106 protein-coding genes and 1 pseudogene (2 of these 107 cut by a window edge) are annotated in these 113,948 nt (G+C 65.7%); 50 read left to right on the top strand and 57 right to left on the bottom strand.

Annotated elements, in window-relative coordinates; translation table 11 throughout:
- The 3 genes from pilM to FAZ69_RS20270 all read left to right on the top strand — a co-directional run.
- A protein-coding gene (pilM, locus tag FAZ69_RS20280; protein WP_136896851.1) for a type IV pilus biogenesis protein PilM crosses the window boundary here: on the top strand, window positions 1-453 show its 3' portion. Its footprint begins 27 nt before the window's first position; only the last 453 of its 480 coding nucleotides appear in the window; the start codon falls outside the window, past its left edge; it ends in the stop codon at window positions 451-453.
- Window positions 446-2,119, top strand: coding sequence for a shufflon system plasmid conjugative transfer pilus tip adhesin PilV (gene pilV, locus FAZ69_RS20275; RefSeq protein ID WP_240702358.1), 1,674 nt, complete (start codon window positions 446-448; stop codon window positions 2,117-2,119). The genes pilM and pilV overlap by 8 nt, the downstream gene beginning before the upstream one ends.
- 91 nt (window positions 2,120-2,210) lie before the next feature.
- The gene (locus FAZ69_RS20270; RefSeq protein WP_136896850.1) at window positions 2,211-3,854 is read left to right on the top strand and encodes a prepilin-type N-terminal cleavage/methylation domain-containing protein; all 1,644 of its coding nucleotides are present in this window, start codon (window positions 2,211-2,213) and stop codon (window positions 3,852-3,854) included.
- Window positions 3,855-3,883: 29 nt separating this feature from the next.
- Here the strand turns inward: FAZ69_RS20270 and FAZ69_RS20265 are convergent, their stop codons facing one another.
- Window positions 3,884-4,984, bottom strand: coding sequence for a type IV pilus twitching motility protein PilT (locus FAZ69_RS20265; protein ID WP_136896849.1), 1,101 nt, complete (start codon window positions 4,982-4,984; stop codon window positions 3,884-3,886).
- Between the two features lie 95 nt (window positions 4,985-5,079).
- Here FAZ69_RS20265 and sctC point away from each other — a divergent pair, with 95 nt between their 5' ends.
- The 6 genes from sctC (at window position 5,080) to FAZ69_RS20235 (ending at window position 11,365) form a co-directional block, all read left to right on the top strand.
- Complete coding sequence (gene sctC / locus FAZ69_RS20260; RefSeq protein WP_136896848.1) at window positions 5,080-6,855, top strand: type III secretion system outer membrane ring subunit SctC; 1,776 nt, start codon at window positions 5,080-5,082, stop codon at window positions 6,853-6,855.
- A gap of 49 nt (window positions 6,856-6,904) precedes the next feature.
- The gene (locus tag FAZ69_RS20255; protein ID WP_240702356.1) at window positions 6,905-8,002 is read left to right on the top strand and encodes a sensor histidine kinase; all 1,098 of its coding nucleotides are present in this window, start codon (window positions 6,905-6,907) and stop codon (window positions 8,000-8,002) included.
- Between the two features lie 43 nt (window positions 8,003-8,045).
- Window positions 8,046-8,780, top strand: a complete 735-nt coding sequence (locus tag FAZ69_RS20250; protein WP_136896847.1) for a response regulator transcription factor — start codon at window positions 8,046-8,048, stop codon at window positions 8,778-8,780.
- A complete protein-coding gene (locus FAZ69_RS20245; RefSeq protein WP_136896846.1) occupies window positions 8,777-10,141 on the top strand; it encodes a secretin N-terminal domain-containing protein in 1,365 nt (454 codons plus the stop codon). The genes FAZ69_RS20250 and FAZ69_RS20245 overlap by 4 nt, the downstream gene beginning before the upstream one ends.
- A gap of 158 nt (window positions 10,142-10,299) precedes the next feature.
- Entirely contained in the window at window positions 10,300-11,076 is a 777-nt protein-coding gene (locus FAZ69_RS20240) for a hypothetical protein (RefSeq protein ID WP_136896845.1), read from the top strand.
- 1 nt (window position 11,077) lies between these two features.
- Window positions 11,078-11,365 carry a hypothetical protein gene (locus FAZ69_RS20235; protein WP_136896844.1) on the top strand — a complete coding sequence of 96 codons (288 nt, stop codon included), beginning with the start codon at window positions 11,078-11,080 and terminating at the stop codon, window positions 11,363-11,365.
- A gap of 8 nt (window positions 11,366-11,373) precedes the next feature.
- On the opposite strand, the gene FAZ69_RS20230 is transcribed toward FAZ69_RS20235, so the two are convergent.
- The 11 genes from FAZ69_RS20230 to sctU all read right to left on the bottom strand — a co-directional run bounded on the left by FAZ69_RS20230 (window position 11,374) and on the right by sctU (window position 20,958).
- Complete coding sequence (locus tag FAZ69_RS20230; protein ID WP_136896843.1) at window positions 11,374-11,829, bottom strand: CesT family type III secretion system chaperone; 456 nt, start codon at window positions 11,827-11,829, stop codon at window positions 11,374-11,376.
- Between the two features lie 120 nt (window positions 11,830-11,949).
- Window positions 11,950-12,156: a hypothetical protein gene (locus FAZ69_RS20225; RefSeq protein ID WP_136896842.1), complete on the bottom strand. Its 207-nt coding sequence runs from the start codon at window positions 12,154-12,156 to the stop codon at window positions 11,950-11,952.
- 169 nt (window positions 12,157-12,325) lie between these two features.
- Complete coding sequence (locus FAZ69_RS20220) at window positions 12,326-12,613, bottom strand: type III secretion system protein (RefSeq protein ID WP_240702354.1); 288 nt, start codon at window positions 12,611-12,613, stop codon at window positions 12,326-12,328.
- Window positions 12,610-13,686, bottom strand: coding sequence for an HrpD5 family protein (gene hrpD5 / locus FAZ69_RS20215; protein WP_136896841.1), 1,077 nt, complete (start codon window positions 13,684-13,686; stop codon window positions 12,610-12,612). The genes FAZ69_RS20220 and hrpD5 overlap by 4 nt, the downstream gene beginning before the upstream one ends.
- An 89-nt stretch (window positions 13,687-13,775) precedes the next feature.
- On the bottom strand, window positions 13,776-14,984 hold the full coding sequence (locus tag FAZ69_RS20210) for a helicase (protein ID WP_136896840.1): 1,209 nt from the start codon (window positions 14,982-14,984) through the stop codon (window positions 13,776-13,778).
- Window positions 14,981-15,244: a type III secretion system export apparatus subunit SctS gene (gene sctS / locus FAZ69_RS20205; protein WP_136896839.1), complete on the bottom strand. Its 264-nt coding sequence runs from the start codon at window positions 15,242-15,244 to the stop codon at window positions 14,981-14,983. The genes FAZ69_RS20210 and sctS overlap by 4 nt, the downstream gene beginning before the upstream one ends.
- Window positions 15,245-15,263: 19 nt before the next feature.
- Window positions 15,264-15,920: a type III secretion system export apparatus subunit SctR gene (gene sctR / locus FAZ69_RS20200; RefSeq protein ID WP_136896838.1), complete on the bottom strand. Its 657-nt coding sequence runs from the start codon at window positions 15,918-15,920 to the stop codon at window positions 15,264-15,266.
- A complete protein-coding gene (gene sctQ / locus FAZ69_RS20195; protein WP_136896837.1) occupies window positions 15,907-17,031 on the bottom strand; it encodes a type III secretion system cytoplasmic ring protein SctQ in 1,125 nt (374 codons plus the stop codon). Before sctQ ends, sctR begins: the two co-directional genes overlap by 14 nt.
- A 6-nt stretch (window positions 17,032-17,037) precedes the next feature.
- The gene (sctP, locus tag FAZ69_RS20190; RefSeq protein WP_136896836.1) at window positions 17,038-17,868 is read right to left on the bottom strand and encodes a type III secretion system protein SctP; all 831 of its coding nucleotides are present in this window, start codon (window positions 17,866-17,868) and stop codon (window positions 17,038-17,040) included.
- Window positions 17,869-17,884: 16 nt separating this feature from the next.
- Window positions 17,885-19,876, bottom strand: coding sequence for an FHIPEP family type III secretion protein (locus FAZ69_RS20185; RefSeq protein ID WP_136896835.1), 1,992 nt, complete (start codon window positions 19,874-19,876; stop codon window positions 17,885-17,887).
- Window positions 19,877-19,899: 23 nt separating this feature from the next.
- On the bottom strand, window positions 19,900-20,958 hold the full coding sequence (sctU, locus tag FAZ69_RS20180) for a type III secretion system export apparatus subunit SctU (protein ID WP_136896834.1): 1,059 nt from the start codon (window positions 20,956-20,958) through the stop codon (window positions 19,900-19,902).
- Between the two features lie 315 nt (window positions 20,959-21,273).
- Here sctU and FAZ69_RS20175 point away from each other — a divergent pair, with 315 nt between their 5' ends.
- The 16 genes from FAZ69_RS20175 (at window position 21,274) to FAZ69_RS20100 (ending at window position 39,900) form a co-directional block, all read left to right on the top strand.
- Window positions 21,274-21,855: an HrpB1 family type III secretion system apparatus protein gene (locus FAZ69_RS20175; RefSeq protein WP_136896833.1), complete on the top strand. Its 582-nt coding sequence runs from the start codon at window positions 21,274-21,276 to the stop codon at window positions 21,853-21,855.
- 28 nt (window positions 21,856-21,883) lie between these two features.
- Window positions 21,884-22,276, top strand: coding sequence for a serine kinase (locus FAZ69_RS20170; RefSeq protein WP_136896832.1), 393 nt, complete (start codon window positions 21,884-21,886; stop codon window positions 22,274-22,276).
- Between the two features lie 4 nt (window positions 22,277-22,280).
- Window positions 22,281-23,087, top strand: coding sequence for a type III secretion system inner membrane ring lipoprotein SctJ (gene sctJ / locus FAZ69_RS20165; RefSeq protein ID WP_136896831.1), 807 nt, complete (start codon window positions 22,281-22,283; stop codon window positions 23,085-23,087).
- Window positions 23,084-23,758 carry a type III secretion protein HrpB4 gene (locus FAZ69_RS20160; RefSeq protein ID WP_136896830.1) on the top strand — a complete coding sequence of 225 codons (675 nt, stop codon included), beginning with the start codon at window positions 23,084-23,086 and terminating at the stop codon, window positions 23,756-23,758. The genes sctJ and FAZ69_RS20160 overlap by 4 nt, the downstream gene beginning before the upstream one ends.
- On the top strand, window positions 23,752-24,708 hold the full coding sequence (gene sctL / locus FAZ69_RS20155) for a type III secretion system stator protein SctL (RefSeq protein ID WP_136896829.1): 957 nt from the start codon (window positions 23,752-23,754) through the stop codon (window positions 24,706-24,708). Before FAZ69_RS20160 ends, sctL begins: the two co-directional genes overlap by 7 nt.
- 151 nt (window positions 24,709-24,859) lie before the next feature.
- Complete coding sequence (gene sctN / locus FAZ69_RS20150) at window positions 24,860-26,161, top strand: type III secretion system ATPase SctN (RefSeq protein ID WP_240702366.1); 1,302 nt, start codon at window positions 24,860-24,862, stop codon at window positions 26,159-26,161.
- 210 nt (window positions 26,162-26,371) lie between these two features.
- Complete coding sequence (locus FAZ69_RS20145; RefSeq protein ID WP_136896828.1) at window positions 26,372-26,857, top strand: type III secretion system protein; 486 nt, start codon at window positions 26,372-26,374, stop codon at window positions 26,855-26,857.
- 18 nt (window positions 26,858-26,875) lie between these two features.
- Complete coding sequence (gene sctT, locus FAZ69_RS20140; protein WP_136896827.1) at window positions 26,876-27,682, top strand: type III secretion system export apparatus subunit SctT; 807 nt, start codon at window positions 26,876-26,878, stop codon at window positions 27,680-27,682.
- Between the two features lie 50 nt (window positions 27,683-27,732).
- The gene (locus FAZ69_RS20135; RefSeq protein ID WP_136896826.1) at window positions 27,733-28,131 is read left to right on the top strand and encodes an HrpB1 family type III secretion system apparatus protein; all 399 of its coding nucleotides are present in this window, start codon (window positions 27,733-27,735) and stop codon (window positions 28,129-28,131) included.
- 154 nt (window positions 28,132-28,285) lie between these two features.
- Window positions 28,286-29,242: a polysaccharide lyase family 7 protein gene (locus FAZ69_RS20130; protein WP_136896825.1), complete on the top strand. Its 957-nt coding sequence runs from the start codon at window positions 28,286-28,288 to the stop codon at window positions 29,240-29,242.
- A gap of 289 nt (window positions 29,243-29,531) precedes the next feature.
- The gene (locus tag FAZ69_RS20125; protein WP_136896824.1) at window positions 29,532-33,065 is read left to right on the top strand and encodes a hypothetical protein; all 3,534 of its coding nucleotides are present in this window, start codon (window positions 29,532-29,534) and stop codon (window positions 33,063-33,065) included.
- A 378-nt stretch (window positions 33,066-33,443) separates the two neighbouring features.
- Window positions 33,444-33,827 (top strand): hypothetical protein, encoded by a 384-nt coding sequence (locus tag FAZ69_RS20120; protein ID WP_136896823.1) that lies wholly within the window; start codon window positions 33,444-33,446, stop codon window positions 33,825-33,827.
- A 296-nt stretch (window positions 33,828-34,123) separates the two neighbouring features.
- Window positions 34,124-35,188 (top strand): cytochrome-c peroxidase, encoded by a 1,065-nt coding sequence (locus FAZ69_RS20115; RefSeq protein ID WP_206171221.1) that lies wholly within the window; start codon window positions 34,124-34,126, stop codon window positions 35,186-35,188.
- A gap of 13 nt (window positions 35,189-35,201) precedes the next feature.
- The gene (locus FAZ69_RS20110; protein WP_136896822.1) at window positions 35,202-36,731 is read left to right on the top strand and encodes a methyl-accepting chemotaxis protein; all 1,530 of its coding nucleotides are present in this window, start codon (window positions 35,202-35,204) and stop codon (window positions 36,729-36,731) included.
- A 203-nt stretch (window positions 36,732-36,934) separates the two neighbouring features.
- On the top strand, window positions 36,935-37,516 hold the full coding sequence (locus FAZ69_RS20105; protein ID WP_240702352.1) for a cupredoxin domain-containing protein: 582 nt from the start codon (window positions 36,935-36,937) through the stop codon (window positions 37,514-37,516).
- Between the two features lie 14 nt (window positions 37,517-37,530).
- Entirely contained in the window at window positions 37,531-39,900 is a 2,370-nt protein-coding gene (locus FAZ69_RS20100) for a putative bifunctional diguanylate cyclase/phosphodiesterase (RefSeq protein ID WP_136896821.1), read from the top strand.
- Between the two features lie 83 nt (window positions 39,901-39,983).
- Here the strand turns inward: FAZ69_RS20100 and FAZ69_RS20095 are convergent, their stop codons facing one another.
- Complete coding sequence (locus FAZ69_RS20095; protein ID WP_136896820.1) at window positions 39,984-41,573, bottom strand: cyclin family protein; 1,590 nt, start codon at window positions 41,571-41,573, stop codon at window positions 39,984-39,986.
- 531 nt (window positions 41,574-42,104) lie between these two features.
- Between FAZ69_RS20095 and FAZ69_RS20090 the strand changes: the two genes are divergently transcribed.
- The 11 genes from FAZ69_RS20090 to FAZ69_RS20040 all read left to right on the top strand — a co-directional run bounded on the left by FAZ69_RS20090 (window position 42,105) and on the right by FAZ69_RS20040 (window position 55,555).
- On the top strand, window positions 42,105-42,650 hold the full coding sequence (locus FAZ69_RS20090; RefSeq protein WP_136896819.1) for an RNA polymerase sigma factor: 546 nt from the start codon (window positions 42,105-42,107) through the stop codon (window positions 42,648-42,650).
- Complete coding sequence (locus tag FAZ69_RS20085) at window positions 42,647-43,471, top strand: anti-sigma factor family protein (RefSeq protein ID WP_136896818.1); 825 nt, start codon at window positions 42,647-42,649, stop codon at window positions 43,469-43,471. Before FAZ69_RS20090 ends, FAZ69_RS20085 begins: the two co-directional genes overlap by 4 nt.
- A gap of 145 nt (window positions 43,472-43,616) precedes the next feature.
- On the top strand, window positions 43,617-45,173 hold the full coding sequence (locus tag FAZ69_RS20080; protein ID WP_136896817.1) for a methyl-accepting chemotaxis protein: 1,557 nt from the start codon (window positions 43,617-43,619) through the stop codon (window positions 45,171-45,173).
- A 108-nt stretch (window positions 45,174-45,281) separates the two neighbouring features.
- A complete protein-coding gene (locus FAZ69_RS20075) occupies window positions 45,282-45,719 on the top strand; it encodes a CHRD domain-containing protein (RefSeq protein WP_136896816.1) in 438 nt (145 codons plus the stop codon).
- Between the two features lie 367 nt (window positions 45,720-46,086).
- The gene (locus FAZ69_RS20070; RefSeq protein WP_136896815.1) at window positions 46,087-47,364 is read left to right on the top strand and encodes a GNAT family N-acetyltransferase; all 1,278 of its coding nucleotides are present in this window, start codon (window positions 46,087-46,089) and stop codon (window positions 47,362-47,364) included.
- Window positions 47,361-50,060 carry an aldehyde dehydrogenase family protein gene (locus FAZ69_RS20065; protein ID WP_136896814.1) on the top strand — a complete coding sequence of 900 codons (2,700 nt, stop codon included), beginning with the start codon at window positions 47,361-47,363 and terminating at the stop codon, window positions 50,058-50,060. The genes FAZ69_RS20070 and FAZ69_RS20065 overlap by 4 nt, the downstream gene beginning before the upstream one ends.
- A 69-nt stretch (window positions 50,061-50,129) precedes the next feature.
- On the top strand, window positions 50,130-51,545 hold the full coding sequence (locus FAZ69_RS20060) for an MFS transporter (protein WP_136896813.1): 1,416 nt from the start codon (window positions 50,130-50,132) through the stop codon (window positions 51,543-51,545).
- 241 nt (window positions 51,546-51,786) lie between these two features.
- Window positions 51,787-53,166 carry a sensor domain-containing diguanylate cyclase gene (locus FAZ69_RS20055; protein ID WP_240702350.1) on the top strand — a complete coding sequence of 460 codons (1,380 nt, stop codon included), beginning with the start codon at window positions 51,787-51,789 and terminating at the stop codon, window positions 53,164-53,166.
- Complete coding sequence (locus FAZ69_RS20050) at window positions 53,163-53,591, top strand: ACT domain-containing protein (protein ID WP_136896811.1); 429 nt, start codon at window positions 53,163-53,165, stop codon at window positions 53,589-53,591. Before FAZ69_RS20055 ends, FAZ69_RS20050 begins: the two co-directional genes overlap by 4 nt.
- A 390-nt stretch (window positions 53,592-53,981) precedes the next feature.
- Window positions 53,982-54,395, top strand: a complete 414-nt coding sequence (locus FAZ69_RS20045) for a TadE/TadG family type IV pilus assembly protein (RefSeq protein ID WP_240702349.1) — start codon at window positions 53,982-53,984, stop codon at window positions 54,393-54,395.
- Between the two features lie 11 nt (window positions 54,396-54,406).
- Window positions 54,407-55,555, top strand: a complete 1,149-nt coding sequence (locus FAZ69_RS20040) for a TadG family pilus assembly protein (protein WP_136896809.1) — start codon at window positions 54,407-54,409, stop codon at window positions 55,553-55,555.
- A 61-nt stretch (window positions 55,556-55,616) separates the two neighbouring features.
- Here the strand turns inward: FAZ69_RS20040 and FAZ69_RS20035 are convergent, their stop codons facing one another.
- The 10 genes from FAZ69_RS20035 to FAZ69_RS19990 form a co-directional block, all read right to left on the bottom strand.
- Window positions 55,617-55,952, bottom strand: coding sequence for a hypothetical protein (locus FAZ69_RS20035; RefSeq protein WP_206171220.1), 336 nt, complete (start codon window positions 55,950-55,952; stop codon window positions 55,617-55,619).
- 38 nt (window positions 55,953-55,990) lie between these two features.
- Complete coding sequence (locus FAZ69_RS20030; protein WP_136896808.1) at window positions 55,991-56,491, bottom strand: hotdog family protein; 501 nt, start codon at window positions 56,489-56,491, stop codon at window positions 55,991-55,993.
- Window positions 56,488-57,312 (bottom strand): beta-ketoacyl synthase chain length factor, encoded by an 825-nt coding sequence (locus FAZ69_RS20025; RefSeq protein WP_136896807.1) that lies wholly within the window; start codon window positions 57,310-57,312, stop codon window positions 56,488-56,490. The genes FAZ69_RS20030 and FAZ69_RS20025 overlap by 4 nt, the downstream gene beginning before the upstream one ends.
- Window positions 57,309-58,508: a beta-ketoacyl-[acyl-carrier-protein] synthase family protein gene (locus FAZ69_RS20020; protein WP_136896806.1), complete on the bottom strand. Its 1,200-nt coding sequence runs from the start codon at window positions 58,506-58,508 to the stop codon at window positions 57,309-57,311. The genes FAZ69_RS20025 and FAZ69_RS20020 overlap by 4 nt, the downstream gene beginning before the upstream one ends.
- Window positions 58,505-59,413 (bottom strand): polysaccharide deacetylase family protein, encoded by a 909-nt coding sequence (locus tag FAZ69_RS20015; protein WP_136896805.1) that lies wholly within the window; start codon window positions 59,411-59,413, stop codon window positions 58,505-58,507. Before FAZ69_RS20015 ends, FAZ69_RS20020 begins: the two co-directional genes overlap by 4 nt.
- Complete coding sequence (locus tag FAZ69_RS20010) at window positions 59,410-61,926, bottom strand: MMPL family transporter (RefSeq protein ID WP_136896804.1); 2,517 nt, start codon at window positions 61,924-61,926, stop codon at window positions 59,410-59,412. Before FAZ69_RS20010 ends, FAZ69_RS20015 begins: the two co-directional genes overlap by 4 nt.
- The gene (locus FAZ69_RS20005) at window positions 61,926-62,555 is read right to left on the bottom strand and encodes a LolA-related protein (RefSeq protein ID WP_136896803.1); all 630 of its coding nucleotides are present in this window, start codon (window positions 62,553-62,555) and stop codon (window positions 61,926-61,928) included. Before FAZ69_RS20005 ends, FAZ69_RS20010 begins: the two co-directional genes overlap by 1 nt.
- A 3-nt stretch (window positions 62,556-62,558) precedes the next feature.
- Window positions 62,559-63,512 carry a lysophospholipid acyltransferase family protein gene (locus FAZ69_RS20000; RefSeq protein ID WP_136896888.1) on the bottom strand — a complete coding sequence of 318 codons (954 nt, stop codon included), beginning with the start codon at window positions 63,510-63,512 and terminating at the stop codon, window positions 62,559-62,561.
- Window positions 63,513-63,586: 74 nt separating this feature from the next.
- Complete coding sequence (locus FAZ69_RS19995; protein WP_136896889.1) at window positions 63,587-65,317, bottom strand: AMP-binding protein; 1,731 nt, start codon at window positions 65,315-65,317, stop codon at window positions 63,587-63,589.
- Window positions 65,318-65,406: 89 nt separating this feature from the next.
- A complete protein-coding gene (locus tag FAZ69_RS19990; protein ID WP_136896887.1) occupies window positions 65,407-66,051 on the bottom strand; it encodes a COG4648 family protein in 645 nt (214 codons plus the stop codon).
- 573 nt (window positions 66,052-66,624) lie between these two features.
- On the opposite strand from FAZ69_RS19990, the gene FAZ69_RS19985 reads away from it, so the two are divergent.
- From FAZ69_RS19985 to FAZ69_RS19965, 5 genes are all read left to right on the top strand, one after another.
- The gene (locus FAZ69_RS19985) at window positions 66,625-66,885 is read left to right on the top strand and encodes a phosphopantetheine-binding protein (protein WP_136896802.1); all 261 of its coding nucleotides are present in this window, start codon (window positions 66,625-66,627) and stop codon (window positions 66,883-66,885) included.
- A 28-nt stretch (window positions 66,886-66,913) separates the two neighbouring features.
- Window positions 66,914-67,630 (top strand): 3-oxoacyl-ACP reductase FabG, encoded by a 717-nt coding sequence (gene fabG, locus FAZ69_RS19980; RefSeq protein ID WP_136896886.1) that lies wholly within the window; start codon window positions 66,914-66,916, stop codon window positions 67,628-67,630.
- 11 nt (window positions 67,631-67,641) lie between these two features.
- Entirely contained in the window at window positions 67,642-68,415 is a 774-nt protein-coding gene (locus FAZ69_RS19975; protein ID WP_136896885.1) for a glycosyltransferase family 2 protein, read from the top strand.
- A gap of 132 nt (window positions 68,416-68,547) precedes the next feature.
- Window positions 68,548-69,369, top strand: a complete 822-nt coding sequence (locus FAZ69_RS19970) for a hypothetical protein (RefSeq protein WP_136896801.1) — start codon at window positions 68,548-68,550, stop codon at window positions 69,367-69,369.
- On the top strand, window positions 69,366-69,662 hold the full coding sequence (locus tag FAZ69_RS19965; protein WP_136896800.1) for a hypothetical protein: 297 nt from the start codon (window positions 69,366-69,368) through the stop codon (window positions 69,660-69,662). The genes FAZ69_RS19970 and FAZ69_RS19965 overlap by 4 nt, the downstream gene beginning before the upstream one ends.
- A 27-nt stretch (window positions 69,663-69,689) precedes the next feature.
- On the opposite strand, the gene FAZ69_RS19960 is transcribed toward FAZ69_RS19965, so the two are convergent.
- The 8 genes from FAZ69_RS19960 to FAZ69_RS19925 all read right to left on the bottom strand — a co-directional run bounded on the left by FAZ69_RS19960 (window position 69,690) and on the right by FAZ69_RS19925 (window position 78,254).
- The gene (locus FAZ69_RS19960; RefSeq protein ID WP_136896799.1) at window positions 69,690-69,917 is read right to left on the bottom strand and encodes a hypothetical protein; all 228 of its coding nucleotides are present in this window, start codon (window positions 69,915-69,917) and stop codon (window positions 69,690-69,692) included.
- A gap of 328 nt (window positions 69,918-70,245) precedes the next feature.
- The gene (locus FAZ69_RS19955) at window positions 70,246-73,656 is read right to left on the bottom strand and encodes an alpha/beta fold hydrolase (protein WP_136896798.1); all 3,411 of its coding nucleotides are present in this window, start codon (window positions 73,654-73,656) and stop codon (window positions 70,246-70,248) included.
- Between the two features lie 193 nt (window positions 73,657-73,849).
- On the bottom strand, window positions 73,850-74,218 hold the full coding sequence (locus FAZ69_RS19950; protein WP_240702348.1) for a response regulator: 369 nt from the start codon (window positions 74,216-74,218) through the stop codon (window positions 73,850-73,852).
- Between the two features lie 173 nt (window positions 74,219-74,391).
- Complete coding sequence (locus FAZ69_RS19945) at window positions 74,392-75,045, bottom strand: response regulator (protein ID WP_136896796.1); 654 nt, start codon at window positions 75,043-75,045, stop codon at window positions 74,392-74,394.
- A 155-nt stretch (window positions 75,046-75,200) separates the two neighbouring features.
- The gene (gene flhC / locus FAZ69_RS19940) at window positions 75,201-75,782 is read right to left on the bottom strand and encodes a flagellar transcriptional regulator FlhC (RefSeq protein WP_136896795.1); all 582 of its coding nucleotides are present in this window, start codon (window positions 75,780-75,782) and stop codon (window positions 75,201-75,203) included.
- Entirely contained in the window at window positions 75,779-76,099 is a 321-nt protein-coding gene (gene flhD / locus FAZ69_RS19935) for a flagellar transcriptional regulator FlhD (protein WP_136896794.1), read from the bottom strand. Before flhD ends, flhC begins: the two co-directional genes overlap by 4 nt.
- A gap of 63 nt (window positions 76,100-76,162) precedes the next feature.
- A complete protein-coding gene (locus tag FAZ69_RS19930) occupies window positions 76,163-76,390 on the bottom strand; it encodes a hypothetical protein (RefSeq protein WP_169708691.1) in 228 nt (75 codons plus the stop codon).
- 205 nt (window positions 76,391-76,595) lie between these two features.
- A complete protein-coding gene (locus FAZ69_RS19925) occupies window positions 76,596-78,254 on the bottom strand; it encodes a sensor histidine kinase (RefSeq protein WP_136896793.1) in 1,659 nt (552 codons plus the stop codon).
- Between the two features lie 185 nt (window positions 78,255-78,439).
- Here FAZ69_RS19925 and FAZ69_RS19920 point away from each other — a divergent pair, with 185 nt between their 5' ends.
- Window positions 78,440-79,063: a Pr6Pr family membrane protein gene (locus FAZ69_RS19920; RefSeq protein WP_136896792.1), complete on the top strand. Its 624-nt coding sequence runs from the start codon at window positions 78,440-78,442 to the stop codon at window positions 79,061-79,063.
- Between the two features lie 3 nt (window positions 79,064-79,066).
- Here the strand turns inward: FAZ69_RS19920 and FAZ69_RS19915 are convergent, their stop codons facing one another.
- A complete protein-coding gene (locus FAZ69_RS19915) occupies window positions 79,067-80,107 on the bottom strand; it encodes a LacI family DNA-binding transcriptional regulator (protein WP_136896791.1) in 1,041 nt (346 codons plus the stop codon).
- 193 nt (window positions 80,108-80,300) lie between these two features.
- Between FAZ69_RS19915 and FAZ69_RS19910 the strand changes: the two genes are divergently transcribed.
- The 6 genes from FAZ69_RS19910 to FAZ69_RS19885 all read left to right on the top strand — a co-directional run bounded on the left by FAZ69_RS19910 (window position 80,301) and on the right by FAZ69_RS19885 (window position 87,826).
- Window positions 80,301-81,464, top strand: coding sequence for an ABC transporter ATP-binding protein (locus tag FAZ69_RS19910; RefSeq protein WP_136896790.1), 1,164 nt, complete (start codon window positions 80,301-80,303; stop codon window positions 81,462-81,464).
- 40 nt (window positions 81,465-81,504) lie between these two features.
- Window positions 81,505-83,481 (top strand): beta-galactosidase, encoded by a 1,977-nt coding sequence (locus tag FAZ69_RS19905; RefSeq protein ID WP_136896789.1) that lies wholly within the window; start codon window positions 81,505-81,507, stop codon window positions 83,479-83,481.
- Window positions 83,482-83,557: 76 nt separating this feature from the next.
- Window positions 83,558-84,811, top strand: a complete 1,254-nt coding sequence (locus FAZ69_RS19900) for an ABC transporter substrate-binding protein (RefSeq protein ID WP_136896788.1) — start codon at window positions 83,558-83,560, stop codon at window positions 84,809-84,811.
- Window positions 84,812-84,871: 60 nt separating this feature from the next.
- Window positions 84,872-85,849, top strand: a complete 978-nt coding sequence (locus FAZ69_RS19895; RefSeq protein ID WP_136896787.1) for a carbohydrate ABC transporter permease — start codon at window positions 84,872-84,874, stop codon at window positions 85,847-85,849.
- A 23-nt stretch (window positions 85,850-85,872) separates the two neighbouring features.
- Window positions 85,873-86,724, top strand: a complete 852-nt coding sequence (locus FAZ69_RS19890) for a carbohydrate ABC transporter permease (protein ID WP_136896786.1) — start codon at window positions 85,873-85,875, stop codon at window positions 86,722-86,724.
- A gap of 142 nt (window positions 86,725-86,866) precedes the next feature.
- On the top strand, window positions 86,867-87,826 hold the full coding sequence (locus FAZ69_RS19885; protein WP_240702347.1) for a COG4280 domain-containing protein: 960 nt from the start codon (window positions 86,867-86,869) through the stop codon (window positions 87,824-87,826).
- Between the two features lie 25 nt (window positions 87,827-87,851).
- On the opposite strand, the gene FAZ69_RS19880 is transcribed toward FAZ69_RS19885, so the two are convergent.
- From FAZ69_RS19880 to cueR, 14 genes and pseudogenes are all read right to left on the bottom strand, one after another.
- Complete coding sequence (locus tag FAZ69_RS19880; RefSeq protein ID WP_169708706.1) at window positions 87,852-89,027, bottom strand: YbfB/YjiJ family MFS transporter; 1,176 nt, start codon at window positions 89,025-89,027, stop codon at window positions 87,852-87,854.
- 176 nt (window positions 89,028-89,203) lie between these two features.
- A complete protein-coding gene (locus tag FAZ69_RS19875) occupies window positions 89,204-89,482 on the bottom strand; it encodes a hypothetical protein (protein WP_369407758.1) in 279 nt (92 codons plus the stop codon).
- A 95-nt stretch (window positions 89,483-89,577) separates the two neighbouring features.
- Complete coding sequence (locus tag FAZ69_RS19870) at window positions 89,578-89,889, bottom strand: high-potential iron-sulfur protein (protein ID WP_136896784.1); 312 nt, start codon at window positions 89,887-89,889, stop codon at window positions 89,578-89,580.
- Between the two features lie 192 nt (window positions 89,890-90,081).
- Entirely contained in the window at window positions 90,082-90,399 is a 318-nt protein-coding gene (locus tag FAZ69_RS19865) for a P-II family nitrogen regulator (RefSeq protein ID WP_136896783.1), read from the bottom strand.
- Between the two features lie 153 nt (window positions 90,400-90,552).
- The gene (gene dsbD / locus FAZ69_RS19860; protein ID WP_136896782.1) at window positions 90,553-92,427 is read right to left on the bottom strand and encodes a protein-disulfide reductase DsbD; all 1,875 of its coding nucleotides are present in this window, start codon (window positions 92,425-92,427) and stop codon (window positions 90,553-90,555) included.
- A gap of 74 nt (window positions 92,428-92,501) precedes the next feature.
- Complete coding sequence (locus FAZ69_RS19855) at window positions 92,502-92,852, bottom strand: copper-binding protein (protein WP_136896781.1); 351 nt, start codon at window positions 92,850-92,852, stop codon at window positions 92,502-92,504.
- Window positions 92,849-96,055, bottom strand: a complete 3,207-nt coding sequence (locus tag FAZ69_RS19850) for an efflux RND transporter permease subunit (protein ID WP_136896780.1) — start codon at window positions 96,053-96,055, stop codon at window positions 92,849-92,851. The genes FAZ69_RS19855 and FAZ69_RS19850 overlap by 4 nt, the downstream gene beginning before the upstream one ends.
- Complete coding sequence (locus FAZ69_RS19845) at window positions 96,052-97,425, bottom strand: efflux RND transporter periplasmic adaptor subunit (RefSeq protein ID WP_439654781.1); 1,374 nt, start codon at window positions 97,423-97,425, stop codon at window positions 96,052-96,054. The genes FAZ69_RS19850 and FAZ69_RS19845 overlap by 4 nt, the downstream gene beginning before the upstream one ends.
- Window positions 97,426-97,439: 14 nt before the next feature.
- The gene (locus FAZ69_RS19840) at window positions 97,440-98,738 is read right to left on the bottom strand and encodes a TolC family protein (RefSeq protein ID WP_136896778.1); all 1,299 of its coding nucleotides are present in this window, start codon (window positions 98,736-98,738) and stop codon (window positions 97,440-97,442) included.
- Between the two features lie 111 nt (window positions 98,739-98,849).
- Window positions 98,850-99,212: a hypothetical protein gene (locus FAZ69_RS19835; RefSeq protein WP_136896777.1), complete on the bottom strand. Its 363-nt coding sequence runs from the start codon at window positions 99,210-99,212 to the stop codon at window positions 98,850-98,852.
- A 153-nt stretch (window positions 99,213-99,365) separates the two neighbouring features.
- A pseudogene (locus FAZ69_RS19830) lies at window positions 99,366-101,326 on the bottom strand (copper-transporting P-type ATPase).
- A gap of 235 nt (window positions 101,327-101,561) precedes the next feature.
- Entirely contained in the window at window positions 101,562-101,828 is a 267-nt protein-coding gene (locus tag FAZ69_RS19825) for a DUF2933 domain-containing protein (RefSeq protein WP_136896776.1), read from the bottom strand.
- A gap of 58 nt (window positions 101,829-101,886) precedes the next feature.
- A complete protein-coding gene (locus FAZ69_RS34245) occupies window positions 101,887-102,012 on the bottom strand; it encodes a hypothetical protein (RefSeq protein WP_255451549.1) in 126 nt (41 codons plus the stop codon).
- 524 nt (window positions 102,013-102,536) lie between these two features.
- Entirely contained in the window at window positions 102,537-102,992 is a 456-nt protein-coding gene (gene cueR, locus FAZ69_RS19820; protein ID WP_136896775.1) for a Cu(I)-responsive transcriptional regulator, read from the bottom strand.
- A gap of 357 nt (window positions 102,993-103,349) precedes the next feature.
- Between cueR and FAZ69_RS19815 the strand changes: the two genes are divergently transcribed.
- Window positions 103,350-103,700, top strand: a complete 351-nt coding sequence (locus FAZ69_RS19815) for a hypothetical protein (protein ID WP_136896774.1) — start codon at window positions 103,350-103,352, stop codon at window positions 103,698-103,700.
- Between the two features lie 74 nt (window positions 103,701-103,774).
- Complete coding sequence (locus FAZ69_RS19810; protein ID WP_136896773.1) at window positions 103,775-104,284, top strand: DUF4148 domain-containing protein; 510 nt, start codon at window positions 103,775-103,777, stop codon at window positions 104,282-104,284.
- A gap of 199 nt (window positions 104,285-104,483) precedes the next feature.
- On the opposite strand, the gene FAZ69_RS19805 is transcribed toward FAZ69_RS19810, so the two are convergent.
- The 11 genes from FAZ69_RS19805 to FAZ69_RS19755 all read right to left on the bottom strand — a co-directional run.
- A complete protein-coding gene (locus FAZ69_RS19805) occupies window positions 104,484-105,038 on the bottom strand; it encodes a DUF4142 domain-containing protein (RefSeq protein ID WP_136896772.1) in 555 nt (184 codons plus the stop codon).
- A gap of 110 nt (window positions 105,039-105,148) precedes the next feature.
- Window positions 105,149-105,904: an SDR family oxidoreductase gene (locus FAZ69_RS19800; RefSeq protein WP_136896771.1), complete on the bottom strand. Its 756-nt coding sequence runs from the start codon at window positions 105,902-105,904 to the stop codon at window positions 105,149-105,151.
- A 129-nt stretch (window positions 105,905-106,033) separates the two neighbouring features.
- Entirely contained in the window at window positions 106,034-107,071 is a 1,038-nt protein-coding gene (locus FAZ69_RS19795; protein WP_136896770.1) for a LysR family transcriptional regulator, read from the bottom strand.
- A gap of 108 nt (window positions 107,072-107,179) precedes the next feature.
- A complete protein-coding gene (locus FAZ69_RS19790) occupies window positions 107,180-107,587 on the bottom strand; it encodes a cupin domain-containing protein (protein WP_136896882.1) in 408 nt (135 codons plus the stop codon).
- Between the two features lie 192 nt (window positions 107,588-107,779).
- Complete coding sequence (locus FAZ69_RS19785; RefSeq protein ID WP_136896769.1) at window positions 107,780-108,661, bottom strand: RNA polymerase sigma-70 factor; 882 nt, start codon at window positions 108,659-108,661, stop codon at window positions 107,780-107,782.
- Between the two features lie 84 nt (window positions 108,662-108,745).
- The gene (locus tag FAZ69_RS19780) at window positions 108,746-109,504 is read right to left on the bottom strand and encodes an SDR family NAD(P)-dependent oxidoreductase (RefSeq protein WP_136896768.1); all 759 of its coding nucleotides are present in this window, start codon (window positions 109,502-109,504) and stop codon (window positions 108,746-108,748) included.
- Between the two features lie 22 nt (window positions 109,505-109,526).
- Window positions 109,527-110,660 carry an FAD-dependent oxidoreductase gene (locus FAZ69_RS19775; RefSeq protein WP_136896767.1) on the bottom strand — a complete coding sequence of 378 codons (1,134 nt, stop codon included), beginning with the start codon at window positions 110,658-110,660 and terminating at the stop codon, window positions 109,527-109,529.
- 27 nt (window positions 110,661-110,687) lie between these two features.
- Window positions 110,688-111,851, bottom strand: coding sequence for an alpha/beta hydrolase family protein (locus tag FAZ69_RS19770; RefSeq protein ID WP_136896766.1), 1,164 nt, complete (start codon window positions 111,849-111,851; stop codon window positions 110,688-110,690).
- A gap of 31 nt (window positions 111,852-111,882) precedes the next feature.
- The gene (locus FAZ69_RS19765) at window positions 111,883-112,260 is read right to left on the bottom strand and encodes a Rieske (2Fe-2S) protein (RefSeq protein ID WP_206171219.1); all 378 of its coding nucleotides are present in this window, start codon (window positions 112,258-112,260) and stop codon (window positions 111,883-111,885) included.
- Between the two features lie 32 nt (window positions 112,261-112,292).
- Window positions 112,293-113,225, bottom strand: coding sequence for a VOC family protein (locus FAZ69_RS19760; RefSeq protein ID WP_136896765.1), 933 nt, complete (start codon window positions 113,223-113,225; stop codon window positions 112,293-112,295).
- Between the two features lie 31 nt (window positions 113,226-113,256).
- Window positions 113,257-113,948 carry the 3' portion of an NAD-dependent epimerase/dehydratase family protein gene (locus tag FAZ69_RS19755; RefSeq protein ID WP_136896764.1) on the bottom strand. It continues 256 nt past the right edge of the window, so only the last 692 of its 948 coding nucleotides appear in the window; the start codon falls outside the window, past its right edge; it ends in the stop codon at window positions 113,257-113,259.

Raw genomic sequence — 113,948 nt, 5'->3', positions numbered from 1 at the left:
TTGAGCATGATCGCCGGCGCCTACGCGATGTTCGACGCCGAATCGACGCCGGTGCCGAAAGGCCCGTCGTCGATGGCGCTCGCGATGAACATGAGCCTGTACCGGCAGGCCCTCGTCCAGTTCGCGCTGGCGAACCCGGCGTATGCGGGCAGCGTGCCGGCGGCGAACCTCGCGCCGTATCTCGGCGGAAGCAACGCGAACCCGGTCTGGCAGAACTATGTCCTGCCGAACACGAACTATGCGGGGAGTCTCGTCGTCGTCTATGCGACGGCGGCCTCCGCGACCGTCGCGATCACCGGCATGGAGCAGCTTGCGCAGGGCTCCGCGCTGGCCGGGGTCGCGCTCGGCGCGAACATCGTGTCGCCCGGCAATCCGTCGGTTCCGCTGCCGCCCGCGCTGGCGAACACGATTCCGAACGGCATGCCGGTATGGATGGCGCAGGCCTATGACTGAGGCGCGCCACGCTCGCGTTCAGGCACAGGCACGGCGCGCCGCGCCGCTGCGCGGCCGCATGCTCGGCTTCACGATGATCGAGATGCTGGCGGCGCTGGCGCTGGCGGCGATCATGGTGGCGGGCGTGGCGGTGATGACCAACTCGATGCTCGAAGACACGCGCGCGCAACAGGCGGCGCTCTACCAGTCGCAGTTGACGGCGGCGGCCACGCAGCTGATCCAGCAGAACTACTCGGCGCTGGCTGCGGCGGCGACCACGTCCACGCCGGTGGTGGCGAGCCTGAGCGGCTCGGCTTATCAGATGTCGACCTATACGTCCTCGGCGATGAACAACGTGAACGCCTACGGACAGACGCCGTGCCTGCTGATCTACGGCACGTCGACGGCGGGCGCGCTGCAGGCGCTCTTGGTGACGGAGGGCGGCACGACGATCCCGGACGCGCAGCTCGGCTTCATCGCCGCGAACGCGGGGTCGGGCGGCGGCTCGATCCAGGCGATGAACAACGCGGGCGGGGCGGCGAACGGCGCGTTCGGCAGCTGGGCGGTGGCCTCGCCGAATCCGGCGGGGGCATCGTGCTCGGGCACGAAGACGGGCGTGGGCCATGTCGCGAGCCTGATCTACTACAACGGCACGCAGGCGCAGAACGCGGATTATCTGTACCGGATAGCGGTGCCGGGCGACACGACGGCGAACACGATGCAGGTGCCGATCGTGCTGGCGAAGCAGGCCGTCTCCCAGGACTATCAGGCGTGCTCGCAGTTGGGCGCGATCACGGCCGATGCAGCCGGCAACGTGGTCGTTTGCCAACCGGGGCCTGCGTCGACGGATCAGTGGGTGCCGCAGGCGGCGTATCACTGGCGCGAACCGGTGGCGGACTACGCGTCGCTCGCGTCGGTGTCGTCACCTGGCGAGGGCGACGTGCGGATGACGCTGGCGACGCACCGCGCGTACACGTACGTCGCGTCGACATCGACCTGGCAGGCGCTGGCCGTGGACGAAGCGGGCAACCTCGCGCTCGGCAATGCGCAGACGATCGGCGCGGCCTGCTCGAACGCGGCCAGCACGACGCTCGTCTCGACCGATTCGACGGGCCGCGTGCTCTCGTGCCAGAACGGCATCTGGCAGACACAAAGCGAAATCGAGCCGGCGTCGCAGCTGACGGGCTGCCAACTCGTCATGTCCGGCGCGGGGGCGGGCGACTATCCCTCCTGCACCGCGCAGTCGTCGGCGAACTACACGGCCTCGCCGTATTCGTACAACGCGGCGAACGGCACCTACTCCTATGTGTTTTCGCAGCAGGTGACGATGACCAAGCCCGGCATCATCGTCGCGGCGTCGTGGGCGCACCTGAACGACGGCCTGTGCGGATCGAAGCCCGGCCACCAGGCGCAGCTGTCGCAGGACGTCGACATTCTCGACAGCAACAAGAACAACGTCGCGCATACCGAAAGCCAGAGTCCGACCCTGACCGACGACTCGGGCGGCATCAACAACGCGCTCGCCCAATCCGGCGCGGCGGGCACCTACTACGTGGTGGTGACGACGAACTGGGCCACCTACTCGGTGATCTCGACGCCGTGGACGAGCAGTTTCTGCGGTCAGAGCAGTCAGACGATTCCGAACACGCCGGTCGCGGCGGGTTGGACCATCAATTCCTATTACTGAGCGCATCTGGTGGCCCATCGTGAAACCCTCGAACCTGCTCCATCGCCCCCCGAACGCGCCGCGGTCCAGAACCCGCGGTACGCGCCGCCGCATGCTCGGCTTCACGATGATCGAGCTGCTGGCGGCGCTGGCGCTGGCCGCGATCATGGTGGCGGGCGTGGCGGTGATGACCAACTCGATGCTCGAAGACACACGCGCGCAGCAAGCGGCGCTCTACCAGTCGCAGCTGACGGCGGCGGCCACGCAGCTGATCCAGCAGAACTACTCGGCGCTGGCTGCGGCGGCGACCACGTCCACGCCGGTGGTGGCGAGCCTGAGCGGCTCGGCTTATCAGATGTCGACCTACATGTCCTCGGCGATGAACAACGTGAACGCCTATGGCCAGACGCCGTGCCTGCTGATTTACGGCACGTCGACGGCGGGCGCGCTGCAGGCGCTCTTGGTGACGGAGGGCGGCACGACGATCCCGGACGCGCAGCTTGGCTTCATCGCCGCGAACGCGGGGTCGGGCGGCGGCTCGATCCAGGCGATGAACAACGCGGGCGGAGCGGCGAACGGCGCGTTCGGCAGCTGGACGGTGGCCTCGCCGAATCCGGCGGGGGCGTCGTGCTCGGGCACGAAGACGGGCGTGGGCCATGTCGCGAGCCTGATCTACTACAACGGCACGCAGGCGCAGAACGCGGATTATCTGTACCGGATAGCGGTGCCGGGCGACACGACGGCGAACACGATGCAGGTGCCGATCGGGCTGGCGACGACGGAGACCGATTACGCGGCCTGCACGCAGACGGCCGCGATCGCGGCCGATGCAGCCAGCAACGTGGTCATTTGCCAACAGGGGCCGACGTCGTCGGCTCAATGGGTGCCGCAGGCGTCGTATCACTGGCGCGAGCCGGTGGCGGACTACGCGTCGCTCGCGTCGGTGGCGGTGGCTGCGCAAGGCGACGTGCGCATGACGGCCAAGACAAACCGCGCCTACACGTACAACGGCTCGACCTGGCAGGCGCTGGCGGTGGACGAAGCGGGCGACCTCGCGCTCGGCAATGCGCAGACGCTAGGGGCGGCCTGCCCGACGGTGGCCTCGGGCACGACGCTCATCTCGACCGATTCGACCGGCCGCGTGCTCTCCTGCAATAGCAAGACCGGCGCCACCTGGCAGGCGCAGGCCGAGATCAACCCGCAGACCGTCGCGGCGGACACCGATTGCGCGATCGCGGTCGGCCAGGCCGGCGCGACCGACTTCGTCTGCGGCACGACTCCCACCGCGGCCGCCTATGACTCGACGCGGGGGTATTACGCCTCCGTCGTGACGCGCAGCGTGCCGGTCCTGCCCGCGAACGGGGCCATCTCCGTCTATGCCTGGGCGCACTTGCAAGATGCCTACGTCACGGCCTGCCCGAGCACGCCGAAGGACATCAGCAACGGCGCCGGTGCATACATCGTTCTCTACGCGGAGCTCCTCGACCTGAGCAAGTCCGGGGCGGCGCAGACGATCGCGAGCGTGGTCAACCAGTCATCGAAGATCGTCGCCGACCTGGCCAACGTCAGCGTCAACCTCACGCATGCGATGCCGCTCAACAACGGCGCCGGCTACGCCGTGCGCCTGACGACGTGGTGGATGGTCTACGGCGGGGCGGACTCCACCTCGTTCCAGCCGAGCTATTGCGGCACGGGGAACAACATCTTTCCTTTGAACGGAGTCGTGACGTCGTGGAACATCAACCCCCTGTACTGATGCTGGCACGACGCCCCGGCCCGGATGGCTCAGGTCGGCCCGAGCCGCTGCAGCATCTCGTGCAGCTCGAGCCGGCTGTAGGCCGCGCGCAGGACGTCGCGCGGCAGGCACTGGTTCTTCGAGACGAGGCTGAACAGGTGATCGTTGAGCAGCCGCGACATGTTGTCTTCCTTGCGCTTCATGAACTCGATCAGGTACGGCAGCTTCGCGGGGTCGGTCAGCATGCCGCTGATCTGCTGGTTGTTGTTGAAGAGCAGTTCGCTCGCGAGCACGAAGTTCTCGCCGTCCTGGGTCGGCACGAGGCACTGGCAGATCACGCCGATCAGGCAGTTGGCGAGCGCCGCCGCGTAGCGCTCGCGCTGCTCGGGCGGGAAGAACGACAACAGCCGCGTGATCGTGCCGAGCGCGCTCGCGGTGTGCATCGTCGCGAGCACGAGGTGGCCCGATTCGCCGGCCTGCAGCGCCGTCTCCGCCGTCTCGGGGTCGCGCACCTCGCCGACCATGATGACGTCGGGCTTCTGGCGCAGCGCCTCGCGCAAGCCCGCCGAGAAGCTCGGCGTATCGGTCGGCACCTCGCGCTGCGAGATGATCGAGGTGCGGCCCGCGAGCTCGTACTCGATCGGCTCCTCGATCGTGATGATGTGGGCGTTGCGCGTGCGGTTGATGTGATCGAGCAGCGAGGCGATCGTCGTGGTCTTGCCCGAGCCCGTCGGCCCCGTCACGAGCACGAGGCCCTTGGCGCTGTCGATCATCGAGCGCACGTAGGCGGGCAGGCCGACCTTGTCGATCGTGAGCGGCTCGAGCGGCAGGCGGCGGATCGAGATCACGAGCCGGCGGCCGCCGTTGGTGCGGTAGATGTTGCAGCGCAGGCGGCAGCGCGTCAGCACGAACGGGCGGTCGATCGCGCCGCGCTGCAGCAGCGCCTCCCAGTCGGGCTCGATCGACGCGAGCGTCGGCACCATCTCGTCGTAGAGCACGGGCTCCTCGCCGACCGCGAGCCAGCCGCGCGGCGTCTTGATCATGATCGGCCGGTCCTGCTCGATATGAATATCGGTAAACGTCTGGCGCAAATCGATCAGTTCGAGAATTTCGCGCGTGAGATCGCGGCGTTCTTGGCCCGGAGCGTTCATCGTCGATGTCCTTGCAATTTGAAGATAGTCGGAACTTACATGAAAACTTTGTCGATGTGTCGGAGAAGCCTGTGCGGACGATGCGGAGGGGCCGCATGACCTTGGCCCGTAAATTAGGCGCGTTCGCGTTGTGCGCGGCGGTGGCGTTCGGCCCGGCTGCGCCCGCTGCCCACGCGGCGGCGGTGCGCTGGAAAACCTCGATCGTCGATTACGAAGCGCAAGGCAAGGACATCAAGGACGTGCTGCGCGACTTCGGCGCGAGCCAGGGCATCCCGACGCGCATCGCCGCCGAAGTGAGCGGCACCGTGAGCGGCAAGTTCCATCTGCCGCCGCGGCGCTTTCTCGATGCGCTTGCGGCGTCGTTCGGCTTTGTCTGGTACTACGACGGCGAGGTGCTCGACATCACCACCGCATCGGATTTGCAGAGCACGCTCGTGAAGCTCGATACGGCCGAAACCTCGCAGCTGCGCGATGCGCTCGATCGCATGCACATCGCCGACGAGCGCTTTCCGATCGTCTACGACACCGCGCAGGGCACGGCGCTCGTGAGCGGGCCGCCGCGCTACGTGCAGATGGTCACCACCATCGCGAGCCGCCTCGACAACACCGCCGCGCACGTGAGCGGCACGCAGGTGCGCGTGTTTCCGCTGCGCCATGCCTGGGCCGAGGACCGCACGGTGCCGATCGACGGGCAGCAGGTGACGCTGCAGGGCGTCGCGGCGGTGCTCAACGAGATCTACCATCCGCACCAGTCCAAGCAGCAGGAAAAGGGCGGCGGCGAGGGCGGAGGAGGCCATGCGGCCGCCAGCGTCAAGCGCAACACGCCCGTCAACGACGTCAACGGCAACTCCTACAACGGCCCCTACGTGCCGCCGCCCATGCCGTCGGGCCAGGGGGGCAAGGGCATGTTCGCGGGGCTCAACGGACAGCCGTCGCCGGCGGTCGCGGCGGCGGTCGGCGATACGCAGCCGCAGCAGCAGAGCACGGGCGCGGGAGCCGGCTCGGATGAGCTGCCCGTCATCGTGGCGGACCAGCGCACGAACTCCGTCGTGATTCGCGACACCGCCGACCGCATGTCGCAATACGGCACGCTCATCGATCGGCTCGACGTCAAGCCTCAGCTGATCGAGATCGAGGCGCACATCATCGAGATCGACGACGACGCGCTGCGCCAGCTCGGCGTCGACTGGACCGCGCACAACAGCCACGTCGACGTGCAGACCGGCAACGGCACGCAAGGGCAAAGCACCTACAACGGCAACCTGACCCAGACCTTCGGCAACACGACGCTGCCCGGCAGCGTCACGACCGCGGCGTCGCCGGTCGGCCTTTCGCTCGCGGCCGTGCTCGGCGACGCGGGCCGCTACCTGATGGCGCGCATCACCGCGCTCCAGCAGACCAACGCCGCGAAGATCGACGCGAGCCCGAAGGTCGTCACGCTCAACAACATCGCGGCGGTGATGGACAACAAGACGCAGTTCTTCGTCCCGGTGCAGGGCTACACGTCGGGCGACCTCTACAGCATTTCGACAGGCGTCTCGCTGCGCGTGCTGCCGATGGTCGTCGAGGAAGACGGGCACACGCGCATCAAGCTCGACGTCGCAATCCAGGACGGCCAGCTGACCTCGCAGACGGTCAGCAATCTGCCGGTGATCCAGAACAGCACGATCGACACGCAGGCTTTCATCGACGAAGGGCAGGCGCTTCTGATCGCCGGCTATCGCTCCGACAGCGAGACCAACGGCGTGACCGGCGTGCCGGGACTCTCGAAGATTCCCTTGATCGGCGCGCTGTTCAGGACCGACAACCGGCAAAAGAGCCATTTGGAGCGGCTTTTCCTGCTGTCGCCGCGCATCATCTCCCCTTCTTGACCGCCCACGAAAGAGCACGCAGGAGGCCGCCTTGGAGCCCGATCAGCACATGTCAGACCGCATGTCCGACCGCATGTCAGACGATGAGGCGCGCCGCATGCGCGGCGTGATGAGCGGCCTGCCGTGCGGCGTCGTCGCGCTGGACGGCGCGGGCGCGGTCGTCTGCGCGAATGCGCGGGCGCTCGAGATGCTGAAGATGGAGCTGCCGTTGGGGATCGATTTCACCGATGCGTTGAGCGAGCGCTTCGCGATGGCCGAGTTGCCGCGTCCGCGTGATCTCCAAGCGGGGCGCGAGCTGCGCGTCGACGAGGAGACGACCTTGTGGCTGCAGGCCGGCCCCGCGGCGGCGGGCGCGGGCGACACCGTGATCGCGGTGACCGACGTCACGCCGTTCGCGCGTTCGCTCGACGAGCGCGCGATGTCGCTGCGCTTCTTGCTGCACGACCTGCGCTCGCCGCTCAATTCGATCAGCGCGCTCACGCAGCTCGACGCGAGCGACCCGGAGGCGTTCGAGCGCTGCGGCGGCATGCAGCAGATCACGCAGCTCGCGCATTACGTGCTCTCGCTCGGCGAGCAGTTCATTTTCACGTCGGTCGCCGAGCATCTGCAGGCGCGCGACTTCAAGCGCTTCGACCTGCGCGCGACGCTGCGCCAGATCATTTCCCAGCTCGAAGTCACGGCGGTGTATTGCGGTGTTGCGCTGCATCTCTGGCTCCCGGACAATTCGCCGGTGTGGGTGAGCGGCATGCGCAATTTCGTCGCCCGCGCGGTCCAGAACGTGATCGACAACGCGGTGCGCGCCTCGCCGCGCGGCGTGGCCGTGACCGTCTCGCTGCGGCACGCGGGCCGCTTCGCCGAGGTGCTCGTGAACGACAGCGCCGGCGGGCTGCCGGGATTGCTCGAAGGCGAGCGCTTCACCGATTTTGAAAAGCTCGGCAAGAAATCGGCCACGGGCTTCGGCCTGGGGTTGAAGCTCGCGGTGCAGATCGTCGGCATGCACGGCGGCGAGCTCTACGCCGAGCGCAACGACCAAGGCGGCACGCTGTTCGTGCTGCGCTTGCCGTGCCTGAATGCCGTCGGATCGACGCCGCAGCCGGCCTCGCTCGTCGATGCGGACCGGGCGCTGCGCGCGAGCCGCCCCGATTGAGCGGGCTTGTGCCGAGCGCGCCGTCATGACCAAGGTTTGATCTATGAAATCGCTTGCAGGCAAATCCATTCGCATTCTCTTCGTCGAAGACGACGTCGCGCATCATGCGCTCGTGAACTCGTGGCTCAAGAGCGAGGGCTACCACATCGACGCCTTTCATAGCGGGCTCGAAGCGCAGCAGTTTCTCGCGGACAACTGGGCCGACCTCGCGATCCTCGACTGGGACTTGCCCGGCGTGAAAGGCGACAAGCTTCTGCAGAAGATCCGGGGCCGCTCGCAATCGACGATGCCCGTGATCTTCCAGACCGTGCATTCCGCGGAATCGGACATCGTGCACATTCTCGACGCCGGCGCGGACGACTACCTCGTGAAGCCCTACGACCGGCAAGTGCTGCTCGCGCGCGTGCGCGTGCTCCTGCGGCGCTTCGCGCCCATGAACGTCGAGGGGCGCAGGATGCTGCTCGAAGACGCGGCGCTCGACCAGCAGGCCCGCTCGCTCGTCGTGGAGGGCGTGGCGCACAAGCTCGGCACGAAGGAGTTCGACATCCTCTGGCATCTCGCGCGGCACATGGGCGCCGTGGTGCTGCGGCAGGATCTGATGAGCGTGGTCTGGGGCTGGGATGCGGCGGTGCAGAGCCGCTCCGTCGACATGTACGTGAGCCGGCTGCGTTCGAGCCTGAAGGCGGCCGGCGTGGGCTGGAACGTGCAGTCGGTCTATGCGACGGGCTACCGCCTGACGCTCAAGCCGGATGCCGAGGCGGCGCAAGAGGCGTCATGAACGGATTGGCGATTCGGAAACGGGTGCTTGGGACTGCCGCAGCTGCGGCGCTCATCGCCGCGCTGCATGCGCCGCAGGCCTGCGCCGCGCGCGTCGACTGGGCCGGCAGCCGTTTCGTCTACGTGACCAACGGCAGCAGCCTCGCCGATGTCCTGAAGGTGTTCGCCGCGGGCCAGCAGCTTCCTCTGCGCATCGACGGACCCGTCGAAGGCGTCGTGAGCGGGCGCTTCTCCATGCCGCCGCAGCGTTTTCTCGATACGCTCGCGAAGTCGTACGGGCTCGTCTGGTACTACGACGGCGCGGTGCTGCAGGTGTCGGCGGCGCGCGCGCAGACGGCGGTCGCGTTGAGGCCGCACGTGCTGACGCCTGGCGACCTCATCGCGGCGCTCCGGCAGTCAGGCGTCACCGACGCGCATTTCCCGCTCGTCGTCGACGCTCCTGCGCACACGGTCGACGTCACCGGGCCGGCGAGCTATGTCGCGCGTCTCCATGAGGCCGCCGAGCGCTTCGAGCGCGACGCGGGCAGGCGCGTGCGCACGACGGTGCGCGTGTTCCGCCTGCGCGTCGCCAATGCGGCCGACGAGACGCGCGTGATCGACGGCCGCACGGTCGTCGTGCCCGGCGCGGCGACCTTGCTGCGCCGCCGCTTCGAGCAGCCGGCGCCGGCTGCCGCCGGCGCGCAGGCGGAGCAGGTCGTCGAACTGGGCACGCCGCTGCCGGCGATCGAAGCCGACGCGGTGACCAACTCGATCCTCGTGCGCGACAAGCCGGAGCGGATCGAAGGTGACGGCGTGCTGGTCGCCGATCTCGACGTCCGGCCGCGGCTCGTTTCGGTGCAGACGTGGATCGTCGATGTCGATGCCGACGCGCTGAGCACGCTGCAAGCGGCGCTGCCGCCGGCGTTGGCGCAGACCGCCGAGGCCAGCGCGCCGTCCGGCTTCGGCGTCGCGCCCGACGGCGGCCGCGCGTTGCTGGCGCAGATCGAGGCGCTCGCCAAGGCCGAGCGCGCGCGGATCGAGGTGTCGCAGACCGCGCTGACGCAGGACCGCTCGCCCGCCGTCATCGACCGCCACGAGGCGCGCCTCGCGCGCCGCAAGGAGGACGACCTGCCGGCGGATCCGGCGCTCGACCTGTGGCTCTCGGTGCAGCCGACGGTGGAGGGCGCCGCGACGCCGCCGCGCATCGGTTTGCGCGTGGAGCTCGGGCGCAGCGCGGATGTGGAGCGTTATCGAAAGATCGAGGAGAGTGTTGCCGCGGGCGCGTGCCTCGTGATTGCGGCGCCGCCGGGTGAGGCCGAAGCATCGGACGGTGCGCAAGCGCGCGAGCGTTTCGTGCTGCTGATTCCGCGGATTGCTGCTTAGGGGACGAAAAAGCGCACGGGATACGCGCTGAGTGTCGTGCCACTATGGCACTCAGCGAACTGTTAGAGAAGGTCAAATTTCAGTCTCCGCGAGCCGCATCAGTGCTGTAGTCGTTAGGATGACGTTTCTAATCGACGAAGCAGAAGGCGGCTTGTCCCATGAACTACAACAGCCTGCATGTTCCGCTAAACATCGGCACATGGCAGTGCATGCTCGTGCTGGCGCGCGAGTACTACAGCCTTGGGGGCGGGTTTTGGGACCCCTTCTCGAACGCGGATGAGCGCAAGAAACAGGAGCGCCAGATCGAGGAAGATCGGCGCACCTTCGATCTCTATTTCCGGCCCAACTACGATTTCCGCAGGCTGATCGCCTCGGACATCGATGCGATATTGTCGTTCTTGAGTCAGCACCTCAACGTCGCCCACTGGGACTTGCCGACCGATAATGCAGGCATCGAGCGCTCGCTCAAGCAGGCTGTCGAGGACGAGAAGCTGGTGCCGATCGTCAACCGCGACTGGCGCTGCTTTCCAATGACTTATCGCCCAACGCCCGCACCACTACGCTGGCCGCCAACGGTCAACAGCCCCGTCGTGCACGCGACGCCTTATGTTGGCGGCCTGTCGGCCACGATCGCCAGCCAGCCCGCTCTCGCAGGCGAGGAAGCTATTTCCGGCAGTGCAAGCGACGGCAGTAGCGGCTTCGACTGGCTTGGCGATGCGCAACCGTTTACGTACGCCGAAGACGCGTCGACCGCCGACGTTGAGCAAAGCGCCGGAATGTTCCTCACGCCTGTGGAGGAAGCAGAGTGTGAGGCGCAGCTAAACGCCGACATGGATGAGTGCAGCGCATGGTATGCGGCCAAGCCGTCTTCGTGGGGCGTCTGCCGGGAACGTGCAATGCAACGTTATGCAAACTGTCTAAGAGGATTTGGCTGATATGAACAAACGTCTACCGCGTTGTGTCGTGATCGCCTACGACGAAGAAGCGCAATCGCTACAAATTTGCACTATGCACCGAGAGTCTTTGGCCCGGCGGATGGATGCCGCTATGGTTGTCCCGTGGCCTTTGGCGGATGAGAGCTTCAAGCTCGATGACGAGTTCGCCCGGAAAGTTGGTGGCCTCGTGTTCGGGTTGCTTGCGGCTCACCAGCCAGAGCTGAAGCAATACATCAGCGTCACCCCGCATCCTGACGCGGTAAAACAACCCAATCCTCCGGCGGACTGACGAATCAACTACGCCCGCAGCCACATAAAGTTGCCCGAGGCAATCCCTTCGAACATCTCATCAGCCGATTCGAGGATATTGTTTTTCCAGTACCGGCCATGCTCGGCATAGTGCGAGAACAGGTCCGCGAGGTACTCGCCCGAGACATCGGGCCCCATGGGCACATGCACGAGCAGCACGATGCTGCCGGTGTCGGAGTCGAGACAGAGCTGCGCCTGATCCTGCGCGTAGATCAGCAGGTTCGCTTCGAGCATCAGCCGGAAGATGACGAGCGATCGCCCCGGCGTCACCGCGCCGTAATGGAAGCAGATATAGAGCGATTCCGGGTCGTTCTCGTGATTGTCGAGCCGGACATCGAATCCCTCGATCTCGAGCGCCTGGGTCTCGACGACGTACTCCGCGTCGGGCAACCCGACCACGTCGCAAATCTCGTAGATCAACTCGACGAAGCGTTCCCTGCTCATGGAATGAAATCTCTACGCCGCGAACGGCCGCTCGGTTGGAAAGAAATGGGCACGGAGCCGGGAAGCAAGACCTCCCGCTGCCGTGCCCCTTGCACGGTACTGCTTCGATGCGCTCCGGTCTTACTGACCCTTCGCGGCGTCGGCGATGTTTTTTGCGCCGTTGTTGCCCACCGAGGCCAGCGCGGACGTCTCTTGCTGCTCGATGTTGATCTGCATCGACGCCAGCGTCATGGCGTTGTTCTGATCGGCCATCTGCTGCATCTGGCCGATATAGTTGCTGTCCAACGAGCCTGCTTGTTGCACGCCTTGGGTTGCGCTAGAAGACATGGTGTATTCCCCTTCGAAGTAAGAAAAAAGAAGTACTGCTGGTTGTAAAGAAACACTGCAAAAGGACTTTCAGTCTCGAGGACCGCCAGTCCGGAACGGTCGAATCACAACCGGGTACTGCACCTGCTCACTGCTTGGCGCCCTCGCGGGCCGGTAACTGTCTGGCGCGTCAAACCGCTGCGCCGTGCGCGCTGTGCCGTTCGTGCAGCGAGAGCACGATGCGCCGCGCGGCGATCATCCCTCGATACAGCTTCTGGAGCTCGACACGCTCGCGGTCGTCGGCCGCCGCCTGCGTGGCCGAGCTGATGCGCCGTGCCGTCTCGTCGAACGCGGCGGCGATGCGGGCGACCCGCTGCGGGCCGTCGGGTGCGGAGAGCGTCGCGTCCAGCGTGTTCAGGTCCTGCGCGATGGGTATCAATGCGTCGTACATGTCGGTTCCTTTGTCTTGGGTGTTCAATTGCCGGCCTCGTCCCTACTGCTCGCGAACAGGTGCTTCGTGCCGTCGGGCGTTTCGATGTAGCGCAATCCGCCCGTTGCTACCACTTCGGTGTATTCGATGTCAGGCGTCGGCATCTTCGCTTCCTTGACGTCGACGTCGATGCGCCTGGCGTTGCTGTCCATGTCGGCGCGCACTCCGGCGATCAGCGCGCGGAACGTCTGCATCGACTGGACGTTGCCGCTCACGCGGAACACGCCGTGGCCCGAGTAGCTGACCGAGGCTCCCGTGCCCGTCAGCGACTGCTGGATGTTCTCGACGTCCTGCTGCGCGACGTCGTATTCGCGGCGCGCCTTGCCCGGCGCCAGCTCGTTCATGATCTGCTGCGCGCGGGCGCTGTCGCCGGCCATGGACACGATGCCCTGCACGACCACGCTGTCCTTGCGCGGGCTCGCATGCAGATCGGCAAACCCCGCTCGATGCAGCGCCACGTCGACTTCCTTCGCCAGCGCATCCGCATTGAACTTCACGCTGGCCGCCTCGCTCGACTGCGCCCCGGCGAACAGCGCGCCGGCCGTTGCCAGGCCGCCGATCGCCGCCGTGCAGGTGAGCGCGACCGCAGCCGTGCGCCACGTCATCTTGCGCGGCGCCGGCGGCGGGGCGCTGATCGCGCTTTCCGCGCCAGCGCGGCTCGCGCCGCTTTGTGCGGGGCCGACTTCGGCCGGGGCGAGATCAGCCGGGCCGCCTTCGGCCTGCGCGCCTTCGGCGCCGCCGTTTTCGACCGGGGGCTCCGCCGTCTTCCAGAGGCCCGAGAGCAGCTCCAGGTCGCTCGGCCATTCGGCATCGTCGGGGCCTACGCAGAACACCACGTCGCCGAACGGCACGGCCACGAAATCCGCCACGAACACTTGATCGCCGTTGCTCGACAGAAGCCGCGTCACGCCGTCCTCGCCGATGACGAGCGTTACCTCGTCGACGACCCAGTCGGTGATGCAGATGTCCGCTTCCTCTGTGCCGCCGATCCGATAGCTGCCGCTCGTGAGCTGGACCTGCGCTCCGGCGTGGGTGCCGGTCAGTACTCGAAGGGCTTTCATGTTTGTGGTTCCCGTGTATTCGCTGGTGCCTTGTGACCTGGCTTTCCTTGGTACCGCTGGTCTGCCAAGCCTCAACCGTTAATGTCAGTTTAGGTTTTCGTCCCCGGCGCGGCCGGCGGCATGCGAACTTCCAGAGTCGTATCCGAAGCGACCGGCGCGCTCTTCGCCGCGGCGTTCGGCGCGGTCGACCCGCCGCCGAGCGTGGCCGGCGCGCCGCCGAGCGCGTCGAGGATGCGCTGCTTGATCAGCGCGCCCAGTTGGTCGTCGTCGGGGTATTCGATGCCCGCGCTCTGCCGTGCGAGCGTGTTGTCGAGCGACAGGCCGTGGAGCTTCGCGGTCACGAGCGCCTTGCTCGACACGGACGGGCCGTAGGCGAGCGCGGCGTTGTGGTGCGAAAGGAGCCGGGCCGGCTGCCGGCTGCGCACCATGCGCAGCGGCGAGGCCATGCTGAGCAGGTACGGAAAGAGCAGCAGCGGCCCGTCGCGCTCGATCTGCGACATCAGCTGCAAGGCGGTTTTCGTGCAGGCGGAGGCCAGGCTGTCAGGCAAGTCCGGCGCACCGAGCTTTTCCTTGGCGAGCAGCTGCATCGGGCTCGCGAGCGCCTGCCTGCGCACGGCCTTGATCTTGCCGGGCTTCACGGCATAGCTGCGCCCGGACTTCTCGCGCTCGCGATTCTCGCGCCGCGGCTGCCCGTCGCGCGGCCCTTGCTGCTGCGGCTGTCCGCCGTTCTGACCTTGGTTTTGCTGCTGGTCCTGCTTGCGTTCGCCGTCTTTCTCGTGTTTGTGCTGCTGGCCTTGGTTCTTCTCTTCATCTTTTTCGCGTTCGCGCTTGTGCTGCTGACCTTGGTTCTGCTGGTCGTGCTCGTGCTCATGCTCGTGCTTGTGTTCATGCTCGCGCTTGTGCTCCTGCCCCTGCTTTTGCTGCTCCTCGTTGTGCTTGTGTTCGTGCTCGTTCTTCGAATCCTGCGCGTGCAAGCCGTCCTCGGGCCGTTCGTGAGCGGCGGCTTCCTTGCCGCGCTTCCCATAGCCTTCCGGGCGCGGCCGCAGGCCGAACTTGGCGAGGAGCTTCTGCGCGGACGACAAAGGCACCTTGCTGTCTTTGGCGAGGATCATCTTGTTCCGCCAGGACGCAGCCATCATCTTGTTGTGCAGCATCTTCGCGCGCTGCATCTTGGTGTGCTGCACCTTGATGCGCGTGAACGAGCGCGACTCCTGCGTCTGCCCGGTATGGGCGTCCTGCGCTGCCTCTTCGGCCTGATGGTTGGTGTGGCCGTTATGGCCGTTGACGCGCGAATTCATGACGGCACCGCCAGCGTGACGATTTCATTGGCGAAGCGCAGGATCGCGGCGGCGCCCCAGGCGCCCATGATCAGCACGGTGGCGACCACGGCCACGAGCTTCACCGCATACGAGATGCTTTGATCCTGCAGCGAGGTGATGGCCTGCACGAACGAGATCGCGAGACCGGTGACTGCCGCGACCACGACGACCGGCATCGAGACCGACAGGCACAGCAGCAATCCTTGGGTGGTGATGCGAATGAGCGTATCGGTTTCCATGGCGCACTATCCAGCGATATCAGCGATAGGTCATGACGAGGCCGTGGATCAACGTGGACCAGCCGCTCATCACGACGAACAGCAACAGCTTGAAGGGAATCGCGACGTTGGTCGGCTGGACCTGGTTGAGGCCCATGGCCATCAGCACGTTCGCGATCACGAGATCGACGACGATGAACGCGATGTAGAGCAGAAAGCCGATCTTGAACGCGTCGGCCATCTCGGTGAGCGTGAACGAAGGGGCCAGCACGATCAGGTCGTCCTCGTGGACTTTGGCGGCGATGTCCTTCGGCCAGATCACCGAGGCGGAGCGCACGAAGAAGCGCTTTTCGCGCTCGCCCGCGTGCTTTTTCAGGAACTGCCGGAACGGCTCCTTGGCGGCGTCGAAGACGTCGAACACGACCGTCGACGAATCGGCGCCCGGCGCGCGGTGCGTGTTCTGCAGCGTCTGCATCGCCTGGATGCCGATGGGCGCCATCACGTACGCGGAGACCAGGACGGCGATCCCGTTGAGCACCATGTTCGGCGGCACCTGCTGCACGCCGAGCGCGTTGCGCAGCAGCCCGAGCACGACCACGATCTTCGCGTACGAGGTCGCGACCATCGCGACGAACGGGATCAGGCTGATCGCGACGACCGTGATCAGCAGCCCGGTGAGGTCGTTAAACTGAATCATGGCCGCGCGAGAGCTGGACGAGACGCACGCCGAGGTGATCCCCGACGCTCACGAGCTCGCCGAAACCGATGGTCTGCCCGTACGTGACGAGGCGGATGCGGGCGTCGGGAACCGCGGTGGGCAGCTCGAGCACGTAGCCTGCGCGCAGCGCGGAGAGCTGCGCCACGGGCATCGAGACGGTGTCGATCTCGAGCTTGAGCGGCAGGTCGAGGTCGCTGATCTCGACCGGCGCGTTGAACGAGTCGGCGTGGGGGGCGCTGAATTGCATGGCGTGGCTCATGATGGGATCCTCGGTCAAAGTAAGTGCGTGGTGGGTGACATCGACGGTCGCGTACAGCTGCCGGGTGCCGTAACGGCCCCAGACCACCTGCGTGCGGGCTGCTTCGCTTTCGTTTTTCAGCATCGCGCTCATCGTTTCGGAGACGGCGCGCAGGATGACGTCGCCCGGGCGCAGCGAATCGATCGTCGTGACGCTCATCGTCTTCTCGCCGATCAGGATGCGTCCGGGCACGGCGATTTCGCTGACGTGCGTCGCGAACGGCGTGCATTGCCGCGCGACGAGCGCTTCGATCTCGTCGAGCCAGCCGCTGTCGATCTGCTCGAGCGTCGCGTCGATGCGCTGGGCGCCGAGCCGGAACGCGATGGCGCAGCACTGGGCATCGCGCGGGATCGATTCCGCGCGCTCGACCGAGACGATCTCGACGCCTTCCATGCCGAGCGTCCTGAACGCGCGCAGCAGCGGGTCGAGCAGGATGGCGCTGACCGCGTTGCGCAGCGCCGGATTTGCCGTGTCGCCCGAGTCCAGAACGCTCGCGAGCCCCGGGTGCTGCGCCGCGTCGATGCGTACCGCCGCGGTCTGCATGCCCCAGCGCATCTGCACGACGGCGGTGCGCGCGGCCTCGGCGAGATTGCGCGTGCCGACGCTCCAGCCCGCGATGCCGAAGGTATGGGAGAGCAGCGCGATGAGCCGCTCGTCGACTGCGAGCCGGTGCAGGCGCGCGGTCGATGCGGCGAGCGACGGCAGGCGCGCCGGATCGAGTGAAACCACTGCCGCTGCCGTTGCTTCGGCGCCGCTGGTTTCGTACATCGGTTGCGTGTGGTTGGTGTCCATGTCGTTTTACGTGACGATGATCTCGATGCTGTGCGCGGCGTCGAAGCGGGTTTGCATCACCCGCCCGAGACTGTCGCGAAGCGTCGTTGCATGTTGCAAGATTAGTTGTCGAGACCGTTCGTCCGAGGTGTCGAAGCGAAGCGCCAATTCGAAACGCGAAAGCGCGAGGCTCAATTTGCAGTCCGGCAGCAGCGGGGAATCGATCGGGAGCGTGATGCGCCAGTCGCCGCGCTCGAGAACGGCCGGGTTCGAGCAGAAATCGGCGACCTGGCACACGATCGATTCGACGAGACGCTGCATGTCGCGCCCGGCTCGCGCCGGCGCTTCGACCGCGGCCACGGGGGCGCCGAAGCGGTTCGCCGCGTGCGCGGCGTGCACCGCGGCGACGTGCGGGCCGGGCGGAGCAAAGGCCGCGAAGGCTGGGAAGGCGGCCTCCGGTGCGCTGCCGGACGCGCTTTCGGCGGGTTCGGAGCCGCGGGCGTCGCGGGCATCGTCGCGGCGGTCGTTGCGGCCCTCGTCGCGGCCGTGGTCACCGTGGTCATCGTCGCCGCGGCTGCCGCCGTCGTTTTCGTCGTTGCCGCCGTGCGCTTCGTCGCGCGATGCGTCGACGGGGGCAAGCGCTTCGGGCTCGCACGGCGTTTCCGGCATCTCCGCTGGAGCGCCGGGCGTTTCGATGGAGGCGTCGTCGCCCGCGTGAGCGCCTGCGCGCAGGAGCCGGAACAGCTCGGCCTTGCGGCGCAGCTGCGCGGACTGCGTGGCCGGCTCGTGCTCCGTGTGAGCGGGAGGTCCCGCGATGACGCGGGCGCGGCGGGGACCATGAGGACCGGATGAATGCATGGCGGCGCTCGCTCGATCACATCGTCAGACGGCCGACCGGCTGCAGGTCGACGTGGGCCCCGAGCTCCTGGTACGAGTAGACCGGAAGCCAGCCCAGGCGCGACTCGATCATCCGCTTGATGTAGCGGCGGATGTCCATCGACGCGACGAGCGCGATCTGCTCGCGCGGCGCGTCGCCGACGATGTCGGCGATCCTGGCGACGAGCCGGTTGATCTCGTCCGGCGGCAGCGCGAGGAAGTTGCCCGTGGGCGTCTGCTTGATCGACTGGCGGATATGCTGCTCGACCTGCACGTCGACGAGCACCACCGGCATGTCGCGCGTGGCGCCGCCCGTCGCGCGGTAGGCGATCAGCCGCCCGAGCTCCATGCGGATGTACTCGGTCAGCATCAGCATGTCCTTCTCTTTCGGGCCCCAGGTGATGAGGCTCTCGGTGATGCTGCGGATGTTGCGGATCGGCACCTCTTCCTCGAGCAGGCGGCGCAGCACGTCCGCCATCTTTTGCAGCGGCAGCGCCTTCTGCACTTCGGCGACGAGGCCGGGGTAGTCCTCGTTGAGCTGATCGAGGATCCACTGCGCCTCCTGGATGCCGAGGAACAGGTGCGCATGGCGCCGCAGCAGATTGATCGTGTGCCCCGCGATCAAGGCCTCGGGCGCGTGCCCGGCGTTCGAAGGCTTCGCCTTGGGCTCGGAGGCCGCCGGCGCCGCGTTCTGCGCCGCCGCGAGCGCTTCCGCGAGCGTCGAGCGTCCGTGCGGCACGTCGAAGATCAGCACCTCGTAGGTGTCGGCGGGCAGCGCGGGGTCGGTCCACATCATGATGCCGGGGAAGGGCAGGCCGACTTCCGACTGCAGCGCGCTGCGCTGCGTGTCGAACGCCGCGTCGAGCGCGTCGGCGGCGAGCTTCGCGCTCACGTCGGGCGCGAGCCGCACGCCGAGCGGGCAGGTGAACTGCGGCGGGCGCGGCAGGATCGACGGCGCGTCGCCCTTCGCCCCGGCGCGCTGCAGTGCGCTCACCGGCTTGCCCGCGCCCTTGGCCGGGCCGGCCTGCTTCTTCTGCAGCCGGTAGCCCGTGAAGCCGAGCGTGCCGGCGAGCAGCACGAAGAGCGCGGCCGGAAAGCCGGGCACGGCGGCGAAGCCGAGCAGCAGCGCCGAGGCGAAGTAGAGCGCGCGCGAGCTGCTCGTGAACTGACGCTTGATGTCTTCGCCGAGCGACGAGCCGGAGTCCCCGTTGCCCTCGTCGACGCGCGTGATCATCACGCCCGCGGCCACCGAGATCAGGAGCGACGGAATCTGCGAGACCATCGCATCGCCGATCGAGAGCACCGAGAAGCGATTGGCCGCCTCGCCCGCGGACATGCCGTGATAGGCGACGCCCACCGCGATGCCGGCGAAGATGTTGATCATCGTGATCATGAGGCCCGCGATCGCATCGCCCTTGACGAACTTCATCGCGCCGTCCATGCCGCCGTGCAGCTGGCTTTCCACCGCGAGCCGCGTGCGCTTCTTGCGGGCCTCCTCGGGCGTCAGGATGTTCGCGCGCAGATCGGCGTCGATGCTCATCTGCTTGCCCGGCATCGCATCGAGCGTGAAGCGCGCGCCGACTTCGGCCACCCGCTCCGAGCCCTTCGCGATCACGATGAACTGCACGACCGAGATGATCACGAACACCACGAGGCCGACCACGAGGTTGCCGCCCACCACGAGCTCGCCGAAGCTCTCGATGATGTTGCCGGCATCGGCGTGCAGCAGGATCGACTTGGTCGACGCGATGTTCAGCGAGAGCCGGTAGAGCGTGGTGAACAGCAGCACCGACGGGAACGCCGACAGCGACGCGATATGGCCCACGTACATCGTGACCATCAGCAGCGTGACGCTGATCGTGATGTTGATCGCGAGCAGGCCGTCGATGATGGCGGGCGGCAGCGGCAGGATCATCAGCGAGACGATCGCGATCAGGAGGATGGCGATACCGGCTTCGCCGACGCCTGGGAGCTTCATGGTCTTCAGCATGTCGACTACTCCGTAGTGTCAAGTCAAGCGGATGTGGCGGGTTGGGGCGAGAGGCCGTCGACCCAGCGAAGGATCGCCGCGACGACCTCGAACAGCTCTTCGGGAACCGGTTGCTTCTCGGGCACCTTGTGCAGCATCCGCGCGATGGGCGGATTGGCGACGATCGGCACGCCGCACTCGGTCGCATAGCGGCGCAGCAGCAGCGCCTCGTCGTCGACGCCCTTGGCGATCACGACGGGCAGCGGGTACTCGGTGGGGTCGTAGCGCAGCGCGACCGCGTAGTGCACAGGGTTCACGACCACCACGTTCGCGCGCGAGACCCCGCGCTTGGGCGCTTCCTGGCTCAGCTCCTTGGCCATGCGCTTGCGCTCGCCCTTCAGTTCCTGGTTGCCTTCGCTGTCCTTGAACTCGCGCTTCACCTCGTCCTTCGACATGCGGTTCTTGCGGATGAACTGCCAGTGCTGCAGCTTGTAGTCGAATGCGCCGATGACGACGAACACCGCGAGCGCGACGATGACGACGTGCATCAGCACCGACCACAGCACGGCGATCAGCTGCGGCACCGACTGGTCGAGCGAGCTCGCGACGACCGGCATCGACGACTTGATCGTCTGCCACATCACGGCGATGAGGACCAGGGCCTTGAGCGTCATCTTCCCGAGATCGATCAGCGCGTTCATCGAGAAGATCCGCTTGATGCCCGTCGAGGGCATCACCGCGTCGAACTTCGGCGCCACCGCCTGCGTCGAGATCTGCAGGCCGACCTGCGGCGCGAGCGCGAGGATCGCCGCGACGAGCCCGACCATGGCCATGCCGCACAGCAGGCCGACCGCGTGCAGGCCCATATCGGCGAGCGTGACCGACAGATCGTTGAGCGAGCGCTCGCCGTGCGTGAAGTCGATCGCGCTCTTGACGATCGACTCTATCGAGTCCACCAGATAGTGCTGCCCGGCGAAGAGCACGAGCACGACCGAGCCGAGGGTCGCCACTTCGACGAGGTCCGTGCTCTTGGCAACCTGGCCTTCCTCGCGAGCCTTCTTCAGCTTCTTCTCTGAGGGCTCTTCGGTTTTCTCGTCACTCATGACAGGCGTCCTTCGCTGTTGCGTCCGCCGGCGCCGCGGGATCGGGCTGCCGTGACGCTACGTTAGCGGCGCCCCGGCGGCGGGCCGTGCGCGGATGCGAAGTCCGGGCACATACCCCGAAGCGACGCCCGGCGGACGCCCTGGGGACGGCCGGGGGACGCCCGGCGCGCTTCGGATTCGGCTCGCCGCTTCGCAATTCGTTGTGCGACTTCGTGCCCGGGGGGTGCCTGCCGGGCGGCGTTGCGTAACTTAGCGTCAACGGAGCAGGGCGTGATGACGCGCACTGGATCGAATCTGATTGCTTGGGGGAAAAGGATGGACGTTCTGAAGGATCAGCCGCAATGCCCGTCGACGGTGGTCGGCGCGCTCGTCGACCTGGCCGGCGCCGCATTCGCTCGCAGCGGGACCTACGCGGGAGTCGACGTCGACGACATCGAGCACCTGGTCGACATGCTGCACCTGCTGCGCCCTGGCAACGCCGAATTCTCCTATTTCGACGGCTGGCTGCACATGCTGCGCCACGAGTGGAGCGAGGCGGAGGAGCTGTTCCGCGGCCTCGTCGAGCGCTCGGTCTGCCTGCCGTCGAGCCGGGGGATGCTGCTGCAATGCCTCAAGGCGCGCCAGGAGTTCGGCTGGCAGGACGAAGCCCGCAAGATCGTCGAAGAGGGCGGCGACAAGGATGTGACCCGGCTCGCGAAGCTGCTTCTCGCGAGCGACGAATTGAAACAGGCGGCTGCGACGGCGCGGCGTACCGGGCGCTTCGTCGCTCCCGAGTCCGCGCTGGCTTTCGAGGAGGAATCCAAGGCCGGGGAGAGCGGAGCCGTCGCGGCGCCGCCGCAGTCTCAATCTCAGTCGGCGAGCGACCTGCTGCTGACGATCCATTACATGCGTATCTGAGCTTGGCGCTCGCCACCGGAGAATCGACATGAGCCTCACCGCCGCATCGCAGTTCCACTACGAGATCGCTCGCGCGACCGAGACGGCCGCCCAGGAAGCGAGCCCGGCGCCCCAGGCGCTGGCCGACAAGTTTCAGGCGATGATGGCCCAGGCCACGCCGGCCGTGCCCGCGGCGCACCCGGGCGAGCACGCCAACATCGTGACGAAGGCGGTCGAGGAGCAGGCGGACTACTACCGCCAGGTGCCGAACGACGTGATGTACATGACGCAGCACATGAGCGCGCTCTCGATGGAGCGCCTCGCCGCCGCGGACATGACCATCCAGCTCGAGATCGCGAGCCTCAACGCCGACCTGCAGGTGAAGATGGCCACGGTGCAGTCGTCGAAAGACGCCGTCCAGACCCTCATGAAGAACCAGTGACATCATGAAACCGACCACGACGATCCAATCCCAAAGCACGTTTGCCCGGTGGCGGCGGCCTCTCTTCGCGATGGCGCTCGTGCTGTCGCTCGCCGCGTGCAAGCAGGAGCTCTACGGCCAATTGAGCGAGACCGACTGCAACGAGATGGTCGCGGCCCTGCTGCAGTACGGCGTCGATGCCGAGAAAACCACGCCCGATGGCGGCAAGACGTGGTCCGTCCAGGTCGGCGACAAGGAGATCGTGCACGCGATGGACGTGCTGCGCGCGCGCGGCCTGCCGCACAAGAAGTACGACGATCTCGGCCAGCTCTTCAAGAAGGACGGCATGGTGTCGACGCCGACCGAGGAGCGCGTGCGCTTCATCTACGGCCTGTCGCAGGAGCTCAGCGATACGTTGTCGAAGATCGACGGCGTGGTGGTCGCGCGCGTGCAGATCGTGCTGCCGAACAACGATCCGCTCGCGCAGTCGGTGAAGCCCTCGTCCGCCGCGGTGTTCATCAAGTACCGGCCGGACGCGAGCGTCGAGACGCTCACGCCCGCGATCAAGAACCTCGTCGTGCACAGCATCGAGGGGCTCACCTACGATCAGGTCAGCGTGACGTCGGTGCCCGCGGATGCGCTGGATCTCCAGGCGAAGGCCGACCGGCAGGACGGCTCGCTGATTTTCGCGGGCGGCGCGCTCGGCGTGGCGCTGCTCCTCGCCGCGGGCGCCTTCGCCCTGCTGCGCGGCAAGTCGGACAAGCTCAAGGGCGAGGGCCTCGGCGGCCTGCTGTCGAAGCTCGGCGCGCGCAAGCCGAAGACGGCGGCATGATGGAAGCCGCTCCCTCCGCCCTGGCCGCGCGGCTCGTCGAACATCACCGGCTGCGCCGCACGCTGTTCGAATGGATGCATCCGCAGCGCCTGGCCGGCGTCCCGTACGCGGAGTGCGTGCGCGGCAGGGAGGCCCGTGAGACGGCCGCGCTGGCCGAAGCGTTTCTCGACGAGATCGGGATGGCGGCTCCGCCGCTCACGGCATTCGGCCCGCCGGATGCCGCGCTGGCGCAGCTGCCGGTGAGGGAGTGCCTGACGGTGTTCCGCTTGCGTGCGCTCTTCGAGCGCGTCGAGGAAGTGCGCGCGTGGATCGACCGGCCGCGCCGCAACCTGCTCGCCGACTGGGTCGGCCCGCATGGCGTGCGCCTGCTGCTCGCGCCGCGGCGCGCGCTGGCCGGCAAGGCGGCGCCGTTGACGCGCCACCGGCCGCTTGACGCCGCGGACGGCGACGCGCTCACGTGGCTCGGCTTCAGGCTGTTCGAGCGCGAATGCGGCTGGGCGCCCGACGGCCCGCTGGCGATCCTGCAGCTCGCGATGCCGGCGGACGCCTCGCAGCTGGCGCTCGCGGCCGGGCTGGAAGGCAATCCTGGCCGCTTGTCCGCGAGCCGCTTGTCCATGAGCGGCTCGATCCTTTCGCAACTGCCCAACTTGTTTCCGGAGTGGTCATGGTGATCTGGTTACGCAATCCGCAGGCCGAAGGCCCCGAGGCGGGCCTCGGGGTCGGCATCGCCGGCGACGTGCTGCGTGGCGAAGACCTCGCGACGCTCGTCGAGATCGATGCCGGCTACGTCGAAATCCGCCGGCAGTGCGACGCGGCGCTCGAGGCCGCGCGCGACGAGGCGAAGGCGATCGTCGAGGCGGCCTGGGCCCAGGCCGATGCGCTGCTTGCCCAGGCGCGGGAGACGTACGAGAGCGCGGCGGAACGCGGCTACGACGACGGCTTCGCGCAAGGGCTCACCGACTGGCACGAGCGCGCCATGCAGGCGCACGTGGACGCGCAGACGCTCGGGCGCCGGCGGCGCGACAGGCTGGCCGAGCTCGTCGCGCTCGCGGCGGAGCAGATCGTGGCGACGGCCGATCCGGCTGCGCTGTTCGCCTGCGCTGCGAAGACGGTGGAGCAGATCGTCGCCGACGGCAGCCCGCTGCAGTTGAGCGTGCATCCGTCCGATCTCGGGGCGGCGCGCGCGGCGTTCGGCGAAGCCGCGCGCGGATGGCGCGAGGCGGGCCGCGCGGTGCGGCTCTTGGTGAGCGCCGATGCGACGCTCGAGCCGGGCGCCTGCCTGATCGAGACCGATCTCGGCGCGCTCGACGCGAGCTTGTCGCATCAACTGACGGCGATGCGCGGCGCCTTGGCGCGTGCGGTGAGCAGCGTGCCGGAGGAGGATTTTGCGGGCGATGGGCTGGCCGGCGACGAGCCTGCCGGCGACGCGGAGGCCGCATACGCAAGCGGGCGTGACGAGCCGGCGTACGCCGAGAGCGGCGAGGACGCTTATGCCGGCGAGGACGCCACGCAAGAGCCGGCCGCCTACGCGGACGATGGATACGAAGCCGGCGTGCCCGAGGGCGGCGAATACGCCGCCGAGAGCAACGACGAGATGGAAGCTGCCGCGCTCGACGCCTGAGCGTGCGCCGCTACGACGCGAACTGAAGAACGGGGAAGAACGCACCATGATCGACAGCGCCGACGATCTGCTGGCCGCACAGGCCCGCAGCAACGAGGAAGACCCGCAAGACCGCGAAGACATGACCTCCGGGCGCGGCTTCCCCGGCCTCATGAACGCGATCGAGCGCGAGCTGCGCGCGCGTCCCGCGCCCGCGGCCTGCGGCAAGGTCCAGGAAGTGATCGGCACGCTGCTGCGCGTGTCGGGCCTGGAAGCGACGCTCGGCGAGCTCTGCGAGCTGCGCTCTCCGCAAGGCGAGCTTTTGCAGCGCGCCGAAGTCGTCGGTTTTTCGCGTGACATCGCGCTGCTCTCGCCGTTCGGCCGGCTCGGCAGCGTCTCGCGCGCGACGCGCGTGATCGGCTTGAAGCGCCCGCTCTCGCTGCGCATCGGCGAGGGCCTGCTCGGCCGCGTGATCGACAGCCTCGGCGAGCCGATCGACGGCCGCGGCGAGCTCCAATGCGACGAATGGCAGCCGGTGCTGGCCGATCCGCCCGATGCGATGTCGCGGCCCGTGATCGATACGCCGATGCCGACCGGCGTGCGCGTCGTGGACGGCATGATGACGCTCGCCGAAGGCCAGCGCATGGGCATCTTCGCGCCCGCTGGCGTCGGCAAGAGCACGCTGATGGGCATGTTCGCGCGCGGCGCGCGCTGCGACATCAACGTGATCGCGCTGATCGGCGAGCGCGGCCGCGAAGTGCGCGAGTTCGTCGAGGACATCCTCGGCGAGGAGGGCATGGCGCGCTCGGTCGTCGTCTGCGCGACCTCCGACCGCTCGTCGATCGAGCGCGCCAAGGCCGCCTATGCGGCCACCGCGGTCGCCGAATACTTCCGCGACCGCGGCGCGCGCGTGCTGCTGATGATGGATTCGCTCACGCGCTTTGCGCGCGCGCAGCGCGAGATCGGTCTCGCGATGGGCGAGCCGCCGACGCGGCGCGGCTTCCCGCCGTCGATCTTCGCCGAGCTGCCGCGCCTGCTCGAGCGGGCGGGCCGCTCGGAGCACGGCTCGATCACGGCGCTCTACACCGTGCTCGCCGAAGACGAATCGGGCGGCGACCCGATCGCGGAGGAAGTGCGCGGGATTCTCGACGGCCACATGATCCTCTCGCGCGAGATCGCCGCGCAGAACCGCTACCCGGCCATCGACGTGCTCGGCAGCCTCTCGCGCGTGATGACGCAGATCGTCGGGCGCGATCACGTCGCCGCGGCCGGCCACATCCGCCGTCTGATGGCCAAGCACAAGGAAGTCGAGCTGCTGCTGCAGGTGGGCGAGTACCAGGCCGGCGCCGATCCGCTCGCCGACGAAGCGATCGCCAAGATCGACGCGATCCGCGCGTTCCTCGGCCAGGCCACGAGCGACCTGGTCGATCCCAGCGACACCGTGGCGATGCTCTACGAGCTCGCGCAGTCCTAGGGTCTGTTTGCATATGGAACGCGCATGCGATTTCGGGCATTCCCCTGGAATGAATTTCAAGTTTGGGGTTGCCACGAGAACGGCCGCTCGCCGCGTTGCGCTCCTTGCGAATACGTCCAGTATTCGCGGCGTCGCGCGCCTCGCGAGCGGCCGTTCTCGTGGCAACGCATGCGCGTTCCATATGCAAACAGACCCTAACCGGAGGCCATGATGAAAGACCGGCGAGTCGTAGCGTTCGAGCGGGTGCTGTCGCGCCGCCGCCAGCTCGATCGCAAGCTGAATTCGGCGCTGGCCGGGCTGCGCGGCGAGTCGCAGGCGCTGGCCGGCGCGCTCGACGAGCGCCTCGGCGCGGTCGAGGCGCAGGCGGCCGAGCTCGCGAACCAGGACGGCAAGATCGAGGCGATGTTCGGCGGCACGCGCTTTCGGGCCGACGAGCTGCTGAAGCTGCGCGATTTCCGTTCGCACGCGGCCGAGCAGCACGCGGCGCTCGAGGCGCAGGCCGCGCAGGCGCAGAACGCGCTCGACAGGAAAGAGGCGGAGATCGGCGAGGCGCGCGCGCGGATCCTGCGCAATCGCGCGCGCATCGACATCTACGACAAGCGCCGCGACCAGCTCGTCAAGGCCATCGAGCTCGCGATCGAGGATGCGCAGGACGAGGAAGCATCGGAAAGCCGCCGCCCGCGCGCGGCGTACTGACCAAGGCAGGCAATAGAAATGAGCGAGATTACCTACGCATCGATCGAATCCAGCCACCAGCTGGTGAAGTACATGATCATCCTCGGGCTGTGCAGCGAGCGCCTGATGGTGCTGATGATGATTTTCCCGCCGACCTCGGACAACGTGATGCAGGGCCGCCTGCGCACCTCGCTCGCAATGCTGTGGGGCAGCTTCGTCGCGTTCGGGCAGCGCGGCCTCTTGGAGCAGGGCGATGCGACGATCCTCGTCGGCATCGGCCTGAAGGAGGCGCTGATCGGCATCGTGCTCGGCTTCGCGGCGTCGAGCGTGTTCTGGGCGGCCGAATGCGTCGGCACCTACGTCGACGACCTGACCGGCTTCAACCAGCTGCAGATGCAGAACCCGAGCCAGGGGCAGCAGACCTCGCTCACCTCGACGCTCCTCTCCCAGTTCGCGATCGCCGCGTTCTGGTGTCTGGGCGGCATGACGTTCCTGCTCGGCGCGATCTACGAGTCCTACACCTGGTGGCCGATTCAGAGCCTGGCGCCGGCGAGCACGAAGGTGGTCGAAGCGTTCGTCCTGATGAAGACCGACTCTTTGATGGAGACCGTGGCCAAGCTCGCGACGCCGATGATGGTGCTCCTCTTGCTCATCGACATCGGCTTCGGCTTCACGGGCAAGGTCTCGCAGAAGCTGGACCTGCACTCGCTCGCGCAGCCCGTGAAGGGCGCGCTCACGATCCTGATGCTGGCGCTTCTGGCCGGTGTCTTCATCGATCAGGTGCGCGACCAGCTCTCGCTCGCCGGCGTGGCCGCCGAGGCGCGGGCGCTGTCGAGCGCCAAGTGAGCGCCGGACCGCCGGTTTCGAATGTATTCGCATACTGCTGGGAGAAAAACATGATGCAAGCGAGGGAAGCCATGGACAACAACAAGATCGTTGCCGGGATGATGGACGTGCTCTGGGCCGGCGCGGGCCTCGACACGCTTTCGGACGTGCAGGACCTGCTCGATGCGATCGCCGTGCTGCGCCCCGACCACGACGAAGCGCGCGTGGTGCTCGCCTGGTGGCACGTGCGAGCGCGCGCGTGGGGCAAGGCGTTGACCGAACTGCGGCGCGTCGAGCGCGAAGGCATGCTGTCCTCGCGCGGCACGGCGCTCGCGGCGGTCTGCCTGTATGCGCTTTCCGATCCGGCCTGGCGCACCTATGCGTACGCGGCGGCGTATCAGTCCGATGACCCGATGGCCACGCGCACCGCGCAGGCGCTGCTCGCGGCCCCGGATGCGATGCAGCGGTAGAGGGGTGCGGCGGAGGCGAACGCTTGTTCGCCTCCGCGCTGCAAACTTCGCATCGCCGCCATGCGCTCCGTTACCGCGAATTACAGTGAAAGCCAGAAAGGCATAAACGATTCTTCGGCTGCGGACCTTGCGGCCTCCACCTCTTGGAGCACTCATGTCTACTTCGATCGTTTCGGGGCAGTATTCGACCAATCCGCTGAGCGACTTCTCCAACGGCGCAGTGCAACAACCGCAATCGGCCGTTCTCGATGAGCTGATCGCCGAGCTGGAGCAAATGCTGAGCGGGATGGGTTCGAACAGCGGATCGTCCGGTGGCGGCTCCGGCAGCTCCGGCGGTTTGGGCGGTTTGGGCGGCGCAGGCGGCACGCCGGCGCCGGCCAGCTTCACTCCGGGCGAAAGCACGGCTCCCCGGACGTCGGTCGGCACAGTTACCGGCACCAACGGCGGATCCGGGCCAGGAAAGGTCAACCTGGGCGGCTTCAGCGACCTGCAATTGCCGGTCGGCAATGGCGGTCACGCCCAGAACATCCACGGCAACATGAGCGAGATCAACAACCAGTACTTCAAGCAGAATCCCAACGGCAGCGTCACGTTCACGGTGCCCGACGGCGACACGGCGAAGAACCCTGGCTCCAGCTACCCGCGCTCGGAGCTCTCCGAGAACGGCTCGTGGCACATGGGCGACGGCACGGCCACGATGAGCGCAAAGCTGTCGATCGACAAGGCGCCAAACAGCAAGGACATCGTCATTGGACAGATCCACGAGCGGCAGGGCACCAACGGCAAGCCGCGCCCGCCGCTCGAGCTTCACTACCGCAACGGCGATATCGTCGCGAGCGTCATGGACAACAGCAACAGCGCGAGCGCGGGCCGTCATGACATCGTCATCGCCAAGAACGTGAATCCGAAGGACATCAACTACAACATCTCGCTTGGGAAGAGCGGCCAGCTGAACATCGAAGCGAACGGCCAGAGCAAGTCAGTGCAGCTGAGCGGAAGCTTCGGGAACGCCGATCTTTACTTCAAGGCCGGAAACTATACGCAGGATTCGAGCGCGCACAACGGCGGATCGGCAGTGACGTTCTCCGGACTCAATATCACGCATACCTGAAGATCCGCGGCTTCCAAGCCGCTCACTCATCGACATATCGACATCGGCCTCGGCTTCGCGGGCAAGGTCCCGCGCAAGCCGGGGCCTGCGCGCGTTCGCGCTGCCCGTGAAGGGGGCGCTCACGATCCCGGTGCCCGCGCTTTTGGCGTGATGCGCCCAGGGCCTATTGCGAACGGCGCGTGCCGCAAGGCGCAGCTTCGCACTTCGCGACTCGACTTCGGATGTACCACAGGGGTGTCATATGGCACCTCGAATATGAACGTATATCGTTCACCCAAGATGCATCGCGATGTCGACCAAGACGACCACTCTGATCACGGCGCCGACACCTGGGCCGCAGGCGCATTCCGCAGCCGATGCGAATAGTGCGCCCGCCGCCCAGACGCACGCGCCCGCACCCGCGACGCAGGCGGCGCCGGTGCGGCAGACCGGCGTCCTCTCCGGCCTGAGGTCGCGTGCCGCCAAGGTCGGCCATGCCATCGCTCATCCGAAACAGGCGACCATCCCGCTCGACGTCACCGCGATGTCGGCGTTCCGGATCGCCAGGCGAGGCCGGACGACTCTGCCTCACCACGTGGACGGGGACGGGGATGTCTCCGTGCCGGCGCCGACTCTGTCCGGCCCCCCCGATGCCGGCACCCCCGAATCGCTCGCCTACACGTCGACTGCCAAGGTGATGCGCAAGCCCCAGCGCGAGATGCAAAAGGCGATCGGCGGGTTCAACAAGGTCGACGCCAAAGTGGCGCTGCCCGAGGACGGCGGCGCGACGGACTCGTTGCAGAAATTGGCGGAAAAGCGTTTTCCCGGCCAGGACGAGGACGCGATCCGTGTCCTCGTGGTCCGGACCGCCTGGTGCACGCAGACGGGAGACTGGCAGCGGTTACCCAAGGAGGTGCGCACCGCGCAGCGCGAGCTGCTGCTCGACGCGCTGGCGGAGGTGTCCTCAGGCGATCCCAGCCGTGCGCAGAACGTGCTTGAGCGCATGCAGAAAGGCTTGGACTTCGCAGCGGGGCCGGCGCCGGCCGGAGCGCTCGCGAATGACGAAACCTCGCCTGCGTGGCGAGCGGCTCAGCATCTCGCGCTGACGGCGAACGGCTACGATTGCGCGCGCCGGTTGGCGGGCGGCTCATGGCCCCAGGACGACAGCGACATCCATTACGCGCCGAGAGTGTGGCTGCAAGCCGCCAACGAGCTCGTCAAGGAGACCGGATGCAGCGCCGACCCTGCGAGCGTTCAGCTCATGGAGCTGTCGCTGTCGCACACGGCAGGCATTTCGCCAACGCTGCAAGCCAGCCATGCGTCTTCGATCACGCATGCCGCGTCGAAGCTCTTGAAGGGGGGCGAACTCAACGACGGCGACAAGGGCGCGCTGCTCGCCGGCCGACAGGGCTTTCTCACCGACGGCCCGGGCACGCCGTTCGCCGCCACCAAGAACCGGATGGCGCGCTTTCTGAACCATACGATTCCCCGCGCGACGTCGGACAGTCCAACACTAAACGCGGAAAACGGCGAGGACGAGGTCCCCGTCGCCTCGCAGCGCAAAGCCGCTGCGGCACTGGTGCGGCCGTTCGGCTACCAGAAAAGCGCGGTCACAGGGATGCTCGACGGCGTCGAGGGCGCCGGCCTCGGCACGTGGGAAAAGGACGAGAAGAAGCTCAACGAAGCCGTCCGCGGCGTCTTCGACGCCTTGGGGCAGCTTCCGGCGCCGGCCAGCAACGGCCCGGCGCAGCGCAGCAAGCTGCAGAGCAATAGCCGCGCGATCCATCAGCTGGTCCATCAGGCCGAGCTCGAAGTGCTGGCGAATCGCTCGCGGCAGCCTGCTCCCGCCGGCTCGAAGGGACATCCGATCGAATACGGGAAGAAGCTCGACGATGCGACGCTCGACGAGATCGCTCGGAACGTTGCGAGCAAGATCGACGACCATATAGCCCAGCAGAATACTCAGCTGGCGGCACAACAGCCTGGACAGACGGGGGCCGCGCCCGCCCGCAGCAGCAAGTTCAAGCTGTTCGCGAGCCGCGAGACGCGCGTTCAGAACCTGATGACGGGGTTCCGCGACAAGGTGAGCGTGGCGGACCCGAACGACGCGCGCGCGCTCGAGGCTGCGCGCAAGCTCGTGCGCAAGCATCTGACCAACGGCTCGGACGTCATCGACACGGCGAAGATAGAGGTCTTGCGCAAGCGTTGCGAAAACGAGCTGCCCAACATGACGGACGACTCGGTCAGAAAAAAGGCAACGAAGAACATCGACGCGATCGACCGGATCATGCTCGGCAAGAAGATCACGCCGCGCGGCACGACGACGGCCGACTTCCGCGAAGCCGGCGAGCGCATCATCGACGCGATCGAAGGCAGCGGCAAGGCCACCATCACCGACGGCGGCCAATTGGGCGTCAGCACGCGCGGCATCACCGCCACGGCGGCATCGTTCCCGCTGATCGCGCCGCGCCTGAACCTGCAGGCCTCGCACGGACGTCAGTCCGTCTTCGAGTTCAACCGTTCGACGCCCGCCTACAAGATCAGCTTCGGCACACAGCAAAGAACGCGCTTGGACGCCGGCGTCGGCGTGCAGCTCGGCCACAACTTAGGGATTGCCCGCGTGGGCGGGAACATCGAGGGCGGATACGAATGGGACGACACCCAGCAGTGCACGGTCGATCTCAGCATCGCGCGCCGCTTGAAGGACGACGACGATGCCTATAACGAAACGGAAGGCAGGCGGCAATTGAAGGAGGTCAACACCTATCTGTTCGACAACGCGGGCAAAGGCAAGAGCGAAAAGACGCTGTGGAATGAGCTCGGCGCGAAGTTTTACGACCGCGACGACTTCTCCGTTGCCTGGAACAACCAGGTCGGCGAGCTGAGGCGCGTGCAGGCCACGGCCGATTTCCGGGCGGGCGCGAAGGTCGGCGCGGGCAAATATACGGCGCGCATCAACGGCATCGCCGGCGGTGCGTATCAATACGTGCCGCGCGCGACGCTCGATGTCGTCGACGCATCGGGACAGACGAAAATCGAGTCCCATCGTTTCGGCAGCGGCCATCGCGCCGGCGTGCAGATCGGCGTCACCGCGACCGTCAGCGATTCGCTGAAAAAGCACGGCGAGGTCCACAAGACCGATATCGCGACCGTGTCGATGCTTACCCCAAGCCTGTTCGGCATCCAGGCCCAGCTTCATGACTCGTTCCACCAGGCGAAGGTGACGCTCGTGCGCGAGCGCGGCAAGATCAACCTGCGCGCGTCGAATGCGGACACCGAGATCGCGAACTTTTCCCAATACAAGCAGGCGCTGCGCACGGATCCGGCGTGGATGCTGGCGTTCGGCCTCAAGGACAAGCCGATGCCGACCACCCAGGCGGGGTACGACGAGGCGCTCAAGAAAGGCAGCGACAAGATCGAAGAGTACCTGTCCGGCCTTTCCGAGAACCAAACGCAGAACCTCAAGTTCGTCCTGCGGCGGCGTATTCGCGAGGCGGCCGCCCAAAAGGCCGATGCGCTGGACGACCGGATCACCGCCCTCGAGGCGCGCAATCACGCTGATGATGCGGGCGATATCCAGAACCTCGTCAAGCAGCGCGATGCGCTTCTCAAGCGCAGCGACTCGTGGTTGCCGACGGAGCTGCTGACCATCCAGACGAATGACCAGCAGATCTCGACGGGGCTGCGGATGGGCATTCAGGTCGCGGTGCAAAAGGGCGCGCGCGGCGAGCGCGAGGTGGCGGCCCTGAAGGTGAAGCCGAAGCAAGCCGACAAGCTGGACAAGGTTTGGCCGATGCAGAGCGATCAGGCGGGGAGCGCTCAGGCGGGGCAAGCCGGCGCGTGAGGCGACGCCTTCGCATCTCGCGTCGATGCTTCGTGTGTCCGGCCAAGCCCAATAGGCCGGCTGCAGCTTCGGCGCGACGGTGTAGCCCGAGGGGGCCGAGAAGCCAAGACAGCCCGCCCTCGCTGCTGAGCATCCCTTATTTTCCGTGCTGCCGAGGCGAAGGGGCATGACAATCCGACGAAGACGCTCAAGCCGAGCTCGATACAGGCTGCCTATTCTCCCAGGACCGCGGAGCGGATCCTGCGTGATGCCGAGACGCGGGCATCCTTGGATACGTGGCCACGCTGAATCCCGATCAGTCGGGTCTGCTCCATATGGGCCGGAAAGCGGCAGGCCTTGAAAGTTCGGAAGACCCGAGACGGTCCACAGGTCAGCTGCGTGGCCTATACGAAGGCGGAGGAGCCGGGCGTCCCGTTGAATCGAAAGGTGGCGGAACCGCGTTTTCCGGTGGCGATGTATGCCGCGAAAAGAGGATGGACGGTTGTGAAGACGCAAGGCGAGCTTGCCGACATGTACAGGAAGTACAACGTCGCATTGAAAGAAAGCTGGACGCCGCGCGGCAGCGTCTCGTTCGAAGGCCCGGACAACAACGTCGCCATGGTGCGGCGCGCTTCGGCCCATTCGACGGACAGCGGCCCTCCGTCAAGACGGCCGTCGCGTGTGAATCTCCCCTGGGCAAATCGACGCCTGAATCCAGCACCCGAAAAAAAGCCCGGCTGCTCCTTGCGGAGCGCCGGGCAAACAGTAGAGCCGCCGACGTGATCGCTCCGCGGTGGTTCTCTACCGACCAGGGCTGGTCGGAAAGGCGACTATAGCCGCGCCAAGCGGGAGGCGAATCGGGCGGGTTCGCGTTTCGCAACGCGACTTCGGGTGAGGGTGTCGATAGCCACGCGGTGCGTCAGGAGATCCCTGATGCAAACGATTGCCGAGAATCGTATGACTAAACCCACACTGTGAGACGCCGATATCCCAATTGCGGACACGGTGGCGAATGGGCGGCCCGTCATCGCGCACCCCCCGGCAGATTGCGGATCCAGCCGTTTGTATGGAGAGCCAGAATGCTGAAGAGCCAGCAACGCACCTTGTTCCAGGCGCCGATGTTTCCGCGCGCGGCGCCCTTTCGCGCATGTGTTCTATTCGTGGCGGCGGTTCTCGTGCAAAGCGCGGCCCCCTGCAGGGCGCAGGACGCCGACCCGGCGCTGAAGGCGTCGTTCGCCCGCCCGGCGTCCATTCCTTTCCCCGCCGACAATCCCTACACGCCAGCCAAGGCGACGCTGGGCAAGATGCTGTTTTTCGACCCCCGTCTGTCGCGTGACCGCAATATCAGCTGCGCGAGTTGCCACAATCCTTCTTTCGGCTGGGAGGTGCCGTTCGCCCAGGCGATCGGCGCGGGCGGCAAGCCGTTGCCAAGGCATGCGCCCACGGTGCTGAATCAGGCGTGGTCGCACGAGTTCTTTCTGGACGGGCGGGCCCCCTCGCTCGAGGAGCAGGCCAAGGGACCCATCCAGTCGGCGGCGGAAATGGACCTGCCGCTCGACACCGCGGTCTCCAGGCTGAACGAGGTGGCGGGATACCGGCGCGCATTCGAGACCGCCTTCCCGAAGGACGGCTTGAATGCAACGACGATCGTCAAGGCGATTGCGACGTACGAGCGGACCGTCGTCAGCGCGCAGACACCCTTCGATCGCTGGATCAGCGGCGATTCGCACGCCTTGTCGGAGAGCGAGCAGCGCGGCTTCCATCTCTTCACCGGCAAGGCGCATTGCATCGCCTGCCATGGCGGCTGGAATTTCACCGACAACAAGTTCCACGACATCGGCCTCGTGACCGACGACAAGGGACGATCCGGGGTCACGAAGAACCCCGCCGACGACTATGCGTTCAAGACACCCGGGCTGAGGGAAGTCGCGGCGCGCGCGCCCTACATGCACAAAGGCCAGTACGCGACGCTGGAGGCGGTCGTCGCGCACTACGAGACCGCCGGGGTCCAGCGCCCCACGCGCGATCCATTGATCCAGCCGTTCACGTTGAGCGGGGCCGAGCTCACCGACCTGGTGGCGTTCCTGAAGAGCCTGTCGAGCCCCCAGGCGACGCTCAGCATGCCGAATCTTCCGGCCAACTGATCCGGAGACCACGATGAATCTCGTCAAACAAAGTCTCTATCTGTGCATCGGCGTTCTGCTCGGGCTGATCGGCTTGCAGGGCATCCAGTCGCTATGGCAAACCCACTCGCTCGCTGCGGCAACCGAGGAAATCGTCCGCAGCAACGCCATGTCCGCCAATGCGGAGAAGCTGTGGGTCAGCTTCCTCGATACGGAAGCCACCTTCCGCCAGGCGATCGCCTTCACCGATCCCGACCAGGAGGACAGCAAAGTCCGCGCCTTCAATCAGCAGGCGGAGCAGCTCCGCCAGGCAGCCAGGCTGCTTCAGGACGGCAGCGCGGGCGCGGCGTCCGGCGTGGCCGACGCCACGACATCCAAGGTCGAGGCGTGGCTGGCCCTGGCTGCGCGCTTTGTCCGCAACGAGCCGGCCACGGAGCTTCCGTCCTACCATCTGCTCGACGCGGCGCACGACGACCTGAAGAAGCAACTCGGCGAGCTGCTTGCACAAAGCGCCGAACGGGCCGATGCGGCCGTCGCGACGAGCCGCACGCTGGCGCAGCGCGCGCAGTGGTGGACGGCCGCGGAGATGGCCTTTGCCGTGGCGCTGGGCGTGTCGCTCGGCTGGCTGGCGCTGCGCAGTCTCTATCGCCAGCTGGGGGCCGATGCCGCGGAGGTTGCGCGGGTCGCCAATGCGGTGGCGAGCGGCGACTTGAGCGTCAGGATCGACGCCGCGCGCGTGCCCGGCGGCAGCGTGATGGCCGCGACGGCGCGCATGCAGCAGTCGCTGATCGATACGGTGACGAACGTGCGCGCGATCAGCGCGGGGCTGGCGAACGGAACGGACGACATCGCGGTCGGCAACGGCGACCTGAGCATCCGCACCGAACAGCAGGCCGCCGCGATCGTCCGGACGGCGGCCACGATGGAAGAGCTGGACACGGCGGTCCGTCACAGCGCGGACCAGGCGACGCAGGCGAGCAAGCTCGCGGGACTCGCAAGCGATGTCGCCGCCCAGGGCGGCTCGGTGGTCGGCGATGCGGTGCAGACGATGCGCGGCATCAACGAGAGCAGCCGCCGGATCGTCGACATCATCGGAGTGATCGACGGCATCGCGTTCCAGACCAACATCCTGGCGCTGAACGCCGCCGTGGAGGCGGCGCGCGCCGGCGAGAACGGGCGTGGCTTCGCGGTGGTGGCCGGCGAGGTTCGCGTGCTGGCGCAGCGCTCCGCCAGCGCGGCGAAGGAAATCAAGGAACTGATCACGAGCAGTGTGAGCCGGGTGGAAGAGGGCTCGTCGCTGATCGAGCGGGCGGGTCACACGATGGACGAAGTCCAGCAGTCGATTCGCCGGGTCACGGACGTGATGGAGCAGATCCGCCAGGGCAACGTCGAGCAGAGCGGCAAGATGGGTCACGTCGGTCAGGAGATCGGGCAGCTCGACACCGCCACGCAGCAGAATTCGGCGCTCGCCGTGGAGACTGCAAGGGCTGCGGAATCGCTCAGGGAGCAGGGGCATCGGCTCGTCGAGGCCGTCTCGGTGTTCCGGTTGCCGGTGCAAGCCTGAACGGCCTATCGGGTCCATTGAAAAAAACAATCGGGGGTGGCACGAAATAAAAGCGCCAATGAACCGTTATCGAGGATCGAGACGGCGCCGTACGCACGGCGCCGCCAAGAAAAACGTGAATAACGAACGGCTCATCGAGACAAGGCGCACGGATGATTACGGGGAAAGGGTTTAGGCATGTCTGCGCGGCCTGGCTGGTCGCAGTGACAGGCACAGGCGCGCTGGCGGCAAGCGGGGCCGCTGCGGGGATCGTACATGTCCACGTCGTGGACGAGAATGGGGCGCCGGCCGCGAACGCGGTCGTCTATGCGACGCCGGTCGACGGCAAGCTGCCCAAGCGCCGGCCCGCGAGCACCTCGATCGCCCAGCAGAACAAGACGTTCGTGCCGCTCGTCTCGGTCGTGCAGACCGGGGCTGCGGTGAACCTGCCGAACCTCGACGCCATCGCGCACGACGTCTACTCGCTCTCTCCCGCGAAGCGCTTCGAATTGAAGCTCTATCGCGGCATCCCTCCTCGTCCGGTCGTGTTCGACAAGCCCGGCCTCGTCGTGCTCGGCTGCAACATTCACGACACGATGATCGCGTACCTGCTCGTCGTCGACACGCCGTATTTCGCCAAGACCGATGCGAACGGCGATGCGGTGCTGGCCGACGTGCCCGCCGAGCGTTATCGCCTGACCGCCTGGCACTACCGCCAAAGCGACCCGAAGGCGCAGCAGACGAAAGAGGTCGACGCGGCCACGGACAACGCCGTGACGTTCGTCATGAACCTCGACACCCCATAGCCGGCACATCGGGTATGCGCCTGCACAAGCTGCGATCGAAGATCGCACTCGTATTCGTGCTGCTGATGCTGGCCGTTCAGGCAGCGGTGTTCATTGCGGCTGACCGGGTGATCGCCTCGGTGGCGCGAGCCCATGTCGACGAGCAGCTCGACGTCGGCGAGCGCGTGTTTCGCCGCGTGCTGCAATCGGATACCGCAAGGCTCACGCAAGCGGCGGGCATCGTCGCCGCGGACTTCGGCTTTCGCGAAGCGGTCGCGACCGGCGACGAGGCGACCGTGATGTCGGCGCTGCGCAATCAAGGGGACCGCATTCGCGCCGACGTCGCGATGCTGGTGAACCTCGAGGGCAAGCTGATCGCGGATAGCCGCACGCCGTCGGGCGTCGGCTCGCCGTTCGCGTTTCCGGCGCTGCTCGAGCACCCGGCCCGCAAGGACGCTGCCACGCTCATCGGCAGCATCGGCGGCAAGGCGTATGCGCTAGTCGTCGTGCCGGTCAAAGCGCCGACGACGATCGCCTGGGTCGCCATAGGCTTCTCGATCGACGATGCCTTCGCTGCGCAGATGCACGACGTGACGTCGCTCGACGTATCGTTCATGACGAGGGTCTCCGGCAACCGATGGACGATCGCGGCCAGCTCGCTGCCCGGGGAGGAGCGCGGCGCGCTTCAGCGCGCGAGCGGCGGCGCGATGTTCGCCGACCGGCACGACACCTCCCTTCAGCTGAACGATGGTTTCGGATCGCGCGCCGTCTGGCTCGCGCCATACGGGGAGCCCGTCGTCGCCGTGCTGCAGAAATCGATCGCCGAGGCGATCGCGCGCTTTCGCCAGCTTCAGGTGGCGCTGTTGCTGCTCACGCTCGCCGGCGTCGCCGTTTCGATTGCGGGCGCGACGCTGACCGCGCGCAGCGTGACCCGGCCGCTTGCCGAGCTGACGCGCTTTGCGCGGCGCATCGGGCGCGGCGAGTACGACGCATCGATCTCGATCTCGCAGAAGGATGAAATCAGCGAGCTCGCCGCCGCATTCAGCCAGATGCGCAACGATATCGCCGAGCGTGAAGCGCGCATCACGAACCTCGCCTACGTCGATACGCTGACCGCGCTGCCCAACCGGTTGGCGTTCTGCGAGCGGCTCGAAGAGGCCATCGATCGATCCGGGCGCGAGGCCGGCTCGCTCGCGGTCATGGTCATGGACATCGACCGCTTCAAGTACGTGAACGATGCGCTCGGCCATCACGCGGGCGACATGCTGCTGCGCGAGGTCGGCAAGCGCCTGCGGCAAGCGCTTCCGCACGCATCCGATCTGGTGGCGAGGCTCGGCGGCGACGAGTTCGCCATGCTGCTGCCGCACAGCGGCCCGGACGCCGCGCAACGCGTGGCGAATGCCTGCCTGAAAGCGCTCGAAGCGCCGATCCAGATCGAGGAGCATTTTGTCGACGTCGGCGCGAGCCTCGGCATCGCCTGCTTCCCGCAGCACGGCGCGGACATGCCCACCTTGCTGCGCCGCGCGGATGCGGCGATGTACGTGGCCAAGCGCGCGAATACCGGCGTGGCGATGTACGACGCCTCCAGGGAGCGCGGCGGCGCGGAGCGCCTTTCGCTGATGAGCGAGCTGCGCCATGCGATCGACCACGGCGAATTGCGGCTCTACTACCAGCCGAAGGTCGACCTCGCGACGAACGCGATGGCGCACGTGGAAGCGCTCGTGCGCTGGGTGCATCCGGCGCGCGGCATGGTGCCGCCGGGCGAGTTCATTCCGTTCGCCGAGCAGACCGGCTTCATCCGCTCGATTTCACGCTGGGTCGCGGGCGAAGCCATCGCGCAATGCGCGCGCTGGCATGCGCTCGGGCTCGAGCTCAACGTGTCGATCAACCTGTCGGCGCGCGACCTCGGCGCCGACCTGCCCGACGCCCTCGATGCGCTCCTGCGCCGCCACGGTCTGGACGCCCGCTGGCTCTGGGTCGAAATCACCGAAAGCGCCTTGATGGACGACCCCGCGCACGCGATCGACACGCTCGAACGCTTGCATCGGCTCGGCATCCGTCTTTCGATCGACGATTTCGGCACCGGCTATTCGTCGCTCGCTTATCTGAAGCGGATGCCCGTCAGCGAGCTCAAGATCGATCGATCGTTCGTGATGGGCATGACGGGCGATGCCGATGACGAACTGATCGTGCGCTCGACGATCGCGCTCGCGCACAACATGGGGCTGCAAGTGGCGGCGGAGGGCATCGAGGACGAAGCGACGCTCGCGCGCCTGCGGGCTTTGCATTGCGATATCGCGCAGGGGTATTACCTGAGCCGGCCGCTGCCGGCCGATAAGGTGGAGGGGTGGTTGCGGGAGTGGAATGAAGTGGTGGCGGCGTGCTCGCAGACGCAGTCGGGGTGATGTCGCGAATGAGCCGGTTGCCGGGCGGCGCTTGGGCTTGGGATGCGACGGGCTCAGCCCGTCGCCGCATGCGCGCGCGACTGTCAGGGCAGGTCGCGGTCGGGAATTTTGCATAGCTCCTTCAAAGCCAGCTCGGCCATTCTGTTGACCTGCATGAAGTCCTTGGTTGAAAACTTTGATGTATCAACACCGGCGCTGCCGTGGGCCTCGGATGAAAGCTGAGCCCAATGCTCGGCCGGGAGCTCGTCTTCCTGCATGACTTTGCGCGCGAAAATCAGGCTTGCAAAAAATGCATTGACCTCATTTCGCAATGGGTTTTTGTCAGCCATTTGGCTCCGTTTTGGGGCTATCGTGTCCACTAGGCAAAGCGCCATATTCATCGCCGGTTCGGTCAGCTTTGCTTTTTTGACCGCGGCGGAGAACGAGTCTCCGAGATGCATCTCGCTAGCGTTCATTTTCTGCGCCATCATCGAGCCGTTCACATGCGCATCCTTGTCGCTCACAGGCTTTTCCCAGTCTTTAGGGACGTCCCCGCTGACAAAGGAAAATAGTTTGGTTGCCTCCCAAAAGGCCTTCCGGTTCTGTTCCAGATCTTCCGCGTCCGATGAGGGTGTCAACGAGTTGCCATGACTGCGAAGAGACGATGAAAGCTCTGCCCAGGCTGCGGCGGAGAAGTGCTTGTCCTGCGTTGTTTTGCGCGCGAGCATCAGGCTCGCCAAGGCTGCCTTGTCGTCGTACCGGAGTGGATTGTCGGGCGCCATCTTCGAACGTCGTGCAAGAACAGTTTGCAGAAGACTCTCGGCGACACTGGCTTCCGAGGCGGTCAATCCGGCCTCCCTTCGGCCGATATGCATGATTTCGTCTATCTTCTCAGGGGGTTGGCGGCTGTACTCGATGGCTCCGGGTTTAATAACGCCGAATAGGCGAAGTACGGCAAACTCGGCTTTCATATTCGCCTGCGCCAATTCCCTCGTATCCTTGGGCGCGTGTCCGGCGATCCCGTCGAGCCCGGATGAGACCGTTGCCCATGCTGTACCGTTGAATGAATTCTCATCGAGCTTGGATGCGACCATCAAGCTCGCCATAAGCACATTCTTTCCGTTTTTCAACGGGCTGTCGCCTTCGATCTCGCCGTGGCGTTGGGCGATTTCATTCATCAACTCAACGGCGCATTCCATGATCGGCTTGGGCATCCTGGTGCGTTGCATTGCCCATTCCGCCATCTTCTTATACGTGGACGCCGGCGTGTCGGGCCAGTGCTCCTTCAACGTGCCTGCCATTGTTCGGGCGAGCGCCTGTTGTTCGGCGAGCGCCACTTGCGGATTGGCGTTCCACCCGTCATTTTTGAGGAAGGCCGGTCTTTCCGCGTGTGACGACGTTATTTCTTCGCTTGGCGCTGTTATTGCCTCGCGTGGCGGCGCAATTGTCTTGCTTGAAGACGCTATTTCCTCGTTTCGCGGCATTTCCGTTGGATCTGATATGCAGCCGATCAGTTTGAAAAGCTTGTCGACGAGCGATCCCCGGTTCCCGCGGCTCTTCCTGTCTGTCTGGGCGAGGGGGGGAGCATTGACAGCCGGTGCTTTGACAGCCGGCGTTTCGACAGCCGGCGTTTTGACGGCCACTGTCTCGAACGCCGGCATTCTCGCCGTTCCCGGCTCGTCGGCCGTGCGCATTCCCGCCAGCCTGGCGAGCGTGACCCTCGGCCTCACTGACGACGGCGTCTGATTGGCGGGCGCCGCGGGACGCGGAGACGGCCCGCCGGCAGGCAGTGCCGCCGTTTGGCGCTGGCGTGTGCTCGGCCCGGTCCGGCTTGACGTAGCTTGCGATGGAGAGCCGCCGGAAGGCTCCGCCAAACCGGTAGCGAGCGGGTGGGCCGATGTGGATGGAATTCGAGTTCTCATATTTGCCTCCAGAGCAATGGTGAGCGCGGCGGAAAGACGAACTGCCGGATCTCGCATCTCGTGAGCGTACTGACTGGAGCGGCATGCCCGCGCCGCGCCCGCGAAGTGCGAATACGTTTCCCGAAGCAAATCGTCGGCGGCATCGCTGCCGGGCCGCTACGCATCGATGGACTTTGCTTCGCATTCGACCTCTTGAAAAACCCGCTTTGCGCTACACTTGCGCCCATCGCGTCATGCCGGCAGCACACGTGCGCACCGGCACCCACGACGAAGCAATCGAACAACAGGCGGAGAGACACGTCGATGACCGCTGCAGACTTACCCAGCATGCTTCCCGAGATGCTTCCGCGGCTGTGGGCGTTCGCGCTGCGCATCGCCGGCGATAAGCACGATGCGGAAGACCTGGTGCAGCGCGCCTGCGTGAGGGCGCTTGAACGCGCCCATCAATTGCGGCCCGACACGGCGCCGCTCAGCTGGATGTTTTCGATTGTCCATACCACCTGGATCAACGAGTTGCGCATGCGCAGCGTGCGCAGGCGTTCGAGCATGGAATGGGACGACGGCGTGCTCGAGAACGTCGCCGATCCCGCTGGACAGACGCCCGAAACCGCCCTGATGCACGGCCAGATCATCGATGCCGTTCAGCGATTGCCGGAGACGCAGCGCGTCGTCATGCTGCTCGTCGCGGTGGAGGGATTGAGCTATCAGGAAGCCGCCGATGCGCTCGGCGTCCCCATCGGCACGATCATGAGCCGGCTCTCGCGCGCGCGGCAGGCAATCGGCGCGCAATTCGCCGCGCGCGGCGGTCCGGCAGGCGCCGCGTCCCGGAGCAAGGACTCGATGGCATGAAAGTCGACGAAACCTTACTGATGGCTTATGTGGACGGCGAGCTGCCCCAGGCGCAACTCGCCGAGGTCGAAGCGTTCATCGCCGGCTCGGCCGAAGCCGCCGAGCTCGTGAAGATGTTGCGGGCGTCGCAGGCCGACTATCGCGCGGCGTTCGAGCAGCAGGCGTTGCCGCCGCTGCCCGCGAGCCTCGTCGGCAGCATCGATGCGCTGATTCGCGAACACCGCGACGCGGCTGACTCGCCTCGGAGTGCCGCAGGCGCGCCGCGCCGCTCGCGGCTGCGCACCGTGCCCTCGTGGCTCGCCGCCGCCTGCGTGGCCGGCGCCTTTTGCACCGGCCTGCTGCTGCGTCCCGCGCCGCCTGCAGCCACCACCGTGGCGGCGAGCGGCATGTCGCCGTGGGTCACCGCCGCCGCGGACTATCAGAGCCTCTATACGCGCGATACCGTTGCGTACACGCAGGCCGACATGAACGGGGCGGCCACGGTCGTCGAAGACGTGCGGGCAAAGGACCACCTGGACGTGCACGTTCCCGACCTGAGCCGTGCTGGCCTGGAGTTCAAGGCGATCCGGCGGCTCAACTTCCATAACAAGCCGCTCGTGCAGATCGTCTATTTGCCGAAGGAAGGGCCGCCGGTCGCGCTATGCGTGATTCGCGAGCCGAAGTCCGATGCGGCATTGCAGGCTCGAACGGTCGATGCGATGCAGGTGGTCACCTGGCGGCAGGCCCAGCTCGGATACGCCCTGATCGGCAAGCCCGGCAGCGCGGATCTCGAAGCGATCGGCAAGCAGATTGCGGGGCGCGGCACCGGGGCCCTGTTGTAAGTCCGCTTTCAAGCCGATATCCCGAGCATGCCCGCCTTCCGGCACGGCGCCACCCGTGCGCCGGCGCACCGGCGCAACGGAATAAACGTGGCGGCTGGCGTGTTCTGGTTCCGGAACGCGCAATCCAAAATACAAGAGGGTGCATATGACAATCGTTCGGCAACTGGTGGTGACGCTCGGCGCGGCGTTACTGGCTCTCCTGTTCGTGGGGGCATACGGGCTTACGCAACTGCGCGAGTCGAATCAACGCATCGAAGGGCTTGAATCGCAGACCATACCCGGCCTGAAATCGATTTCAGGGGCGCTCGACGACGTCGCCGACATGCGCCTGAACCTGTACCGCCTCGTGGTGGACGGCATCGACGACGCGAGCCGCCGGTCGATCACGCAGACGATCGACGATGCGGACCGCCACTTCGACGGCCATCTCGCCGACTATCAGACCCACGACGTATCCGGCGACGCGGACCAGAAGCTGCTCGATGCCGACCGGGCGCACATCGCCGCATATCGGGACGCGCGGCGTGCCTTTCTCGAGAAGATGACCGCCGGCGACCGCGACGGCGCGCTCGCGATGCTCCACGACGGCGGCGCCGTGCACAACGCTGCGCTGGCGCTGAACGGCGGCCTGCACGATCACCTGAACGACAACATCGCGCACAGCGACGAGATGCGCGTCGCGAACCAGGACGGCTATCGCAAGGCGTTCGGCTTGATGGTGGCGATCATCGTCGGAGCGCTGGTGCTGACAGGGGGGCTCGGCGCACGCATCTATGCCGTGATTGGCAGCGGACTCACGCGTCTGCAAGAAACGCTGCAGCGGATCAGCACCCACCTCGACTTGTCCCATCGCGCCGAAGTGGCTCGGATGGACGAGATCGGCCACACCGCGACGGCGTTGAACCGGCTCCTCGAACGCGTGGCCGGGGTCGTCGCCAACGTGAGGCTGTCGAGCGACGCGGTCGGCGTCGCCTCGCGGCAGATCGCGGCCGGCAATGCAGATCTGTCCGCGCGCACCGAGCAGCAGGCGGCGTCGCTGCAGCAGACCGTCTCGAGTCTCGGCCAATTGACGGCCGCGGTTCAGCAAAACGCCGAGCGCGCCCAGCAGACAAGCGCACTCGCAGCCGAAGCGTCGCAGGTCTCGGACAGCGCGACGCAGACCGTGAACCGGATGGTCGACACCATGAGCGAAATCTCGGCGAGCTCGTCGAAGATCGGCGAAATCACGACGCTGATCGAGGGCATCGCGTTCCAGACCAACATCCTCGCGCTGAATGCCGCGGTCGAGGCCGCGCGGGCCGGCGCGCAGGGCCGCGGCTTCGCCGTCGTCGCCACCGAGGTGCGCAGTCTCGCGCAGCGTTCGTCGGCCGCGGCCAAGGAGATCAAGGACTTGATCGCGCAATCGGTCGCGACGATCGAATCCGGTTCGCGCCAGACCAGCGAAGTGGGGCGTACCGCCGACGCTGCCCGGCAAGCCACCCGGCGGGTGGCGGAAATCGTCGGCGAGATCGCGGCCGCTTCCGAGGAGCAGGGCCGCGACATCGAACAGGTCAACGTGGCAATCGGCCAGATCGACGGCGCGACTCAGCAGAATGCCGCGCTCGTCGAGGAGGCGGCCGCGGCGGCACAGTCGCTGGACGAGCAGGCCACGCGCCTCACCGGCGAGGTATCGGCCTTCAAGGTCGATGCGGCACGGCGATAACGTGGCTTGCCGGTGGAATATTGCTTGAGCGATAGGTGTTATCGAATTGAGCACCGGGAACATCGAATTAGGAATGCTCATCTTTTGCAACCAGACACCGGATCGACCATGAAACTGAATCGCACCCTTTGCTTCATCGCACTGACGCTCGGCGTTGGCGCGCCGCTTTTCGCGCATGCCGACACCCTCAAGGTGCAAGCCGGCTTGACGACCGCAGCCGAAGTGCCGCCCAAGGCCGGCGACGGCCATGGCCAGCTGACGGGCACCTACGACACGTCGTCGAAAGAGCTGCGCTGGCACGTCGACTATGCCGGCCTGAGCGGCCCCGCGACGGCGGCCCACTTCCATGGCCCGGCGCCTGCCGGCAAGAACTCGGGCGTGGCGCTTCCGATCGACGCGAAAAACCTGCCGAGCCCGATCGAAGGGCACGCAACGCTTTCCGAAGCGCAGGAAAAGGATCTGCTCGCGGGTAACTGGTATTTCAACGTCCATACCGCAACGAACTCGGGCGGCGAGATTCGCGGCCAGGTCGAGGCGGTGAAATAACGTCGGGGTTGGGAGAACCTCGGCGGCAGCGCCGAGGTTCTGGGCGCCGGTTCGGCCAAACGCCGATTCAAGCGCAAAGGCGCGCCGGCTCACTGTCAGAAAAGCCCTGCGGAATTTTCATTATTGCCTGGCAGGCCGGCGCCGGTTCTGCCGCAATAAGCCGGCCCAAAGCGCCGATGAAAACCGATCGCAATAATCAGATATCCGCCTAGCAGTTCCACTCGTTGGTCGCATATGAAATCGTATGCATGCCAGCATTCTCATATTCCGGCGTTCTATTGCGACAGAATCAATGCTCCTGCGGCTTTTCGGAGGCTGATTTAAAGGGACTTTTCTAGAGCTTCGTTTTCCCAGAAGGGGGCGGGTCATGAATTCAGTTAATGTATCCCGTGCGCGTCTGTATCATAAATGCAGCTTATATGGATGCGACCTTGTAATTCGTGAGGCAGAACCTGGCGATGCGTCTGCGATCAGCGCACTCTTCGATAAAACATATCGTGGAGAATATTTCGTTTCTGACACAACCGTCGAAGCCATTCGGCGTGACATCGAGACGCCGCATCGTTGCTTCTGGCTGATCGCGCTATTAGAGGGCGAAGCAGCGCCCATAGGCTGTTTGTTGGCGAGGATCGATGCGCAGCATCGATTGGCGAAACTCGCGAATGCGGTAGTGCTCATGAGCGTCGCAATGCGCGTGATTCGCAGAGCGCGCAAGCAGAAGTTGATAGAAGAGGCTGATAATATCAACCCGAGCATGTCCGAGAAGTCGAGTATTGCGGATTTGATGGTGCAATTGGCTACGGACCATATCACACGCGTCAATGGCGTCGTCGATGTGGTATATGCGATGACGCGTACGGCCAATGCCGCGCCAGGGCGCCTGGGCAAAACGATTGGATTCAAGCAGGCCGGTGTTCTTCCCAACGCAATCCGGATTCAGGATTTCGAGCACCTGAATTTGGAGGTTATGGTTACCCCGCGAGCACTTGAAACGAGACGTCGGTGCACCCGTGTGTTTTCCAGGCTCGCGCCGATGTACGCCTTGGTTGCGCAGAGCTTTGGCCTGGAAATCCCGCAGGTTGTGGAATGTGTCAAACCACCGCTAACGTCGCCTTTGAGCATGTCTGAAATTCAGGATGCCGCGAAAATTGCGCAAAAATATGCAGAACGCCAAAGAACGGGGCATCTCAAGCTGAATTTTTCTTTATTCCTATTTCCCAATCTCCTGCTGTCATGTGAAAGCGTTGGCGCGGAGATATTTGTCTATCACAACAGTCGCAGTGGACAAGCGATCATCGTCGACTACTGGTTCGATAACGCAAACGCGTGCACGGTCCTTCAGGCGGCTGCGCGGCTTCTCGATCGTCTCGGCGCCACCTATATCGAGATGTTGATCAGCGCCCACGATTGTGCGCTCCAGCAGCAAGCATACACAGCTCGATATTTGCCAACGGCCTATTTTCCCGCAGCAAGCCTCGCACATGACGGTTCACGTGAAGACTATTTTGTTTTCAGCAGAACCTTCAGGCTGATTGATTTCAGCCAATCGGCGATCAGTGAAGAGAATCGCCGCTTTCTTAAAGAGTACATGAAAGCATATCAGGCACTCTACGTTCCGCTCGGCGCAATGGAAGGGGCGGCATGAGAAAGCTTGATGAACGATGGGGTGGAGTACCGGAACATATGATGAGTTCACATTTCGACAGATTCGCAGTGCGTTGGCTGGCAGACGCACCTGACGCTCGGACTATGGTTGCCAGCGGCCGGGCAAGCTTGCCACTGGCAATACGTGGGCGCGATGTGATCCAGGTATTCAGCATGGCAATGGAACGTTGGAAATCCGAGCAGGTCTGGCGGTCACGGGCAATCGCCTGCATAGAGGATTTCGCGCAAGGGCATACGACATGGCATGCTGATCCGGCGCTGCTCGACGCTATTCCCATGCTGCTGGATCCAAAACTCTGGCAAACCAGGCTGGATGTGGATCTGGGTCTGCCACGCGCACTTGACGCCATCAACGAAGGACACCGGACGGAAGCGCTGCTCGCGTATCGTCCGCTTGGCGTGATTCTGCATATAAGCCCAGGCAACAGTTATCTTGGAGGCATCGAGAGCTTGTTGCACGGACTTGTCACCGGCAACCATAACATCGTCAAGCTTTCGCGCAACGCTCCGGCGGTGGCAGCCATCTTGATTGAGTTGCTGGAGTCGTGCGGGTTGCCAAAAGGACAGGCCCAGCTGGTGCTTTGGCCATCCGGTGACGATCTGATCGAATCGGCTTTGTGCAAGATGGTCGACGGTGTGGTTGCCTGGGGCAACGATGACGTCATTCGTCATTACAAGGCACGCGTGCCGTCGGGTGTGCGCGTCCTGGAGTACGGTCCGAAGCTGTCGTTTTCGGTGATGACTGCGCAGGCCCGGTATGACGAGGTCATTGACGCGCTTGTCGAGGATGCATGCGGATTCGAACAGGTCAGCTGTGTGTCGTCCCAGTTCCTGTTGCTGCAAATCCCTCATGGTGAAGACGCCGGGACGTTCCGGGAACAATCGCTCCATCGGATGGCTGCTGCTTTTGCACGTTATGCCGGGCGTTTTCCTCTGTCAGGAAAGAATCAGCATGAGCATGCGGAAATGCTCACGACATGGGATCTGGCCAAGTTGGCCAGATCCCAAGGTCGTGGTGACTTCGTCAGTGGATATCCGGACTGGCTATTGCTCTGGGAAGATGATGACGCTCCAATACAGCTATCGTCATCGTTCCGGACCTGGCGGATCTACCCCTATCGGGACGAAGAAGAGCTGATGCGGCGCCTGGCCCCAATCCGGCACTCTCTCCAAACAGCGAGCGTTGCATGCGGCGCATCTGAACTGAAGGCAATAACCGAGCGTTTGTGGGCCGCCGGCGTTCAGCGTGTCGTCGACCCGGGCAGAGCCAATATGCCTATGGCCGTGGCCCGGCACGAAGGAGGCTCGACTCTTGCCGGCATGTGCAGGGTAGTTTCACTGGAATCCCCGAAACGAAGAAATAGCCTTTGGAAGGGGGGAAACAATGAAGAGACGCTGTCGGCACTGCAAGCCTTGGCGCAGTGGGCGAAGCGTGCTCCCTTTTATGCCCGCAGGTTTAGCGCGGCGGGAATCGGCGCCGGGATCGAAGACTGGGACGCGTTCCACAAACTTCCCTGGTTGACTAAAGACGATTTTTACATCTATGGCCCTCCGCGCTCCAGCGATCTTCTGACCGTTCCTTATAGTCAGGTACGAGGGGCATATCTTTTCACTACGGGTGGCTCCACCGGCGAACCCAAGTACGCGCTTTACACCAGGGATGAATGGGACGAAGGCTCGGAAATTTTCTGCCGGACGATGGAGGCGGTCGGCATCACCAGCGAGGATCGCGTCGCAAACCTCTTCAATGCAGGAGGCTTGTGGTCCGCTTTCCTGGTGGTAAACAACGGATTGGAAAAACTCGGTTGCCTGAACCTGCCGATCGGCGGGGCGACGGAACCCGGAGACCTGTTGCATCTGCTCAAGTCTTTGGGTGCAACGGCAATCTATGGCTTGCCGTCGGTCCTGCTGCGACTCGCGCAAGTGGCTGATGCCAATCCGGCCTTGGCGGCCCATATTCCCAAGGTCGTATATGCCGGCGAGCACATGAGCGACGCGATGCGTGATTACATCCGCAAGGTCTTCGGATCGCAGTTCGTCCGCAGCCCCCTCTACGCTTCCGTGGATGCCGGGTGCATTGGGTACCAGTGCGAATTCTCGCCCAACGGCGTGTTCCACGCATTGGAGAGCTATGCGTATGTCGAGATCTGCGATGGCGAAACCGGTCAACCGGTCGCTTGCGGTGACGAAGGCGAAATCATCGTCACCAATTTCTCTCGTCGCCTGTTCCCGATATTGCGGGTCCGTACAGGGGACCGCGGATATCGATTGCGGGAGCCGTGCACCTGCGGCGCCAGTAATTTTCGTTTTCGTCTTCTGGGCCGAAGCGACGACATGGTACGAGTAGGCGGCGCAAACGTTCATGTTACCGATGTGGACAGACTATGCCAGCGTTTCTCCAACGAGCTCAGTCTCGTCTACCAGCTGCGAATTGACCGTATTGGCGTGAATGACCGCTACGAACTATGCATCGAAACCAAGCATGGCCTAAATACTGATGAACGGAATCTTCTTGCCGTCACGGTCACGGACGCGTACCTCGAAATCGCAGACGAGGTCAGGGAATATCTCGCCGATGGAATCTTGCTGCACTTCAACCTGTCGTTGTTATCGCCAGGCGCATTGAGGGGCAATGAAAAGACAGGCAAGGTCAGACGCGTGGTCGACAGTCGATGATCTGAACGCCGGTTGCGTCTCCTTTTCTCAATTGCAGTGCACTGCCTTCAAAATCAAGGACACCTTTTGGTGACTTCCGGTCTCCCCATAAAAAATCGCAGAATCGCACTGCTCGCGGTCTGTCTAGGCATGCTGATGATCGTGTTCGACGAGACGATCGTGAATGTGGCGCTACCTTCGATTGCAGCGGAACTTGGTCTCCACCAGACATTCCTTGTCTGGATCGTCAATGCATACTTGCTGGCCTTTGTCGGCTTCCTGCTGCTCGGCGGGCGGCTGGGCGACATACATGGTTATAGCAAGGTGTTCCTTGCAGGGATCATGCTGTTCACGCTCGCATCGCTCGCCTGCGGTATCGCGAGCTCGCCGGTACTGTTGATCTGCGGACGTGCCCTCCAGGGGATGGGTGGCGCCGTCGTGTCGGCGGTTTCGCTGTCGTTGATCATCGATCTTTTTCCCGAACCCGCCGAGCGTGCAAAGGCGATGGGGCTCTACGCATTCGTGAACGCGTGCGGTGGGAGCGTGGGCGTAGTGCTAAGTGGAATTCTGACGAGTCTACTAAACTGGCATTGGATCTTTTTTGTCAACGTGCCGATCGGAGTTGCCGTATATATTGCGTGCGCTGCAACCTTACCCGCGCGGCGCAACGATCAACACGCAAAGCGTCTCGATGCCGTGGGTGCGCTGCTCATCACTCTGCCGCTGCTGCTTACGGTCTACGCCATCGCTAACGGTAACGCTGCAGGATGGTTGTCATTTCAAACGATGGGACTGCTCGGTGTCTCGATATTTTTATTCACTGCCTGGACCTTGATCGAGAGCCAAGTGGCGCATCCGCTGATACCACTTGCGCTGATTCATTCGCGGAACGTCGCAGTCGCAAATGCCGTTGGGATGCTGTGGGCGGCGGCAATATACGCTTGGTTCTTCTTTATGACGCTGTATTTGCAGCGAGTGCTTGGCTATCGGCCGCTTCAGGTTGGACTTGCGTTTCTCCCCGCAAACGTGGTCATGGCAGCGCTGTCGCTAGGCCTGTCGCCGAAAATCGTGATGCGTTTCGGCATTCGCGGCCCGCTTTCATTGGGCCTGCTCGTTGCGGCGCTTGGGTTGATGCTGTTCGCACAGACACCTGGTAGCGGCAGCTATCTGGGTCACGTGCTGCCCGGCATGGTACTGATTGGATTCGGAGCCGGTATCGCATTCAATCCGGTTCTGCTTGCTGCAACGAGCAATGTCGAACCCTCGGATTCAGGGATCGTGTCGGGTATCTTCCATACGTCGTTCATGGTCGGCGGTGCGGTGGGGCTCGCTGCGCTGGACAGCCTTGCGACTTCGCATACCGACAGCTTGATACGCGCGCATGCGGCGGCGAACGATGCATTGGTAGGCGGCTACCGGTTGGCGTTCTGGATTGGCGCGGCCATTGTAGGGACATCTTCCCTCCTCAGTAAAATGCTGTTGCGGGAGACGGTTCTGTCGCCATGAGGCGGTCTGGTATCGCGTTGGCGCTTGACAGGAGCGGGGCCAATCTGGCCGCACTCCAGGACATCAAGGCCGCCCGCTGTCAGGAAATCCTTGTGGCATTTTCATCATCGACTGACAGTCCTGCGCTTGCCTCCGTGCTTGAGACCTCTCATAGTCTGCGCTACGCAGCGCTTTGACTTCCACAATGACGACGCAACCCAGCCTGGCATCCCGACTCATCGAGGCGCATGCCGATTTTCCGATGACACAGCCCGCGGACCGGCACGCACGCTGGCTTCCCGCAGCCGCGTCGCTCCTTTCGCTGCTGGTTTTCCTGGCCGCGGTCCCGTTTTCGAAGATTCCGCTTCAGCCGGTGCCGGCGTTCATCCCCATCTACGAATCGGCGCTCATCGTCAACGACCTGATCACCTCCGTTCTCCTGTTCGGGCAATGCGTGATCTCGCGCTCCCGCGCGCTCGGCGCGCTGGCGAGCGGGTACTTGTACACCGCGACGCTTGCCTTTTTCCACATGCTGAGCTTTCCGGGACTGTTCTCGCCGACCGGGCTCCTGGGCGCCGGAGCGCAGAGCACGGCCTGGATCTATATGTTCTGGCACGCGGGATTCCCGCTCTTCGTCATCGCGTACGCGCTCCTCAAAGGGCGCAGACAGGACGAGATGGCCGGCAACCCCCTCGGGGCCGGGCGGCTCTTCATCATCATCGGCGCCGTGCTCTGCGCGGGGGCCGCGCTGGCGGCGCTGGCGACAGCGGGGGCGCACCTGTTGCCGGACATCATGGCGGGCAACCACTACACGCCGAAGATGCTCGCGGTGGCGGGGACGGCCTGGGGATGCTGTCTCCTCGGCCTAGTCGTGCTGTGGCGGCAAAGATGGCATTCGATCATCGATCTCTGGCTGATGGTCGTGCTGTGCGCCTGGATCTGCGACGTCGCGCTCAGCGTCGTATTCAACGCGGGCCGCTACGACCTCGGGTTCTATGCGGGGAGGATGTACGGGCTGTTCGCGGCGAGCTTCGTGCTTTTGCTTCTCCTCGTCGAAAACAGCTCCCTGCAATCGCGGCTCGCAGCGGCGCTCGACGAGCTGAAACGGCTTGCCACGAGCGATCCGCTCACCGGCATCGCCAACCGCCGCGCCTTCGAGACAGCGCTGGCGGCGCACTGGCGGCGTGCTGCCCACGGCAGCTCGCCGCTGTCGATGCTGATGATCGACATCGACTTCTTCAAGCAATTCAACGATCACTATGGGCATGTCGAAGGCGACCGGTGTCTCGTGCTCGTCGCCGAGTGCCTCGTTCGGACAGCGCGGCGCGGAACCGATCTGGTGGCGCGCTATGGCGGCGAGGAGTTCGCGGTGCTGTTGCCGGACACCGATGCGGCATCGGCCGCGCACATCGGGCAACGGATGTGCGATGCGGTCGCCGCGCTCGCCATTCCGAATGCGGGAGCTGCCGGGCGTCCCAACGTCACCATCAGCGTCGGCGTCGCCAGCCGGATCGTGGAAGCGGGCGCGGCGCCGATGGACCTGACGAAGGCAGCCGATCGCGCGCTTTATGCAGCCAAGGCTGCGGGACGGGCCCGGGTGGAAGAAGCGAGTTCCGAAGAGCCTGAATGGAGAACGTCGTGAATCAACCCATCGGTAACCTCACCGAGCTTCTCGCATCGATGCATCCCGAGCTGAACGAAGGCGTCTATGTCTACACGTCGGTTCCGCTCGATGCCGATATCAGCCAATTGGCTCCGCTGGCGACGTTTCGCGAGCGGGAGGGATTGACGCTTGTCGTCGATGAAGCGGCGGCTCTAAGCGCGGGGCTGCAGCCTTTGTTTCGCGCCGCCTGGATCACCCTCACCGTGCACTCGGATCTGCAGGCCGTAGGGTTGACCGCGGCATTCGCGAAAGCGCTCGGCGACGCCGGAATCAGCTGCAACGTGGTCGCGGCGGCCTTTCACGATCACATCTTTGTGCCTGTCGAATCCGCGCAGCGTGCGCTCGCGCAACTGCTGCTTTTGCAACAGCGTGCGCAGCAAGGCTGCGCGTCGTCTCACCTCTGAGACAGATCGGACCGGGCCTCGGCCCGGCCACGCGACGCGCGTTCCTGTGCGCGCTCGACCTCATTCAACGCCCTGTTGCCGTCTTTCCAGGGGCCGCCCGAGGCTCGACAGGATTCGCGCAATAACAGGTTCCTCTGCGACGCTCTGTTGCTTTGCAAACGGTTGAATCGCACGCGCCGGTTTCCAGGCTTCTCTTCAGCATCCGCTCGACTCTCCGCTTCGCGTTTGCGGCACCGGTATCACCCGTGCAGCCGTATCGGCAGCGAAACGTTTTGGACCGCCAACGGAGCCGCGGCGGCGAGCGATCCATATCGGGCGCGGGTCTTTCCCGCATGGTACGACTCCTGCTCGGTGCCCCAGGGCATGCATTCCGAGGGGGAGACCAACGACATGAAACGTCGAAATCAAAAGGGCGCCGTGGCCGTGGAGTTCGCACTGGTCCTGCCCGTGCTGCTCATACTCGTGTTCGGCATCATCGAGTTCAGCCTCGTGCTGTACGACCAGGCGATCATGACCAATGCCAGCCGGGAGGCCGCCAGGGCCGGCGTCGTGCTGTCGTCGCCCAAGCCGACGGTGGCGCAGATTCAGACAGTCGCGACCAACTACCTCTCGAACTACCTGGTCACGTTCGGGAGTTCCACCACGCCGACCGTCACGGTGCCCAACGGGGCTGGCGGCAGTTTCGGCACGCCGCTGACCGTGAACATCGCCTACACCTTCACGGGCCTTTCGTTTGTCAGCATGATCAGCCCGCTCACGGGGTCGTTGGCGCTCAACGCCACGACCACCATGAACAACGAATGAGGGGAGGCGACATGAACCGCTCCTACGCTCGCTTCACGAGACGCACGCGCACGCAGGCGCCAGGGCGTCAACGCGGCGCCGTCGCCATCACGGTCGCGTTCCTGATGCTCGCGCTGCTCGGGTTTGGCGCGATCGCCATCGATCTCGGTTATCTGCTCGTCGAGCGCAACGAATTGCAGAACGACGTCGATGCGGCGGCCCTCGCCGGCGCGCCGTGCCTCTTTCAACGCAGCGTCTGCGGGAACCTGACGGCGACCCAGCCCGACTGGACCACGGCGACCAACATGGCGACATCCGCGATCAAGCTCAACAAGTCCGGCAACATGACGATGACGCAGGGCACGGTGACCTACGGCTACTGGAACCTGACCGGAACGCCGAGCGGGCTGCAGCCGTTGCCGTACACGCCGGGCGCCAATGACCTGCCGGCGGTGAGCGTGAAGGTCAGCCGGTCCACCGGCCAGAATGGCGGCCCGGTGAGCACGTTCCTCGCATGGGCGATCGGGGTCTCTTCGGAGCCGGTCAGCGCGCAGGCTGTCGCGGCCATCTCGTATCCGGGCAACGTCGGGAACGGGGGGCTCTTCCCGGTCGCGATGAGCCAATGCATGTACAACACGTTCTGGGATTCGACCAACAACAAGCCCAAGACGGCGACGAGCGCGACGCCGCCCAGCGGACAGCCATCGAGCGTCGTGGAGACTGCGGGGCAGCCCTACATGTTTGCGATCACGTCGTCGTACCATGCCGGGCCGTGCGAAGCCGGGCAGTGGACGACCTTCGGCACGACCTCGAACGACGTGCCCTACATCCAGTCGCTCATCTCGGACGGCAACCCGACCCCGGTCGCGATCGGGCAGTCGCCTGGAACCTATATGACGCCCGGCACGAAAACGGTGCTCTACAACAACGTCAATTCGTGCAGCGCGGCCGGCAACGGATCGTGCGAATACGTGACGGTGCCCGTCGTCTCGAGTCTTGCCACGGGCGCGTATCAGCCGGTGGTGGCGTTCGCCTGCCTGAAAATCGACTCGGCCACTGGCGGGAGCAACAAATACATCGTGGTGGAGATGAGCAACAACTCCGACAAATGCCAGACGAAGGGGGGAAGCGGCATCGGGCCGGCGTATGGGGCGCTGACGCCGCCGCATCTGGTCCAATGAAGGGCGATGGGCGGTGGCTTCGGCTCGCCGCCCGTTCCGTCGGCCGCGCTCGGCCGCAGTGTTATTTCGTGCCGCTTCCGGGTTCCGTTTTCTCAGCCGTCTTGGACCCGTGCACGCCGTTGTGAATCGCGTTCTTGGTGGCGTCGTAGCCCTTGTGCACCCCATGCTTGGTCGCGTCGTAGCCCTCGCGCGCCGTATGCGCGATCGCGTGGCCCACTTTCTTCGATGTTCTGGCCGTGGCGTGCGCGGCCGCGCTCGCGCCGTGACCGATGTCCTTGCCGGCGTCCTTCACGTCTTCCTTGAATTGATGGGCGGCTCCCGAGACGTCCGCATGCGCGGCAGGGCCGAACGCCGCAGCCATGAGCGCGGCCAGCAGCAGTTTCCGGGTGTTTTTCATGATCCCTTTTCCTTGGGTGTGTTGTGTGGAGGGGGCGATTATCGATCTGGATCCTGTTGCGCCGTTCCGAAATTCAACCGCGTGCCGGAAGCGTCGAGTATCACGGCGGCGCGTCCGGTCATCACCAGTTGGGCGTCGCAGCGCAGGGCGAAGCGGTAGAGCACGTTGCCGGCATCGGCGCTGATGCGCTCGGCCTCGATCGTCAAGGGTCCGTCGAGCGTATCGAGCCGCGCCACGTGCGCCTCGACGCCGCGCAGGCTCGCGAGCAGCCCGGCGCGCGGCCGGCCCTGCGTCGTGCCGAGCGCCGCGCCGTGCACGGCCATCGCCTGCGCCGCGTACTCGACGCCGCAGACGGCGGCCAGGCGTCCGTTCGAGCGCAGCGGATTGTGCGGATCGCGATGGCTGGTCGCGACGCACCGGATCGTGTCTTCGCTCCATGCCTCGACTGAATCGAGCAGGCACATCGCGCCGCTGTGCGGAATGTGCGCGGCGATCCATGCCCGGTCGAGCGTGGCGGGAGGCGGGGGAGTCGAACTCATGACGCCGTGTCTCTATCTTGAGACGTCACCGCGACGTCGACTTCGAGCCGCAGATCATCCAGGTACTCCAGCACGACGCTCCCGGAACGCCGCGCCGCGAGCGCTTCGACGAGCGGCAGCGCGCGGGCGGCGGGATTGCCGAGGCGCAGCGCTTCGAATGCGGGCGACGCGAGCGTGGTCGCGCTCGCGTCCGTGAGACGCACCTCGATCCGCGCCAGCGTGCGCTCGCTGGCTTGCGGAGCCAGCACCAGGGCCACGCCAAAGGCGTCGTCGATCGGACGCATCTCGTGGATCGGCGCGGGGTACGCCGTATCGAATGCGATCAGGAGCGTCGGCCTCGCATCGATCGCGGCCTGGGTGACGCTTTCGAGCAGCCCCGCGGCAAAGCTGCCGTCGTAGGCGCAGATCACGTTGGCCGGCGCCATCGCGCGCATGGCGATGCCCCAGTATCCCGCCGGCGCGTTCTGTACGGAGTTGTGAAAGCGCGTCGGCGACAGCGCGCGGTCTTCGCCCGCGAGCGTTTCGCACACCGCGTGGCAATTCTGGCCGTCGCCGCCCGATGCGGCGAAGACGGTCGCGAGCGTCGCCGCATCGCGCTCGCTCGCCGCCACCGCTTCGCCGCCGACCGCCAGCGCGAGCTTGACCGGTGCGCCGGTGCGGCGGCGCTCCGGCCCGGGCAAGGCCGAGGGAGGCGGCAGCACGGTGGGCTGCGGTTCGTAGGCGGTCTTGCCAGCGAGCACCTGCACGGCCTGCGGCCAGCCGGACAGGCCCGGCCCGAGCACCCCGGCGCCTTCGATGTATGCGTGCAAGCGCGTCGTCATGATGGCTCCCGCCCCAGCACCAGGCTGCAATTCGTGCCGCCGAAACCGAACGAGTTGCTGAGCACGGCGCGTACGCGCGCGGGGCGGCTCGTCAGGCAGTAGTCGAGGCCGAGCGCCGGATCGGGATGCGTCGTCTGGACGCCGGCCGGCACGAACTGATGACGCAACGCCAGCGCCGCGACGACCGCTTCGAGCGCGCCCGCCGCGCCGAGCGTATGGCCGGTCGCGCCCTTGGTCGAGCTGCATGGCGTGCGCTCGAAGACGGCGTTGACCGAGCGGCTTTCGGCGGCGTCGTTGCTTGGCGTGGCCGTGCCGTGCAGGTTGATGTAGTCGATGTCGCGCGCCTGGAGGCTCGCCGCAGCCAGCGCCTGTTCGATCGCGAGCCGTGCGCCGAGGCCTTCGGGATGTGGCGACGACATGTGATGGGCATCGCTCGATTCGCCGATGCCGAGCAGCAGGATGGCTTCATCGCCGGCTCGGGGCGCGGCGTCCGCGCGCTCGAGCAGCACGAAGGCCGCGGCCTCGCCGATCGAGATGCCCTTGCGCGCGATGTCGAACGGCTTGCAGGGCTGCGCCGACAGCAACTCGAGCGAATTGAATCCGTACAGCGTGGTCAGGCACAGCGAATCGACGCCGCCGACCACGGCCGCGTCGATCAGCCCCGCTTCGAGCATGCGGCGCGCCGAGCCGAACACCTTGGCGCCCGACGAGCACGCCGACGACACCGCGAGCGCCGGGCCGCGCAGCGCGAAGAACGCGCGGACGAACCCGGCGAGCGAATAGGGGTTGTGCGTGTACGCGTAGTTGAAATCGGCAGGCAGCGCGCCGCTCTCCGGATCGCGCCGCTGGAACGCGCGCTCGGTTTCGAGGACGCCGGCCGTGCTGGTGCCCATGAACACACCGACGCGCGCGGCGCCGTAGCGCGTCTTGGCCGCCTCGACGGCTTCGGCGAAGCCGTCCTGCAGCAGGCCCAGTTGCGCGAGCCGGTGATTGCGGCACTCGAACTCGGCGAGCCCTGCGCGCACCGGCTCATCGTCGACGCCCGCGACGGCGCCGATCCAGGTGTCGAGCGCCGCGCGCTCGAAATCGCAGTAGGTGAGGCCGCTGCGCGCATCAAGCAGCGCCTCCAGGGTGGCGTCGAGCCCGCGTCCAAGGCAGCTCGTGGCCGTGAAGTGAGTCAGCAGTAACGGGTTCACTGGATTCCATCCGGTTGCCGGCCTGCCTCGGCGGGCGGCTCGGCTGCGTGGGGTGTCGTGGCTTCGTGCGCTGCGCGCAGCGTCGTCCAGCGCAATTGTGCGTCTTGCGCCGCGCGCAGGACCATCGGCAGAACCTCGAGCACGATCGGGCGGCCTTGCGTGTCGCGCGCCGCGTTGCCGTCGTGCAGCAGCAGGATGTCGCGCGGACCGAGCCCGCGCAGCAGCCGCCGGGCGACGAGATCGGGCTCGCGCGCGCGGGTGTCGAAGCCGCGCCGCGTCCAGGCCGCCAATTGCAGGCCCAGCTCGCACAGCACCGGTTCGAGGAACGGGTTGCGCAGTCCCGCGGGGGCGCGGAAGAACAGCGGCCGCGTGCCGGCGATCGCGGTCAAGGTCTCCTGCGCGGCGGAGATCTCGCGGCGCAGCGCGCGCAGCCCCGATACCGAGAAGGTGTGGCGATGACGCTGGCTGTGGTTCTCCACGGCGTGGCCGCGCGCCACGATGGCTTCCACGCAGCGCGGGTGGCGGCGAGCAAGGTCGCCGATGCAGAAGAACGTGGCGCGCGCGCCGTACGCGTCGAGCAGGTCGAGCACGCGCGGCGTCACCTCGGGATCGGGACCGTCGTCGATGGTGAGCGCGATGCGCTCGCCTATGCCGGCCGGCAGCGTCGTCCAGTTCGGTCCGAGCAGGCGGCTGCGCGGCCAGAGGCCCGCCGTCGCCAGGGCCACGTGCGAGGCGGCCACGCTCCCCGCCGCCCAGGGCCACAGCGCGGGCTCGGCCGCCACGGCGGCCGCGGCCGCCGCATGCAGCGCGACCGTCCCCGATACGAGCGGCGTGGGCTTCCAGCGCCGCACGCCGATGCCTGCGCTGGAGGTTGCCTGCTCGATGGTTGTTGTTGTCGGCTTCATGACGTGCCCTCGTTTTGCGGGCTCCGATGTTCGTGCGGCGCCTGCGGCGCCAGGATCGCCGAGAACACCAGCGCGAGGATGGCGCCGGGGCCGACCGTCAAGCCGAACGATTCGAGCATCGGCACGCGGGACAGCGCCAGCAGGCCGAATCCGGCGACCGTCGCGAGGTTCGCGATCAGCAGCGAGACGAGCGTCGACGGGCCGATGCGCGCGGCGTCGCCGTGTTGCGCGCTCCGGTTGAAGAACAAGGCGTAGTTGGAGCCGACCGCCACGATCAGGAGGAGACCGATCAAATGCAGGATCGTGAGCGGCACGTGCGCGAGCGCGAACCCCGCGCTGACGACGAGCACGGCGGCCACGAGCGGCGCCAGCGTGCGTGCGACGCGCGCCGGATCGCGCAGCGCGGCGAGCAGCAGCACGACGATCGCGGCGAAGCCTGCGAGCGACAGGCGGATCTCTTCGCGCAGGTAGTTCACGTAGAGGCGATCCGCCTCGGCCTTGAGGTCGACGAAGAGCGCGCCGGGCACGCCCGCGCGAGCGACGGCGGCGCGGGTCGCGCCGGCATCGAGGCTGGCGTCTTGCGCGGTCTTTGCGGCCTTTGCAGCCTTTGTGTCTGTTGTGGGCTGCGCTTCGCCGCTCGCCCCCGACGGCGCGCGCAGCGTCAACATGGCGCTCCATTGGCCGCCGCGTTCGGTGAGCAGCGCATCGACGGCAAGCGCCATCGACGTTCCCCGCAGGTCGGCACGCGTCAGCAACGGCTGCCCGCGCGCGTTCTCCACGTCGGCGATGAAGGGCTTCACGACGTCGGGCTTGATGTCGACCGCCTGATTCGCGAGCGCCGCATCGACGCGTTTCGCGAGCGCATCGGCAGGCGGCAGGCTCGCGAGGCGCGCGCGCTGCGTGGCCTCGCTCGGCAGGTAGCGCGCGGGGGTCTCGAAGCCCGCGAGCACGCCCTGGTCCACGAGCGGCTGGAGCCGCGCGGCGATCCTTTCCGCGCCTTCGAGCGCGGCTTGCTCGCTCGCGCCTGGCACGACGACCAGGAAACGCACGTCGGGCGCGCCGAGATCGGCGCGCAGCTTGGCGTCGAGCGCCTGGCTTTGCGCCGGCACGGGACTCAGCGCGGCAAGCTCGCGGCCCCATAGCTCACCGCGATGCAGCGCGAGGATCGCAACGGCCGCCGCCAGCAGCGCCGCGAGCGGCCAGCGCAGCGCGCGCGCGGCGGCGAGCGCTCGCACGAGCAGGCCGCCGAGCCGCGAGACATCGCGCATCGAGCCGGCCTCGCCGCGCAGATGCGGCAGCACGTAGCGCGTCACCGCGGCGGCGGCGATGAGCCCCGCGATCGAATAGAGCCCGAGCTGCACGAGGCCCGGAAAGCCCGAAAACAGCATCGATGCGAAGCCGCAGACAGACGTCAGCACGCCGAGCCGGATGGTCGGCCAATTGGCCGCGATCCACTCGCGCATCGAGTCCGAGCCGCGCGCGAGCGCCGTGGCTCCCGACGACTGCACGAACAGATAGATCGAGTAATCGACGGCCTCGCCCATGAGCGTCGTGCCGAAGCCGAGCGTCAGTCCGTGGACCGTGCCGAAAGCGAGGCTCACCGCCGCAAGGCCGGCCGCGACACCCGACAGCACGGGCAGGAGCCCGAATGCGAGCGTGAGCGGCGAGCGGTAGACGATGAGCAGCAGGCCGACGATCAGCGCCAGGCTCACGCTCGACAGGCGTTCGACGTCGTGCTTGATGGTGTCGCGCGTCTGAACGGAGAACACGCCGGGACCGGAGAGCAGCAGGCGATAGGGCGAGGCCGGGGAGGGCAAGGCCGAGCCGAAGGCGCTGCGCACGGCTTGCATCGCGCGCGCCTGCGCGTCGGTGTCCGAGCCCGCGCCGGCCGTCTGCACGACGAGCACCGCGCGCGCGCCGTCGCGCGAGGCCCAGACGCCGTCCTGCGACACCGGCTGCGCGCCGCTGTCGAGCTGGCTCACGATCGCGGCCGTCTCGCCGGTCGGGTCGTGCGGCAGCAGCGACTTCGTCATCAGGCCCGCGGACGAGCTCAGCAGGTCGATGCTGTCGCCGAATGCCTGATGCAGACCGTCCGCCGTGAAACGCTGCGGCGTCACCGACGGACTCAGCACATACCGATGCGCGAAGATGAACTGCTGATCGCGCGCATCGTTGACGGGCTCGCCGTTATTGACCGACGCGAATTGCGGATCGGCGCGCAGCGTCGCGGCCACGCGCTTGGACAGCGCGGCGCGTCCGGCGGCGTCGCCGCCGTCGATCGCGGCCAGCATCAGGCGCGAGACGGCCCCGTCGCGCAACTGGTCGACCAGCACGCGCTGCTCCGCGCTCGGCGCGTGCGGCAGGAAGGCGGAGAGGTCGGCGGTAAAGCTCGCGCGATGGATGACGAACGCGCAGGCGAGCAGCAACAGCAGCCAGATCTGCACCGCGCGTTGGCGCAACGCCGTGCGCAAGCACGGTCGCGCGGATCGTCGTGGCAGCGCGGGTTCTTGCATCACTCTCTCGCGGCTTCCTGGAGCTGCATGACCGAATGGTCGCCGTCGGCCTGCTCGATCGCGACGGTGTGCAGCGCGCCGCGCGCGCCGTCGAGCGTGATCGTGCGGACCACCTTGCGGGTGCGCGAGTCGAGCGGCGTGAGCGTCAGCGTCCAGCCGTCGCCGCTTCCCGCGAGCGCGACCTGGTAGACGTGCTCGAGGACCTCGCGATTGCCCGAGAGCGTCGCGCGGATGCTGTCGATGAACGCGGACAGCTCGGGATAGCGCGCGAGCGCCAGCGTGTATTTGCGCTCGCCGCGCTCGACGGTCAGCATGTCGCCGTCCACGACGAGGCGCTCGGGCTTCGGGCTCGTCGTGACTTTCTCGAGGTGATCGGGCGCGATGAACACGAGTTCGCCCGACGACTTCACCGGCTGCGCGGTGATCGAGAGGTACTTGAGCTCGACGAAGGTGGCGCGGCGCGACTTGTACTGCGCGAGCGTCGACATGAGCTGGTCGAGCGTCCAGTTCGGGGCGTTCGTCTCGGCCGCATGGGCGTGGGGCGGCAACGTGCTCAAGGCCAGCACGGCGGCGGCAAGCGCCGCGAGCGATCCGGCGGCGCGCAGCCGCAAGCCGAAAATGCGGACCATGCGTCAGGACTCCTCGGCGACGGGCACGCCGCGCGCCACCGGCGCCGGTGCCGGCGTCGGCTCGCGGCTTGCGCGCGGCGCGGCTCCGGCAGTGCCGGCGGCATCAGCGGCATTGGCGCCGTGCCAGAAGTCGAAATAGTTGAACCAGTTGTAGGGCGCGGCGCGGCAGTGCTTTTCCAGCAGCGTGACGTAGCGCGCGAGCGCGGCGTCCACGTGCGCCGCGCGCTCGCCGCGCGTGACCGAGCTGAAATCGGCAAGCGGCTCGAAGTGCACGTCATAGCGGTTGCCGCCGCGATAGAGGCCCGTCATGAAGATGACCGGGCGCCGCAGCATCGCCGCCATGCGCAGCGGGCCGAGCGGGAACGCGGCGGGCGAGCCGAGAAAGCGCAGGCGCTCGAGCGAATCGTGCGCTTCGTGCAGGAAGGTGCGGTCGGCGAGCATGCCGATCATGCAGCCGTCGTCGAGATGCTCGCGCGCCTTCAGCATCGAGTCGGGATGCCCGAGGCTGATGACGTTCGGCTTGGCGGCGGGGTTCACGGTGGCGAGGATCGCGTTGATGTTGCGCGCGTTCTCCTCGTACATCATGACCGCGACGCGCAAGCCCGGCCGCGTGCGGCCGATCGCGCGGACGACTTCGAAGCTGCCCAGGTGCGCGCCGATCAGGAACGCGCCGCCGCCTCGCTCGAACACGGCATCGAAATGCTCGCCGCCGTGCACGTGGATGTCGAACAGGTCGAACTGCCCGTTCATCAGGTAGATGCGGTCGTGGATCGTCGCCGCGAAGTGGAACACGTGGCGATAGATATCGCGCAAGCGAGCGGGCCTGCCGAGCGCGCGGCCCAGATACTCGCGGGAGGCCTTGCGGGCCGCGGGCGAGAACAGCACGAAATAGCCGGCGATGGCGCGCAGCAGGACGCGGCCGAGCGGCCGTCCGAGGCGCAGCGACAGCCACGTCATGATGCGCAGCAAGGCGGGGTGGCTGCGCTCCTCGCGCTGCGCCCAGTCGGCGCGGCCGGTGCATGCGGGGCGCTTCACGATGCGCCTCGCTTGGAGAGCACGCCGGTCGCGACCGTGCGCGAATCCGTCGTGACCGAGAAATCGATCGCGCCGCTGTCGAGCATCCGGAACGACAGTGCAAGCGGCACGCCCGGCAGCGCCGGGCTCAAGAACTTCGCCGAACTGATCTTGCAGGCGCCGAGCTCGCGATCGAGCGCGCGGCCGATGCCGCTGATCGCGTGATCGAGCAGCACCACGCCGGGCACGATCGGCTGCCCGGGGAAATGGCCGGGCAGGGCGGGGTGGTCGAGCGGGATCTCGAAGGTGACCGGTTGCGCGGGCGGCTTGCTTGCGCCGCCTTGCGCTTGGTCGCGCCGCGCAGACCGGGTGGACGAAGCGAGCAACGCTGCCAGCGTCTCGCGCGGCAGCTTGCCGGCTTCGTTGCGCGGCAGCGCATCGACGAGCACCAGCGGACGCGGCATGAACGCGGCATCGATGCGCTCGCGCAAGGCGCGCAGGATGTCGGCTGTGCCGAGCGCGGGCGCAACGACGAACGCGGCGAGCCGCGCGACGGGTTCGTGCTGGCCGCCATGCGCCGAGGCGGTCGCGTCCGGCATGAAGAACACGCCGTCCGTCACGCCCGGTATCGCCGTCAGCTGATGGTTCAGGTAGCCGAGCGAGGTGCGTTTGCCGGCGATGTTGATGAGGTCGGCCTTGCGCCCTTGCAGCAGGAAATGCGTGCCGTCGAGCAAAGTCAGCATGTCGCCCATGGGCGTCGGATCTTCGACGTGGCCTCCGGCGGCCCAGGCTTCGGCGTCGCCTCCGGCGTCGTGCTCCGCGGCCTGCATCCGCAGCGCGACATCGGGGACGAGCCGCCAGACGGGGCCTTGCGCGGTGCGCCGCGTGGCGATCTTGCCGGTCTCGGTGCTGCCGTAGATCTCGACGAGCGGCGCCGCAAGCCGTGCTTCGGCCTCGGCGGCCAGGCTCTCCGAGAGCGGAGCGGTGGCCGACAGGATCAGCGCCGTGCGCGGCAACGCTTCCTCGGACATCAGCAACGCGCGCAGGTGAACCGGCGACGTGACGAGCACGCGCGGTTCCGGCACGGACTCGAGCGCCGCGCGGATGTCGGCGGGATAGAACGGCTGGCGGTTGCTGAAGGCGAGGCCGCCGATGAGCGCAAGCAGGACCGAGTGCTCGAAGCCGTACATGTGCTGCGGCGGCACGGTCGCGACGAGCGTAGTGCCGCGCGCGCCGGAGAGACCGAGCGGCGCGAGCCCGGCTTGCACGCCCCTGACGAGCGAGCCCCAGGTCTTGCGGTGCGGCCGCGGCGTGCCCGTCGAGCCCGACGTGAAGATGCAGGCCGCAACGCGTGAGGCGTCGATCTGCGGCACGGTATGCGGAACGGTGGCATCGGCTCGGGCGCCGCCCGCCAAGCCGGGAAAGCGCAGGCGCGCGAGCTCGAACGCGCACTCGTCGGCGTCGTACAGGCAGAAGGTATCGGGCGCGAATGCAATGAGCTCGCGCACGGCTTGGGGCGTATGCGTCGAAGGCAGGAGGCTCACTTTGCCGGCAACGAGCGCGGCGCCGAAACCGACCGCGAAGCGATAGCGGTCCTTGCACGCGTTGAAGACGTGCCCGCCTTGCGGAAGCGCCGCGGCGAGGCGCGCGACGTCGGCGAGAAACACGCGCACGGAGACCGGCGCGCCATCGCACCAGGCAATCGTCTCATCCAGCGATGAATGGGATACGAGCGGAAAACTCGGCATAACGTCAACGAAAGCAGTCACAGTATGTCGTGCGGCCGCACGGGCAGGCGTTGCAAGCGCCAGGCCTATCGCGCCCCGGCCCAGCGCGATCATGCATCGGCGTGCATCGAGCGCCGGTACGCGCGCACCCCATCGAAAATGCCCGTGCGCGGCTCGTCCGGCAGGGCGATGCGGCGGCAGCCGTACTCGGCGGCGAACATCGCCGCGACGAGCGGCAGCATCAGATAGTTGGCGAACGTCGACCACGTCACGATCGAGGTCAGCGCGAACAGCAGCGTCGAGACGCCGGCGATCGCCATGAAGAACAGCATCCATGCAACCGTGATGCCGCGCGTATAGGCGGCCACGGCGGGCGTCAGCGAGCCGTGCACCATGGCGGCGAAGCGGCTGCACAAAGGCTCGCGGCTCGCCAGCAGCGTGCGGCCGAACAGCGCCGCCATCGCCAGGTTGAACGAGACGTGCTCGAGATACAGCCCCCACTCGAAATGCTGGGTAAGGAGTGCGCGTTCCTTCCAGAGAAGCGCACAGCCGAGCAGCCAGAGCGGAGCGAACCAGGCACGCCGCGCCGATCGCAGCGCGGCGCCGAGCGCGAGCGCCAGGAGCGGCGCCAACGCCAGCGCGAGCCCCACGCCCTGGAAGCCGGGCGTGCTCACGGCGTAATGGGCGCCAAGCTCGTAGGCCGCCACGAGCGCGATACCGGTCACCGCGCGCGCGGCCTGAATCGGGCCGGTCATTTGCGACCCGGTCATGCGCGACCCGGTCTTGCGCGACTCGGTCTTGCGCGACCCGGTCATTCTGCATCCGCGGCAGCGCCGCGCCGCAACTGGGGCCAGACTGAAAACGGATGAATGACAATGCGGGGCATGTTGATGTCGGGAAGCGGGTGGAGCCTGCCGGCGGCCGGGGAGACGAGCCCCCGGGCGCCCAGGTGCGTCGATCATACGGATTCCGTGTAACGCTCTTGTAACGCGGGCGTGGCGTTTTGTAACCGATTGTGTGACGGTTCGCCGGGCGTCCAGCAGCCCAAATTTTACCGTATATGAGATAGCGCAATACCTTACGGCGATTTCCTCCCGAAAAGGGTCGCGGGAGGCTTGCCAGGCTTTGTAACTCTTGCGTGCGCCGGGCCGCGCCGGGGCGTATACGCGATGCGGCCCTTGGTCTAGAATCGCTTCCAACCTGGGAGCCCCCTCGACATGGACCCGTCCGGCACGACCGGCGGGCCGGACCAAGGCGCCATTCACGCGCTTGCGGTCCGGGCAGATCCAGGCTCTCTTCCTCCGCTGTGAATCCCCGTTGCATCCACCATGAACGAACTGGAAAAAGAGCTCGCCGGATTGATCATCCAGGAGCTGAACATTGAGGATATTCAGCTCGCGGAAGTCACCGCCGACATGCCTTTGTACGGCGAAGGATTCGGGCTCGATTCGATCGATATTCTGGAAATCGCGCTCCTGATCTCCAAGAAATACGGTTTCGCGCTCCGTTCGGACAATCCCGACAACGCCAGGATCTTCGCCACGCTCGGCGGACTGGCTGCGTATGTCGCCGAGCACCGGGTCCGCTGAACGCGCGGCGATCATGGCGAACGCACGGGTGAGAGCGCTGGTCACGGGCGGCAGCGGCGCATTGGGCCGGGCGATTAGCGAAGCGCTGGCGCGCGCCGGCCACGAAGTCTGGGTGCATGCGAACAGCAGCCTGCCGCGCGCGCAGGAGACCGTCGAGCGCATCGTCGCGGCGGGCGGCGCGGCGCACGCGATCGTCTTCGACGTGACCGATGCCGAGGCGGCGCAGGCCGCGCTCGAGCGCGTGCTCGAAGGCGGCCCGCTGCAGATCGTCGTCAACAACGCCGGCATCCATGACGATGCGCCGATGGCCGGCATGACGCACGCGCAATGGCGCCGTGTCATCGACGTCTCGCTCAATGGCTTCTTCAACGTCACCCAACCCCTCTTGATGCCGATGATCCGCACGCGCTGGGGGCGCATCGTCAATATCTCGTCGGTGGCGGGCGTGATGGGCAATCGCGGACAGGTCAACTATGCGGCTGCGAAGGCAGGCCTCATCGGTGCGACGAAATCGCTTGCGCAGGAACTCGCGTCGCGCGGCATCACCGTCAATGCGGTGGCGCCCGGCATCATCGCGTCGCCGATGATCGAAGCGGCGTTTCCGCGCGAGCGCATCAAGCAGATCGTGCCGGCCGGCCGCGCGGGCGAGCCCGAAGAGGTGGCGGCGATGGTCGCGTACCTCGTCTCGGACGCGGCCGCGTATGTCACCGGGCAAGTGCTGTCGATCAACGGCGGGCTCGGATGAGCGCCGCATTCATCCCCGCTGAACGCGCCTCGTCCACTCACCTCGTGTTGATCCCGAGCTACAACTCGGGGGACAAGCTGGACGAAACCGTGCGCGGCGCGCGGGCGCAGTGGAATCCCGTGTGGGTCGTGGTCGACGGCAGCACCGACGGCAGCACGCCGCGCCTCATCGAGATGGCCGAGCGCGACCCCGGGCTGCACGTGATCGTGCTGCCGCATAACCAGGGCAAAGGCGCGGCCGTGCTCGCCGGCATCGACGAAGCTGCCGCGCGCGGCTTTACGCACGTCCTGACGATGGACTCCGACGGACAGCATCCCGCGCATCTGATCGGCGCGTTCATGGAGGCGTCGCAGGCGAGGCCCCAGTGCATGGTGTTCGGCCTGCCGATCTTCGACGCGACCGCGCCGCGCGAGCGCGTGTACGGACGGCGGCTGGCGAACTTCTGGACCAACATCGAGACGCTCTGGGCGGGGATCGGCGATTCGCTGTTCGGCTTTCGCGTGTATCCGATTGCGCCGCTGCGCGCGCTGATGCATCGGCGCACGTCGATGCGGCGCTTCGACTTCGATCCCGAAGCCGCTGTGCGCCTGTGCTGGGCGGGCGTGCGGCCGATCCGGCTCGATGCGCCGGTGCGTTATTTCCGGGCCGACGAGGGCGGCGTGTCGCACTTCCGCTACGGGCGCGACAACGTGCTCCTGGTCTGGATGCATATCCGGCTCGTGTTCGGGTGCGTGCCGCGGCTGCCCTGGCTGATCGCGCGGCGGTTGAGGTGGCGGCAGGTGTAGCGGCCGGCATCCTCGACCAGTTCCATCAGGCGCTTCAGGCCCGCGACAAGTGGCCGCCGAGCGTTCGCGATCGGTATGCGAGATGCCCCGATAGAATGAGCTCGTCGCAATCGCGCAAAGCTGTTTTGACCTATGAACCATAGCTACAACAGCCTGTATGTTCCGCTCGATATCGGCACGTGGAGTTGTGAGCTCGTGCCAGCGAACGAGTACCGCAGCCCATCTGGCAACTGGCTGCCCTTCATGAAGGGCGACGAGCTGAAACAGCTTGAAGACGATCGGCGCACCTTCGATCGGTACTTCCGGCCAAATTACGATTTCCGGCAGTTGATCGCCACAGACATCGATGCGGTCCGCTCTTTCATGCGCGATCAGCTGAACGTCGTGCATTGGGAGATGCCAACCAACAACGCGGGCATCGAACGCATCCTCAAGCACGCAGTCAGGGATGGGTGGCTCGTGCCAGTCGTCAACCGGGACCGGTGCGCGCAAACGCCGACGTTCCGGCCGGCGCCTGCGCCGCTCTACTGGGGCCCAACTCGCAACGTAAGTGGCGGAGGCGGTGGAAGTGGAGCTATAGCCAGCACGAGCGGGAAGTCGTTCCACCAGATGGCGATGGATTCGATGGGCTTGGACGCCGAAGGCGCATGGGGTTACATCGACCAGTACAACGCGATGGTGGGGCGCGTGGACGAAATGCAGGCTGTGCGTGCTTCGATGCCGATCGGTGATGCGCAGCCATTTAAGTACACGCCGGATACGGTAGGCAATGATGTAACAGAGCTCGCCGCGCGTGGTCTCGGCGAGGCCGCGGAGGCCGAATGTGACGCTATCTACGACGCTGAAATGATGGCCTGTTTCGCGGCCGGTGCAATGTATCGCGATCCGCGAACGTATGCGTTGTGCAAAGAGCGTGCGTTCCAGAACTATCAAGCTTGTCGAGGTTATTCATGAATCAAAGACAAACCGCCTTTATCACCTTCTTCGACGAACATACCGGCCAGGTGAAATTTTGCGTTTTGCCAAGGCAGTTCGTTCAATCCGCAATTGACCGCGTAATGACGATCACCGTGCCACCAGATGCGCCGGAACACTCCGATAGCCCGTTTACAGACGAAGACGCGCGGAAGCTAGGTGGTTTGGCGATCCTCACCATCGCGGGCGCGAATCCTGAATTGCAAGCGCGCCTGCAGATTACTACTGAAGCGCCAATGGAATGGACGCCGCCGAAGCCGCCGACAGGGTAGCGGCTCGCGCGTCGCGCCGCCCGCTGCTCACGCCGCAAGCTGCTCGCCGAGGCTGCCGCGCAGCGCTTCGACGAAACGTCTGAACGAAGCGAGCGAGCCCCCGATGCTTTGATATTTTTCGCGTCCGATCTGCCCGTCGAGCGTCACGAGCATGCCGGCTTGACGGGCCAGCTCGACGATCGCGGCGAAGTCGTCCGCGCTGTCCTCGACCTTTCCGGTTTCTGCCGCGCTGGCGGCGAAAGCGTGATTCGACATGATGGTCTCCTTGTAGCGTGTGACCGGACGAGGTCTTGTTCGGATTCGGCGCGGGTCCGGCGATTTGGGTTTGCCGATGGTTCCAGTATCGGAGTCGAACCGCCCGATGGAAATCGGACCGGGCTGAGCTTTGCGTAGGGCGATTGACGTTCCGTCGTGTCAGCGTTTCCCTACGCGGCGTGCCCGATGAGCGCGCGATACCTCAGATACCTGCCTGCGTTTACGGTGGTCGCGCCGCTTCCCTTTATCCCCGCGTTTACCCCCGCGCTTTGGCGATCCCCCGGATCGTCCTCCTCACCTGATTGAGCCCGGTTGCTGGGCTTGTGCTTTAGGTGCCCGTGGCGCCGTCGCCTTCAGGTTTGTCGAGCGCTTCTTCCAGCCATGCAATTGCGGCATCGGCGCTGCCGGTGATTTCTCGCAGCGCCTTGAGCACGTATTTCACTACACCTTCCGATTTAAGCGCCTGTGCGTCGCTCCACGCCTGCTTAAGTGCGTCGTCTCGGGCATCTGCTTGTCCGAGTGCATGGTGGGAGCGCGCAATGTCGGCGTATGTGAAGACTTTCCCTCTTGACTGGTCTACCTGCGCATATAGCTGCAGCGCTTCGCGGTACAAATTCAAGGCGTCGTCATGAGCGCCTGCCTTGCGACGCAAATTGCCAAGGGCGCTTAGTGTATTGGCTTCGCTGACTACCGCTTGATGGCCTTTGAAGATGGGTAATGCCTGTTCATATAGCGCACGAGCCTCGTCGGTTCGCCCCATCTTGTGTTCGAGATCGCCCAGCGCTTGCAGTGTCTTGCCTAGCCCGAGGCCAATTTGACGTCGCTCGTACAATGACAATGCACGGCTGTACAGTTCACGGGCTTCATCAAGACGTCCCTGCCTGCGCTCCAGTTCGCCGAGAGCATGAAATGTATTGGCCAGGCCGAGTCGGTCTTGTTGTGGCTCGTACATTGGCAGAACGCGGTTGTATAGCTCGCGGGCTTCGTCCAATTTCCCAACTCTGCTCAATAGGTCGCCCATCGACCGAAGCGTATTGGCTATTCCCAGTCTGGAGTGCTCCTGCTCGAATAGCGAGAGTGCGCGGCTGTATTGCTCGAGCGCTTCATCGAAGCGCCCCAGTTGCATTTCCAGATTGCCAATGAATCGAAGCGTGGTAGCTTGCCCGAGCCCTACTTGCTTGCTTTCAAATATTGTCAGCGCACGGTCATATAGGGTTCTTGCCTCGTTTCGATGGCCTGCCCTGGCTTCGAGATAGCCCAGCGATTGAAGCGTATTGGCAAGCCCTAGCGGGCTATGTTTCCGCTCGAAGAGGGCTAGCGCGCGATTGTAGAGCGCACGTGCCTGATCGGGGCGGCCAAGGCGCCTTTCCAAATTCCCGAGTGGCAGAAGCGTGTTGGCCTGGCCGAGCTCGTCTTGTTGGAGCTCGAATAGCTCCAGCGCGCGGCTGTATAGTTTGCGCGCTTCATCGGGGCGCCCTAGCCGCTCCTCCAGTCCACCCAGGCTTACGAACGCTCGTGACGGGTCTTTCATATGGGGCCAGCATGCCCTCAGGATTTCAACGGAGAGCACTGGCCGGAACTGGAACTGATTGGCAAGACGGAGAACCAAGCGCTCGATCGTTTCCACCTCGGGTGTTTCGCGGTGGAGTTCGAGAAAGATCAGGCGATGCAACGCATCGAACGTATCGAGCAGTTGTGCCCTTGCGCGCAGGCTTTCGTCTGTAGAGGCAATCTCGCCGACTGCCTTCGCAAGTTCAAGGAAAAAATCAAAAGCAACCGGCCGTACCTCCAGCCAAATATCTTCTCGCGAGCTCGTGGCAGCTTCATCCAGCGCAAAACGAGCAACTGGCGGCAACAGATGAAAACGCTTGCCTCGAAGCTCCCACACGTGATGGCGGCTTAGCGCCTGTCGAGCTTCGTCGGGCCATCCGGCAGTTTGCTGAAATTGGGTGACGAGCGTGGTTTCGATGCCCTCAGGAAATAGTGCAGCGAGCGTCCAAAGCTGCAGTGCGCCGGGCTGTGCCGCCAGTGCATCCCGAGTCAATCGCAAGCTGATCGGCAAGCTGTCGAGCCTGGAGTCGGCCGCCAGGTCTTTCGCGAAGGCGACGCCCACGTCTTTCCACCGGCTCACGATCTCGTCGAACGAATACGAATGGCCGAGCCTCGCCATCAAGGTAACGCTAAGCGCGTGACAACCCAGATCCTTCAGGACAAATTGCTCGAGAGCATCGGCGGGTAACGGAACATTCGGCACCCAAAGCTTGCGAAAGAGCTGTATGGCAGCCTCGAGCGGCAGAACATCGATCCGAATGGGCTGCGACGTGGCGCCCGCCAAGTCGACTCGCGACGAGGCCAGGAGCCTCACCCCATTGCGTTGCTGAAGCTTGCGCAGGAGTTCTACGCCTTCGGCCTTTTCGGCAACGCTTTCCAAGTTGTCCAGGTAATAAAGTCCCGGCTTGAGTATCGGCGTCAGTTGGTCGAAGCTGGTGATCTCGTCGGCGCCTAGCGCACGGCCGATCAAGGAGGGTAGCTCCTCCGGGCTGGTCTCATCCGGCACGTCGACATAAAAAACGGTTTCCGCCGGCGAGCCTTCCAGCCAGGCCTTCAGCGCGGCCTTGCAGACTTCGGTCTTGCCGATGCCGCCAAAGCCCGTGACCTGCGCGCACACGACCGCGGAGTCGTCCGAGCTGCGCAAGAAGGCGAGGACTTTCGCGATCTCCGCGTCGCGCCCGAGAATGACGCCTTCACGGGGCCGCAGCCTGGAATCCTTGCTACCGGATAGTCGGCCGGGCGCGCCCGGAGCTGGGTCGGGAAGCGGAGTTTTCAACACTTCCGCGATCAACAAGGACTGATCGGGTGTAACGGGTAAGGTAATCGGTACGGTTGGCTCAGTCGATCCGGTCAATCTGGTTGGTGCCGCCTCGGCGCTTTGCTCAGCCTCGGCCTTGCCGCATTCCCGTATGAACGCGAGCAGCGAATTGTGAACCTGCTCTCCCTTGCGGCGAGCTGGCTTGCAGATCGAAAAATGATCGGCCGCAATGGGAATCAGCGATTCCCCCGGCACGTGAGGGTTTCCGTTTCCCCGCTTTACTACCATGACACGCTGACCAGCGAGAAGTCCAAAGAGGCGTTTCCCAATCTCGACCCCCTTGGTTTCCGAAAAGGCGCGAACCTTGAACTTGAGTTCGTTCAATTGCAGGAGGAATTGGTCGCTGAGGGCCAGCAGGTGCTCATTGTGCGCGTTCATGTCGCCTACCTGCGCATTGGTGCGGAGCACTGGTTTGAACGTGTCGGCAAGCGTCGCGAGGTCCGAGCCTTGATGCGGCGTCGCCAGAAATACAACGCCGCGGATACGTCGAGCAAGCGCTTGGTACCGCTTTACGCCGCGCGTCATCGCGTGGACGATGGCCGTTTTGATGACCAATCCGCCCATGCTGTGTCCGACCAGAATCAGCGGACGATTCTCCAGGTCCTGAGCGCCGTCGAGACAATCCAGAAAGCTGAGGCCCTGAGCCGGCAACGGCATCGCGGAGTCGCGCCAGCCGGACAAATCGGCGTCGTAGTCGAGAACCCACGTTTCGCAACCGCTATCTTCGCCGACCCAGCTCGGCCAAAGAGAGGTGTGATCCTTCGATCGGCTCATCCAGGTCTTTTCAAAGTGCCCGCCTAAGCCGTGGATGAAAATAATGGAGAACGGGCCGCGTGATTGAGTTTCGAAGACACGTTTCAGTGAAGACATTTGAGATTTCAGCTTTGTTTATTGTTCGAACTGAAGCATGTTTTAGCGCAACCGGCAGTCGCTTGGCACGTCCCTATCGTGGCCAAGGCCCTTGTCATCGTCGATGAGAGGATTTTGAAAGCCGGTGAATCGCAGTTTGACTGTGGAGCCGATCTTACCAGCGCGTGGAAACGGGGGGTAGCGCCTCGCGACCTCAATTCCGCGCTTCGACGATCCCCCGTATCGTCCGCCTCACCTGATCGAGCTCCGTCGATTTGTCGAAGAAATGCCGCGCCCCCGCCGCAAGACACTCGTGCCGGTACTCGGGCGCCGGATCGTTGGTGACCACGATCGGCACCACCGGCAGCGCGCGCAGCGTCAGCGCCTTCAGGAGATCGAGCCCGGTGCCATGCGCGAGATGCAAGTCGACGATCGCCACATCCGCCGCGGCCTCGGCGATGCCCGCGAGCGCCGTCGCCGGGTCCCCCGCTTCGCCGACGACCAGCACGCCGTCGATCGCGGCCACGAGTTTGCGAAGGCGTTTCCGAATCAGCTCGGAGTCCTCGACCAGAAAGACTTTCAACGGAGTGCTCGCGCTTGTCGATGTCATGCAGCCAGTATGGCGCGCGAGCCGTGCCTGCGAAATCAGCGATGGATAAGAGTCCTGTAGGAAGGACGGAAGGCATGTACGCCGTTTCCTACAACGCGCTTTTGTACGGCTCTCGACAGCGCTTTCGACGCGCCTCGCGCCCTCGCCTACGTGCCGTCACTCTCTTCGTCTTCGAACAGCTTGTTCTTGATCGCGTAGCGCACGAGTCCTGCCTCGTGCGGGATCTGCATTTTCTCGAGAATGCGGGTCTTGTAGGTGCTCACCGTCTTCGCGCTCACGCAGAGCTTCTCGGCGATTTCGGTGATCGTCTCGCCGGCGACGAGCCGCCTGAAGACGTCGTACTCGCGGTCGGACAGCTGGTGGTGGGGCGCATCGTCGGACGGCGAGCTCAGGTTCAGGGCGAAGCGCTCGGCCATCGCGACGCTCACATAGGCGCTGCCCGAGGCGATCTTCGTCACGGCGTTGACGAGTTCGCCGGGCGCGCTTTCCTTCGTGAGGTAGCCCGAGGCGCCCGCCTTGAAGGCGCGCACGGCGTATTGCTCCTCGGCGTGCATCGTCAGGACGAGGACGCGCAGCGACGGTCTTTCTTCGTGGATCTGCTTGAGCAGTTCGAGCCCGTTGCGGCCGGGCATCGACAGGTCGAGCACCAGCACCTGGGCGTCGGCCTTGCGCGCGAGCTGCAGCGTGGAGGCGGCGTCGGCGGCTTCGCCGACCACTTCCATCTCCGACGTGCTTTGCAGAATGCGCCGCAAGCCATCGCGAAGCATGGCGTGGTCGTCGGCGAGCAGGACGCGGATCATTGCGGGGCTCCTTCGTGGCGATCGCGCGGATGACACGGTCGCGACGGTAGCGTTGGAGCAGCAATTTTCCATCAGATGAAAGCGCTTGGCGAGCAGGGATTGCACGCACGCAGCGCAGCATTCGCGCGCAGCTGAGATCTAAGGCGCGGGAACGTTCAAGCCGCGTGGGCGGACTCGGACTCGGCGGCGCGCGCGGCGGACGGCTTAATGGTCTTGCCGGCCCGCGGCGGCGGGCAGCAGGCGCCGCACACCATGCCTTTGCAGAGGTCGTATTGGTAGGCGACGAACTTGCCGTTGCAACGGCTGCACGGGGCCATCTGCACGATGTCCGCGCCGAAGAAGCGCACGAGCGTCCAGGCGCGCGTCAGGTCGAGCAGCACTTCGGCGCCGGTCGTCTGGCAGTGCTCGACGTAGAGCCGGTAGCCCTTGGTCAGCGCATCGATGTGCGGCTCGCCGGCGTCTTCGCGCAGGAACAGGTACGCGTTGTAGAAGAGCGACGAGTGGATGTTCGCGAGCCAGGTCATGTACCAGTCGGCGGACGAGGGCAGGAGGCCGCGCGGGGGCGCCTTGCCTTTCAGCTCGTGATAGAGGCGGATCATGCGCTCGCGCGGCAGCGCAAGCTCGCTTTCCAGCACCTGCATGCGGGCGCCCAGTTCGATGAGCTCGATGGCGCGCAGCACTTGCTGGGCGTCCTCGGCGACGCTCTTCCTGGCGGCGTTGGCGGCGGACGGTTTCATGCGAACACCTCCGCGGGCTGGCCGGCCAGCACGATGGCGGCGTGCGCCGGGACCACGTCGGCGTTCTTGGCCGCGTGAGTCAGCGACGAGAGGATCGTGTAGTCCTTGAAGCGGAAGAAGCACAAGAGCTGCTGTGTCGCGGCGATCCGCACGATCTGCGCGGGCGACAGGTTCAACAGGATGTCGGCGATTTCCGCCGACATGCCCAGGCGGTACATCCCGGTCGCCTTGTCGTCGCGGAGCAGCCGCTGCGCGAGGAGCATGTACGACAGGTTGAGTTCTCGAATCGAATCCAGCGGGTGCTCGCTTTGGTTCATTTCCTTGTCCCCGGTTTTGAGTGCCGCGCAAGGGCGCGCGGCGCGCCAATGCAGATCGTGTTCTCAGGCCGCGGCGGCTTCGCACACCGCTTGCGCGAAGCGCTCGAACGCGCTCAGGGACCCGCTCACGCTGCGGTATTCCTGATTGCCGATCCGCGCATCGAGCGTGATCAGCATGCCGACCTCGCGGGCGAGGGCGACGATGTCGAGCGAGGCCTTGGCCGCGGCCGGCCCTGCGCCGGCAAGGTGACGCTGGTCGATGGCGTTATCCGTGTAGTAAAGGCAGGTCATGGCATATCCCCCGGCTACGTGTGAATTGCATCTCTCAGGTATGACTATTTGTGACTGCAGTATTGGTCACGCCCGGGGGAATGAAAATCGGCGATGGCTTGAGTTTGCGTAGGCGTTCTGGAAACCCTATAGGCGGTTTCCTACAAGCCGGCGGGTGAAGGGGAAGAGGGCCGGCGCGGGGGGATGCGGGGGCCGATGCGTTGGCTTATGTCGACGTATCGTCGCTGACCGCGGCGAGCGGGAGCCCGACGGTCAGGCGCACGCCTTTGCCCGGCGCGGTATCGATCGACACCGCGCCGTTCAGCTGGCGGACCCGCTCGCGGATGCCGAGCAAGCCGAACGAGTTGTTCCTGCGCGGGGTGTCGGCGGCGATGCCGCGGCCGTTGTCGGCCACGACGATGCGCCATGCATCGCCGGTTTGCAGCGCCTGAACCCGCACCTCGGTCGCCTGCGCGTGCTTGGCGACGTTCGTCAGCGCTTCCTGCACGATGCGGAACGCGGCGGTCGCAGCGGCGGGATTGAAGCTCGGCTCGCCGGTCGGGAAGTCCAGCCGCACGGGAATGCCGTAGCGGCCCTCGAAATCGCGCGCGAGCCATTCGAGCGCGGGAACGAGGCCGAGGTCGTCGAGCGCGGCGGGCCGCAGGCCGGCCGCGATGCGCCGCACCGAGCTCACCGTCTCGTCGATCAGCGAGCGCATCGATTGCGTCTGCGCGCGCAGCTCGTTCGGCATCGCGCGCTCCTGCAAGTCGGCTTCGAGCATCGTCAGGTCGATCTTGATCGCGGTCAGGCGCTGGCCGAGGTCGTCGTGCAGCTCGCGCGCGATGCGCTTCTGCTCCTCTTCGCGCGCCGCCTGGATGCCGGCAGAGAGCCGCCCCAGGTGCTCGAGCTCCTTCACGCGCATGCGCTCCTGCAGGTCGCGCCGCGTGAGCGCGGCGAGCCGCGCGTAGAGCATGCCGCTTTCGATCAGCAGCACGACGAGCACGAAGCTCGCGGCGAGCAGGCCATAGAGGCGCCCCACGTAGAAGCCGAAGTCGAAGCGGGCGTGGTTGATCATGCCCGAGAGCGCGATGTCGATCATCCATGCGCACATCACGACGCGCAGCCACATGTCGAGCGTCGAGCGCGTGCCGAAGAAGCGCAGCACGACGAACGCGGCGAGGCTCGTCATCCAGACCAATGAGATCGTCACGCGCTGGACGGGTGCGAAGCCTCCGTGCGCGAGCAGATCGGGCAGCCACGCGCGGCCTGCGGTGGCCGTCGCGGCGAGCAGGACCACGATCGCGAGCACGATCGCCGCGCATAGCGCGATCGAGCGGCGCGGCGCCGTTTCCAGGGCGGCGGCGAGCGGGCCGTCCGCGGCCCGCTCGTCGCGCAGCAACGCGTAGGCGATCACGAAGAGCGGAAACCCGGCGTGCCAGAACATGTAGATCCAGGCGGTGCTCTGCGGGCCTGCGTGGATCAGGCCGGCGGCCGTGAAGAGGCCGGGAAACGTGAGCGCGTGCGCGACGGTCATGCCGGCGGTGAAGAGGTAGCCGCCGGCCAGGACGAGCAGGCGCTGGGATCTCAATGAGTGGAACTGGCCGAACAGCAGCATCGCGGTGATGAGGTCGTTCATCACCAGCGCCGATTCGTAGGTCGGGATGAACGCCCAGACGGCGGGCATGTCGCGCTTGGCGAACGGGGCAGCCACGATGAACGCCGCGATGCTCGCGAGGACCAGGATGTGCGCGAGCTGCTGCTCGCCGCGCCCGGCAGGCACGGTCGACAGGAACATCCGATTGCTTTGCGCGAAACCGTGTCCGGTGTCGTTGCCTGGCATCCCCGGGTAGCCGGCGAACTGCTCCATCTCGAGACCTCGCTTCACCTGTTGTTCGATTGACGCCGTCGTATGCCGGCGACGCGTTTGGAGTGGGTGCGGAGAGAGAAACGCTTGGTGCGGGAAAGTGTACTACTTGGCTTGCGGTTGAGCGAAGTGCCGAAGAGGGGAGAGGGCTGGCTTTCAAGCTTTCAAGCGATAATGCGCGGATGCCGAATCGACCCATCTCTCCTATGCGCATGCTTGCGGGCGCTCGCCTGACCGGTGCGCTGCTGATCTGGGCAGCCATCGTCAACGGTATCGTCGTCAAGTGGCACGACCCCGCGTTCGCGCTTTCCAACTACTTCAGCTACTTCACGAATCTCAGCAATCTGTTTGCGTCGGCGATGCTGTTGCATGGCGTCTTCGCCAATGGGCGGCCTGGGTCGCGAACGGTCGAGCTGCTGCGCGCGGCAGCGGCGCTGTACCTGCTCGTGACTGCAATCGTCTACGCCTTGCTGCTTGCGCCCATCGACGCGCACACGCATGCGACCCCCACGCTCAACAACTGGGTGCTGCACCGGATCATGCCCGCGGCGTTGCTCGCAGACTGGCTGATCGATCCGCCGCGCGAGCGCCTGCGTTTGCGCGAGGCATGGGTGCTGCTGGTCTTTCCGCTTGCTTACGTGGCTTATACGCTCGTGCGCGGTTCGTTCGTCGATTGGTATCCGTATCCGTTCCTCGATCCGCAGCGCAACGGCTATGGTTTCGTTATCGAGAACCTGGCGGGGATCATCGCGGGTTCCTTGCCGCTCATCGCGGTGCTTGTCTGGTCGACGTCGTTGCTGCGCACGGTGAAGCTGGGCGCGCGAGGCTAGGGCCTATTCACGCATCGGCGCGACGCCCGTCGAGCCGCGCACCACGAGCCGCGGCTCCGGCACCACCAGCACGCGCGGCGCCGTCCGCGCCGCGCCTTCGTAGTCGGGCGCCGCGGCCAGCAGGTCTCTCAAGAGCCCGACGGCCAGCTCGGCCGCCTCGGCCGTCCGCACGGCCACCGTGGTCAGCGCGGGACGCGCTTCGCGCGCCGGCTTGATGTCCGTGATGCCCGTCACCGAGAGGTCGCGCGGCACCTCCCGCCCCAGATCGGCGGCCGCGTGCAGCGCGCCGAGCGCGGGCAGGTCGTTCGACGCGAAAATCGCCGTGATCCCCGGGTCTGCTTCGAGCAATTCGCGCGCCGCGGCGTAGCCGCCCTGCACGGAGTCGGGCGCCTGGCGCAGGCGCGCGGCGGGCGCGTCGAGCCCGGCGGCATGGAGCGCGTCGACGAACCCCGCATAGCGCGCCGCGTGGATCCCAGACACCTTGCTGCCGACGATCGCGCCGATCCTCCGGTGCCCGAGTTCGACGAGATGCGCGCCCGCCAGCTCGCCCGCGCGCCGGAAATCGACCGCCACGCAATGCAGCCCCGGTGGCTCCTGCGGACGCTCCCACATGCACAGCACCACGGGCGCGCCGCGCGCCTCGGTCTTGTGCAGGTCGGCGAAGTCGAGATTCGCGTTGGTCACGAGCACGCCCTCGGAGAGCGTGCCCGCGATCTGGTCGAGGTAGGCGCGGCCCGTCGCGGGATCCTCGTTGGTGTTGCAGACGATCACGAAGTGGCCGCTCTCGCGCGCCGCGCGCTCCACTGCGAGCGCGAACTCGGGGTAGAACGGGTTGTCGATGCTCGAGACCATCAGCGCGATCGTCGGCGCGCGGCCTTCGGCCAGTGCGCGCGCCGCCAGGTGCGGGCGGTAGCCGAGCGTCTTGACCGCGTCGAGCACGCGCTGGCGCGTCTCGGCGCCGACCCGGCCGCGGTGGCGCAGCACGTTCGAAACGGTGGCGGCGGTGACGCCGGCAAGTTGTGCGACTTCGCTGAGCGTGGGCATCGGTTTGTCTCAATATTTAGGCTGACCGTCCAGCATTTGCATCGCGGCGCAAGGCGCGGCACTATCAGCCCCACAGACAGAACGACATTGGAGACGCCGCAAATCACGATCGCCACGCGATCGCTTTTTTTCGGCCCGCTGATTAAGCGCTTAATCTCCGATGTCGAGCCGATTAGATCACGGAGACGACGCGATGGCGAGCATTTCGTTGAGAGGCGTGCAAAAGACATACGGCGACGGTTCGCCGGTGATTCGTGACGTCGATCTGGAGATCGGCGAGAACGAGTTCTGCGTGTTCCTCGGGCCGTCGGGCTGCGGCAAGTCCACGTTGCTGCGGATGATCGCGGGCCTGGAGGACGTCACCGACGGCGACCTCGCGATCGGCGGCAAGATCGTCAACGCGGTGCCCGCGGCAGAGCGGGGCGTGGCGATGGTGTTCCAGAGCTATGCGCTCTTTCCCCACATGACCGTGTTCGAGAACATGGCCTTCGGCCTGAAGCTCGCCAAGAAACCCAAGGAAGAAATCGAGCGCCGCGTGCGCGACGCCGCGCGCATCCTGCAGCTCGAAGCGCTGCTCGAACGCAAGCCGAAGGCGCTCTCGGGCGGCCAGCGCCAGCGCGTCGCGATCGGTCGCGCGATCGTGCGCGAGCCGGGCGTGTTCCTCTTCGACGAACCTCTCTCCAACCTCGACGCGACGCTGCGCGGCCAGACGCGCGTCGAGATCGCGCGCCTGCACAAGCAGTTCGCCAAGGCGAGCGTCGTCTACGTGACGCACGACCAGATCGAGGCGATGACGCTCGCCGACAAGATCGTGCTCCTGCACGCGGGCAAGGACACCGAGCGCTACGGCAGCATCGCGCAGATCGGCGCGCCGCTCGAGCTCTATCACCGTCCGAGGAGCCGCTTCGTCGCGGGCTTCATCGGCGCGCCGCGGATGAACTTCCTGCCCGCGAAGGTCGCTTCGGCCGATGCGCGCGGCGTGTCGGTCACGCTCGACGGCACGGGCGAAACGGTGCGCGTCGCCGTGGACGGCGAGGCGTTGCGCGCAGGGCAGGCGGTGACGCTCGGTGTGCGTCCCGAGCATCTCGAACTCGTCGTCGGCGGCGCAGATGCCGGCGCGCAACAGGAAGCCGCCGTGCTGACGCGCACGGTCTCGCTCGTCGAGCAGCTCGGCGAGCACAGCTACGTGCATCTGGACCAGCCCGGGGGCGCTGTGCTGATCGCAAAGGCGCCCGGCGATACCCGCTTGAAGCACGGCGATGCCGCACGCTTCGCCGCCCAGGCCGCGTCGTGCCATCTGTTCACCGAGGACGGCTTCGCCGTCGCCGCCCTCGAACCGCTCGAACTTCCCGCTTGATTCGATTCACGCGAAACCGCTACACACAAAAGGACCTGGAATGCGCCTCGGAGTCTGTTACTACCCCGAACACTGGCCGGAATCGCTCTGGGAAGACGATGCCCGGCGCATGAAAGCGCTCGGCATCGAGCAGGTGCGGATCGCCGAATTCGCGTGGAGCCGCATGGAGCCATCGCCCGGCGAGTACGACTGGGGCTGGCTCGATCGCGCGGTCGACGTGCTCGGCAACGCTGGCCTCCAGGTCGTGATGTGCACGCCGACGGCCACGCCGCCGAAGTGGCTGATCGACCGCCATCCGGACATCCTGCCCGTCGGCGCCGACGGCCGCCCGCGCGCGTTCGGCTCGCGCCGTCACTACGACTTCTCGTCGCCGGCGTACTTCGAGGCCTCGCAGCGGATCTGCACGGCGGTGGCCGGGCGCTACGGCAAGCATCCGGCCGTCGCCTACTGGCAGACCGACAACGAGTTCGGCTGCCACCAGACGGTGGTCAGCTATTCGACGGCGGCAGTCGAGCGCTTTCGCGAATGGCTCAAGGCGCGCTACGGCACCGTCGATGCGCTGAACCGCGCCTGGGGCACGGTGTTCTGGAGCATGGAGTACCGCAGCTTCGACGAAGTCGACGCGCCCGTCGCGACCGTCACCGAGGCGCATCCGTCGCACCGGCTCGACTACCGGCGCTTCGCGTCGGACGAGGTCGCGCGCTACAACCGCATGCAGGTCGAGATCATCCGCGCGCATTCGCCGGGGCGTCCCATCGCGCACAACTTCATGCAGCTCTTCACCGAGTTCGATCACTACAAGGTGGCGGCCGATCTCGACGTCGCGGCCTGGGACAGCTACCCGCTCGGCGCGCTCGAAGAGCAGTGGTTCGCGCCCGAGGTGAAGGCGAAGTGGCTGCGCACGGGGCATCCCGACTTCGCGTCGTTCAATCACGACGTCTATCGCGGCATGTCGAAGGATCCGTTCTGGGTGATGGAGCAGCAGCCGGGGCCGGTCAACTGGGCGAGCTGGAACCCGGCGCCGCTGCCGGGCATGGTGCGGCTCTGGAGCTGGGAGGCGTTCGCGCACGGCGCGGGGTGCGTCTCGTACTTCCGCTGGCGGCAGGCGCCGTTCGCGCAGGAGCAGATGCATGCGGGGCTGAACACGCCGGACAACCGGCTCGACATCGGCGGCGAGGAAGCCTCGAAGGTGGCCGACGAGATGCGCGGCGTGCTCGCCGCTGATGTCGACGCCGACGCGAACGTGCGCGCTCAGGTCGCGCTCGTCTACGACTACGAGGCGAAGTGGCTCTTCGAGATCCATCCGCAGGGCGCCGACTTCCACTATCCGCGCTTCGCGTTCGAGTACTACTCGGCGCTGCGCTCGCTCGGGCTCGACGTCGACATCGTCTCCGCACATGCGCCGCTGGACGGCTATCGCCTGATCGTCGTGCCGCCGCTGCCGGTGGTGCCCGGCGATTTCGCGGAACGCCTCGCGCGCTCGGGCGCGCAGGTCGTGATCGGACCGCGCACGGGCTCGAAGACGCGCGACCTGCAGATTCCCGCGAACCTGCCGCCGGGGCCGCTCGCGTCCTTGCTGCCGCTGCGCGTGTGGCGCGTCGATTCGCTGCGTCCGAACGTGACGGTGCCGGTGCGCACCGCCGATACGGCCCGCGGCGATGCGCGCCAGTGGCGCGACCTGATCGATCTGGGCGACGCTCGAGCGTCTTCGTTCGAAGTGCGTGCGCAATTTGCCGACGGCCATCCCGCCTATGTAAAAGGCGGCGCGCTTCACTACTTCGCGAGCTTCTTCGACGACGCGTTGACGCAGCGCCTCTTCGCGCAGGCCGCGCGGGATGCGGGCATCGAAGCGGAACCGCTCGCCGAAGGGGTGCGCGTGAGCCGTCGCGGCGCGCTGACCTATGTCTTCAACTATGGCGAGCGGGTCCACACGCTCGCCGGCATCGCGGCCGAGCGCTTCGTGATCGGCTCGCGCGACATCGAACCCCAGGGCGTCGCCGCCTACCGGTCGAGCTGACGGCGGCGCGCGCGTTGGGCCATCACGCAGTGCAGGCAGTACCGACAACGATGCCATTCAAGGCAAGGAGACAAGCATGACGTTCAAACCCCGCAAGATCCTGACAGCCGTCACCCTGGCCACGGCGGCCGTGGCGATGTCGACGGCCACGCTCGCCAGCGCGAGCACGCTTACGGTCAACATCGCGTTCAAAGGCGCGAGCCAGCGCGCCGTGTGGCAATCGGTGATCGACTCGTTCGAGAAAGCGCATCCCGGGATCGACGTCAAGGTCTCGTACGTCGACGAGGAGGCGTACAAGGTGCAGCTGCCCGGCTGGCTCACGACCGTCGCGCCCGACATCATCACCTGGCACGACGGCGAGCGCATGGCCTACTACGCGAAGCGCGGCCTGTTCGACGACCTCTCCGGCGACTGGAGCAAGAACGGCTGGAACGACATGTATGCGTCGACGAAGGAAGCGTCGTCGTACAAAGGCAAGCAGTTCGCGGCGCCGACCTTCTACTACTCGTGGGGTCTGTTCTACCGCAAGGACCTGTTCCAGAAGGCCGGCATCACGAGCGAGCCGAAGACCTGGGACCAGCTCATGGACGCCTGCAAGAAGCTGAAGGCGGCGGGCATCACGCCGTTCGCAGTCGGCGGGCGCGACGCATGGACGCTTGCCGGCTGGTTCGACTACCTCGACCTGCGCCTGAACGGCAACGCGTTCCACCAGAAGCTGATGGCGGGCGACGTGGCCTACACCGACCCGCGCGTGAAGAAGGTCTACACGACCTGGAAGCAGCTGATCGACGACGGCTACTTCATCGACAACTCGCTCTCCTACGATCTCGACGCCGCGCAGCCGTTCCTGTTCCAGGGCAAGGCCGCGATGATGCTGATGGGCACCTTCATCGCCGGCGGCTTCCCGGCGAACGTGAAGCAGGAGATGGGCTACTTCCAGTTCCCGGTCATCAACGCGAGCGTGCCGACCGCCGAGGACGGCCCCGTCGAGACGCTGAACATTCCCACGAAGGCGAAGAACAAGGCCGACGCCCGCACGTTCCTCGCTTTCGTCGAGACGCCCGAGATCGGCGAGCGGATCGGCACGGGGATGGGGTCGCTCTCCGCGAACAGCAAATCGCCCGCGCCGGAGGACCCGATCGCGAAGACCGGCTTCCAGATCCTGTCGAACACGAAGGGCGGCATCGCGCAGTTCTACGATCGCGACATGACCAAGGAGATGGCCGACGAAGGGATGAAGGGCATGCAGGAGTTCGTCGCCGATCCGACCAAGATCGACGACGTGCTCGCGCAGCTCGAACAGACGCGCAAGCGGATTTACCAGAAGTAAGCACCTGGGGCGGACAGGTTGGCTTCATGCCGCTTCGTCCGCCCGCGATCGATCGGGAGAATGGCTTTGCCACACACCGTTACCTATCATCGCGCGCAAGCGCTGCCCGACGGCGCCGCCGGCTCCGGCGCGAGCGGTGCGCTCGAACCGCCGCGGGCAAAGGGCGCGCGCCGCCGGCGCGCCTCGCCCGATGCCCGCCGCCAGCGGCGCGCGGCGTTTCTGTTTCTCGCGCCCGCGTGCGTGATGATCGGCCTCTACGTGATCTGGCCGATTCTTTCGACGATCCGCATCAGCTTCTACAACTGGGACGGGATGACGCCGCCGAGCTTCGTCGGCCTCGACAACTACGTCGAGTTGCTCCATGCGCGCGCGTTCTACACGGCGCTCAAGAACAACCTGATCTGGCTGCTCCTGTTCCTGCTTGCGCCGCCGATGGGGCTCGCCGTCGCGCTCTACCTGAACCAGGCGGTGCGCGGCATCCGTTTCGTCAAGTCGCTGTTCTTCGCGCCGTTCGTGTTGTCGGGCGTGGTGGTCGGGCTGATCTTCACGTGGTTCTACGACCCGGCCTTCGGGCTGCTCAAGCTGTTCGCCGGGCACGGCATCCCGGTGCTCGGCGATGCGCGCTACGCGACGTTCGGCATCGTCTTCGCGGCGCTCTGGCCGCAGACAGCCTACTGCATGATCCTCTACCTCACCGGGCTGACGACGCTCAACGCCGAGCAGCTCGAAGCGGCGCGCATGGAAGGCGCGCGCGGCTGGGCGCTGCTCTGGCACGTCGTGCTGCCGCAACTGCGGCCGACGACCTTCATGGCGGTCGTCGTGACCGTGATCGGCGCGCTGCGCAGCTTCGATTTGATCTCGGTGATGACCGGAGGCGGCCCGTTCGAAAGCTCGACGGTGCTGGCGTATTACATGTATGACCAGGCCATCAAGTATTTCCGGTTCGGCTACTCGGCGTCGATCGCGGTCGTGCTGTTCGGGATCATGCTGGTCTACATCGTGTATCACCTGCGCCGCATGCTGCGCAACGAGCAATAGAGCAACCGAGCTAAGGACCCGACATGTATCCGTTACCCGTCGATCACTGGAAGCCGGCGTCCCGGCGTCTCTACAAACTCTCGCTGCCGATTGCGCTTCTTATCTGGCTGTTGCCGATGATCGCGGTGTTCGTCACGTCGGTGCGCTCGACCGGGGAGCTGATGGAGGGCAACTACTGGGGATGGCCCAAGCACATCGCACTCTTCGAGAACTACCGCGAAGCGTTGACGAACTCGCCGATGCTCCATTACTTCGTCAACAGCGTGCTGATCACGGTGCCTTCGGTGGCAGGCGCGATCGCGCTCGCGTCGATGGCGGGCTTCGCGCTGGCCACCTACCGGTTTCGCGGCAGCACGGCGCTGTTTGCGACCTTCGTCGCGGGCAACTTCGTGCCGGTGCAGGTGCTGATGATTCCGGTTCGCGACCTGTCGCTGCAACTGGGGCTGTTCAATACGCTCCCCGCGCTGATCCTTTTTCACGTGGCGTTCCAGACGGGGTTCTGCGCGCTCTTTTTGCGCAACTTCATCAAGCAGCTGCCGTTCGAGCTCATCGAGGCCGCGCGCATCGAAGGCGCGGGCGAGTGGACCGTGTTCTTCAAGATCATCCTGCCGCTGATCCGTCCGGCGCTCGCGGCGCTCACGATCCTCGTCTTCACCTTCGTCTGGAACGACTACTTCTGGGCGCTGTGCCTCACGCAAGGCGACGACGCGGCGCCGCTCACGGTCGGCGTCGCCGCGCTCAAGAGCGGGTGGACCACGGCGTGGAACCTGGTGTCGGCCGGGTCGATTCTTGCCGCGCTGCCTTCGGTGGCGATGTTCTTCGCGATGCAGAAGCATTTTGTGGCGGGGCTGACGTTTGGGGCGAGCAAGGGGTAGTGAGCTTGCGTTTCGCGCACCCGCGGCGCCATGCCCCGCTATCGACCCGCTCGCGACATCCGCATGAGAGCCGTGATAGGCTGCTTTTCACCTGTCACCGGGAGGCCTCATGAGCACCTGGGTCCACATCGGTCCATCCGTCGTGGCGTCATTCCTCGCGTCCCTGGTCGAGTTCGTTGAAGCGCTGACTGTGATTCTTGCGGTCGGGACGGTACGAGGCTGGCGCTCGGCGCTGACGGGCGCGGCTGCCGGCGTGCTGGTCCTGATGGTGCTGGTCGTCGCGCTCGGCCAGTCGTTGCTGCAGGCGCCGATCGTTGCGGCGCGGCTTCTGGTCGGCACCCTTGCGCTGTTGTTCGGCGCACGATGGCTGCGCAAGGCCATGCTGAGGGCAACGGGCGTCCTGCCGCTGCACGATGAGAACACCGTGTTCAAGAGGGAGGCAACCGCGCTGCTTCAAGCCGGCGTGCTCCGCACCAGATGGGATGCCGTCGCCCTTGCGACATCGTTCAAGATCGTGATGCTCGAGGGCATGGAAGTCGTGTTCATCGTGATCGCGCTCGGCGCCAGCAGCCGTCAAATGGGCCCGGCGTCAGCCGGGGCCGCCGCCGCCTTTGCGCTCGTTTGCGGGCTCGGCATCGTGCTGCACCAACCCTTGGCAAAGGTGCCGGAAAACACCTTGAAATATGCGGTCGGCATCCTGCTCTGCGCATTCGGCACCTTCTGGTCAGGCGAAGGCCTCGGGATCGAGTGGCCATCGGGCGACCTGGCCATCCTTGCGCTTGCCGGCGGCTACCTGATCGTGTCGCAAATGCTGATCGTGGTCTGCCGCCGGTACCGGACACGCACGCCGGCCGTCGCCAGAACCGCGCCGGCCGCCACCGCGACTGATCCGCCGGGCCATGGAGTCGTGCGCATCTGGCAAGAAGCGCTCGGGCTATTCGTCGACGACGGCTTCCTGGCTGCCGGCGTGCTCGCCTGGATCGCGGCGACAGCGGTGCTCACACGGGCGGCAATGGCCGGTCATGTCTACATGCCAGGCGCCCTGTTCGCCGGTGTGGCGCTCATCCTCGTGCTAAGCGCGGGGCGTGCCGCGATGCGATAGCGGCATGGAGTGTCGCGCGTCGCGTTCACGAACGGACCGGCTCGCCCTCGCGGCGGGCGATGAAATCCGATCCGAGGCCGATGACGATCGCGGCGGCGCTGATGGCGAACAGCAAGCGGTGGTCGCCGCCGCTGTGAGCGAAGAGCGCCGAATAGGCGTAGCCGGCCAACGCCTGGGCGGCTGCGAAGACGGTGGTCGCGCGGCTCCAGACGTGGTTCTGGCGCTCCGCGTCGCCGGGCACGATCTCGTGAACGCCCTTCAGCGTCAGCGGGACGATGCCGGGCGGAAAGCTGCCGATGACGACGGTCGCGAGACCGATCAGCGCGCGATCGCTCGTCGCCGCGAGGACTGCCACCGCGATCGCCTGGACGAGCATCAAGGCGCGAAATGCGGGACGTGCGCCGAGGCGGTCGGCGAGCATCCCGTAAACCGGCGGCCCGGCAATCGCGCCGATGCCGTAGAGGATCCAGAACGACGCTCCGGCATGGGCTCCGGCGCCAAGGCCTCGCGCGATGAAATCGACGAGAAACACCATCGGGGCAACCAGCCCGACCGCCATGAGCGCGTATTGGACATACAGACGCTTGATGGCGTGACCGGCCTCGCACGCGAGCGTCGTGGCGGGCGTGCCCGTTTTGCGCGCCGCGGCGGAAGGGCCGGCCGCCGGCCAGCAGAGCCAGCTTGCGGCGGTAAGGAGCGCCGACAGCACGCCAAGTCCGATCCAGGCGCCGCGCAGTCCCTCGTGCAGCAGCAGGGGGACGAGCGTGCCCGATCCCGCAATGCCGAGACCGAGGCCCAGGAACAGGGCGCCGCTCGCGAGCCCCCTGCGCTCGGCGGGCACATGCGGCAGCACGGCCGCGGCGACCAGCACCATGATCGCGCCGCCCGCGATGCCGGACGCGAGGCGCCAGACGAAGAACCACGCCACCGATACGGGGAACGCGCAGGCGAAGAACGCGAGCGTGACCAGGACCTTCATCGAACGAAGCGCGCGCGTGCTGGAGATGGCGTCCGCGATGGGGCGGCCTGCCACGGCGCCGATGAGGTAGCCGGCGAGGTTGGCGGCGCCCAGGTAGACGGCGTCGGCCGTGGAGAACCAGTGCGCCTGGATCAGCGCGGGAAGCAGGGGGGTATAGGCGAAGCGGGCGAGCCCGATGCTGACGAGGCTCGCGCACAGGCCGGCGAAGATGAAGCGCCACATGATTGGACGAGCCGCATTGGCGGCGGGAGCCGGGTTGGTCGGAATCTTATGGCGTTGGCGCCGCCTCATGAACGGCGTGCGGGGAAAATCAGTTATTCCGGCTGGGAATCGGTAGCGGGCAGGGCCGAAGAGCAAGTCGCCGAGAGACTAGGGCCTGTTATTAGCGTGAACAGGCCCTAGCGATAGTTCACGAAGTTGATGATGTCATTGAGAAACCACGGCAGGATCAATTGCGTGTCGGGATAGCTGGTGCCGACGCTGAGCCTCGGTGGCTTCGAGGTGGAGTCACCGGGCGTCGCACCGCCGGTAGTGTGCGGAATGTAGGTATCCGTGTTGGCCGCGCTTGGCCGGGAGGTCTGATGATTCGCGGTCGACCAGGTTGAGGCGCAGCCGGCGGTGAATACAACAAGGGCCGCTGTGAAGCAAAAGGCCTTCATGATGATGAACTCCAGCAACGTTACGTCCAGCGGCAACCCTCGGCCATTGCAATCGCGGGTCGTTACTTCCATCCGCAGCAATGGGAGACGACTTCACAGCTCCACTTGGCACGTCATGCCTTCTTTACGTACGCGCTGCACCAGCCTTTCGCGTTCACCAGCTTGCCCGCAAAGATCGTACAGGGAGCCGTTGCATCACCAGCCTTGCCCTGGAAGAACTGACAGTTCGCACACGCCTGCCCCGGCTGAAACTTCGGGTACTTCGCACGGTCGACCTTCCTTGCATCGGTTCTGTAACCGAGCGCCTGCGCGTTCGTATCGGACTCCAGAACCGGAGCGGCGTCGGCCCATGCTTCGTACGGCAGCATGAGCGACGACGCAACGCCCACGACAGTGAGCATGAAACTACGGCGGCACGATTTCATGATTTCACTCCTGATCACCTTCCACTGTTTGCGCTTCGCGTCCGGGGAGCGCAGCCGCGAATAACGGGTGCGCGCCTCTTCGTTGCATCTCGATCAGATAGTTGCGCATCAAGCCGCAGTCAGAATCTTTGTGTGAACGATCAGTCCAGTTCGTCACGGCGGTTCGTTCAAAGCTGAGGACTGGCTCGCAACTCAAGGGATCGCCTTGGATAGTGTACTAACGCGGAAAAACCGTTCGACCGGAAGCACCGCGATCACGCCACCTCCGCCCGCGCCCGTGTGCGTGATGTCCATGATCTCTTTGACCAGCGCGTCGACATTCGGCTCCTGGGTAAATATCTCGATCTTGATGTGCTCGGTCGTCCAGTCATTCGAAAAGAGGTTCGGGTGTCCGCCGAACCCCTTGACCCTGCTGACCGTGACACCATGGATGTGAATCGCGCCGAGTCTCCTCTCCAGCGTTTCCAGCACGTCGGACCGGACGATCGCGACGACGCATTTGATTTCCATGGCCTGCTCCTGTTGGCTGTGGGATGGCATCGTAGCGATACCGCTGGGTCAGCGCCGGCAGGCGCCATCTCCTGCCATCGGGGCGGTGCGTTGCTGAAGATGTGCCCGTCCACTTCGCACCGGCCGCCTTCCGGTCGTGGTCTGCATGTCTGATCATGACCCGCCGCCCCATCGCCTGAGATGCGCGAGAAACGTGTCGGCCCCAACAAATCCCACCAGCTGCGCATCCTCCTGCTGTTTGCCGTTTCGGTCGTAGAAAATCAGCGCCGGCGGTCCAAAGAGTCCAAAGCGACGCAGCATCGCAGTGTCCTCCGCTGTGTTCTTCGTCACGTCGATGCGCAGCAGCGTCCAGTGTGCAAATTCGCTGACCACTCGCGGGTCGCTAAAGGTGAAGCGCTCGAGTTCCTTGCAGCTGATGCACCAGTCCGCATAGAAATCGACCATCACAGGCTGCCCGCTCGCTGCCTTGAGCGCCTGGTCCAGTCCGGCGTTCGACCGTATCGCCGTGAACCGCGCGGCCGATTTCCCGTCCGCGCTGCTGCTCGCCGGCGACGACGCTCGCATCACGCCACCGAGCGGCTCCAGCACGTCGAAGTTGCCGGACGCGACACCGATGAACTCGGCGATGCCGGCGACCAGCAGCAATATGCCAAGCGCCTTGCCCACTCGGGACATACCCGGCGCATCGGGCGCCAGCGGATCAATGGCTCTGAGCATCATGCCGCAGCTGGTGAGCAACAGCGCGACCAGTGTCATCAGCAGCCAGCCCGGCAGCAGCGAGTAGACGAACCACAATGCGGCCGCAAGCAGCATGACACCCAGTGTGTTCTGAATCGCCACCATCCACCGGCCTGACTTCGGCAGCGCGTGTGCGCCGAGCGTACCGACCACCAGCAGCGGGAGCCCGATTCCAATGGCCATCACGTACAGCGCGAGCGCTCCGCCGAGAACGTCGTGACTGTTCGCGATGTAGAGCAACGCGCCGGCCAGCACGGGCGTCGAACACGGTCCGACAATCAGCGCGGACAGCGTGCCCATCACGAACACCGGAACAATCCGGCCGCCGGGCAAATGGTTGCTCCAGTCCGTAAGTCGCGTTTGCCAGCTCGTCGGCAGCTGCAGCCTGAACACGCCGAACATCCCGAGCGCAAGGATGGCCATGAGCAGGCCGAAGCCGGCCAGAACCCAAGGCGTTTGTGTCACCGCCACCAACGGGATGCCGATGAGCGCCGCAATGGTGCCGGCCACCGCGTAGGCGATGGCCAGCCCTTGCACATAAGCGAGCGACAGCGCGAAGCCTCTCCACAGGGACGACCGCTCCCGCGTTCCCCCGATAACCGCAGTCACAATGGGAATGAGCGGATACATGCACACGGTGCCTGCCATCAACACGCCGGCGAACAGAAAACCCAGCAGCTCGGGCAAGGAAATGCCGTTCGCGGGGTGCAGGTCGATGCCAAGCCCAGTGGACGACCGGGTTTCGCCAGTGCCCGGAAATTCGGCCATGCCCGCCGGAGCGTTGCTTCCCGTCGCGACGGACGTGACAGCGCCGTCGGCCGCCACGCGATAGCTTCGCGTCTGCGGCGGATAGCAAACGCCCAGGTCTGCGCAACCCTGCGATGTGACGGACAGCACGATGCCGCTCGCTATGGGACGCGGCAAAGGAATACGGATTTGTACCGGTCGGTGATAGACCGTGACCGTGCCAAACGTCGGGTCACTTTTTAGTTCCCCGGGGGGCATCTGGTCCGGCTTTATCGACGTGCCGTCAACCGCAAAGCTGAACCTGTCCCGATAGAGGTAATAGCCGGGGGGCGTTCCGAAATCGAGCGTGAGCAGCTGCGGCGCGCTCAGCGCGACCTTCAACGGGAACGCCTGTTCAGGCGGGAGCAGGTCGGACGCGTTGACCGCGTGGGCGGCCAGTGACGTGAGAAGGAGCAGCAAGCCGAGTGCGGCGCACAATGCACCGTTGAGCGTGTCCTTCAGGCGGCATAAGCCTCGCTGGGCGTTGATTGGCGTTGTTTGCATCGCTCGCCTCTCTGGCAGACCGGACTCCAGGCTTACCACGAACGGTGCGCCCGGAGTCCGGTATCAGTACCTCGTCAAGACTGTTTTTCCAGTTTCACAATCGTCAGTGTGCCGTTGACGTTTTCGACACGGACCTTGACCTTGTCACCTTCCTTGACCTTCTTGACCATCGCGGCGTCCTTCGCCTTGAATGCCATCGTCATCGGCGGCATGCCGACGTTCTCCAGTGCTCCGTGCTTCAGCGTGACCATGCCGCTCGCTGCGTCCACCTTTTTGACTTCCGCATCGGTCAGTGCGGTGTTGGACGAGACCTTGGCGGCCGAAGGCTTCGCGGACATGCTCATGCCTGCCATATCGTCACCGGCGAATGCGGGGGCGGCAAAGAGAGCTGCAAGTACAGCAGACGCAACAATCAGTTTCTTCATTGTATTTCTCCAGTTTCGGTAGATGGCACGCTCGCGCCGGAAGGTACTGCATGAGGAAAGCGGGCAGCGCTGGCCTGCCGCGCGCGACGGCGCTGCAACAGGAACCACGCGGCGGGAATCACGAACATCGAAAGGAGCGGCGCCGTGACCATGCCGCCGACCATCGGTGCGGCGATGCGCTGCATCACTTCGGACCCGGCGCCGTGTCCGACCATGATGGGGATGAGGCCGGCGAGCACGACGGCCACCGTCATCGCCTTCGGTCGCACGCGCAAAACAGCGCCTTCGCGTATTGCATCGACGAGTAGCGTCTCGGTCAGCGGCTCGCCGTCCTCCAGGCGGCGATTGAGCGCGCCCTTCAGGTACAGCAGCATCACGACGCCGAACTCGGCCGCCACGCCCGCGAGTGCAATGAATCCCACCGATGTCGCGACCGACACGGCATGGCCCAGCATCCAGATGAACCATAAGCCGCCCACCAATGCGAACGGGACGGTGGACATCAGCAACAGCGCATCGGCCGCCGAATTGAACGTGAGGAACAGCAGCACGAAAATGACGACGAGCGTCACGGGAATGACCGCCCGCAGCTTCGCCGCCGCTCGCTCCAAATACTCGAACTGGCCCGACCACGCAATCGAGTAGCCCGGCGGCAGTTGAACCTGCTGGGCCACGGCCTTTTGCATCGTCTTCACCGCCGACTGCAGGTCCGTGTTCCGGATGTCGACGTAGACGTACCCGGACAGCCGGGCATTTTCGCTGCGAATCATCGGCGGACCGTCGGCAATCGTGATGTGTGCGACGTCGCCGAGCTGGATTTGCGCCCCCCGGTCCGTGACGACCGGCAACTGCCGCAACTTCTCGAGCGAGTCGCGGATTTCACGCGGATAGCGGATGTTGATGGGAAAGCGCTCGCGGCCCGCAATCACCTCGCCGACGTCTTCTCCTCCCACCGCTGAAGACACGATCGATTGAACATCGGCGACCGAAAGCCCGTAGCGCGCCGCGGCGAGCCGGTCGAGGTCCACGTCGATATACCGGCCGCCGTTCAGCCGTTCCGCGAGCGCCGATGTCACGCCGGGCACGCCTTTCACTGCCGTTTCAACCTGCGTCGCGATGCGGTCGATTTGTGTCAGGTCCGGCCCGGAAATCTTGACCCCGACCGGGGTTTTGATGCCCGTCGACAGCATATCGAGGCGGTTGCGGATGGGCGGCACCCAGACGTTCGAGAGCCCTGGCACCTTGACTGTCCGATCCAGTTCGTCGACCAGCTTTTCCGGTGTCATGCCCGGCCGCCACTGGCTGCGCGGCCTGAACTGAATCGTGGTCTCGAACATCTCGAGCGGTGCGGGGTCGGTGGCCGTGTCGGCGCGCCCGGACTTGCCGAACACCGACGCGACCTCGGGCACCGTCTTGATGAGCCTGTCGGTCTGCTGCAGCAGCTCGCTCGCCTTTTCGGCCGAGATGCCGGGCAATGCGGTCGGCATGTACAGCAGGTCGCCCTCATCGAGCGGCGGCAGGAATTCCCCACCGAGACGGGAAACCGGAACGATCGTGACAGCCAGCGCAACCGCGGCGAGCCCGATCACAACCCATGGGCGGCGAAGCGTTGCCTCGAGTAGTGGCTTGTACAGCCGAATCAGCACACGGTTGATGGGATTGGCGTTCTCGTGCGGAATCCGGCCGCGGATGAGATAGCCCATCAGCACCGGCACGAGCGTCACGGACAGGCCGGCTGCTGCTGCGATTGTGTACGTCTTCGTAAACGCCAGCGGCGAAAACAGCTTGCCTTCCTGTCCTTCCAGCGAAAACACCGGAATGAACGACAGCGTGATGATGAGCAGCGAGAAGAACAACGCGGGGCCCACCTCGGCGGCAGATGTGGCGATCAGCTCCCAGCGCTGGGCGGTCGTCATCCGTGTGTTGGGAAACTCGTGCTCGAACGCCTCCAGGTGCTTGTGCGCGTTCTCTATCATCACGATGGCCGCGTCGATCATCGCGCCGATGGCAATCGCAATGCCGCCCAGCGACATCAGGTTCGCGTTCACCCCCTGGTAGCGCATGACGATGAACGCAGCCAGCACACCGAGCGGCAGCGACAGAATGGCGACGAATGCACTGCGCAGATGGAACAGGAACACCGCGCAGACAATGCCGACGACGATGAACTCCTCGATGAGCTTGTCCTTCAGGTTGTCCACTGCGCGCTCGATGAGTTGCGAGCGGTCGTAGGCCGTGACCACTTCGACGCCGGGCGGCAAAGAGCGCTTGAGGTCCGCCAGCTTGGCCTTGACAGCTTCGATGGTGGTAAGCGCGTTCTTGCCGGAGCGCATCACGATGACGCCGCCGGCGACTTCGCCTTCGCCGTTCAGCTCGGCGATGCCTCGGCGCATCTCCGGCCCGATCTGAATGCGCGCCACATCGCCGAGCAGCACCGGCGTGCCGGCCTCGTTCGTACGCAGCACGATGTTGCGGAAATCGTCGAGCGTATGCAGGTAGCCGGATGAGCGCACCATGTACTCGGACTCGGCCAGCTCGACAACCGAGCCGCCCGATTCCTGGTTCGCCTTGCCGAGTGCGTCCGCGACCGCAGTCGGCGTGATGCCGTAGGCGCGCAGCTTGTCCGGGTCGAGCACGACTTGGTACTGGCGCACCATGCCGCCGATGCTGGCGACCTCGGAGACGTCCGGGACCGACTTCAGCTCGAACTTCAGGAACCAGTCGTTCAGCGCGCGCAACTGGCCAAGGTCGTGTTGCCCGGTCTTGTCGACGAGCGCGTACTCGTACACCCAGCCGACGCCGGTTGCATCCGGTCCGAGCGAGACCGCCGCACCCTGCGGCAGGCGGCTTTGCACCTGGTTCAGGTATTCGAGCACGCGCGAGCGCGCCCAATACTGGTCGGTCTTGTCGTCGAACAGCACGTAGACGAAGGCATCGCCGAACGACGAGTACGCGCGGATGGTTTTCGCGCCTGGCACGCCGAGCAGTGTCGTCGTGAGCGGATACGTGACCTGGTCTTCGATGACCTGGGGAGCCTTGCCCGGGTAAGAGGCTTTGATGATGACCTGGGTATCGGAGAGGTCGGGCAGCGCATCGAGCGGCGTTTGCGTGACCGAATACGCGCCCCACGCCGTGACGAGCACCGTCGCGAGCAGCACGAGGAACCGGTTGTGAATGGACCAGCGGATGAGCCGGGCAATCATTTGGCGCCTCCGACGGGTTCGACCTTCCCCGTGGTCTCATACGTCCGGGTCGCGGCAGCGACAGGGGCTGACGCGGAAACGGTCGTGGAGGCGGAACCGGTCGCCCCCGGCGCCGAGCCACTTTCGAGCCTCGGCAAAACCGATTTCAGGCTGGCTTCGGAATCGATGAGGAACTGGCCGGAAGCAACGACCGTGTCGCCATCGTTCAGGCCGCTCAACACCTCGGTTTCGTTGCCGACATCGTTGCCCACCGTGACCGTAACGGGCTGCAGGCGGCCGTCGCCGTTCTTGACGATGACGATGGAGCGTTTGCCCGTCGTGATGACCGCCTCGGACGGCACGAGCAGACGCGAAACCGCCTTCTGTCCGCTGACGCGCACACGCATCAGCATGCCGGGCGTGAGCTTCAGCGCGGTGTTGTCGATTTCGAGGCGTGCCTGCAGCGTGCGGCTGCCGGTGCTGATGCCGGGCAGGATTTCGCGAATCTGGCCCGTGAAGTGCTGTGCCGGGTCACCCGCGAACGTCGCATCCACCGTCATGCCGGGCCGCGCGCTCAGTGCCAGCGCCTCGGGGATTTCGACGATGAGCCACAGCTTCGAAAGGCCCGCGACCTTCGCAAGCGTCTGGCCAGGCGTCACCATCGCGCCGTCGCGCACGTTCAGTTCGCTGATGACGCCGTTCTCCAGCGACACCAACACGATATGCGTCTGCGCCTTGCCGGTTCGGTCGAGACCGGCGATGACACTGTCGGGAATCGACATGGCGCGCATTCGTGCCCGCGACGCTTCCAGCAACCCCATATCCATGCCGCCGCGCTTGAGCGAAAGGTATTCTTCCTGCGGCGCCAGCCAGTCCGGGACGAACAGGGACGCAATTGGCGCGCCCTTCGCAATCCGCTGCATTGGCGCGCTGGCGTAAAGGTGGTCGATGTAGCCCGTGACGCGCGACTGCACGACGTCTGACTGCGATTCGTCGAACTGCGTGGTGCCGACGGCATCGAACCCATCCGACGTTTCCTGCCGACGCACCGTCGCGTAGCGGATGCCGAGGTTCTGCTGAAGGCCCGGGTCAACCTTGATGCCGGTGGCGCCGCCACCTTCGTCCGCATAGACGGGCTCCAGCTGCATATCCATGAAAGGCGACTTGCCCGGCTTGTCGAAGTGCTGTGCCGGGACCATCGGGTCGTGCCAATAGAGCACCTTTTTGCCCGTCTTCGGGTCGATCTTGCCGCCCGTGGCAGAAGCGGACGCCGAGGCGACCGCTGACCCGGGGTTCGCCGCCGGAGCGCGATGAGTGCCAGCGACATAGCCTGCTGCAAGCAGTGCCGCGCCTGCGAATACCGACGCGACAGCCTGTACGATTCGTTTCATGTTCATTCTCGTCCTCATTGACTGGCGATCATGTCGGGCGGCAAGACCTGGTACTCGAGTCCTGCCCAGATGAGCGACACCTGCCGTTCGACATTGAGCACCTGAAGCTGCGTTTCGAGCTGCATGTGCCGCGCTTCAAAAGCGTCGGCGAGCGTGCCGGCGCCGGACCGGTAGGCCGCGTTGGCCAGTTGCACTTTCTGTTCGGCAGCGGGCAGGACGGTCTGCTGCAGATTGGCGAGTCGCTCGCGCCCGCTCGCCAGCTTTGCCGCGAGACTCTGGATATCTGCCATCACCTGCCGCTCGGTGTCTTCGTAATTGAGCCGTGCCTGCGTGCCCATTTCCGACTTCTGCTCGAGGTCGCGGTCTTCGAGATTTTTCCGGTTGATCGGCAACGGAATCGACACGCCGAAGGACACGTAATCGGAGAAATTGCCGCCCCGCTTGAAATAGGTCAGCCCCCACGTCCAGTTGGGGCTCCTGTCGCTGCGGGCGACCTCGGTCGCCGCATCGGCAACCGAAATGGCCGCGCGCCCGGCAATGAGAGCCGGATGAACCTGAGCGAGCTGCTCGGCGCCCATGCCGGGTACCTGCGATTCGAGAGACGGCGGCTCGTCGGCGACATGCAGCACGTTGCCGGCAGCGGTCCAGCGTGACAGTTCGATCAGCGCGGCTTTTTCATCCTGCTGCGCGTCGATCAGCGCGTCGCGGGCATTGCCGAGCGCGAGGCGCGCCTGGGCGATATCCGACGCAGTGCCTTGCGCACCGCGGTATGACGCCTGACGGGCAGCAAGTTCACCGTTCAGGTGGTCGGCCAGCGCCTTGTCCAGCGCAACCGCCTTCTTCGCGTAGACGGCATTGAGCCACGCCATGGCGGTTTGCTGCCTGACCCCGGCGAGCTTTTCAAGGTAAGTTGACCTGTCCTGGTCGACTGTGCGATTGGCGAGCACGGTGCGCAGGCGGCGCTTCGATGGTGAGACCCACTCCTGTTCGATGCCGATGCCGCGCATCGTGAAGTCGTCCCGGCCAATCGTAAAGGCTTGAGGTCCGTTGATTGGGAGGTCTTCGACACTCAGCTTCAACGTGGGATTGGGCAGCTGTCCCGCTTTGACGACGACGGCCGAATCTCCACGAACTGCTGCTTGCGACGCCTGAATGGACGACGAGCGGCTTTCCGCGACCTGCAGTGCCTCGTCCAGCGTCATGCCAGTGCCTTGCGCCCAGGCAGCACCGGCGGCGTGCAGGACGAATGCTGCGAGCGCGACGAGGCGCAGAGCTCGCCGTCGGTTGCCCGATGGGAGTAATGGAAGAAACATGTGAACCCCGAATGATCGAGCCTACGCCTGGTTAGAACAGGCGTAGCGGCTCATGGCCTGACTCAGGCCAAACGTCACCGCGCACAGGCGGTGTGCCAGAAGATCGGAGCGTTACAGGGAGCGAGGAGGTCGCCAGAGGCCGGCCGGTATGCGGACGGCGAGCGACTGTGCGTAGTGGAAGACGACGGGGCTGGACAGCCCGGCGGGGCGGATCACCTCGATGCGCGATACCGGGTGAAACAGGTTGCCCAGCTGACACTGCGCCGTTGCCTTGCAGAAGAAGCCTTTGGCTTTTCCCGGATGAGAGGATTTCATCATCTCGCAGCCGGACATCTCCGCCGACTTCGCACTACCGTCGCCGGAGCCCATGCTCATCCGCATCGGACATTCTCCTGTCAAGCCGCTCGCTGCCAGCCCACTGATGGGCAGCACCGTGCAAAGCAGCAAGAGGATGAAGGTCCGGAGAAGTTTCATGGCAGCAGTTTTCGCGCCGGTAGTTTACCCAATTTGGGGAAAATGTTCGCAACTTCCTTCGTGCAGGATTGCAATAAACCGGGCAACGGAACGGCAAGAGCGAACCAATTCCCCGCTCGGACATTGATGTGCTGTTGTCGATACGCTTTTCATTCAGATCCTTGCACCTCTTAACCGCAGTGCATTGGAAATCACCGAGGCCGAACTCAGGCTCATTGCCAGTGCTGCGATCATCGGAGACAACAGCCAGCCGGTCAGCGGATACAGTGCGCCGGCCGCCAGCGGCACGCCCAACGCGTTATAGGCAAATGCCCAGGCGAGGTTCTGTTTCATGTTGCGCACCGTAGCCTCCGACAGTGCGCGTGTCCGTGCGATTCCGCGCAGATCGCCTTTTACCAGGGTCACCTGGGCGCTGGACATCGCGACGTCGGCGCCGGTACCCATCGCTACCCCGACATCGGCCTTCGCAAGTGCGGGCGCATCGTTGATGCCGTCACCGGCCATCGCGACCACCGCACCTTCGTCCTGGAGCCGTGACACCAGCGCCAGCTTGTCCGCCGGCTTGAATTCGCCATGGAACTCGCCGATCTTGAGCCTCGTTGCCGCCGCCTTGACGGTGGCGATTCCGTCGCCACTCGCAATGACGACTCGAATGCCCGCCGCCTGCAACGTGCCAAGCGCTTCAGGCGTGCTCGCCTTGATCGGATCGGAGGCCGCCAGCAGGCCCGCAAGCGCTCCGTCCACGGCCAGATACATGACGCTCGCGCCTTGGGTGCGCAGGCTGTCGGCATCCTTCGCGAGCGTCCCGGGGGCCGCCCGCTCGTCGTTCATCAGGGCGGCGTTGCCGAGCGCAAGCCTCTTTCCGCCCATCATCCCGTGCACGCCGAGTCCGGCGACGGCGTCAAAGTCTTTCACCGGCTCGAGCGCAAGCCGGCGCTCGTTCGCCGCGGCGACGAGCGTGGCGGCAAGCGGATGCTCGCTGCCCTGATCGAGACTCGCGGCGAGCCGCAACACCTCATCCGCGGCGTAACCGTTGACGCCGATGGCCCGTTCGAACACCGGCCGCCCTTCGGTCAACGTCCCGGTCTTGTCGACCACGAGCGTATCCACCTTGCGGAGGTTTTCGATTGCGGCCGCGTCACGGAACAGCACCCCGTGCAAGGCGCCCTTGCCGCTTGCCACCATGATGGACATGGGCGTGGCGAGTCCCATCGCACAGGGGCAGGCAATGATCAGCACCGCGACCGCATTGATCAAGCCGAACACCCAACTCGGTTGCGGCCCGAGGATGCCCCAGGCGAAGAACGTCAGCAGTGCAATGGCGATCACCACCAGCACGAAGACGCCCGCGACCTTGTCAGCCATCCGCTGCATCGGCGCTTTGGACCGTTGTGCCTGGGCGACCAGCTGGACGATTTGTGCGAGGACCGTTTGCGATCCCACTTTCTCCGCGCGCACGATCAAGCTGCCTGACGTGTTGAGCGTGGCGCCGATCACCTGATCGCCGGCGCGCTTCGCCACCGGCATCGACTCACCCGTAATCATCGATTCGTCGAGCGCGCCCGGAGCTCGAGCACCTGTCCGAGCAGCGTCAGCGACATGATGACCGCCGCGGCCTCGAAATAGACGCCGACGTTTCCGTCCACCATAAAGTTCGACGGAAACAGCGCGGGGGCGGCGGTCGCGACCGCGCTGTAGATGAACGCCGCAGCCGTGCCCAGCCCGATCAGCGTCCACATGTTCGGACTGCGGTTGAGCAGCGACTGCGCAAAGCGTCGAAAAATCGGCAAACCGGCCCAAAGCACGACGGGTGCCGACAAAAGCAGTTCCACCCAGTTCCGCATCGAAGCGGGGAACCAGCCGGCCCGATGGCCGAACATCGCCAGTACGAACGTCACAACTGACAACGGCAATGTCAGCCAGAAGCGACGGCGGAAATCCGCCAGCTCCGGATCTTCCTCATCACCGGGTTCCGGCAGGAGTGACTCCAGCGTCATGCCGCATTTCGGGCAAAGGCCGGGATGGTCCTGCCGGATTTCCGGATGCATTGGGCACGTATAGATCGCGCCGCCGGGAGCTGACGACTCGCCAACTCGGCGTGCCGTCTCGCGCATCGGCGCCTCGACCGCCTCGCAATGCGCGCAGGGAACGTCACCGCCGGCTTGCGCCGGCACACGCGCATCCGGGCGTGCTCGAGCATTGCCCGTGGTGTGTGGCCGCTTGTCCATTCACGCTACTCCTTATCAGCGCTCGTGAATCACTCCGCTTCATTCGCGCCTGTTCACGACTGCCTCAACCGTACGGGTATAGCCGGCGTGACACGAACGCACATCGTTCGCGAGTCAAACGTTAAGCATTGCCACGCTGGGATCGCTTCGGCTGCGCCTCCGCTGCGGGCAAACGGTCCTGCGGCGCATCGGAGGGAGCGACCTGACGATCGCTGTTCGAATGCATGCCCTTCATCATGAACAGCATCGACAGCGGACACAGCAGGAGCAGCAGGAACGGTCCGGCGCTCAGCACCAGCGCTCGGAACTGGGGCAGCGCCGCATAGGCAAGCGCGAGGGCTGCGAGGATGACGGCGCCCGCGGTGAGCATCGTTTTCGTGCATTTCATGGTGTTATTCCTTGAGTTCAAATTCGATTCCATCCGAATCCGATGGATGATCGTGTGGTTACTTCGACGGCGGTGTCTGGATCCTGTCGGCGTACTTGAGCATGATGTCGCCCATCGCCTTCATCGTTTCGCCGTGCATCTGCATGGCGAGCTTTTCGTTTCCAGGGGGCAGCTGTCCCATCATCGGGCAGTCTTCACGTGCTGGACCGAGGGCCGACGGTCAGTCGCCACGAGCCCTCACCGGCGAGCCGCGAGGACCGCTGACGCGGCCGTCAGACGGAGAGCTGGCAAAGAGGGACTACAGCGCCTGTGGAGGGCGTTGCGGAAGATTGGGAATGAACTGTGAGACCCGCGTGGAATCACGCGGCGTATAGACAGACGAAGACGTTGCCAAGCCGGGTAGGGAGATCTCCGCGGGAGCCGCGAAGACGCTGCAGCAAAGCGTGCCGGCACTGCCGTGGCAAGCGGTTTGATGGTGTGTCGACGGCGTGCCGGTGGCATGCATGTCAGCCATGGGGGTCGCGGTGTGCTGTGCGGCACTGTGCGAGGGCTGGACCGTAGATGAGACTTGCGAGCAATGCGGTGCCGCTGCGGCGAAACCTGCCAGAGGCAGCCACGCGATCAGAAAACACAGCAGCAGTTTGACGGCCCGCTTCACGATCCTACTCGCTCATTTCGTGTATATGGCTATGTTTCACCCGGTCTTGCTCAGTCGTCCGCTCGCGATGCGGACTGCCTGAGCAGACGTAACTCGCGACGCGCGAGCTTGCGCTCGTCACCCCGGCCCAGTTCTTCCAGAATGGGGCAAGACGGCCGCTGATCGCCCGCGCAATGCCGCGCGAGATGCGCGAGCGCATCTCGCATCTCGACAAGCTCCGCGATCCGCGTATCGAGCTCGGCAATATGTTGCTCGGCGATCGCCTTGACCTCCGCGCTCGCGCGGTGCTGATCCTTCCAGAGCGTGAGCAGCAGACGGATCTGCTCGATGGGAAAACCCAGCGTGCGCGCCTGGTGGATGAAGCGCAATACGTGGACGTCATCCGTTCCGTAGATCCGGTATCCACCGTCGGTGCGTCCGGCAACTTGTATCAGGTCGATACTCTCGTAGTAGCGGATCATCTTGGCGGAGACGCCGGAGGCGCTCGCCGCTTCCCCTATATTCATGGCACACCTTGCAAATGTCGCCGGTTACGCGGCCGCGTTGATTGCAGCCTACCTGTCTGTCGGGATGCTGGGCTGCACACCGCGTTCTTGACGGATTGAATGTAGGCCTTCCGATCGTGGGAAGGTCAAGTTTCTTCCGTGCATCACGGTAAAAAAATCGGCCGGCGATTCTTGACATCCCCCTTGCGGGAATGCGCAAGCTTTTGCATGCCATCACGGCAAACAAAAATTTGCGCAAGACGCTTGACCTTCCCTTCGTGGGAATGTCGATACTCCGCTCCATCATCCATCGTGCTCTGGTCAGTCTGAGTCAAAGCCATGCGTCGCCCGGTCATACGTACGTTCACCGTTGTTGCAATGCTGTTCGCGCTGATCTTCAGTCAGCTGTGGATCGCCGCGTACGCCTGCGCAGATGCCGTGCACGCCGCTTCGCCGGACCCGACCGTATTGGCCGCGTCGGCAAGCAGCCACGGTGATCTCGGTGACCATCAAACAGGCGCGGCCTGTCACGCGCACTGCGACAACAGCGCCCAGCCCGATCACGCCGAGCAGCCCGCTCCGTCACCGCTTGTGTGGCTGCCGTTGATCTGGGGACACTCGTCTATCTTCGCGCTGGCTATCCAGCCGCATCTTCCTGCTCGTTCCGAACCGATCCTGATATCGGCGCCACCCCCTCCACGCATCTTGTTCCAGGTGTTTCGCACGTAGCCCCTGACGGCTGAACGTCGGTCGTGCCCTGCGCAAGCTGGCACGCGCTCCCGCTCGCCCGTACGGAGGCCTGCATGGCATTCCCATCCTTCGGTCACTCGCTCTGCGCCAGCAGGACATTTCCCGCTTCGTATTGCCGCCACTGCGCCTCGGCGCATGGCGAAGTTTCCCTCCTTCTCAAGGAATCGATCATGAAAGTTACGACTCTGCTGAACCGTTCCGCTATCGCGACGCTGCTTCTTTCGGCCTCCCTTACGGCCTTTGCCGGTGGAGGCGGCCCCCGCGGCCCCGTCTATCGCTATTCTTCCGGCGCCTCGAACCTCGAGCGCGTTTCGGCAAATACCGCACCGACGGTCGCGGTCCAGGCCGACGCCACTTCCGTTGCAGGCGCGAACACTGCTACGGGCAAAACCCGCGCACAGGTGCAGACGGAACTGCTGCAAGCCAGAGAAGCGGGCTGGCTACCTACCGGCAACGCTCACTACCCGCCCAGCGCGGAAATGCGGGAGCGTAATCGCGTGCAATTCCAGCAGGCGGAAAACTGGTGGCGAGCCCACGACTACTTGAACGCTGCTGCGCAGTGAGCGATCCGGCGCTGACAGGACGGATTGGCGACAGCGATGCTGCTGCCGATCCCAAGCATCCGTCCGGCGCCGGTTGGCCGGCTAGCAAGGGCAGTCCCATGCGCTGATAGGGGGACCAGTGATGACTCGCGGCGTCCGAAAGGGACCCGGCGCGCAAGGTGCGCGCGCCGGCGAGGTGAGGCCGGGGGGAGGTTGGCTATCAGCCGGCGAGATGCTTGCGCTTTGCAAGCTCCTGCGCCTTCGCGTAATCCGCCTGGATCACAGGCAACGCTTCCCTCGCGGCCTTCTTGAGCCCTTCATCGCGGCCAGAAGCGATCTCGGCCTGGAAAGCCGAGAGCGTCTTCTGCTGGCCGTCCAGCGCCACCTGCTCGATATACGTCTTGTCGAAATCGGCGCCGCGCAGATTCTTGATGCTGTCGAGCACGGCCGTTTCCGGGTCGTTGCGCGGCACGTCCACGCCGCGCGGACTCGCCGCGCGCATCGAGTCGGAGAGCTTCGTGTAGTCCGCTACCAGCTTCTCGGCGAAGGCCTTCACGTCGCGGTCGCTGGAACGCGAGTCGGCGATGCGGGCGGCGTCGCGCTGGGTCGCGACGGTCCGGGTGCCGTCGGTGATGAAGGCTTGGTCGGCGGCATGCAGTTCGTGCGCGCCGGGGGCGGCCGACGGCGCGGGGGTCTGCGCGTGGGCACTCAGCGCAACGGCGCAAAGGCCGACAGCTGACGTGGCAATGAGCGAGGCAAGCGAGAGGCGAGTCATGTGAACTCCTTTTTGCGTGGTTGGTAACAGTCTGAGGAATTCTAGGAACTCGCCTTCCGGACAGGTGAAACGATGGCGTCGATTCTGTAACGGTTGGTAACGATACGGGATCAGGCGGTTGCCCGTGAGCGGCGGAGCCATTCGTCGAAGCCGATGCGGCCGAGGCGGGCCTCGCCCAGCGGCACGAGCGAATGCTCCTCGACCCGGCCGCCGAAGTATCGGGCCTCGGGATCGCGCACGACCTCACGCGGATCGCCAACCGCCTTCAGATAGCGGGCGACGATTTCGTCGAACGGCGCGCGTTCCGGGCCCGCGATGTCGACGATGCCTCGTCGCGGCGCCGCGAGCGCCACATCGGCGACGATGGCGGCAACGTCGTCTGCCGCGATGGGCTGGAACAGGCCGGGCGAAAGCCTGACAACGTTTCCAGCGGTGCATGAATCGGCGATGCCGCCGAGGAATTCCAGGAACTGGGTCGAGCGGACGATGGTGTAGGGGATGCCGGAGGCTTCGATCAATTCCTCTTGGGCAACCTTGGCGCGGAAATAGCCATTGCCGGGTGTCCGGTCGGTTCCGACGATCGAGAGCGCCACATGGTGCCGCACGCCTGCCGCGGCCTCCGCCGCGTGCAGGTTGCGGCCGGAGGTTTCGAAGAATTCCAGCACTGCCTGGTCTTCGAATGAGGGCGAATTGGCGAGGTCGATCACCACCTGAGAGCCCGCCAAGGCCTCCTGGAGCCCCTCTCCGGTGATGCTGTTGATGCCGCTTCGGGGCGACGCGGCGACGACCTCGTGGCCGCCCTGGCGCAGAATGGCGACGGTCTTCGAGCCGATCAGCCCAGTGCCGCCGATGACGACGATCTTCATGATTCACTCTCCATATTTCGTTAGCGGCAAGGCGCCGCATGAAGTCATCGTAGATGTGCGAGGTGTGTCGCGGTAGACACGCAAGCAGGCTCACGGTGTTGCCCCTTCGGCACCAATCGAAAACTCGCGTCAGTCGACGACGGTCACGATATTGACGGTCCCTTGTCTGGCCACTGCCGACAGCGTCGTCATCGCCGTCAGGCACTGCAAATCGAGCGCTCTCGCGTGCTCGGTCATATAGTCGACGAACACGCGGATTCGAGCTGGAAGATGCTTGCGGCTGAGATAGCAGAGATAGTGGCCGCCATCGTCGGGGGCGTGCTGCGCAAGACAACTGACCAGTTGCCCGTCGCCAAGCAGATCGCACACCTGATAGCCCGGCAGCTGCGCGATGCCCAAGCCGTGGAGCACCGCCTGCAGCATCAGATCCGCGTCATTGAACGTGTGCTGCGCGACGGGCTGGCGACGCTGCGCAAGGCCGTCGATCTTGAACTCCCACTCCCTGGTTCGGCCCGACGCCGTCCGGAAGTTGATGCAGCGATGATGCGCCAGGTCGTCCACGTGGCGCGGCAATCCGTGAATTCGCGCATAGGCGGGGGATGCGCAGACGATCATCTGCATCGGAATCAGTTGCCGCGCCACGATCCCGCTGTCTTCCATGCGCCCCTCGCGAAACGAAACGTCGATGCGATCGGCGGTGAAGTCGGCGGGGCGATCGTTTAGCAGCAATTCCAGCGTGATCTCGGGGTATTGCGTGTGAAAGCCTCGCAGCAGCGGCGCGACGATCTTGCGGCCGAAGCCGGGCGTCGAGCCGATGCGCAGATGGCCGCGAGGCGGCCCGTGGCGCAGCTCCCGCATGTCTTCGAGCGCCTGGACGATGCGCTCGATGCCCGGCCGGCAGTTCTCGTAGAACAGTTCGCCCTCGCGTGTCAGCGACGTGCTGCGCGTCGTGCGCAGGAACAGACGCGCATCGAGCTGGGCCTCGAGTTTCTGCACGTTGCGGCTGACCGAGGAACGGCCGATGCCAAGGCGATCGCCCGCGCGGGTAAAGCTGCCTTCGTTGGCGACGGCCAGAAAAGAGACGACGCCGGCGTAACTCGTCGCAAAGCTGCTCGCGAACGGGTCGTCGGCGCCGGCGACGGAATGGCGTGATGGGAAATCTGACATGAAAGCGCGAGTCGTAAAGTCTGTACTCGACTAGACGTATCAGCTCCGCCATTTGTGACAGCATCCGGTTTTTTGGAGGGTGGAGAAAACGCGGGCGCGCGCCCGGATTTACTTTTCCGGCACGAGAATGGGGGCACCCTTGTTCTTCAGCAGCAGCACGATGAACTTTGCCGGCTGGGTCTGGCTCGCGTTGTGTCCGACCGTATGGATATCGTTCGGGCCTTCATAGAAGGTTTGTCCAGGCCCCAGCGTGACCTCCCTGCCGCCGTTGACCTGCATCACAATCGATCCTTCCAGCACATAGATGAACCCATGCGCGTTGTGCCGGTGAACAGGATCGGCTGCGCCCGGCGGGTACTCGACGGTGATCATCACGGCTTCCTTGCCCGGATAATCGTCGAGCGCCTTCGTCATCAACGGCGTGACGATGGCGGAGGGCGGCGTGGCGCTGGCCTCGCCCATCCATGCGCATACGACGGCGGCCGCGGCCAGTGCGGCGGTTTTCAAGCGAAGCATGATGGTGTGTTTCTCCTGGCGACGATGAGTGAGCACCCGAGCCGAGCGGGTGCCGTCAGCGGTAATGAGCCGCACGAAATCATCGTAGGAGGGCGCGGCATGTCGCGGTAGACGTGCGGACAGGCTCATGGTGTTGCCCGTGATGCACCAATCGGCGACGTGAACCGCGCGTGCGCGCCAGGAAAAAACCGTTCAACCGTTGGCGCATGCCGCCGCGATGCGCGCCAGCTTGTCGGGGTTGCGCTGCACGAGGACGCGAAGGATGCGCTCGCCGTCCGTTTCGAACGACTGCGCCGATTCGAGCTTGCCTTCGATAAAGCGCAGCAGCGCCCACTGGCCATTGAGCACCACGAGCTTGACGCTGAGTTCGCTGCGGTAGCGCAGGCACGATGCGTAGAAAAGCTGCGCGATGCGACGGCCGCCCAGCATCGGCTTCGGGAAGCTCTGGACTTTTCCGCCCCCGTCGCCGATCAGCGTGGCGTCTTCGGCCAGCAATGCGTCGATCGCATGGAAGTCGCCGCGCTCCAGCGCCTGGGCGAACATCCGCAGCAGGCGAAGATGCGTCTCGGGCGGCACTTCGTATCGCGGGCGCTCGTCGCGCAGTTGCGCCCTTGCACGGCTGACCAGTTGCCGGCACGCCGCCTCCGACTTGCCGATGGCCTGGGCGACGTCGCCGTAGTCCGCGTCGAAGACCTCGCGCAGCAGGAAGGCGGCCCGCGCTTCCGGCGTCAGCCGCTCGAGCAGCATCAGAAATGCCACGGAAACGTCGTCCGCGCGCTCCACAACCTCCTCGGGCGTGGCCGGCGAGTCGGTCATCTGCGGCTCGGGCAGCCAGATGCCCGTGTAATGTTCACGCTGAATCTTCGCGGCCCGCAGATGGTCGATGGACATCCGTGTCGTTACCGCGACGAGCCACGCTTCCGCGTTATCGATGCTCTCACGGGCCGCCGCATGCCAACGCAGCCAGACCTCCTGCACGATATCTTCGGCTTCCGCCACACCCCCCAGCATTCGATAGGCAATCTTCTGCAATCGGGGGCGGAGCCCGTTAAAGGTGTGTACGTCGTCGTCCATGGACAACCTTCCTCTCGCGTTGGGTACAAGCCCCGCTTGAACAGCGTGCCGACAGTTGCCCATTGTCGCGCACGGCCCAACGCTTTAGAACCCGAAGCCGCCGCCATCGACGTTCAACACCTGCCCTGTGACGAACGCCGCGTCGTCGGAGGCGAGAAAGGCGAGTGCGCCGGTCAGGTCCTCGGGCGCCTCCGTGCGCGGGATGAACTGACGTGCGCGTACGCTTTCGAACGCCACAGCAGGCAGATTCGCCTCGCTGCCCGCATGACGCGTCAATCCCGGCGAGATCGCGTTCACCGTAACGCCGTATGCGCCCAGCTCGGCGGCGAGCGCACGCGTTAGCCCGATCACCGCCATCTTGCTGCTCGCGTACGCCGACATGCCCGGCGGCGGCCCCCAGACCGTGCTGGACGCGAGATTGACGATGCGTCCCCAGCGCCGCTCCGCCATCCCTTTCGAAAACGCCTGCGCGAGCAGGAACGGCGCGTCGACGTTGACCGTCATGATCTGCCGCCACAGCGCCGCGCTGATCGAGGCGAGCGGCGCCATCGGCATGAACGCCGCGTTGTTGACGAGCACGTCGGCCCGGCCTTCGCGCTCGATGACTTCGGCGGCGAAGCGCTCGACGTCATGCGTATCGGCCAGATCGCAGCCCAAGGCGATAGCCTCGCCGCCCGCCGCGCGGATCTCGCCGGCCAGCTCGCCGCACGGCGCGCGGTCGGTCAGCACGAGCCGGTGGCCGCTCGCCGCGAGCCGCAGCGCAAACGCCCGGCCGAGCCCGCCCGCCGCGCCCGTGACGACGGCGACGCGGCCGTTCAAGTTCGAGGAAGAGAAAGTGCTCATGTCGATAGCTCTTTGGAGTAGGTCAAAGCGGCGCGCGCAGCGCCTCTTGAGCGTGCAGCATCACGCGCGTGTGCTCCTCGCGCGAGCCGCCCTCGCGCTCGATCTGGCCCATGCGCGCCGAGCTCGTGACGACGAGCCGCGCGCGGTCGTAGTGGCGTCCTGCGTAGGCCGCGAGCGCGCCTTCGAGCGAGTGGCGCCGCGCCAACTCCTCGGCGAGCACGAGCGCGCCTTCCACGGCGATGCCGGCGCCCGACGCAAGATGCGGCGTCGTCGCATGCACGGCGTCGCCGAGCAGCACGATGCGGCCCTTGTGCCAGGGCGCGTCGATCATGTGGCCCATGAGCGGCCGGTAGAGCAGCCGGTGGTTTTTCAGCGAGCCGTCGAGCAGGCCTTTGCGGAACTCGCCGACCGCGCCCCCGAACTCCTCCAGCAGCTCCGCGAGCTTGGCCGGCCACTGCGAGGGCTCGATGAAATCCATGCCGTCGCGCTTGTCGAGGACGAAGAGATAACACTCGGTCGCGCTGATCGGGTTCATGCCGGCCTTGGTGGTCTCGCCCATGTAGATCGTCGAGTTCTCGCGCAAGCGCGGCATCACCGCGCGCCACGAGCCCTGGCCCGTGAACTTCGGTCCAGTGAAGCCGGGCAGCACGAGCTTGCGCACGGCGGAGTTCACGCCGTCCGCGCCGATCACGAGGTCGTAGCGGCCGCGCGTGCCGTCGCTGAAGAGGACGTCGACGCCGTCGGCATCCTGCTCGATGCGCTCGAACGTGACGCCAAGGCGAACCTGTGCCCCGGCGTTGCGCGTGGCGTTGCCGAGAATCTCGGCGAGCACGCTGCGCATGATGCCGGCTGCGCCCGGCAGCTCGTCGGCGCCGATTGCGCTCGGCGTCGTGACGGTCGCGGCGACGCGCCCGTTCGCGTCGCAGATGTCGATCGCGGGCCACGTGCCGCCGCGCCGCAGCACTTCGCCGGCCACGCCGACTTCGCGCAGCGCGCGCAGCGTCGGCCCGCTGATGGTGATGCCGGCGCCGTCGGGCGCCCACTGCGGATTGAGCTCGGCGAGATCGACCGCGACGCCGAGCTTGCGCAGCTGGATCGCCGCGCACATGCCGCCGATGCCGCCGCCGATGATGAGCACCTTGTTGACCAATGCCATGTGTCTCTCTCGATGTCTTGGTGGATTTCAGGCGAGCGACCCGCCAAGCTGCTCTGCGAGCCAGTCGGCAATGCGGTTGCCTGCGTTGAGCGGGTTGTCGAGCGAGCTGTGCTCGACGCCGCCTTCGCGCGCGGTGAAAACGAACAGATCCTTCTTCGGCGCGTTGACGAGCTGAGCGAACGTCTCGTGAGCGTACTTGAGCGGGATCTGGCGGTCGTTCTCGCCGTGCGTGACGAGGAACGGCACGCGGATGCGGTCGAGCACGCCGTTCAGGTGCATGGGCTCGGCCTTGGCGAAGAAGTCGTCGAGGTCCTTCGCGCCGAACACCCACTGCACGTGCTTCCAGTAGTGCGGCACGGGGTTCTCGCCTTCGCGCTTCAGGCGCGCCTGCTGCACGGCGCGCCAATCGTGGTTCGCGCCCCACACGGCGCCGCAGGCGAAGCGTGGCTCGAACGCCACCGCGCGCGGGCAGTAGTAGCCGCCGAGCGACACGCCGAGCGCGCCGATGCGCGCGGCGTCGACCTCGGCGTGCTGCTCGAGCCAGTCGACGATCGGCGAGGCCCACGTCTCCGTGTCGTGCACGGCGGGCAGGTTGTGCAGACGCAGCGCCTCGCCCGTGCCGGGCTGGTCGACGAAGAGCGCGGACAGGCCGCGCCTGGCGAACATCGTCCCCATCACGCTCTTTTGCAGCATCTCCTTGGTCGAGTCGAGGCCGTTCATCACGACGACGAGCGGCGCGCGCTCACCGGGCGCGAGGCCTTCGGCGCGCACGTAGAGCGCGGAGAGAGGGACGTCGCGATAGGGGATCTCGACGCGCACGCAGTTCTCGCGCGAGAGCGTGCGGCCCTGCTCGAACAGATCGAGCGAGCGCCAGTAGAGCGCGAGGCGCGCCTCGAAGCCGTGCGCCTGCATGCGCTCGGCGATGCCGTAGTAGAGCGCGGCGCGGGCGAGCTTGTCGCCGGCGGATAGCTTGTGGCCGTGCGCGAGGTCGTCGTCCGCCAGTGCCGCGAGCTGGTCGGCGCCGCCTTTCCAGGCCGCGTAGAAGGCCTCGGTGCCGGGGTCGTCGCCGACACGCGCCGCTTCCACGAGCGGCGCGCACATCGCGTCCACTTCGCCGATGTTGCCGCCGTGCGTCAAGGCGATCATCGTCGAAAGGCTCCAGACGTAGTTGGTCGGAAAGTACTGGAACATGGCGTATCCGTGTTTGAAGTCGGTCTTTGAATCAATCGAAAAGGGAGGGCGGCTCGCGCGGTATCCAGACCTTGCCGTGCTCGATGCGTGCGGGCACCTTCGTCAGCGACTTGCCCGCGCACGGTCCCGCGAAGCAATAGCCCGTGCGGATGTCGAAGTGCGCCGAGTGCGCGTAGCAGACGAGGTGGCCGCCGTCGGCCGAGAGAAACCGGTCCTGCCGGTACTCCATCGGCCGGTGCTCGTGCGGACAGTCGTTGAGCCACACGAACACCTCGCCGCCTTGCCGCACGACGCAGAGCCTGTCGTCGAGCCCTTCGCGCAGGAGGCCGCGCGCGCCGCCGTCGGGGATCGTGTCGAGCTCGCAGAGCAGGCGTTCGCCGGGCATCGGCAGCGGGTGGTCGGAGGGCATGGCCGTCTCGCTATGGATTCGTTCGCGCCGCGTCACTCGCCCGGCGCCCACTTGCCGCGGGCGTCGAACAGGAAGATCTGCGAGTTGTCGGCGCCGGGGTCGCAGGCGCGCGGCGTCCAGGCGTCGTCGTGCAGGTCCATGTCGGCGTCGAACTCGATCGCCGCGCCGAACGGGCTGTTGAAGTACCAGAAGAAGTTGCTGCCGAGGATGTGGCGGCCCGGCCCCCAGAAGCTCTTGTAGCCCTTCTTCACGAAGTTCCAGCCGTGCTGGAGCACTTCGTTCGCGCTGCCCAGGTGGAACGTGAAGTGGTTGCAGCCGATCATGTGATCGTTCTGGCTTTCGATCATGAAGAGCGTGTGGTGGTCGAGCGTGCCGGCCGGGCGCAGGAAGGGGCCGAGGTGGTTGAAGCGGTCGGTGACGACGAAGCCGAGCCGCGCGTAGAACGCCTCGGCTTGTTGCGCGTCGGCGACGAAGTAGACGACGTGCGAGAGCGTGCGCGGCTTGATGACGGCGTCGGGGTCGGCGGCGCAGTCGTTGGGCGCGCGGCCGGGCGGCTGGCCGGGCACGTTGAAGCCGAGGTGGCGGGCCGCGTAGGGGCGGCGGCGCGTGACCGTGAAGGCGATGCCGAAGCCGGAGTCGTCGAGGCAGTGGAGCGTGCCGTCGGCATCGACGGCGACGTCGCGGTCCGCGGCGAGATTGGCCTCGAGCGCGGCGAGCGTGGCGGTGTCGGCCACGCCGTAGACGGTCTCGCGCAGCGACGGCGTCGCGGCGCCGGGCGGCAGCGGCGGCAGGCTCGGGTCGGAGGCAGGGCGCACGACGAGGCCAGTGCCGTCGAGCGCGGCGTAGGTGCCGCCCTCGGCGGGGTGATAGTGGACCGGGTCGAGGCCGTAGTCGAGCAGGAACTGGTGCGCGCCGGACAGGTCGTCGACGCCGAAGACGAGGTATTCGAGACCGAGGATGTTCATCGGGGTTTCCTTGCGAGAGAGTGGGGCGGCGTCAATTGCCGGAGAGTGCGCGTGTGACGAGGCGCTCGACGCTGCCGTCGTGAACGAGGCCGAGCGCTTCGGCCCGCGGCGTCAAGAGCGGCGGATAGCTCGCGAACAGCTTCTGGATCAGCGGTTCGGGCGCATAGGTGACGAGCGTCTTGCGATCGGCGCCGAAACGTGCCGCGAGCGCATCGACGACTTCGCTCACGCTCAGGTGCAGCACGGGCATCTGATAGCTGCGGCGCGCGTCGAAGCACTCGGGTGCGACGCTTGCCGCATGCAGCAGGTTGTCGACGCAGGCGCCGACCGAGATCCACCACGCGCGGCCGTCGGGCGACACGGGCACGGTCAGCGGTTCGCCCGCCGCGAGCTTCCAGAACAGCTGGCTCATGAACGCCGACATCATTCCGGCGCCGTCGCCGGGCCGCGCGACCACGCCGGGCAGGCGCAGCGAGCAGCCTTCTATCCAACCGAGCCGCGAGGCGTCGGCAACCAGCGCTTCGCCGATCAGCTTGTGCGCGCCGTAGGTCAGCGCGGGAGCGGGCAGGGTGGTTTCGTCGACAACTTCAGGCAACTGTTCGCCATAGACCGCCACCGTGCTCGCGAACACGAAGCGCGGCGCGCGCGGCTGGCCGCGCAGGTCTTCGAGCAGGCCGAGCGTGGCGTCGAGGTTGATCGCGCGGCCGAGCGCGTAGTTCTTCT

It is taken from the genome of Trinickia terrae (assembly GCF_005144415.1).
Taxonomy (GTDB): Bacteria; Pseudomonadota; Gammaproteobacteria; order Burkholderiales; family Burkholderiaceae; genus Trinickia_A; species Trinickia_A terrae.
Note: the sequence above shows the minus strand (reverse complement) of the source record. Positions and strands in the feature narration are given on the sequence as shown.

Bases quoted from the DNA above. Each gene is read 5' to 3' on its own strand.
- FAZ69_RS20185 (WP_136896835.1), bottom strand. From the start codon at position 19,876: ATGCTGAAGACCATGAAGCTCCCAGGCGTCGGCGAAGCCGGTATCGCC.
- FAZ69_RS19810 (WP_136896773.1), top strand. From the start codon at position 103,775: ATGGCATTCCCATCCTTCGGTCACTCGCTCTGCGCCAGCAGGACATTT.
- FAZ69_RS20170 (WP_136896832.1), top strand. From the start codon at position 21,884: ATGAGCCTCACCGCCGCATCGCAGTTCCACTACGAGATCGCTCGCGCG.
- FAZ69_RS19945 (WP_136896796.1), bottom strand. From the start codon at position 75,045: ATGATCCGCGTCCTGCTCGCCGACGACCACGCCATGCTTCGCGATGGC.
- flhC (WP_136896795.1), bottom strand. From the start codon at position 75,782: ATGAAACCGTCCGCCGCCAACGCCGCCAGGAAGAGCGTCGCCGAGGAC.
- FAZ69_RS20080 (WP_136896817.1), top strand. From the start codon at position 43,617: ATGACAATCGTTCGGCAACTGGTGGTGACGCTCGGCGCGGCGTTACTG.
- FAZ69_RS20245 (WP_136896846.1), top strand. From the start codon at position 8,777: ATGAACGGATTGGCGATTCGGAAACGGGTGCTTGGGACTGCCGCAGCT.
- FAZ69_RS19840 (WP_136896778.1), bottom strand. From the start codon at position 98,738: ATGTTTCTTCCATTACTCCCATCGGGCAACCGACGGCGAGCTCTGCGC.
- FAZ69_RS19795 (WP_136896770.1), bottom strand. From the start codon at position 107,071: ATGTCAGATTTCCCATCACGCCATTCCGTCGCCGGCGCCGACGACCCG.
- FAZ69_RS20175 (WP_136896833.1), top strand. From the start codon at position 21,274: ATGGACGTTCTGAAGGATCAGCCGCAATGCCCGTCGACGGTGGTCGGC.
- FAZ69_RS19970 (WP_136896801.1), top strand. From the start codon at position 68,548: ATGAACCATAGCTACAACAGCCTGTATGTTCCGCTCGATATCGGCACG.
- FAZ69_RS19910 (WP_136896790.1), top strand. From the start codon at position 80,301: ATGGCGAGCATTTCGTTGAGAGGCGTGCAAAAGACATACGGCGACGGT.
- FAZ69_RS19770 (WP_136896766.1), bottom strand. From the start codon at position 111,851: ATGTTCCAGTACTTTCCGACCAACTACGTCTGGAGCCTTTCGACGATG.
- FAZ69_RS20255 (WP_240702356.1), top strand. From the start codon at position 6,905: ATGTCAGACCGCATGTCCGACCGCATGTCAGACGATGAGGCGCGCCGC.
- FAZ69_RS19920 (WP_136896792.1), top strand. From the start codon at position 78,440: ATGCGCATGCTTGCGGGCGCTCGCCTGACCGGTGCGCTGCTGATCTGG.
- FAZ69_RS20145 (WP_136896828.1), top strand. From the start codon at position 26,372: ATGAAAGACCGGCGAGTCGTAGCGTTCGAGCGGGTGCTGTCGCGCCGC.
- FAZ69_RS20265 (WP_136896849.1), bottom strand. From the start codon at position 4,984: ATGAACGCTCCGGGCCAAGAACGCCGCGATCTCACGCGCGAAATTCTC.
- FAZ69_RS19845 (WP_439654781.1), bottom strand. From the start codon at position 97,425: ATGAAACGAATCGTACAGGCTGTCGCGTCGGTATTCGCAGGCGCGGCA.
- FAZ69_RS20225 (WP_136896842.1), bottom strand. From the start codon at position 12,156: ATGTCTTCTAGCGCAACCCAAGGCGTGCAACAAGCAGGCTCGTTGGAC.
- FAZ69_RS19900 (WP_136896788.1), top strand. From the start codon at position 83,558: ATGACGTTCAAACCCCGCAAGATCCTGACAGCCGTCACCCTGGCCACG.
- FAZ69_RS20000 (WP_136896888.1), bottom strand. From the start codon at position 63,512: ATGACGTGGCTGTCGCTGCGCCTCGGACGGCCGCTCGGCCGCGTCCTG.
- dsbD (WP_136896782.1), bottom strand. From the start codon at position 92,427: ATGCAAACAACGCCAATCAACGCCCAGCGAGGCTTATGCCGCCTGAAG.
- sctQ (WP_136896837.1), bottom strand. From the start codon at position 17,031: ATGGACACCAACCACACGCAACCGATGTACGAAACCAGCGGCGCCGAA.
- sctR (WP_136896838.1), bottom strand. From the start codon at position 15,920: ATGATTCAGTTTAACGACCTCACCGGGCTGCTGATCACGGTCGTCGCG.
- FAZ69_RS20010 (WP_136896804.1), bottom strand. From the start codon at position 61,926: ATGCAAGAACCCGCGCTGCCACGACGATCCGCGCGACCGTGCTTGCGC.
- FAZ69_RS20075 (WP_136896816.1), top strand. From the start codon at position 45,282: ATGAAACTGAATCGCACCCTTTGCTTCATCGCACTGACGCTCGGCGTT.
- FAZ69_RS19835 (WP_136896777.1), bottom strand. From the start codon at position 99,212: ATGAAACTTCTCCGGACCTTCATCCTCTTGCTGCTTTGCACGGTGCTG.
- FAZ69_RS19985 (WP_136896802.1), top strand. From the start codon at position 66,625: ATGAACGAACTGGAAAAAGAGCTCGCCGGATTGATCATCCAGGAGCTG.
- FAZ69_RS20210 (WP_136896840.1), bottom strand. From the start codon at position 14,984: ATGAATTCGCGCGTCAACGGCCATAACGGCCACACCAACCATCAGGCC.
- FAZ69_RS19805 (WP_136896772.1), bottom strand. From the start codon at position 105,038: ATGACTCGCCTCTCGCTTGCCTCGCTCATTGCCACGTCAGCTGTCGGC.
- FAZ69_RS20025 (WP_136896807.1), bottom strand. From the start codon at position 57,312: ATGACGACGCGCTTGCACGCATACATCGAAGGCGCCGGGGTGCTCGGG.
- FAZ69_RS19955 (WP_136896798.1), bottom strand. From the start codon at position 73,656: ATGTCTTCACTGAAACGTGTCTTCGAAACTCAATCACGCGGCCCGTTC.
- sctS (WP_136896839.1), bottom strand. From the start codon at position 15,244: ATGGAAACCGATACGCTCATTCGCATCACCACCCAAGGATTGCTGCTG.
- hrpD5 (WP_136896841.1), bottom strand. From the start codon at position 13,686: ATGAAAGCCCTTCGAGTACTGACCGGCACCCACGCCGGAGCGCAGGTC.
- FAZ69_RS20095 (WP_136896820.1), bottom strand. From the start codon at position 41,573: ATGCGCACGGCCGACGAGCCGGGAACGGCGAGAATGCCGGCGTTCGAG.
- FAZ69_RS20045 (WP_240702349.1), top strand. From the start codon at position 53,982: ATGAAACGTCGAAATCAAAAGGGCGCCGTGGCCGTGGAGTTCGCACTG.
- FAZ69_RS34245 (WP_255451549.1), bottom strand. From the start codon at position 102,012: ATGATGGGACAGCTGCCCCCTGGAAACGAAAAGCTCGCCATGCAGATG.
- FAZ69_RS19990 (WP_136896887.1), bottom strand. From the start codon at position 66,051: ATGACCGGCCCGATTCAGGCCGCGCGCGCGGTGACCGGTATCGCGCTC.
- sctL (WP_136896829.1), top strand. From the start codon at position 23,752: ATGGTGATCTGGTTACGCAATCCGCAGGCCGAAGGCCCCGAGGCGGGC.
- sctJ (WP_136896831.1), top strand. From the start codon at position 22,281: ATGAAACCGACCACGACGATCCAATCCCAAAGCACGTTTGCCCGGTGG.
- FAZ69_RS19775 (WP_136896767.1), bottom strand. From the start codon at position 110,660: ATGGCATTGGTCAACAAGGTGCTCATCATCGGCGGCGGCATCGGCGGC.
- FAZ69_RS20235 (WP_136896844.1), top strand. From the start codon at position 11,078: ATGAACAAACGTCTACCGCGTTGTGTCGTGATCGCCTACGACGAAGAA.
- FAZ69_RS20130 (WP_136896825.1), top strand. From the start codon at position 28,286: ATGTCTACTTCGATCGTTTCGGGGCAGTATTCGACCAATCCGCTGAGC.
- FAZ69_RS20250 (WP_136896847.1), top strand. From the start codon at position 8,046: ATGAAATCGCTTGCAGGCAAATCCATTCGCATTCTCTTCGTCGAAGAC.
- FAZ69_RS20135 (WP_136896826.1), top strand. From the start codon at position 27,733: ATGATGCAAGCGAGGGAAGCCATGGACAACAACAAGATCGTTGCCGGG.
- FAZ69_RS20110 (WP_136896822.1), top strand. From the start codon at position 35,202: ATGAATCTCGTCAAACAAAGTCTCTATCTGTGCATCGGCGTTCTGCTC.
- FAZ69_RS19785 (WP_136896769.1), bottom strand. From the start codon at position 108,661: ATGGACGACGACGTACACACCTTTAACGGGCTCCGCCCCCGATTGCAG.
- FAZ69_RS19890 (WP_136896786.1), top strand. From the start codon at position 85,873: ATGTATCCGTTACCCGTCGATCACTGGAAGCCGGCGTCCCGGCGTCTC.
- FAZ69_RS19905 (WP_136896789.1), top strand. From the start codon at position 81,505: ATGCGCCTCGGAGTCTGTTACTACCCCGAACACTGGCCGGAATCGCTC.
- FAZ69_RS20015 (WP_136896805.1), bottom strand. From the start codon at position 59,413: ATGAAGCCGACAACAACAACCATCGAGCAGGCAACCTCCAGCGCAGGC.
- FAZ69_RS19825 (WP_136896776.1), bottom strand. From the start codon at position 101,828: ATGAAATGCACGAAAACGATGCTCACCGCGGGCGCCGTCATCCTCGCA.
- FAZ69_RS19800 (WP_136896771.1), bottom strand. From the start codon at position 105,904: ATGAAGATCGTCGTCATCGGCGGCACTGGGCTGATCGGCTCGAAGACC.
- FAZ69_RS19870 (WP_136896784.1), bottom strand. From the start codon at position 89,889: ATGAAATCGTGCCGCCGTAGTTTCATGCTCACTGTCGTGGGCGTTGCG.
- FAZ69_RS19790 (WP_136896882.1), bottom strand. From the start codon at position 107,587: ATGCTTCGCTTGAAAACCGCCGCACTGGCCGCGGCCGCCGTCGTATGC.
- FAZ69_RS19960 (WP_136896799.1), bottom strand. From the start codon at position 69,917: ATGTCGAATCACGCTTTCGCCGCCAGCGCGGCAGAAACCGGAAAGGTC.
- FAZ69_RS19815 (WP_136896774.1), top strand. From the start codon at position 103,350: ATGCTGTTCGCGCTGATCTTCAGTCAGCTGTGGATCGCCGCGTACGCC.
- FAZ69_RS20240 (WP_136896845.1), top strand. From the start codon at position 10,300: ATGAACTACAACAGCCTGCATGTTCCGCTAAACATCGGCACATGGCAG.
- FAZ69_RS20030 (WP_136896808.1), bottom strand. From the start codon at position 56,491: ATGAGTTCGACTCCCCCGCCTCCCGCCACGCTCGACCGGGCATGGATC.
- FAZ69_RS20085 (WP_136896818.1), top strand. From the start codon at position 42,647: ATGAAAGTCGACGAAACCTTACTGATGGCTTATGTGGACGGCGAGCTG.
- FAZ69_RS20040 (WP_136896809.1), top strand. From the start codon at position 54,407: ATGAACCGCTCCTACGCTCGCTTCACGAGACGCACGCGCACGCAGGCG.
- FAZ69_RS19895 (WP_136896787.1), top strand. From the start codon at position 84,872: ATGGCTTTGCCACACACCGTTACCTATCATCGCGCGCAAGCGCTGCCC.
- FAZ69_RS19855 (WP_136896781.1), bottom strand. From the start codon at position 92,852: ATGAAGAAACTGATTGTTGCGTCTGCTGTACTTGCAGCTCTCTTTGCC.
- FAZ69_RS20070 (WP_136896815.1), top strand. From the start codon at position 46,087: ATGAATTCAGTTAATGTATCCCGTGCGCGTCTGTATCATAAATGCAGC.
- cueR (WP_136896775.1), bottom strand. From the start codon at position 102,992: ATGAATATAGGGGAAGCGGCGAGCGCCTCCGGCGTCTCCGCCAAGATG.
- sctP (WP_136896836.1), bottom strand. From the start codon at position 17,868: ATGCATTCATCCGGTCCTCATGGTCCCCGCCGCGCCCGCGTCATCGCG.
- FAZ69_RS20230 (WP_136896843.1), bottom strand. From the start codon at position 11,829: ATGAGCAGGGAACGCTTCGTCGAGTTGATCTACGAGATTTGCGACGTG.
- FAZ69_RS19930 (WP_169708691.1), bottom strand. From the start codon at position 76,390: ATGACCTGCCTTTACTACACGGATAACGCCATCGACCAGCGTCACCTT.
- FAZ69_RS20100 (WP_136896821.1), top strand. From the start codon at position 37,531: ATGCGCCTGCACAAGCTGCGATCGAAGATCGCACTCGTATTCGTGCTG.
- FAZ69_RS19915 (WP_136896791.1), bottom strand. From the start codon at position 80,107: ATGCCCACGCTCAGCGAAGTCGCACAACTTGCCGGCGTCACCGCCGCC.
- FAZ69_RS19995 (WP_136896889.1), bottom strand. From the start codon at position 65,317: ATGCCGAGTTTTCCGCTCGTATCCCATTCATCGCTGGATGAGACGATT.
- FAZ69_RS20090 (WP_136896819.1), top strand. From the start codon at position 42,105: ATGACCGCTGCAGACTTACCCAGCATGCTTCCCGAGATGCTTCCGCGG.
- FAZ69_RS20160 (WP_136896830.1), top strand. From the start codon at position 23,084: ATGATGGAAGCCGCTCCCTCCGCCCTGGCCGCGCGGCTCGTCGAACAT.
- FAZ69_RS19760 (WP_136896765.1), bottom strand. From the start codon at position 113,225: ATGAACATCCTCGGTCTCGAATACCTCGTCTTCGGCGTCGACGACCTG.
- FAZ69_RS20115 (WP_206171221.1), top strand. From the start codon at position 34,124: ATGCTGAAGAGCCAGCAACGCACCTTGTTCCAGGCGCCGATGTTTCCG.
- FAZ69_RS20065 (WP_136896814.1), top strand. From the start codon at position 47,361: ATGAGAAAGCTTGATGAACGATGGGGTGGAGTACCGGAACATATGATG.
- FAZ69_RS19780 (WP_136896768.1), bottom strand. From the start codon at position 109,504: ATGAGCACTTTCTCTTCCTCGAACTTGAACGGCCGCGTCGCCGTCGTC.
- FAZ69_RS19865 (WP_136896783.1), bottom strand. From the start codon at position 90,399: ATGGAAATCAAATGCGTCGTCGCGATCGTCCGGTCCGACGTGCTGGAA.
- FAZ69_RS20055 (WP_240702350.1), top strand. From the start codon at position 51,787: ATGACACAGCCCGCGGACCGGCACGCACGCTGGCTTCCCGCAGCCGCG.
- FAZ69_RS19765 (WP_206171219.1), bottom strand. From the start codon at position 112,260: ATGCCCTCCGACCACCCGCTGCCGATGCCCGGCGAACGCCTGCTCTGC.
- FAZ69_RS20005 (WP_136896803.1), bottom strand. From the start codon at position 62,555: ATGGTCCGCATTTTCGGCTTGCGGCTGCGCGCCGCCGGATCGCTCGCG.
- flhD (WP_136896794.1), bottom strand. From the start codon at position 76,099: ATGAACCAAAGCGAGCACCCGCTGGATTCGATTCGAGAACTCAACCTG.
- FAZ69_RS19965 (WP_136896800.1), top strand. From the start codon at position 69,366: ATGAATCAAAGACAAACCGCCTTTATCACCTTCTTCGACGAACATACC.
- sctC (WP_136896848.1), top strand. From the start codon at position 5,080: ATGACCTTGGCCCGTAAATTAGGCGCGTTCGCGTTGTGCGCGGCGGTG.
- sctU (WP_136896834.1), bottom strand. From the start codon at position 20,958: ATGAGTGACGAGAAAACCGAAGAGCCCTCAGAGAAGAAGCTGAAGAAG.
- FAZ69_RS19880 (WP_169708706.1), bottom strand. From the start codon at position 89,027: ATGTGGCGCTTCATCTTCGCCGGCCTGTGCGCGAGCCTCGTCAGCATC.
- FAZ69_RS20270 (WP_136896850.1), top strand. From the start codon at position 2,211: ATGCTCGGCTTCACGATGATCGAGCTGCTGGCGGCGCTGGCGCTGGCC.
- FAZ69_RS20035 (WP_206171220.1), bottom strand. From the start codon at position 55,952: ATGAAAAACACCCGGAAACTGCTGCTGGCCGCGCTCATGGCTGCGGCG.
- pilV (WP_240702358.1), top strand. From the start codon at position 446: ATGACTGAGGCGCGCCACGCTCGCGTTCAGGCACAGGCACGGCGCGCC.
- sctT (WP_136896827.1), top strand. From the start codon at position 26,876: ATGAGCGAGATTACCTACGCATCGATCGAATCCAGCCACCAGCTGGTG.
- sctN (WP_240702366.1), top strand. From the start codon at position 24,860: ATGAACGCGATCGAGCGCGAGCTGCGCGCGCGTCCCGCGCCCGCGGCC.
- FAZ69_RS19850 (WP_136896780.1), bottom strand. From the start codon at position 96,055: ATGATTGCCCGGCTCATCCGCTGGTCCATTCACAACCGGTTCCTCGTG.
- FAZ69_RS20125 (WP_136896824.1), top strand. From the start codon at position 29,532: ATGTCGACCAAGACGACCACTCTGATCACGGCGCCGACACCTGGGCCG.